Annotated in this window: 89 protein-coding genes, 1 tRNA gene and 2 pseudogenes; 50 read left to right on the top strand and 42 right to left on the bottom strand. The window is 72.3% G+C overall.

Going from position 1 to position 97,030, the window contains the following annotated elements; all coding sequences use genetic code 11:
• The 5 genes and pseudogenes from MKK64_RS28500 to MKK64_RS26040 all read right to left on the bottom strand — a co-directional run.
• Window positions 1-165: pseudogene (locus MKK64_RS28500) on the bottom strand (DUF6894 family protein); the annotation flags it as partial.
• A 227-nt stretch (window positions 166-392) separates the two neighbouring features.
• The gene (locus MKK64_RS26055) at window positions 393-824 is read right to left on the bottom strand and encodes a hypothetical protein (protein WP_243938528.1); all 432 of its coding nucleotides are present in this window, start codon (window positions 822-824) and stop codon (window positions 393-395) included.
• Between the two features lie 287 nt (window positions 825-1,111).
• Window positions 1,112-1,336, bottom strand: coding sequence for a hypothetical protein (locus MKK64_RS26050; protein WP_243938526.1), 225 nt, complete (start codon window positions 1,334-1,336; stop codon window positions 1,112-1,114).
• Between the two features lie 223 nt (window positions 1,337-1,559).
• Window positions 1,560-2,030: a DUF3597 domain-containing protein gene (locus tag MKK64_RS26045; protein WP_243938524.1), complete on the bottom strand. Its 471-nt coding sequence runs from the start codon at window positions 2,028-2,030 to the stop codon at window positions 1,560-1,562.
• A 678-nt stretch (window positions 2,031-2,708) separates the two neighbouring features.
• Window positions 2,709-2,966, bottom strand: coding sequence for a multiprotein-bridging factor 1 family protein (locus MKK64_RS26040; RefSeq protein ID WP_243938535.1), 258 nt, complete (start codon window positions 2,964-2,966; stop codon window positions 2,709-2,711).
• Window positions 2,967-3,186: 220 nt separating this feature from the next.
• Between MKK64_RS26040 and MKK64_RS26035 the strand changes: the two genes are divergently transcribed.
• Both MKK64_RS26035 and MKK64_RS26030 read left to right on the top strand, forming a co-directional pair.
• On the top strand, window positions 3,187-3,465 hold the full coding sequence (locus tag MKK64_RS26035) for a hypothetical protein (protein WP_409568012.1): 279 nt from the start codon (window positions 3,187-3,189) through the stop codon (window positions 3,463-3,465).
• Entirely contained in the window at window positions 3,462-4,544 is a 1,083-nt protein-coding gene (locus MKK64_RS26030) for a tyrosine-type recombinase/integrase (RefSeq protein WP_243938523.1), read from the top strand. Before MKK64_RS26035 ends, MKK64_RS26030 begins: the two co-directional genes overlap by 4 nt.
• A gap of 23 nt (window positions 4,545-4,567) precedes the next feature.
• On the opposite strand, the gene MKK64_RS26025 is transcribed toward MKK64_RS26030, so the two are convergent.
• The 3 genes from MKK64_RS26025 to rocF form a co-directional block, all read right to left on the bottom strand.
• Window positions 4,568-4,641: transfer RNA gene (locus MKK64_RS26025), tRNA-Cys, on the bottom strand.
• Between the two features lie 187 nt (window positions 4,642-4,828).
• Window positions 4,829-5,713 (bottom strand): urease accessory protein UreD, encoded by an 885-nt coding sequence (locus tag MKK64_RS26020; protein WP_243938521.1) that lies wholly within the window; start codon window positions 5,711-5,713, stop codon window positions 4,829-4,831.
• A complete protein-coding gene (rocF, locus tag MKK64_RS26015) occupies window positions 5,710-6,657 on the bottom strand; it encodes an arginase (RefSeq protein ID WP_243938519.1) in 948 nt (315 codons plus the stop codon). Before rocF ends, MKK64_RS26020 begins: the two co-directional genes overlap by 4 nt.
• Window positions 6,658-6,916: 259 nt before the next feature.
• Here rocF and MKK64_RS26010 point away from each other — a divergent pair, with 259 nt between their 5' ends.
• Window positions 6,917-7,267: a DUF2171 domain-containing protein gene (locus MKK64_RS26010; protein ID WP_147843660.1), complete on the top strand. Its 351-nt coding sequence runs from the start codon at window positions 6,917-6,919 to the stop codon at window positions 7,265-7,267.
• Between the two features lie 8 nt (window positions 7,268-7,275).
• On the opposite strand, the gene MKK64_RS26005 is transcribed toward MKK64_RS26010, so the two are convergent.
• From MKK64_RS26005 to MKK64_RS25995, 3 genes are all read right to left on the bottom strand, one after another.
• Window positions 7,276-8,100, bottom strand: a complete 825-nt coding sequence (locus tag MKK64_RS26005; RefSeq protein WP_405042981.1) for an SGNH/GDSL hydrolase family protein — start codon at window positions 8,098-8,100, stop codon at window positions 7,276-7,278.
• A 175-nt stretch (window positions 8,101-8,275) separates the two neighbouring features.
• On the bottom strand, window positions 8,276-8,731 hold the full coding sequence (locus MKK64_RS26000) for an anaerobic typically selenocysteine-containing protein (protein ID WP_147729670.1): 456 nt from the start codon (window positions 8,729-8,731) through the stop codon (window positions 8,276-8,278).
• Window positions 8,732-8,873: 142 nt separating this feature from the next.
• Window positions 8,874-10,325: a PLP-dependent aminotransferase family protein gene (locus tag MKK64_RS25995; RefSeq protein ID WP_243938517.1), complete on the bottom strand. Its 1,452-nt coding sequence runs from the start codon at window positions 10,323-10,325 to the stop codon at window positions 8,874-8,876.
• A 367-nt stretch (window positions 10,326-10,692) separates the two neighbouring features.
• On the opposite strand from MKK64_RS25995, the gene MKK64_RS25990 reads away from it, so the two are divergent.
• The 8 genes from MKK64_RS25990 (at window position 10,693) to MKK64_RS25955 (ending at window position 17,742) form a co-directional block, all read left to right on the top strand.
• The gene (locus tag MKK64_RS25990; RefSeq protein ID WP_147729031.1) at window positions 10,693-11,175 is read left to right on the top strand and encodes an MSMEG_0572/Sll0783 family nitrogen starvation response protein; all 483 of its coding nucleotides are present in this window, start codon (window positions 10,693-10,695) and stop codon (window positions 11,173-11,175) included.
• Window positions 11,176-11,217: 42 nt separating this feature from the next.
• The gene (locus MKK64_RS25985; protein WP_243938515.1) at window positions 11,218-12,324 is read left to right on the top strand and encodes a Nit6803 family nitrilase; all 1,107 of its coding nucleotides are present in this window, start codon (window positions 11,218-11,220) and stop codon (window positions 12,322-12,324) included.
• Complete coding sequence (locus tag MKK64_RS25980) at window positions 12,209-13,363, top strand: MSMEG_0568 family radical SAM protein (protein WP_243938531.1); 1,155 nt, start codon at window positions 12,209-12,211, stop codon at window positions 13,361-13,363. The genes MKK64_RS25985 and MKK64_RS25980 overlap by 116 nt, the downstream gene beginning before the upstream one ends.
• 1 nt (window position 13,364) lies before the next feature.
• Window positions 13,365-13,922, top strand: coding sequence for an MSMEG_0567/Sll0786 family nitrogen starvation N-acetyltransferase (locus MKK64_RS25975; RefSeq protein WP_243938513.1), 558 nt, complete (start codon window positions 13,365-13,367; stop codon window positions 13,920-13,922).
• Window positions 13,919-14,917, top strand: a complete 999-nt coding sequence (locus tag MKK64_RS25970) for a sll0787 family AIR synthase-like protein (protein WP_243938511.1) — start codon at window positions 13,919-13,921, stop codon at window positions 14,915-14,917. Before MKK64_RS25975 ends, MKK64_RS25970 begins: the two co-directional genes overlap by 4 nt.
• Window positions 14,918-14,921: 4 nt before the next feature.
• Entirely contained in the window at window positions 14,922-16,100 is a 1,179-nt protein-coding gene (locus MKK64_RS25965) for an MSMEG_0565 family glycosyltransferase (protein WP_243938509.1), read from the top strand.
• Entirely contained in the window at window positions 16,093-16,371 is a 279-nt protein-coding gene (locus MKK64_RS25960; protein WP_147729117.1) for an MSMEG_0570 family nitrogen starvation response protein, read from the top strand. The genes MKK64_RS25965 and MKK64_RS25960 overlap by 8 nt, the downstream gene beginning before the upstream one ends.
• A 72-nt stretch (window positions 16,372-16,443) precedes the next feature.
• The gene (locus MKK64_RS25955) at window positions 16,444-17,742 is read left to right on the top strand and encodes an MSMEG_0569 family flavin-dependent oxidoreductase (protein ID WP_243938507.1); all 1,299 of its coding nucleotides are present in this window, start codon (window positions 16,444-16,446) and stop codon (window positions 17,740-17,742) included.
• A 21-nt stretch (window positions 17,743-17,763) separates the two neighbouring features.
• On the opposite strand, the gene MKK64_RS25950 is transcribed toward MKK64_RS25955, so the two are convergent.
• Window positions 17,764-19,653 (bottom strand): SelB C-terminal domain-containing protein, encoded by a 1,890-nt coding sequence (locus tag MKK64_RS25950; protein ID WP_243938506.1) that lies wholly within the window; start codon window positions 19,651-19,653, stop codon window positions 17,764-17,766.
• Between the two features lie 424 nt (window positions 19,654-20,077).
• Between MKK64_RS25950 and MKK64_RS25945 the strand changes: the two genes are divergently transcribed.
• From MKK64_RS25945 to MKK64_RS25925, 5 genes are all read left to right on the top strand, one after another.
• Window positions 20,078-21,637, top strand: a complete 1,560-nt coding sequence (locus MKK64_RS25945) for a CYTH and CHAD domain-containing protein (protein ID WP_147859828.1) — start codon at window positions 20,078-20,080, stop codon at window positions 21,635-21,637.
• A 54-nt stretch (window positions 21,638-21,691) separates the two neighbouring features.
• Window positions 21,692-22,834, top strand: a complete 1,143-nt coding sequence (locus MKK64_RS25940) for a carboxylate-amine ligase (RefSeq protein ID WP_243938504.1) — start codon at window positions 21,692-21,694, stop codon at window positions 22,832-22,834.
• A gap of 217 nt (window positions 22,835-23,051) precedes the next feature.
• Window positions 23,052-23,513 (top strand): tellurite resistance TerB family protein, encoded by a 462-nt coding sequence (locus tag MKK64_RS25935; RefSeq protein WP_147859830.1) that lies wholly within the window; start codon window positions 23,052-23,054, stop codon window positions 23,511-23,513.
• A gap of 138 nt (window positions 23,514-23,651) precedes the next feature.
• Window positions 23,652-24,911: a Zn-dependent hydrolase gene (locus MKK64_RS25930; RefSeq protein WP_243938502.1), complete on the top strand. Its 1,260-nt coding sequence runs from the start codon at window positions 23,652-23,654 to the stop codon at window positions 24,909-24,911.
• A 3-nt stretch (window positions 24,912-24,914) separates the two neighbouring features.
• On the top strand, window positions 24,915-26,225 hold the full coding sequence (locus MKK64_RS25925; protein ID WP_243938500.1) for an allantoate amidohydrolase: 1,311 nt from the start codon (window positions 24,915-24,917) through the stop codon (window positions 26,223-26,225).
• On the opposite strand, the gene MKK64_RS25920 is transcribed toward MKK64_RS25925, so the two are convergent.
• The 4 genes and pseudogenes from MKK64_RS25920 to puuE all read right to left on the bottom strand — a co-directional run.
• Window positions 26,153-27,355: a DUF1501 domain-containing protein gene (locus MKK64_RS25920; protein WP_147843549.1), complete on the bottom strand. Its 1,203-nt coding sequence runs from the start codon at window positions 27,353-27,355 to the stop codon at window positions 26,153-26,155. The two genes, MKK64_RS25925 and MKK64_RS25920, sit on opposite strands and share 73 nt — an antisense overlap.
• Before the next feature lie 9 nt (window positions 27,356-27,364).
• Window positions 27,365-28,882, bottom strand: coding sequence for a DUF1800 domain-containing protein (locus tag MKK64_RS25915; protein ID WP_243938498.1), 1,518 nt, complete (start codon window positions 28,880-28,882; stop codon window positions 27,365-27,367).
• A gap of 70 nt (window positions 28,883-28,952) precedes the next feature.
• Complete coding sequence (gene hutH / locus MKK64_RS25910) at window positions 28,953-30,587, bottom strand: histidine ammonia-lyase (protein WP_243938496.1); 1,635 nt, start codon at window positions 30,585-30,587, stop codon at window positions 28,953-28,955.
• Between the two features lie 56 nt (window positions 30,588-30,643).
• Window positions 30,644-31,549 (bottom strand): annotated as a pseudogene (gene puuE, locus MKK64_RS25905) (allantoinase PuuE); the annotation flags it as partial.
• 197 nt (window positions 31,550-31,746) lie between these two features.
• On the opposite strand from puuE, the gene MKK64_RS25900 reads away from it, so the two are divergent.
• From MKK64_RS25900 to MKK64_RS25860, 9 genes are all read left to right on the top strand, one after another.
• The gene (locus MKK64_RS25900) at window positions 31,747-32,217 is read left to right on the top strand and encodes an ureidoglycolate lyase (protein WP_147729046.1); all 471 of its coding nucleotides are present in this window, start codon (window positions 31,747-31,749) and stop codon (window positions 32,215-32,217) included.
• Window positions 32,218-32,387: 170 nt separating this feature from the next.
• The gene (locus tag MKK64_RS25895; protein WP_147729047.1) at window positions 32,388-32,585 is read left to right on the top strand and encodes a DUF4089 domain-containing protein; all 198 of its coding nucleotides are present in this window, start codon (window positions 32,388-32,390) and stop codon (window positions 32,583-32,585) included.
• Window positions 32,586-32,589: 4 nt separating this feature from the next.
• On the top strand, window positions 32,590-33,999 hold the full coding sequence (locus tag MKK64_RS25890) for an AtzE family amidohydrolase (RefSeq protein WP_243938494.1): 1,410 nt from the start codon (window positions 32,590-32,592) through the stop codon (window positions 33,997-33,999).
• Window positions 33,999-34,379 carry an oxalurate catabolism protein HpxZ gene (hpxZ, locus tag MKK64_RS25885; protein ID WP_243938492.1) on the top strand — a complete coding sequence of 127 codons (381 nt, stop codon included), beginning with the start codon at window positions 33,999-34,001 and terminating at the stop codon, window positions 34,377-34,379. The genes MKK64_RS25890 and hpxZ overlap by 1 nt, the downstream gene beginning before the upstream one ends.
• Window positions 34,380-34,522: 143 nt before the next feature.
• A complete protein-coding gene (locus tag MKK64_RS25880; protein ID WP_147842972.1) occupies window positions 34,523-36,154 on the top strand; it encodes an ABC transporter substrate-binding protein in 1,632 nt (543 codons plus the stop codon).
• Between the two features lie 81 nt (window positions 36,155-36,235).
• Window positions 36,236-37,189: an ABC transporter permease gene (locus MKK64_RS25875; RefSeq protein WP_147727495.1), complete on the top strand. Its 954-nt coding sequence runs from the start codon at window positions 36,236-36,238 to the stop codon at window positions 37,187-37,189.
• Between the two features lie 21 nt (window positions 37,190-37,210).
• On the top strand, window positions 37,211-38,140 hold the full coding sequence (locus MKK64_RS25870; protein WP_147727494.1) for an ABC transporter permease: 930 nt from the start codon (window positions 37,211-37,213) through the stop codon (window positions 38,138-38,140).
• Between the two features lie 115 nt (window positions 38,141-38,255).
• Window positions 38,256-39,326: an ABC transporter ATP-binding protein gene (locus tag MKK64_RS25865; protein ID WP_147727493.1), complete on the top strand. Its 1,071-nt coding sequence runs from the start codon at window positions 38,256-38,258 to the stop codon at window positions 39,324-39,326.
• 20 nt (window positions 39,327-39,346) lie between these two features.
• On the top strand, window positions 39,347-40,363 hold the full coding sequence (locus MKK64_RS25860) for an ABC transporter ATP-binding protein (RefSeq protein WP_243938530.1): 1,017 nt from the start codon (window positions 39,347-39,349) through the stop codon (window positions 40,361-40,363).
• Between the two features lie 25 nt (window positions 40,364-40,388).
• Here MKK64_RS25860 and MKK64_RS25855 read toward each other — a convergent pair whose 3' ends face one another.
• From MKK64_RS25855 to MKK64_RS25845, 3 genes are all read right to left on the bottom strand, one after another.
• Window positions 40,389-40,841 carry a BrnA antitoxin family protein gene (locus MKK64_RS25855; RefSeq protein WP_147842971.1) on the bottom strand — a complete coding sequence of 151 codons (453 nt, stop codon included), beginning with the start codon at window positions 40,839-40,841 and terminating at the stop codon, window positions 40,389-40,391.
• Entirely contained in the window at window positions 40,783-41,103 is a 321-nt protein-coding gene (locus MKK64_RS25850; protein ID WP_243938490.1) for a BrnT family toxin, read from the bottom strand. The genes MKK64_RS25855 and MKK64_RS25850 overlap by 59 nt, the downstream gene beginning before the upstream one ends.
• Before the next feature lie 145 nt (window positions 41,104-41,248).
• Window positions 41,249-42,715, bottom strand: a complete 1,467-nt coding sequence (locus MKK64_RS25845; RefSeq protein WP_243938488.1) for a PLP-dependent aminotransferase family protein — start codon at window positions 42,713-42,715, stop codon at window positions 41,249-41,251.
• Between the two features lie 159 nt (window positions 42,716-42,874).
• On the opposite strand from MKK64_RS25845, the gene MKK64_RS25840 reads away from it, so the two are divergent.
• Together MKK64_RS25840 and MKK64_RS25835 are read left to right on the top strand one after the other, a co-directional pair.
• Window positions 42,875-43,531, top strand: coding sequence for an FMN-binding negative transcriptional regulator (locus tag MKK64_RS25840; RefSeq protein WP_147842391.1), 657 nt, complete (start codon window positions 42,875-42,877; stop codon window positions 43,529-43,531).
• A complete protein-coding gene (locus MKK64_RS25835; RefSeq protein WP_147727597.1) occupies window positions 43,528-44,238 on the top strand; it encodes a GNAT family N-acetyltransferase in 711 nt (236 codons plus the stop codon). The genes MKK64_RS25840 and MKK64_RS25835 overlap by 4 nt, the downstream gene beginning before the upstream one ends.
• Window positions 44,239-44,245: 7 nt before the next feature.
• Here MKK64_RS25835 and MKK64_RS25830 read toward each other — a convergent pair whose 3' ends face one another.
• From MKK64_RS25830 to MKK64_RS25805, 6 genes are all read right to left on the bottom strand, one after another.
• Window positions 44,246-44,887: a phosphoribosylanthranilate isomerase gene (locus MKK64_RS25830; protein ID WP_243938486.1), complete on the bottom strand. Its 642-nt coding sequence runs from the start codon at window positions 44,885-44,887 to the stop codon at window positions 44,246-44,248.
• 23 nt (window positions 44,888-44,910) lie between these two features.
• Entirely contained in the window at window positions 44,911-45,267 is a 357-nt protein-coding gene (locus MKK64_RS25825) for a lipopolysaccharide assembly LapA domain-containing protein (protein WP_243938484.1), read from the bottom strand.
• Window positions 45,268-45,370: 103 nt separating this feature from the next.
• Window positions 45,371-45,682, bottom strand: a complete 312-nt coding sequence (gene ihfB / locus MKK64_RS25820) for an integration host factor subunit beta (protein WP_147727600.1) — start codon at window positions 45,680-45,682, stop codon at window positions 45,371-45,373.
• Window positions 45,683-45,735: 53 nt separating this feature from the next.
• The gene (sppA, locus tag MKK64_RS25815) at window positions 45,736-46,719 is read right to left on the bottom strand and encodes a signal peptide peptidase SppA (RefSeq protein WP_243938425.1); all 984 of its coding nucleotides are present in this window, start codon (window positions 46,717-46,719) and stop codon (window positions 45,736-45,738) included.
• Between the two features lie 398 nt (window positions 46,720-47,117).
• Window positions 47,118-48,842 (bottom strand): 30S ribosomal protein S1, encoded by a 1,725-nt coding sequence (rpsA, locus tag MKK64_RS25810; protein ID WP_243938481.1) that lies wholly within the window; start codon window positions 48,840-48,842, stop codon window positions 47,118-47,120.
• A gap of 340 nt (window positions 48,843-49,182) precedes the next feature.
• Window positions 49,183-49,890 carry a DUF1013 domain-containing protein gene (locus MKK64_RS25805; protein WP_147727603.1) on the bottom strand — a complete coding sequence of 236 codons (708 nt, stop codon included), beginning with the start codon at window positions 49,888-49,890 and terminating at the stop codon, window positions 49,183-49,185.
• Between the two features lie 374 nt (window positions 49,891-50,264).
• Between MKK64_RS25805 and MKK64_RS25800 the strand changes: the two genes are divergently transcribed.
• Together MKK64_RS25800 and MKK64_RS25795 are read left to right on the top strand one after the other, a co-directional pair.
• Window positions 50,265-51,467 carry a PepSY-associated TM helix domain-containing protein gene (locus MKK64_RS25800; protein WP_243938427.1) on the top strand — a complete coding sequence of 401 codons (1,203 nt, stop codon included), beginning with the start codon at window positions 50,265-50,267 and terminating at the stop codon, window positions 51,465-51,467.
• A 94-nt stretch (window positions 51,468-51,561) separates the two neighbouring features.
• Complete coding sequence (locus tag MKK64_RS25795) at window positions 51,562-52,380, top strand: DUF502 domain-containing protein (RefSeq protein WP_243938479.1); 819 nt, start codon at window positions 51,562-51,564, stop codon at window positions 52,378-52,380.
• Between the two features lies 1 nt (window position 52,381).
• On the opposite strand, the gene MKK64_RS25790 is transcribed toward MKK64_RS25795, so the two are convergent.
• Window positions 52,382-52,660: a hypothetical protein gene (locus MKK64_RS25790; RefSeq protein ID WP_243938477.1), complete on the bottom strand. Its 279-nt coding sequence runs from the start codon at window positions 52,658-52,660 to the stop codon at window positions 52,382-52,384.
• Window positions 52,661-52,937: 277 nt separating this feature from the next.
• Here MKK64_RS25790 and MKK64_RS25785 point away from each other — a divergent pair, with 277 nt between their 5' ends.
• Entirely contained in the window at window positions 52,938-53,912 is a 975-nt protein-coding gene (locus tag MKK64_RS25785; RefSeq protein ID WP_243938475.1) for a quinone oxidoreductase family protein, read from the top strand.
• A gap of 64 nt (window positions 53,913-53,976) precedes the next feature.
• Window positions 53,977-54,606, top strand: a complete 630-nt coding sequence (locus MKK64_RS25780) for a nicotinamidase (RefSeq protein WP_147728589.1) — start codon at window positions 53,977-53,979, stop codon at window positions 54,604-54,606.
• 46 nt (window positions 54,607-54,652) lie between these two features.
• Here MKK64_RS25780 and hspQ read toward each other — a convergent pair whose 3' ends face one another.
• The gene (hspQ, locus tag MKK64_RS25775) at window positions 54,653-55,006 is read right to left on the bottom strand and encodes a heat shock protein HspQ (protein ID WP_147728590.1); all 354 of its coding nucleotides are present in this window, start codon (window positions 55,004-55,006) and stop codon (window positions 54,653-54,655) included.
• Window positions 55,007-55,139: 133 nt separating this feature from the next.
• The gene (locus MKK64_RS25770) at window positions 55,140-55,856 is read right to left on the bottom strand and encodes a DJ-1/PfpI family protein (RefSeq protein ID WP_243938474.1); all 717 of its coding nucleotides are present in this window, start codon (window positions 55,854-55,856) and stop codon (window positions 55,140-55,142) included.
• 54 nt (window positions 55,857-55,910) lie between these two features.
• Between MKK64_RS25770 and MKK64_RS25765 the strand changes: the two genes are divergently transcribed.
• Window positions 55,911-56,930, top strand: a complete 1,020-nt coding sequence (locus MKK64_RS25765; protein ID WP_243938437.1) for a GlxA family transcriptional regulator — start codon at window positions 55,911-55,913, stop codon at window positions 56,928-56,930.
• A gap of 111 nt (window positions 56,931-57,041) precedes the next feature.
• Here MKK64_RS25765 and MKK64_RS25760 read toward each other — a convergent pair whose 3' ends face one another.
• Window positions 57,042-58,094, bottom strand: a complete 1,053-nt coding sequence (locus MKK64_RS25760; RefSeq protein WP_243938472.1) for an HpcH/HpaI aldolase/citrate lyase family protein — start codon at window positions 58,092-58,094, stop codon at window positions 57,042-57,044.
• Window positions 58,095-58,320: 226 nt separating this feature from the next.
• On the opposite strand from MKK64_RS25760, the gene MKK64_RS25755 reads away from it, so the two are divergent.
• Entirely contained in the window at window positions 58,321-59,625 is a 1,305-nt protein-coding gene (locus MKK64_RS25755) for a patatin-like phospholipase family protein (protein ID WP_243938470.1), read from the top strand.
• Between the two features lie 7 nt (window positions 59,626-59,632).
• Here the strand turns inward: MKK64_RS25755 and mfd are convergent, their stop codons facing one another.
• From mfd to recG, 3 genes are all read right to left on the bottom strand, one after another.
• Window positions 59,633-63,262: a transcription-repair coupling factor gene (gene mfd, locus MKK64_RS25750; protein ID WP_243938468.1), complete on the bottom strand. Its 3,630-nt coding sequence runs from the start codon at window positions 63,260-63,262 to the stop codon at window positions 59,633-59,635.
• Between the two features lie 408 nt (window positions 63,263-63,670).
• Window positions 63,671-64,888 carry a UbiH/UbiF family hydroxylase gene (locus MKK64_RS25745; protein ID WP_243938467.1) on the bottom strand — a complete coding sequence of 406 codons (1,218 nt, stop codon included), beginning with the start codon at window positions 64,886-64,888 and terminating at the stop codon, window positions 63,671-63,673.
• 186 nt (window positions 64,889-65,074) lie between these two features.
• The gene (gene recG, locus MKK64_RS25740) at window positions 65,075-67,231 is read right to left on the bottom strand and encodes an ATP-dependent DNA helicase RecG (RefSeq protein WP_243938465.1); all 2,157 of its coding nucleotides are present in this window, start codon (window positions 67,229-67,231) and stop codon (window positions 65,075-65,077) included.
• Window positions 67,232-67,462: 231 nt separating this feature from the next.
• Between recG and MKK64_RS25735 the strand changes: the two genes are divergently transcribed.
• On the top strand, window positions 67,463-67,813 hold the full coding sequence (locus MKK64_RS25735; RefSeq protein WP_147729744.1) for a 4-fold beta flower protein: 351 nt from the start codon (window positions 67,463-67,465) through the stop codon (window positions 67,811-67,813).
• 60 nt (window positions 67,814-67,873) lie between these two features.
• Window positions 67,874-68,170, top strand: a complete 297-nt coding sequence (locus tag MKK64_RS25730; protein WP_243938463.1) for a succinate dehydrogenase assembly factor 2 — start codon at window positions 67,874-67,876, stop codon at window positions 68,168-68,170.
• A 27-nt stretch (window positions 68,171-68,197) separates the two neighbouring features.
• On the opposite strand, the gene MKK64_RS25725 is transcribed toward MKK64_RS25730, so the two are convergent.
• Entirely contained in the window at window positions 68,198-68,542 is a 345-nt protein-coding gene (locus tag MKK64_RS25725; protein ID WP_147729746.1) for a hypothetical protein, read from the bottom strand.
• Window positions 68,543-68,859: 317 nt separating this feature from the next.
• Entirely contained in the window at window positions 68,860-70,230 is a 1,371-nt protein-coding gene (locus MKK64_RS25720) for an AMP-binding protein (protein ID WP_243938461.1), read from the bottom strand.
• Between the two features lie 284 nt (window positions 70,231-70,514).
• On the opposite strand from MKK64_RS25720, the gene MKK64_RS25715 reads away from it, so the two are divergent.
• Window positions 70,515-71,282, top strand: a complete 768-nt coding sequence (locus MKK64_RS25715; protein ID WP_147860186.1) for an invasion associated locus B family protein — start codon at window positions 70,515-70,517, stop codon at window positions 71,280-71,282.
• A 164-nt stretch (window positions 71,283-71,446) separates the two neighbouring features.
• Here the strand turns inward: MKK64_RS25715 and MKK64_RS25710 are convergent, their stop codons facing one another.
• The 4 genes from MKK64_RS25710 to pabB all read right to left on the bottom strand — a co-directional run bounded on the left by MKK64_RS25710 (window position 71,447) and on the right by pabB (window position 74,909).
• A complete protein-coding gene (locus tag MKK64_RS25710; protein ID WP_147860185.1) occupies window positions 71,447-71,899 on the bottom strand; it encodes a DoxX family protein in 453 nt (150 codons plus the stop codon).
• Complete coding sequence (locus MKK64_RS25705) at window positions 71,896-72,747, bottom strand: aminotransferase class IV (RefSeq protein ID WP_243938459.1); 852 nt, start codon at window positions 72,745-72,747, stop codon at window positions 71,896-71,898. Before MKK64_RS25705 ends, MKK64_RS25710 begins: the two co-directional genes overlap by 4 nt.
• Window positions 72,734-73,354, bottom strand: coding sequence for an anthranilate synthase component II (locus MKK64_RS25700; RefSeq protein WP_243938457.1), 621 nt, complete (start codon window positions 73,352-73,354; stop codon window positions 72,734-72,736). Before MKK64_RS25700 ends, MKK64_RS25705 begins: the two co-directional genes overlap by 14 nt.
• A 145-nt stretch (window positions 73,355-73,499) precedes the next feature.
• The gene (gene pabB / locus MKK64_RS25695; RefSeq protein WP_243938455.1) at window positions 73,500-74,909 is read right to left on the bottom strand and encodes an aminodeoxychorismate synthase component I; all 1,410 of its coding nucleotides are present in this window, start codon (window positions 74,907-74,909) and stop codon (window positions 73,500-73,502) included.
• 301 nt (window positions 74,910-75,210) lie between these two features.
• Here pabB and rimO point away from each other — a divergent pair, with 301 nt between their 5' ends.
• On the top strand, window positions 75,211-76,566 hold the full coding sequence (gene rimO, locus MKK64_RS25690) for a 30S ribosomal protein S12 methylthiotransferase RimO (protein WP_243938454.1): 1,356 nt from the start codon (window positions 75,211-75,213) through the stop codon (window positions 76,564-76,566).
• A gap of 121 nt (window positions 76,567-76,687) precedes the next feature.
• Here the strand turns inward: rimO and mazG are convergent, their stop codons facing one another.
• Window positions 76,688-77,512, bottom strand: coding sequence for a nucleoside triphosphate pyrophosphohydrolase (gene mazG, locus MKK64_RS25685; RefSeq protein ID WP_243938452.1), 825 nt, complete (start codon window positions 77,510-77,512; stop codon window positions 76,688-76,690).
• Between the two features lie 803 nt (window positions 77,513-78,315).
• On the opposite strand from mazG, the gene MKK64_RS25680 reads away from it, so the two are divergent.
• Window positions 78,316-79,455 carry a replication protein RepA gene (locus MKK64_RS25680; protein WP_243938450.1) on the top strand — a complete coding sequence of 380 codons (1,140 nt, stop codon included), beginning with the start codon at window positions 78,316-78,318 and terminating at the stop codon, window positions 79,453-79,455.
• A gap of 161 nt (window positions 79,456-79,616) precedes the next feature.
• Window positions 79,617-80,135: a winged helix-turn-helix domain-containing protein gene (locus MKK64_RS25675; RefSeq protein WP_243938448.1), complete on the top strand. Its 519-nt coding sequence runs from the start codon at window positions 79,617-79,619 to the stop codon at window positions 80,133-80,135.
• Window positions 80,136-80,157: 22 nt separating this feature from the next.
• On the opposite strand, the gene MKK64_RS25670 is transcribed toward MKK64_RS25675, so the two are convergent.
• Window positions 80,158-80,319: a hypothetical protein gene (locus tag MKK64_RS25670; protein WP_187274950.1), complete on the bottom strand. Its 162-nt coding sequence runs from the start codon at window positions 80,317-80,319 to the stop codon at window positions 80,158-80,160.
• Window positions 80,320-80,659: 340 nt separating this feature from the next.
• On the opposite strand from MKK64_RS25670, the gene MKK64_RS25665 reads away from it, so the two are divergent.
• Both MKK64_RS25665 and MKK64_RS25660 read left to right on the top strand, forming a co-directional pair.
• Window positions 80,660-81,856: an alpha/beta hydrolase gene (locus tag MKK64_RS25665; RefSeq protein ID WP_243938446.1), complete on the top strand. Its 1,197-nt coding sequence runs from the start codon at window positions 80,660-80,662 to the stop codon at window positions 81,854-81,856.
• 257 nt (window positions 81,857-82,113) lie between these two features.
• Window positions 82,114-84,357: a TonB-dependent siderophore receptor gene (locus MKK64_RS25660; RefSeq protein WP_243938444.1), complete on the top strand. Its 2,244-nt coding sequence runs from the start codon at window positions 82,114-82,116 to the stop codon at window positions 84,355-84,357.
• 54 nt (window positions 84,358-84,411) lie between these two features.
• On the opposite strand, the gene MKK64_RS25655 is transcribed toward MKK64_RS25660, so the two are convergent.
• Together MKK64_RS25655 and MKK64_RS25650 are read right to left on the bottom strand one after the other, a co-directional pair.
• A complete protein-coding gene (locus MKK64_RS25655) occupies window positions 84,412-86,058 on the bottom strand; it encodes an acyl-CoA synthetase (RefSeq protein WP_243938442.1) in 1,647 nt (548 codons plus the stop codon).
• A gap of 75 nt (window positions 86,059-86,133) precedes the next feature.
• Window positions 86,134-86,730, bottom strand: a complete 597-nt coding sequence (locus MKK64_RS25650; protein WP_243938440.1) for a PAS domain-containing protein — start codon at window positions 86,728-86,730, stop codon at window positions 86,134-86,136.
• Window positions 86,731-87,215: 485 nt separating this feature from the next.
• Here MKK64_RS25650 and MKK64_RS25645 point away from each other — a divergent pair, with 485 nt between their 5' ends.
• From MKK64_RS25645 to MKK64_RS25605, 9 genes are all read left to right on the top strand, one after another.
• On the top strand, window positions 87,216-87,923 hold the full coding sequence (locus tag MKK64_RS25645; RefSeq protein ID WP_243938438.1) for a ParA family protein: 708 nt from the start codon (window positions 87,216-87,218) through the stop codon (window positions 87,921-87,923).
• Window positions 87,907-88,224: a ribbon-helix-helix domain-containing protein gene (locus MKK64_RS25640; RefSeq protein ID WP_147727996.1), complete on the top strand. Its 318-nt coding sequence runs from the start codon at window positions 87,907-87,909 to the stop codon at window positions 88,222-88,224. Before MKK64_RS25645 ends, MKK64_RS25640 begins: the two co-directional genes overlap by 17 nt.
• A gap of 325 nt (window positions 88,225-88,549) precedes the next feature.
• Entirely contained in the window at window positions 88,550-89,794 is a 1,245-nt protein-coding gene (locus MKK64_RS25635) for a septal ring lytic transglycosylase RlpA family protein (protein WP_243938436.1), read from the top strand.
• 312 nt (window positions 89,795-90,106) lie between these two features.
• A complete protein-coding gene (locus MKK64_RS25630; RefSeq protein ID WP_147843862.1) occupies window positions 90,107-91,327 on the top strand; it encodes a D-alanyl-D-alanine carboxypeptidase family protein in 1,221 nt (406 codons plus the stop codon).
• A gap of 47 nt (window positions 91,328-91,374) precedes the next feature.
• The gene (gene tmk / locus MKK64_RS25625; protein ID WP_243938434.1) at window positions 91,375-92,091 is read left to right on the top strand and encodes a dTMP kinase; all 717 of its coding nucleotides are present in this window, start codon (window positions 91,375-91,377) and stop codon (window positions 92,089-92,091) included.
• Window positions 92,081-93,142, top strand: coding sequence for a DNA polymerase III subunit delta' (locus MKK64_RS25620; RefSeq protein ID WP_243938432.1), 1,062 nt, complete (start codon window positions 92,081-92,083; stop codon window positions 93,140-93,142). Before tmk ends, MKK64_RS25620 begins: the two co-directional genes overlap by 11 nt.
• A gap of 103 nt (window positions 93,143-93,245) precedes the next feature.
• The gene (metG, locus tag MKK64_RS25615) at window positions 93,246-94,817 is read left to right on the top strand and encodes a methionine--tRNA ligase (protein ID WP_243945888.1); all 1,572 of its coding nucleotides are present in this window, start codon (window positions 93,246-93,248) and stop codon (window positions 94,815-94,817) included.
• A 49-nt stretch (window positions 94,818-94,866) separates the two neighbouring features.
• Window positions 94,867-95,664, top strand: a complete 798-nt coding sequence (locus MKK64_RS25610; RefSeq protein WP_147729586.1) for a TatD family hydrolase — start codon at window positions 94,867-94,869, stop codon at window positions 95,662-95,664.
• 43 nt (window positions 95,665-95,707) lie between these two features.
• A complete protein-coding gene (locus MKK64_RS25605; protein ID WP_147729585.1) occupies window positions 95,708-96,538 on the top strand; it encodes an MBL fold metallo-hydrolase in 831 nt (276 codons plus the stop codon).
• Window positions 96,539-97,030: the final 492 nt, after the last annotated feature.

The raw sequence follows: 97,030 nt of genomic DNA, 5'->3' as shown, positions 1-97,030 counted from the left end.
GCTCCTCTCGTTACGAACGAGGACGGTGTAGAACTGCGTGTCGCCATCCTTTGGCAATTGGTCTCTAGCGATCGCCGGAAGCGCATGCATCGCCTCTAAACGAATGTCGTCAGGTCCTTCACACTCGTGGCCGACCGCATCACGGTGCATTTTGCCGTCGTAGAAGTCGAAGAAATACGAGCCATTGGCAGCTTGTCCCTAGACATCGCGCCTAGGAAAACCGTGACCAGCGAAACAGGTTCGTTTCGTCGGCTGCGGGAGCTTCCTGCTGTCCACGAGGGCGAGGAACGCGCCCGGATCGAGGCCGACGTATCGAGCCGCCGCAGTGAGATCGAGGCCCCGCGGCGGGTAGGCGTAGGGGTCGATGATGTCTGGCACCTGCCTGGCTCCCGTCATGGCGGATAGGCTCCTCGAAACAGGTCTCCCATCGCCCGGCGCCGGAACAGCGTTCGCCAGCGCCGTCGCTGATGCTCAGGCCGGTCGTGGTTCACGTGGCACCGCTGGCAGAACGCGGACAGGTTCGCATCCACGTTGTTGGCGGTGTCGTGGTCCCGATGGGCCGTCGCAAGCACGACGCGTGTCGTGCGCAGGCGGCCTGTCAGATCGTCCAACGTCGGCAGCCCAGCGAGGCTTTTGCCCCTGCCGTCACGCCAGGCGCCGATCTCAGCATCCCACCACCGGCCGTCGCCAAGATGGTAGACCATGCGCCCGTGCGGGCGTCCGCAGCCTTCGCAGGCACCGCCGGCACGCCGGAACCGGATCTCGGCCGACAGTTCGCGCCAGTCGATCGGGTAGAAATAGCGGTGCTCGGGACGGATCGGCATTCCGCGATCCTTGGGGAGGGTCAGGCATTGGGGAGAACATAGAGCCAATGCCCGACGCTTCGCCGTGTCAGGGCTGCCACAGGTCGGGGGCAACGACGTAGCGAACGCCGCTACCTGCCAGACCAAAAATGCAAAGCTGGGGGGTTGTTCGTCGCAGTGCAGCAGCCTAGTTTTGCACTGCGGGACGGCGACAGCGTCGCGGCCCCGCAGTCCTTCTTGGACGTTTCCTCCCAAGACTTCGGGCCGCTCCTTCGGGAGTGGCCTTTTTTCGTTGAGTAGCAGCGCTCCTATCCGCGCCTAGCCAGAGGACGTCGTTGACCACTGAATGCGATTGCATCCCGCTCCGTTCGCAACGTTGTCACCTCAGCCTGCAGAACCTCGATGCGGGCGTGCATCTCGCCGGCATCGATGGCGGTCTCGATTAGGAGTTCCTGCGCCTCGGCGAGGGCTGCACGCAATTCAGCGTTCACGGATGCGAGCGCTAGGAGCAGAGCCGTCGTCTCGTCGCTCATCCTTCGGCAACTTGTTCGGCACATGCTGAGCTACGCTGCATACGCGGCCAGCTGATCGCCCCCGATCCGCTGCGGCGGCCCTGCTTTCCCACCCCACGGCAGGGCCGCCTCCCACAGTCCTGTCAATCCGCCTACAGCGTACCCTCCGGTTCCGATGCAGGGTCGACCTCGCGCGTAACCTACATCGGACCTGATTGCGAAAAGCTAGGCCGAAACGCGGCGATCAGGCGTGCTGGAAGTCGGTCGGCACCTTGCCGCCGTTCTCCGCCAACTTCTGGACGACCTGCTTGTGCAGCCAGACGTTCATCGTGGCCGAGTCTTCCTTGTCGCCGGTGTAGTGCAGCTCATCTGCGAGCTGCTTGCGAGCGGTGAGGCTGCTGTCGAGGTCGAGCAGCTTCATCAAGTCCACGATCGACTGCTTGTAGTTGAGGTTCTCGCCCTTTTTGGCCGCCATGTCGCTCAGCACCTGGCCGACATCGACGTTCGCCGGCGTGGTGCCGGACGAACCCGTGGCGACTGGTGAGGGTGCACCAGCCATCGAAGGGGCTGAAGCGCCGCTGGTTGAGGAGCCGGCGCCAGTTGATCCCGTCGAAGCTGCGGATACGTTGGGCGTCTCAGAGGCGTGAGGTGCTGCAGCCTGCGCACTCGCGCTGCCACCAAAGATCTTCGACATGATCGAACCGAAAATGCTCATTCCATCCTCCATCGCGTGAACCCAAGGTGGGATCAAAGCGCTCGGTAACGGCGAGGTGATCGGCAGCGTTCCGATCGATCTTCAGGGCGTATCAGTGCTAACGAAGCGCGATGGGACCCATCCCCGCTGACAGGGGCCGGTGTATTCCCGGCTTACCGGGAGAACGGCGGTGGTACGGCAGCCAAGCAGATCAGAGCCGTAGACAATGCCGGACCATCCTCCGAGACGTTCGCAAACTAGGACGGGCTCAGCCTCGCGAAGGTGGTCGATCTCCTTAAAGGGCTCGTTTTCACCGGGCCCATTTCGGACAGAGATAGTTCCATTAGCCTGATCGGTCAGACCCGCTACGTGCCCTTGCGTTGGACAAGCGTCCTTGCCGATCTCTCCTGGGATGACGATCGGAACGGCAAGTGGTGCCTCCTCGGCCCGCGCAAAGCCTGGAAGGGCCAGGGCAGCGAGGAGAAGCAGCGCGCGCATGAGATGAGCCTTAAAGCAGGCCATAAGCCGGCGCTGGCGCTTCCTGTTCCACACTGCGCCGACTCTCACACGACGACCCGGCACGAAGCATCACAGGCACCGCATAGGGAACTAGCCCACACCAGCCTGTCGTCGTGTGTCCTCTATGTCGGGTAGCCTGTCGGCGTACCGAGCGATCGACGCCACAACCAACACATTACCCTACCCGCCATTGAACTGGGTATCAGCATCTGTTCCGATCAGCCGAACGCCCAGACCGTTTCCCTCTGTGAGGTCGGTGGTCACACCAGCCTTTCTCAGAGCACGCTCTATCGCATCAAGCGTGGCGTGATGAGGATCGCGGGCGCCGCGCTCAAAATCTACAAGGGTACGCAGGCCAATCCGCGCAGCAGTAGCTAGCTGTTCCCGGCTCCAATCGAGCAAGGCTCGCGCCGCGCGACATTGCGCTGGAGTAATCATAGACGTGAATAGGTCGCACTTTTCGTGCGCAGCAAAGTTGACATTTTTTGAGCGACACCACACTATCAATGTGCATTTAGCCACTTCCGTGCACACGCGCAACGTCGATCATCACGGCTATCCGTTTACGAGTTCACCTACGGATCGAAGCTGCCGGACTCAGGATCCACGTAAGTGCCGTCCTGCACCGCTTTGGTCACATCATATAGAGGCTAAGGAAGTGCCTAAGGCGCTGCAGCTACCTCGATTGCCTGAGAACGGATACCAGCCGGCCTTCGCGCCGCGCGGCTTGTCCCGCATGGAGTCCGCGCGCCATGTCGGCGTTTCGCCGAGCCTCTTCGATGAGATGGTGCGAGACGGTCGGATGCCGCAGCCGAAGCAGATCAACGCCCGTGTGCTCTGGGATCGGGTGAAGCTTGAGGTTTTCTTCGAGGCGCTTCCCGAGCGACAGAGCGCTAACGCCGAGGCGGATGGCGATACCTTTGCGGATTGGCAATGAGCCGGATCCAACTGCCCTACATCGATCACTTCAAGGACCGTCACGGCACGGTGCGGTACTACTTCCGACGCCCCGGCGGAAAGCGGTCCCCACTGCCTGGTCCGCCGGGCTCGGAAGCCTTCATGGAGGCCTATCGTATCGCCGAGGCCGACAAAGCTCTTCCGGCCGCACGCAAGGAGCGAGGCGAGCCGGGGACCTTCGACCGGCTGCTCGCCAGCTACTTCGAGAGCGTCGATTTCCAGGCGCTCAAGGCCCCGACGAAGCGGGCCTATCGTTTGGCGATGGAGCGCTTGATCCGCCTGGAGACCCTGGGACATCGCAGAGTCACGGATCTCCGCCGGGAACACGTGAAGCGGATCACCGCCAAGCGCGTCGACCGCCCTTCGGCCGCGAACGACGCGCTGAAGAAGCTCCGTATCCTGATCAAGTTCGCGATCGACCTGGGCTGGCGCCGCGACGACCCGACCTTGCACATCAAGAAGCTGAAGGAGGGTGAGCACCATACCTGGACGGATGAAGAGATCGCCGGCTTCGAGGCGCGGTGGCCGCTCGGATCCCAGCAGCGGACAGCCTTTGCGCTCCTGCTCTACACCGGCCAGCGGGTGTCGGACGTCGCCCGGATGTCGTGGCGCGACGTGAACGCGGCCGGACAGGAAATCTCGGTCACCCAGGAGAAGACCGGGACCAAGCTCTGGCTCACCCTTCACACCGACCTGCTGGTCGCGCTGTCGCACTGGCCGATCGCCCACCTCGCGATCCTGACGACCGCCTACGACAAACCGTTCACAGCCAAGGGGCTCGGCAACAAGATGGCCGACGCAATCGCCGCGGCCGGCCTTCCAGACGTCTGCGTCACCCACGGCCTCCGGAAGGCTGCAGCTCGTCGGCTTGCTGAAGCGGGTTGTACGGCCCATGAGATCGCCTCGGTGACGGGTCACCGGTCCCTGGCGGAGGTTGAGCGGTACACGAAACAGGCGAACCAACGCCGACTTTCGCAGGCCGCAAACACGAAGCTCAGCGCACGTGCGGTTCCAACCCGCATCGAAAGGGTTGGAAAATCAGACGAAATTTCTAAATGAAATCAATGCCCAGCGGCATGTAGTGGAGGCCTCGCCCGGAATCGAACCGGGGTGCAAGGATTTGCAGTCCTCTGCGTAACCACTCCGCCACGAGGCCTCGTCGCTCCGGCGCGGCCGTCGAAACGGGGCGCCCGCAAGATCCCGTGCCGGGCGGCCGGCGCGGGGTGAGGGGTCTCTAGCAGACGAGGCGGGCGCTGAGCAACGGGCGCGAGGCCGTATCTCCGCAGGATCGTCGGGCATTCGCGCTTTCGGAGGACCGCCGGCCGTCGAAAGCCGCCGAGCCCTCAGGCCTGCCACACCCGCGGGAGCGCCACGCCGCGGTAGCGGACGAGCAGGCGGGCGGCGACGGCGCGCAGCGGCCCGAGATCGGTGGCGAGGAGGCGGATCGCGAGGTGGCCGTTCCAGGCGCTCGCGCCGGCCTCGACCCCCGAGCCGGCGTTCGCGCCGCATTCCGCCAGCAGGCCCCGGGCCTCGTCCAGGCGCGCCTCCGCCCCGGGGGAGAGGTCGAGCACCGTCGCGCAGGCCCTGGCGCCGCCGCCGATCGCGGGCCGCGCGAGGCGGGCGGCGATCGGCCCGTCGAGGCGCAGGCTGTCGGCGTAGACGAGGCGGCCGCCCCGCCGGATGCGCCAGACGTCCTCGAACAGCCCCGCCTCCACCCGCTCGCCGCGGGCGGCCCGGCCGAAGGCCACGGCCTCGAACACCAAGAGCCCGGCATCGGGGGCGAGATCGGCCTCGAAGCGCCGCCGCAGGCGGGCGCGGTCGAACACGATCGTCTCCTGCGGCAGCCAGGCCAGCCGGGCCCCCGGGCCGAGGGCGACGCGGTTCGCGATTTGGCTCACCGGCCCGTCCGAGCGGTAGATCTTCTCCGCCGCGGTCGTGGTGAGGACGAGGCCGGCCCCGGCCTCAAGCGCGAGCGAGACCGCGAAGTTGTCGCCGCAGGCGATCCCGCCGGCGGTGTTGACCAGGATCGCCTCCGCGGCGCCCCCATGCGCGCGCGGGAAGCGCAGGCGCGAGGGGCCGGATTCGGCGAGGTCCGCGATCCGCGTCGCCGTGCCGGCGCCGTCGGCGGCGACGCGCAGCATCACCCGGCCGACCGAGCGCTGGCGCGCCGGCGCGGTCTCGGGCGAGACGGCGTCGGTCCGGTCCGAAACGGCGAGCCGGTCGCTCATCCGCGCGTCGCGGGCGCAGGCACGGCGGCGATCGGCGGGGTCGGGCGGTCGAGGATGCGGCGGCCGAACAGGCTCGCGACCAGCTCCACCAGCACGCGGGCGCTGCGGCCGCGCTCGTCCAGGAACGGGTTGAGCTCGACCACGTCGAGCGAGCCGACGAGGCCGGAATCGTGCAGCATCTCCATGATCAGGTGCGCCTCGCGGAACGTGGCCCCGCCGGGCACCGTGGTGCCGACGGCCGGCGCGAGGCCGGGATCGAGGAAGTCGATGTCGAAGCTGACATGGAGGTGGCCCGAGGCCTCGGCGACCCGCTCCAGGCTGCGCCGGAGCGGCGCCACGACGCCGAACTCGTCGATGTGGCGCATGTCGGTGACCTCGACGTTGCGCGCGGCCACGAGGGCCCGCTCGCCGGCATCGATCGAGCGCAGGCCGAACAGGTGGACGCGGGTCGGGTCGAGGGCCCGGCGGTCGGGGTCGGCGAACAGGTCGGACAGGCCCGGCTCGCCGCAGAGCGCCGCCAGCGGCATGCCGTGCAGGTTCCCCGAAGGCGAGGTCTCCGGGGTGTTGAAGTCGGCATGCGCGTCGAGCCAGAGCACGAAGAGCGGCCGGCCGGTCCGCGCGCAGTGGCGCATCGCCCCCTCGACGGTCCCGAGCGACAGGCTGTGATCCCCGCCGACGACCACGGGCAGGTCGCCCGCGTCGAGGGCGGCCTCGACCTGGCGGGCGAGCACCCGGGTCCAGGCCGCGACCGCGGGCCTGCCGACCGCGTCGGCCGGCCCGTCGGGCACCGCATCGCCATGGTCGGCCACCGCGTGGCCGAGGTCGCGCAGGGTGCGGATGAGGCCCGCGGTGCGCAGGGCGGCCGGGCCCATCACGGAGCCGGGCTCGCTGGTGCCGACCTCCGTCGGCGCGCCGAGGATCGCGATACGTTCCGGGCCGTCCATCCCCACCTCGTCCGTACGGAACCGTGCCGGTTCCTGCGCCGTGCGGCGTGACACGCTTGCGCGACGAGCCCGTGTCGGGGCCGCCGCCTCGGGCCTCGGCCGGGAACGACCGGCGATACGAAGGGCCGCCATGCGAAGGCTCACGCCGCGATAGGGCATGCGCAAGCCGCGGGCCAGCGGCCGGCCCGGCGCGGGAAACGGGCGGGGCCCCGGGCGGTTGGGAGGGACGCCGGCCGCGGCGCAGCGAGGGAGATCGCCCATGCCGAACCGTTTGCAGACCGTCGGGTGCCGCGCTTTCGCCTCCGCCGCGGCGATCCTGCTCGCGCCCGCGGCCGTGGCGCAGACCACGCCGGCGGCGGGCGCCGCCCGCATCGCCGAGCACATGGAGGTGGTCGGCGCCGACGGGGCGCATGTCGGCACCGTCGACAAGGTCGAGAACGGCACCATCGTCCTGGCCGAGACCGACCGGGATGCCGGCGGACGCCATCACGCCGTGCCGATCGCGTGGATCGGCACGGTGGACGGCAAGGTGCTGCTGACGAAGCCGGCGGCCGAGGCGAAGGCGCAGTGGGATCGGGCGGACAAGCCGACGGACGGGCCGAAACGCTGAGCCGGGCGCTACTCGGCGACCGCCTCGGTGACCTGGACGCGGCCGGCATCCTCGATGATCGCGGCGGCGGCGGCCTTGGCGAGCATGGCGTAGCCGCGGTCGGCCATGTGCAGGCCGTCGGCGGAGAAGAGCTGGCTGTGGGTCAGCTTGCCGTCGCGGATCCAGCCGCGCATCAGGTCGGCGCGGCGGATCACCGGCACGTCGAGCGCGTCGCCGATCTCGCGCACCGCGTCGCGGAAGCGGTCGGAGCCGGGGGTGGCGTCGAGCTTCGGGCACCATTGCGGCTCCATCAGCACGACGTCGATGCCGGCCTCCTGCATCCGGCGCACGGCGCTGACCGTCGCCTCGCGGAAATGCTCGATGGTGACGCCGCGCAGCGGGTCGTTGCTGCCGGTCTGCCAGATCACGAGCTGCGGCTCGGCGGCGATCACGTCCCGCTCGAGCCGGCGCAGCATGTCGTCGACGTGCTCGCCGCCGATGCCGCGGTTCAGCACCGTGATGCTCGCGGCGACGCTCGGCAGGGCGGCGCGGAGATCCGCCTGCAGGCGGGCGGGATAGGCGTTGGCCGGCGTGCTGGCGCCGATGCCCTCGGTCGAGGACGAGCCGAAGGCGACGATGCGCAGCGGTGCGCCGATGGCGATCTGCCGGGCGACGTGCGGCAGGTCGATCTCGGCGACCGCATCGCCGAGGCCGAAATCGAACGGGGCCGGGAGGAGGTCGGCGTAGGCGAGCACCGCGCTCGGCAGGACGAACAACCCGGTGAGCAGGGCGACGCCGCGAATCAGTCCCCGCAGGGGTTTCGTGACGCGGCGGGCGGACGCGGTGTTCGGCACGGGCACCATCGGAGCGTTCGGGCTTGCGGGATCCGAATACGATCCTACGGGGCTGACCGAAAGGTCCCGTCTGCAACACCTGTTGAATTCCGATTGAATTCGTAACGCAAAATTAAGGCTGAATTCCGGTGATACCTGTTCGGACGCCCGCGCCGCGGCTCGTCGGCTTCGCCGATCAGTTCGCCGGCGGCGTGAGCACGAGCTTGCCCACGAACGGTGCGTTCTTGTTGGCCGTGCTGGTGCAGGCGAAGTCGTGGTCGCCGGCCTCGAGCGTCCGCACGCGCAGGGTGCCCTGGCCGTCCCGCTTGATCAGGTAGCCCTTCTCGCTCGCCACGTGGACGAGGTCGCCGTCGGCATGGAGCACGTGGCCGTTCTCGAACAGCCCCGCCGCGGTGATCGTCACCGGCGTGTCGGCGTGGCTGACCACGTGCAGCGCGACGTCGGTGTTGGCGGGCAGGCGCAGCTCCGCCGGCGCGCAGACCGGCTTGCCGCCCTCGGCGGTGATCGTCAGCTCGACCGGCGGCATCACGGCGCTCGACGGCGCGGGCAGGGGCTTGCCCTGGGCATGGCCCGCGGCGGTCCCGAGGACGAGGAGGGCGGCCGCGGCGAGGTCGCGTCGAAGATGCTGCATGAAAGTCCGTCCGGAGAAGCGTGAGCGAAGGGCATCGCGCGGGGTCGCGCGGCCTCGGGATAGGAGCGGAATGGCAGCAGGCGCCGGCGAGTTCCGGCACGCGACGCCGCACCGGCGGCTCGCGACGGGGTCGGGCAGGCGCTCAGATATAGGCGGAGGCGAGCGTCGGCGCGCGCCCGAGCGCGTGAGCCAGCACCTCGAGCGCCTGGGCGACCTCGGCGCGGGCGCCGACGCCCCCGAGGCAGATCCGCACCGCCTCGGGGGCGGGGCCCGCGGCGCAGAAGGCGTCGCTCGCGACGACGCCGAGCCCGGCGGCGCGGCCCTGGCTGGCGAAGGCCGAGCGGGTCCAGCCCTCGGGCAGCCGCATCCAGAGATGGAAGCCGTTCGGATCAGAGCGGACCAGCTCCCCCGGCAGCAGGCGGGCGGCGATGGCCTGGCGCGCCTGCGACTCGGTGCGGACGAAGCCGAGCACCGCCTCGCCGGTGCCGTCGAGGATCCAGCGCGTGGCGAGCGCCGTGGTGAGCGGCGAGGCCATCACGGTCGCCGCGCGCAGGGTCGAGGCCAGCGGCAGCGTCGCGCGGGCGCTCGGCGCGACGCAGTAGGCGAGGCGCAGCCCGGCCCCGAGGCACTTGGCGAGGCCGGCGACGTAGTAGGTGATCTCGGGGGCCAGCTGCTGGAAGCTCGGGGGCGGGTCCGGGCAGACGAAGCCGTAGGCGTCGTCCTCGACGATCGCCACGTCGTAGCGGCGCGCCACCGCGAGGATCGCCTCGCGCCGGCCCCGGCCGATCGTCTGGGTGGTCGGGTTCTGCAGCGTCGGGTTGAGGTAGAGCGCCTTGGGCGCGAGCCGGGTGCAGGCGGCCGCGAAGGCGTCGGGCTCCAGCCCGTCCGCGTCCGTCGGCAGGCCGACGAGCCGCAGGCCGCGATGGGCCGCGAGCGAGCGGATGCCGGCATAGGTCAGCGCCTCGGTGCAGAGCACGTCGCCGGCCTGCGCCACCGAGCCGAGGATCGCGTCGAGGGCGCTGTGCGCGCCGGGGCAGAGCAGGAGCCGGTCGTGGCCGGCGACGACCCCGCGCCGCGCGAGCCAGAGCCCGCCGGCCTCCTTGTCGGCGTCGGTGCCGCCGAAGCCCTGGTAGCGCAGGAGGTTGGGCAGGTCGTCGGCGATCGCCGCGACGCCGGCCCGCATCCGCGCCTGCAGCCGCGGGTCGTCGGGCTCGGGCGGCAGGTTCATCGAGAAGTCGACCGCGCCGCGGCGGCGCGGCAGGGCCGGGCGGGGCGCCTGGAGGCTGCGCGCCGGATCGCACACGAAGGTGCCCTGGCCGACCCGCGACTCGACGAGGCCGCGGCCTTGCGCCTCCACGTAGCCGCGGGCCACCGTGGTGAAGTTCAGGGCGAGGCGGGCCGCGAGCACCCGCTGCGGCGGCAGGCGCTCGGCGACCGCGAGCTTTCCCGTGCGGACGTCCTCGGCGATCGCCTCGACGATAGCGAGGTAGTGCGGCTTGCCGAAGCGCCGCAGGTCGGGGCACCAGCCGTATTCCGGGCGCGATCCCGGAGCGGGCGCCCCGGAGACGCGTGATTTCGGCGTCGCGCGGCTCATGTTCGCCTCCCGACCGGTCAGGATGCAGTCAATCGTCGATTGATCGGGAGCAATCGGCGTGCCGCACGCCCGAGCGCTGCGAACCGCGCGAGCGATACGGTCAATCCGGTCAAGTACTCGCCAGAGAATTCACAATAATTGCGCCCATTTTATCGGCAGATGCCGCGTCGTTCGGCGCCGTTTCCAAACAGACGTCGATCGCGCCGCATCGACCATTGACCGCATGATTGACCGCATCCCGCACCGGGCGCCGAAACGGCACGTCGTCGGCGTCCCGCTGGCACGGGGATTGCCACCCTCGATTGAACCTGCGGCCGGGATCATTCGATCCGCCGCAGGTCGCGATGCACAAGAGGGAGTGCGGCCGATGCCTGCCGTCAGCACCGACAAGCACAAGAAGGGCGATTACTTCGTCGATTACGAGGAGAAGGTCTTCGAGGACGTGAAGGCCGAGCCGGGGCAGAAGGCCCTGGTGACCTTCCACACCGTCGCGTTCGAGGGCTCGATCGGCTTCGTGAACCTGCTCCAGGCCACGCGCCTCCAGCGCAAGGGCTTCGACACCTCGGTGCTGCTCTACGGCCCCGGCGTGACGCTGGGCATCCAGCGCGGCTTCCCGACGCTCGGCGACGAGGCGTTCCCGGGCCACCTCAACATGAACAACCAGATCGCGAAGTTCATCGCCGAGGGCGGCAAGGTCTATGCCTGCCGCTTCGCGCTCCAGGCGCTCTACGGCCACGGCGAGCCCTCGCTGATCGAGGGCATCCGCCCGATCGCGCCGACCGACGTCCTCGACATCGTGCTGCTGCACAAGCGCGACAACGCCGTGATCATCGACACCTGGACCGTCTGAGCGGCCGGCCGCCGGCACCCATCACGAGCGAGGAGGCGGACAATGGCGGAGCCGCGCATCGTCCGGGCCGCCGCGGTCCAGATCGCGCCGGACCTGGACCGGCCCGAGAACACCCTGGAGCGCGTGCTGAACGCGGTCGCGGACGCGGCGGGGAAGGGGGCGCGCTTCGTCGTCTTCCCCGAGACCTTCGTGCCGTACTACCCGTACTTCTCCTTCGTCAGCCCGCCGGCGATGCAGGGGGCGGAGCACCTGCGGCTCTACGCGCACGCGGTCGTGGTGCCCGGCCCCGTCACCGAGGCGGTCTCGGCCGCCGCCCGCCGCCACGGCATGGTGATCGTGCTCGGCGTCAACGAGCGCGACCACGGCACGCTCTACAACGCGCAGTTGATCTTCGACGCCGACGGCAGCCTGGCGCTCAAGCGCCGCAAGATCACGCCGACCTACCACGAGCGCATGATCTGGGGGCAGGGCGACGGGGCGGGTCTCGCCGTGGTCGACACCGCCGTCGGCCGCGTCGGCGCGCTCGCCTGCTGGGAGCACTACAACCCGCTCGCCCGCTACTGCCTGATGGCCCAGCACGAGGAGATCCACGCGGCCCAGTTCCCGGGCTCGCTGGTCGGCCAGGTCTTCGCCGACCAGATGGAGGTGACCATCCGCCACCACGCGCTCGAAGCCGCCTGCTTCGTGGTCAACGCCACCGGATGGCTCTCCGAGGACCAGATCGCCAAGGCCTGCCCGGAGGAGGGCTTGCGGGGCGCGATGCGCGGCGGCTGCTTCACGGCGATCGTCTCGCCGGAAGGGCGGCTGCTCGCCGAGCCCCTGCGCGCGGGCGAGGGGCTCGTGATCGCCGACATGGACCTCGCGCTCGTGACCAAGCGCAAGCGGATGATGGACTCGGTCGGCCATTACGCCCGGCCCGAGCTGCTCAGCCTCAACCACGACGCGCGCCCGGCGCTTCCCGTGACGACGACGCCTCCCGCGACGAACCGCCTTCCCGCGACGACCCGGAGTTCAGACCATGGACAGCCCGCTCCTGACCGGTTCGACCGCCCCGTCGCCGGCCTCCCCGGCTCCGGGCCCGGCGGCGCCCGGCCTTCCGACCGAGCGGCTGATCAACGCGCTGCAATCCTACGGAGTCCGGCTGGCTGACAGCCGCCCCGGCGTCCAGAGCCGGCGCGGCGGGGCCGGCCCCTCCGACCACAAGGCGATGACGATCTCGGGCCGCACGGTGATGGTGCCGGTCCACACCGCCACCGCCTTCGAATCGCCCTTCCTCGTGCAGCGCCCGGGGCCGGACGGGTTCAGCCTGATCGAGCACGACGGCGCGGTGGTCGGGCGGGTGACCTTCCCGGACAAGCCGCGCTTCTACGCGCTCCAGACCTTCGACGGGGTGCCGTATTCCAAGATCGCGGTGCTGCACGGGCGCGACGTCCTCGCGACCACCGTGCTGCAGACCTGCATCCGCTACCAGAGCCGCACGAGGACCTGCCAGTTCTGCGCGATCGGCCAGTCGCTGGCGGCCGGCCGCACGGTCGCGCACAAGAGCCCGCAGCAGCTCGCCGAGGTGGCCCGCGCCGCGGTGCTGCTCGACGGCGTCAAGCACATGGTGATGACCACCGGCACGCCGAACGCCACCGACCGCGGCGCCGCGGTCCTGTGCGAGAGCGCCTTCGCGGTGAAGGCCGCGGTGGACCTGCCGATCCAGGCGCAGTGCGAGCCGCCCGACGACGACCGCTGGTTCTCCCGCATGCGGGCCTCGGGCATCGACGCGCTGGGCATGCACCTCGAGGCGGTGACGCCGGAGGTCCGCAGCCGGATCATGCCCGGCAAGGCGAGCGTCCCGCTGGAGCGCTATCTCGAGGCCTTCGCGGCCGCGGTGCCGGTGTTCGGGCGGGGCCAGGTCTCGACCTACATCCTCGCGGGCCTCGGCGACGCGCCCGAGGCGATCCTCGGGATGGCCGAGCGGCTCGTGGCGCTGGGGGTCTACCCGTTCGTGGTGCCGTTCGTGCCGATCTCGGGCACGCCGCTGGAAAGCCACCCGGCCCCGTCCCCCGACTTCATGCACGCGATCCTGAAGCCGCTGGCCGGGATGCTGGCGCGGGCCGACCTCCGCTCGGCCGACATCAAGGCCGGCTGCGGCCGCTGCGGCGCCTGCTCGGCGCTCTCCGCCTACGAGCGGAGGCCTTGAGATGTTCGAGCCGGTCGCCCCGTATCGCGCGAGCCTGTTCCGGGTGAAGTTCGCCACCGCCCCCTGGGAGCGGCGCGCCTGCGCGCGCCTGCGCCGCGCGGTGTTCTGCGCCGAGCAGGGCCTCTTCGCGGGGAGCGACGCGGATGCGCTCGACGCGCATGCGATCCCGATCTGCGCCCTGTCGACGCTCGGCGGCGACCCGGACGCGGTCGTCGGCACCGTCCGCATCCATGCGGCGCCGGAGACGCCCGGCGAGTGGTGGGGCTCGCGGCTCGCCGTCGAGCGCGGGCATCGCCGGGTCGGGGCGCTCGGCGCCGGGCTGATCCGGGTCGCGGTGTCCTCGGCCCATGCGCGCGGCTGCATGCGCTTCCTCGCCCACGTCCAGGCCGGCAACGCCGCCCTGTTCGCCGGCCTGCACTGGGACGACCTCGGCGCGGTCGACCTGCACGGCCGGCCGCACCGGCTGATGCGGGCCGACCTCGCCCACTACCCGCCGATGCACGATCCCGAGCACGGGCTCGTCACCCTGCCGCGCGGCCGGCCGGCGACGGCCGCGTGACGGCGCCCCCCAGCCTCGACGCCATCGCCCGCGCCGTCCGCGAAAGCCGCGGGCTGGCGCACAAGCGCGACATCGACGCGGTCGTCGGGAGGCTCGGGATCGGCCGGCTCGGCGCGCGCGGCCTCGCGGTCCCGGCCGGGGACGACTGCGCCGCGATCCCCGACGGCGACGGGCACCTCCTGCTGGCGATCGAGGGCTTCCTCGACGGATTCGTCGCCGCCGACCCGTACTTCGCCGGATTCTGCGGCGTGATGGTCAACGTCAGCGACATCGCGGCGATGGGCGGGACGCCGGTCGCGGTGGTCGACGCCCTGTGGAGCCGCGACCAGGACCACGCCGACCCGGTGCTCGCGGGCCTGCGGGCCGGCGCCGAGGCCTACGGCGTGCCGGTGGTCGGCGGCCACACCAACACCCGCAACGGCGCCGAGCACCTCGCGGTGGCGATCCTCGGCCGGGCCGGCCGGCGCCTGCTCACCAGCTTCGACGCCGCCCCGGGGGACGTGCTGATCGCCGGCATCGACCTGCGCGGGCGCTTCCGCGAGCCCCATCCGTACTGGGACGCCGCGACCGGCGCGCCGCCGGAGCGCCTGCGCGGCGACGTCGCGATCCTGGCGGGGCTCGCGGCCGACGGCCTGGCGCGGGCCGCCAAGGACATCAGCATGGCCGGGCTCGTCGGCACCGCGCTGATGCTGATGGAATGCTCCGGCGTCGGCGGCCGGATCGACCTCGACCGGCTCCCGATCCCCGACGGCGTCGCGCTGGAGCGCTGGCTCACCGCCTTTCCGAGCTTCGGCTACCTCGTCGCGGCCGCCCCCGCCGAGGCGCCCGCGGTCGTCGGGCGCTTCACCGAACGCGGGATCGCGGCCGCCGCGATCGGCAGCCTCGACGCGAGCCGGGTCGCGCGGGTGGCGCGCGGGACGGAGGAGGCGGTGGTGTGGGATTTCGGCAGCTCGCCGCTGATCGGCTGCGGCGCGACCCGCGGCGAGGGAGCGTGAACCCATGCCGCGGCAGCTGCGCATCGCGATCCTGACGCATTCGACCAACCCGCGCGGCGGCGTGGTGCATGCCCTGGCGCTGGCGGAAGCGCTGTGCGGGCTCGGGCACGAGGCCAGCGTGCACGCCCCCGACCCCACCGGCGGCGGCTTCTTCCGCCCCGCGCGCTGCCCCACCGTCTCGGTCGCGGCCAAGCCCGCGGCCGGGACGACGGTCGAGCTCGTCCGGGCGCGGATCGCCGACTACCTCCGCCATTTCGCGACGCCGGCGGCCTGCGACTTCGACCTGTTCCACGCCCATTGCGGCATCGGCGGCAACGCGCTCGCGACCCTGGCCCGCCGCCGCCTGATCCCGGGCTTCGTCCGCACCGTCCACCACGTCGACGCGTTCAGCGATCCGCAGCTCGCGCAGTGGCAGGACCGGGCGATCCTGGACGCGCAGGCGCTGCTCTGCGTCAGCGCCGGCTGGAAGGGCGTGCTCGCGAGCGATTACGGGGCCGAGGCGACGATCGTCGGCAACGGGATCGACACCGACGCCTACGCACCCGAGCCGGCCGACGACGACGCGGCGGTCGCGGCGCGCTTCGGCCTCGGGACCGGTCCGGTGCTGCTCGCCGTCGGCGGCTTCGAGGCGCGCAAGAACACGCTGGGCATCGTCGCGGCGTTCGCCGCGTTCCGGGCCTCGCACCCGGAGGCGCAGCTCGTGGTGGCGGGCGGCGCCTCGCTCCTCGACCACGCGGATTACCGGGCCCGCTGCCGGGACGCGCTGGCGCGGGCGGGTCTCGCCGTCGGGCCCGGGCAGGCGGTGGTCGAGACCGGGCCGGTGGCGCAGGCCGTCATGCCGGCCCTCTACCGCCGCGCCGACGCCCTGGTGTTCCCGTCGCTGAGCGAGGGGTTCGGCCTCTGCGTGCTCGAGGCGATGGCGAGCGGCACCCCGGCGATCGTCTCCGACTGCGCGCCGTTCACCGAGTATCTCGGGCCCCGCGACGCCCTGTTCGTCGATCCCGACGACGCCGCCTCGATCGCCCGCGCGATGAAGGCCGCCCTCGACCCGGAGGTCCGGGCGCGCCTGATCCCGGCCGGGCTCGCGATCGCCAAGACCCATCCCTGGCGGCTCTGCGCCGAGCGGCACCTGCCGGCCTACGCCGCCTGCGCGCGCCGGCGCTTGGAGACGTCCCATGCCTGAGATGCGCTTCCACATCCGCTGGCCCGACGGCGCCCGCGAGGCCTGCTACTCGCCCTCCCTGGTGATCAAGGACCACCTCGCGGTCGGCCAGGACTATCCGCTGGCTGAGTTCGTCGCGCTGAGCCGCACCGCGCTCGGGATCGCGAGCGAACGGGTGCGCGAGCGCTACGGCTTCCCCTGCGGCCGGGCGCTCGCGCAGCTCGCCCGGATCGAGGAGGGCGCGCGCCGGCAGGCGCCGGGCACCGTCCACGTCGAGGCCTTCGAGGAATGACCGTTCGCGAGGGATGACCGTTCGCTCCGCCCGCACGCGGGCGGGCCTTCGCCAGAGACCAGGAGACGCGCCATGAGCCGCCAGCCCGAGCCGGACACCCATTCGCCCGCGCACTGGCCCGTGATCGTCGTCGGCGGCGGCCAGGCCGGGCTCGCGATGAGCCGGCAGCTCGCCAACCGCGACATCCGCCACGTGGTCTTCGAGAAGAACCGCATCGCGCACACTTGGCGGACCCAGCGCTGGGACAGCTTCTGCCTCGTCACCCCGAACTGGCAGTGCCGGTTGCCGGACTTCCCCTACGACGGGCCGCCCCATGACGGCCGGGACCCGCACGGCTTCATGCGGCGGGAGGAAATCGTCGGCTACATCGAGGCCTATGCCCGCCACATCGCGGCGCCCCTGCGCGAGGGCGTCGGCGTCGCGGCGATCCGCCCGCGGCCCGAGGGGGGATTCGCCGTCGCCACGGGGGAGGGGGTCCACACCGCCGACGCGGTGGTGCTGGCGATCAGCGGCTACCACCTGCCGGCGATCCCGGCGATGGCCGCGGGCCTGCCGGCGGAGGTGCGGCAGGTCCACTCCTCGGCCTACCGCAACCCGGCGCAGATGCCGGACGGGGCGGTGCTCGTCGTCGGCTCCGGCCAGTCCGGCTGCCAGATCGCGGAGGACCTGCACCTGGCCGGCCGGACGGTGCATCTCGTCACCGGTTCGGCGCCGCGCTGCCCGCGGGTCTACCGCGGGCGCGACGCCGTCGACTGGCTCGCCGAGATGGGCCAGTACGACCTCACGGTCGAGAAGCATCCGCTGAAGGACGAGGTCCGGCGCAAGGCCAACCACTACCTCACCGGCCGCGACGGCGGGCGCGACATCGACCTGCGCCGCTTCGCCCTGGAAGGCATGCGCCTGCACGGGCGGCTGACGGGCATCGACGGCCCCCGCCTCGCCTTCGCCGACGATCTTGCGAAGAACCTCGACGGGGCGGACGCGGTCCATGTCGGCATCCAGGCCGCCATCGACCGGCACATCGCGGCAGCCGGCATCGCGGCCCCGGAGGAGGCGCACTACGCCCCCGTCTGGCAGCCCGGCCCGTTCGAGCCCGTGCTCGACCTCGCGACGGCCGGAATCCGCAGCGTGATCTGGGCGACGGGGTTCCGTGCCGATTTCGGCTTCGTCGAGGCCGACATCCTCGACGGCCGCGGCCTGCCGGTGCACCGCCGCGGCGTCACCGCCCAGGACGGGCTCTACGTCGTCGGCATGCCCTGGCTCTGGACCTGGGGCTCGGGGCGCTTCTCCGGCATCGCGCAGGACACCGCCTACCTCGCCGACGCGATCGCCGGAGCCGCCGCCGCGCAGCCGCTTCCGATCGCCAGCTGAGACGGCGGCCTCCGCGAAGGCCTACCCGACGATCACCCGCCGGTCGCCGGCCCGGCGGGTGAAGCCGGTGGCGTCGAGGTGCTCGAGCAGCGGGATCGAGAATTTTCGCGAGATGCCCAAGGCCGCCCCCGCCTCGCGGGCGAGGAAGCCGGATTCGGGCTGGGTCGCCCCGGGGAAGGCGGTGCGGAGCTTGGCCCGGGCCTCCTCCACCGCCGCCTTGTGGAACAGCACGGCGCGGCGCTGCACCCGGTCGACGGCGCGGATCACCGTGCCGGCGCCGACGAGGTAGGTCAGCGCCTCGCGGCGGCGCACGTCGCGCCCGATCGCCTCCGCCTCGTCGGGCGGGTTGAGCCCGGCCTGGCGGAACACGGCTTCCAGGCGCCGGGCGACCTCGCTCTCGTTGCGGGCCGGGTTGAACGCCGCGCGGCGGAAGAGGGCGCCGCCTTGCGCGACGTCGCCGGTGGCGACGAGGTCGCGCAGGGCCGCGGCGGCGACCGGCTCGGCGAGGCCGAGCGCCTTGACGATGCGCTCGGCCGGCAGCCCGTGCTCCATCGGCTGGTCGCGATGGTGGCCGGCGAGCACCGCCAGGATCGCGTCGCGAAGGCTCGCGAAGGCCGGGCCGCCGAGGATGCGCTCGCCGACCTCGCGGGCGCCGAGCGCCGGCAGCAGCGCCCGCACCCGGTCCGGCGCCGTGCCGCTGACGCGGGCGAGGTCGCGCAGGCCGGCGCCGGCCGCGCCGGCCTGCGCGAGGCGGATCGCCAGCGCCTCGGCCGGCCCGCCGCCGGCGAGCCCGGCGAGGTCGGCGAGCACGCGCGGGTCGTGACGCTTGCGGCGGCGGCTGTCGGGATCTAGCACCCGGCCGCCGGCCACCGTGATCGCCGGCGAGTCGCGGCGCAGGATGAACGGCTCGCGCGCCGGCACGGTGACCGCCGCGTCGAGATGGAGCTGCGCCGGCGCCGTCGCGCCGGGCTCCAGCGCGTCGCGATCGAGGAGGCGCAGGCGGGCCGCGACCTCGCTGGTGCCGAACAGCAGGCGCAGGGCCGTGCCGCCGGGGAGCGGATCGCCGCCCGGGCTCGCGGTGAGCGACACGTCGAGCCAGCGCGACGGCACCAGGAGGTCCGGCTGCGCGAGCGCCTGCCCCCGGCTCAGGTCGGACAGGCCGACGCCGCGCAGGGCCACCGCCGTCCGGCGGCCGGGCTCGGCCGTCGCGACGGCGCGGCCGTGGATCTGCAGCCCGCGCACCGTCGCCGTCGGCCCGCCCGGCACGATCGCGACCGCGTCGCCGACGGAAAGGCGCCCGCGCCGGAGCGTGCCGGTGACCACCGTGCCGAAGCCGGCCCGCGAGAACACCCGGTCGACCGGCAGGTAGGGGAAGCCGTCGTCGGCCCGCGGCGGGCTCGCGTCGAGGAGGGCCGCCAGCGCCTCGGACAGGGCGGGAAGGCCGGCGCCGGTCAGCGTCGAGGTCGCGACGACGGCAGGCGCCTCGAGGCCCGCCCGCGCGGCCACCGCCGCGACCTCGGCCGCCCGCTCGGCGAGGGCGTCGGGCGCGACGAGGTCGGATTTCGTGAGCGCGACGACGCCGCGGCGGACGCCGATCAGCCGGGCGATCTCCAGGTGCTCGATCGTCTGGGGCTTGATGCCCTCGTTGGCGTCGACCGCCAGCAGCACCGCCCCCATGCCGGTGGCGCCCGAGATCATCGCGCGGACGAAGCGCTCGTGGCCGGGCAGGTCGACGAGGTCGATCTCCCCGTCGCGTCCCTCGGGCGCGAGGAGGGCGAAGCCCGGCACGATCGAGACGCCGCGGGCCTTCTCTTCCTTCAGCCGGTCGGTCTCGATGCCGGTGAGCGCCCGCACCAGCGCGGTCTTGCCGTGATCGACATGTCCGATCACGCCGACGAGGAGTGTCTTCATCGCTTATCGTCACCGTCCCGACCGGGCGTGCCTCCGAACCGTCGCCGCCGCGCGCCCGCCCCGGATGGCGGTCGTTCGGGGGCATGGCCGGGAGACGCACCGAACACGCGCACCGTTCCCGTGAACGAGGACGACGCGCAGCCCAATCCGCGACGCGACCGCCGGCTCGGCATCGAGCCGAGGCCCCGCCCGGATGCGGCGGGACCCGCGAGACGGTCGGGTCGATTGTGCACAACACGCTCTTGCGCCAAGCTTTTGCACGAAGCGTCGGTCGCGCAAAGGGCAAACTTTGCGGATGCGGCCGAGGGCGCCACCGCCGCCCTGCGCGTGCTACACGGCAGGCGATCCGGACGGATCGGAGGTGGCTCCGATGCGTTCTCGCGGTGACAGGGGCTGCGGCCCGGAACGGACGGACGAACGCTTCATGGACACGCCGCGGGAGATCGAGCTGAAGCTGGAATGCACGGGCCCAGACCTCGCCGCACTCGGTGCCCATCCGCTGCTGCAGGGGCAGGCCGACGGGGCCGCATCCGAGCCGAAGCTCCTCGCGGCGACCTATTTCGACACCGCCGACGGCGCGCTCCGCGAGGCCGACCTGACCTTGCGGGTGCGCCGGACGGGCGAGGCCTTCGTGCAGACCGTCAAGGCGGGCTCCGGCGCGGCCGGGCTGTTCGACCGGGCGGAATGGGAGAGCCCGGTCGCCGGCGAGGCGCCGGAGCCGGCGGCCTTCGCCGACACGCCGGTGGCCGATCTCCTCGCGAAGGCCGAGGCGCCGGACCTGGCGGCCCAGTTCCGCACCGTGGTGATGCGCTCGGTCCGGCCCGTGACCTACGGCGCCTCGCGGATCGCGGCGACCCTCGACGAGGGCCGGGTCGAGACCGACCGGGGCGATGCCCCGCTGTGCGAGCTCGAGCTGGAGCTCGAATCCGGCGATCCGGCCGACCTGTTCGCGCTGGCCCAGGCGCTCGCCGAGACGGTGCCGCTGCGGATCGGCGTGCTGTCGAAGAGCGCCCGCGGGTTCGCGCTGCGCGACGGCAAGGCCGCGCGGCCGAGCAAGTCCGACATGGCGCCGTTGCCGAAGGACGCGACCGGCGGCGAGGCCTTCCGCCACATCGCGCTCGGGTGCCTGCGGCACCTGCGCCTCAACGAGGACGTCTGGGGCCACGCCCGCGACCCGGAGGCGCTGCACCAGATGCGGGTGGCGCTGCGGCGGCTGCGCACCGCGCTGTGGCTGTTCAGGCCGATGCTGGCGGGCGACGCCCGGGCGGCCACGCTCGGCGACGAGATCAAGCGCGTCACCGAGCCGTTCGGCCGGGCGCGCAACCTCGACGTCTTCCTCGAGACCACCCTGCCCGACGAGATCGCCCGGCGCCCGGACGAGCCGGGGCTCGCCGGCCTGCGCGAGCGCCTGGAGACCGAGCGCGACCGGGCGCACGACGCCGTCGGCGCGATCCTGACCTCGCCCGAATGGCGCAGCCTGCTCCTCGACCTCCTGGCCTGGATCGAGGCCGGCCCGTGGCGGGAGGGCGTGGGCAAGCTCCGCGACGCGCCCGCACGCGACCTCGCCACGGAGGTGCTGGAGCGCCTGCGCCGGCGGATCGCCAAGCGCGGCCGCCACATCGAGCGGCTCGATCCCGAGGCGCGTCATCGCGTCCGCATCGCCGGCAAGAAGCTGCGCTACGGCGCCGAGTTCTTCGCCGGCCTCTATGGCGGCCGGAAGGCGCGGCGGCGCCACAAGGCGTTCGCCGCCGCCCTCTCCGACCTGCAGGACCACCTCGGCGGCCTCAACGACCTCGCCACCGCGCATGCGGTGATGGCCGGACTCGCCGATGCGTCCGGGCCCGCCTCGGACGCGCTCGACGGCCAGGCGCTGTTCGCGGCGGGCCTCGCCACCGCCGATTCGGAGGCGCAGGCGGACGAGCTGCTCGCGGGCGCGGCCGAGGCCCACGGCACGCTGGCCGACCTCAAGCCGTTCTGGCGCTGAACCGGGCGCCCGTCGGCGCGTAGACCCCTCGCGGACGGCGCGGGGGGAGGCGGCATGGCTCACGTCTACAGGTTCGGCATGGAGGAGGAGTTCTTCCTCGCCGACGCCGAGACCCGCAACACCCCCCGCAAGACGTCTCGCGGCCGGGTGAGGGCCTTCCATGCCGCCGTCCAGGCGCGGATGGAATCGGCCGAGCGGGAGATGCTGGAGAGCCAAGTCGAGACCTGCACCCCGCCCTCCGACAGCATCGCGGAGACGCGCGCGCGCCTGATCGCGATGCGGGCCGACCTCGCGACGATCGGGCGGGAGCACGGGTTGCGCGTCTTCGCCGCCGGCACCCACCCGGCCGCGACGTGGCGGCGCCAATCGACGACGCCGGCCGAGCGCTACCGCGGGATCATCGACGACCTGCAGATCGTCGGGCGGCGCTCGGTGGTCTGCGGGCTCCACGTCCACGTCGAGGTGCCGCGTCCCGACGCGCGCCTCGACCTGCAGAACCGGCTGATGCCGTTCCTGCCGATCCTGCTCGCGCTCTCGGTCTCCTCGCCGTTCTGGGAGGGGCAGCGGACCGGGCTCGCCGGCTACCGGCTCAGGGCCTATGCCGAGCTGCCGCGCACCGGCCTGCCGGAGCTGTTCGCGGACGCCGCCGACTACGACCGCTACGTCCGGGTGATGACCGCCTCGGGCGCGATCGCGGATGCGAGCTTCCTGTGGTGGCACCTGCGCGCGTCGGTGAAGTACCCGACGCTGGAACTGCGCATCGCCGACAGCTGCTCCGAGGTCGAGGACGGGCTCTGCATCGCCGCCCTGTTCCGCTGCCTCGTGCGCCTGCTCGACCGCGATCCCAGCGTGAATGCCGGCCTCACCGGGGCGGCGCGCGGCTTCGCGATGGAGAACCTGTGGCGGGCCGAGCGCGACGGGGTGCGGGCCGAGCTGATCGACGCCACGCGGGAGCGGGCGGTGCCGATGGCCGAGATCGTCGAGGGGCTGCTCGCGCGCCTCGCGGAGGATGCCGACGCCCTCGATTGTCGGGCCGCCTGCGAGCGCGCCCGCACCATCGTCCGGCACGGCACGGGGGCCGACCGGCAGCTCGCCGCGTACGCGGCGGCGCGCGCGGCCGGATCGTCGGACCGCGCGAGCCTCGGAGCGGTGGTCGACGCCCTGGCCGACGAGACCGCGTCGCCGAAGCCCCGATGAGGCCGGACCATGCGGGCCGGGCGCGCCCGTTGGGGGTAGGCACGCCCGGCCCGACGGTCGGCCGGCATCCGGACCGAGAGGCCGGACGACGGGCCATCATCGCGCCCGCGTATTTCCCAACCATGTCCGTTCGCCGCGGGGGCATCGGCGCAACACGGACCGCCCGGGTTCTGTTATCTCCCCCGACGCATCGGCGCCCCTCAACGACCCGGTTCCCATGAGCATCCTGAAAGACATCTTCGGCCGCCTGACCCAGGCGGTGACCGCCTATGCCGGCGACAAGGCGCTGATGCTGGCGGCGGTCTCGGCCGCCGCCAACGTCATCGTCGCCGACGGGGAGGTGGCCGGCACCGAGTTCGAGACGGCGCTGGCCGGCCTCAGGGCCAACCCGATCCTCGAGAAGGGCTACGACACCCTGATGCTGGAGGCCGAGCTCTACGACGGGATCGCCCGCGCCCGGACGCGGGCGGGCCGGGCCGAGAACCTGCGCCACGCCGCCGCGCTCGCCGACCGGCCGCAGGCGCAGCGCGAAAACGTCTTCCTGATCGCGGCCGACGTCGCCGACCAGGACGGGATCAGCGGCATCGAGGCGGTGGCGCTGGCCGAGATCGCCGCCGCGCTCGGCGTCGACGGGAACGCGCTGCTCGGCGCCTCGCCGGTGCGCCGCCCGGCGCCGTGAGCCGCGCCTGCGGGGCCTGACGCGCCTGCGGGGGGCTGGGCGGGCCTGCGGAACCTGGCCGGGCACGATCCTTGCCGGCCGCCGGGCCGTCACGTCGGCATCGTGACACGAGACACACACGCCACGACGGAGGCCAGGATGGCCGGCACGGCAAAGACCCACAACCTGCGCATCGACGGCTCGCGCCTGTGGGAGACGATCCAGGAGACGGCGCGGTTCGGTGCGACGCCGGCCGGCGGCCTGAACCGCCTCACCCTGTCGCCCGAGGACGGCGCGGTCCGCGACTGGTTCCGGGACGCCTGCACGGCGGCGGGGCTCGATGTGCGGGTCGACGCCCTCGGCACCCAGTACGCCCTGCGGCCCGGGCGCGACGCGGCGCGCCCGCCGGTGGCCTTCGGCTCGCATCTCGACACCCAGCCGACCGGCGGCAAGTTCGACGGCATCCTCGGGGTGCTGGCCGGGCTGGAGGCGATGCGCGCCCTGAACGACGCCGGCATCGAGACCGAGGCGCCGCTTCTGCTGGTCAACTGGACCAACGAGGAGGGCTCGCGCTTCGCCCCCGCGATGATGGCGTCGGCGGCTTACGCCGGCGATTTCACCACCGACGAGATCCTGGAGAAGACCGACGCGGCCGGCATCAGCGTCGGCGCGGCGCTCGACGCGATCGGCTACCGCGGGACCGACACCGTGGGCGACCGGAAGATCGGCGCCTTCGTCGAGCTGCACATCGAGCAGGGCCCGATCCTGGAAGCCGAGGGCCGGACCATCGGCGTGGTCGAGGGCGGGCAGGGCATCGCCTGGTTCGACGGCACGATCACCGGCTTCGAGGCGCATGCCGGCACCACGCCGATGCCGCGCCGCCGCGATGCGCTGCTTGGGCTCGCGGAGGTCGCGCTCGCGGTCGAGCGGATCGCGCTGGCGCACGCGCCCACCGCCGTCGCCACCATCGGCGAGGCCGTGATCGGCGCGCCCTCCCGCAACGTGGTGCCGGGGCTGGTGCGCTTCACCCTCGACGTGCGCGACCCGAAGCCGGAGGTCCTCGACGCGATCGAGGCGGAGCTGCGCGCGAGCCTTCCCGCGATCGCGGACCGGCGCAAGCTCGCCATCGACCTCGCGCGGATCTGGCGCAAGGAGCCGGTGCCGTTCGACGCGGGCGTGATCGCGGCGGTCGATGCCGCCGCCGAGGGGCTTGGCCTGAGCCGCCGCCGCATGGTCTCGGGCGCCGGGCACGACGCCTGCAACCTCGCGGCCCGCGTCCCGACCGCGATGATCTTCGTGCCGTGCAAGGACGGCGTCAGCCACAACGAGTCGGAATCGGCGACCCCGTCCGACTGCGCCGCCGGCGCCGACGTGCTGCTGCAGACGGTGCTGACGCTCGCCAACGCGCCGAAGGCCTGATCCGTGGACGCCTTCGCCCCCCGCATCCAGCAGCGGCTCGACGCGCTGGCCCAGATCAGCGCCGAGCCCGGCGCGATCACCCGCCTCTACCTCACCCCCGAGCAGGCGTGGGCCGAGGCCCTGGTCGCCGGCTGGATGGGCGAGGCCGGGTTGCAGGTGCGCCGCGACGCCGTCGGCAACCTGATCGGCCGCGTCGAGGGCCGCGAGCCCGGCGGGCCGGCCCTGGTGATCGGCTCGCACCTCGACACCGTGCGCAACGCCGGCCGCTACGACGGGCCGCTCGGCGTCGTCGCCGCCATCAGCTGCGTCGAGGCCGTGCTGCGCGAAGGACCGCCGCCGGTCGCGATCGAGGTGGTGGGCTTCGCCGACGAGGAGGGCGTGCGCTTCGCCGCGACGCTGACCGGCAGCCGGGCGTTCGCCGGCCATCTCGACCCGGCGGCGCTGCGCACCCTCGATGCCGCCGGCACGACGCTGGCCGCCGCGATGCGCGAATACGGCCTCGACCCGAAGGCCGTCCCGACCGCCGCCCGCACGCCGGATCAGATCCTCGGCTACGTCGAGCTCCACATCGAGCAGGGGCCGATGCTGGAGCGCGAGGGCCTGCCGGTCGGCCTCGTCACCGCGATCAGCGGGGCGAGCCGCCTGGAGATCACGCTGTCGGGGGAGGCGGGGCACGCCGGCACCGTCGCGATGACCGAGCGCCGCGACGCGCTCGCGGGCGCCGCCGAATGCATCCTGGCGATCGAGGCGCGCTGCCGCGGCGAGGAGCACCTCGTCGGCACGGTCGGGCGCATCCAGGCGCTGCCGGGGGCGGTCAACACCATCCCGGGCCAGGCCAAGTTCAGCCTGGACCTGCGGGCGCCCGACGACGCGCAACGGCACGCCGCGCTCGCCGACATCGACCTCGCCTGCAAGCGCATCGCGCTCCGGCGCCGGCTCGGCTTCGGCATCGCCCTCCTGCACGAGGCGGAAGCCGTCCCCTGCGACCCCGGGATGACGGCCCTGGTCGAGGCGGCGATCGTCGCCGAGGGCCATCCCGTCCTGGCGCTGCCGAGCGGGGCCGGCCACGACGGCATGGCGGTGGCGGCGATCGCGCCGATCGCCATGGTGTTCGTGCGCTGCCGCGGCGGCATCAGCCACAACCCGGCCGAGTTCGCCAGCCTGCCCGACATCGAGGCCGGGACCCGGGTGCTGCTCGGGACGGTGCGCGGGTTCCTCGCGTCACGGGAGCGGTCGGCCGATCAGACCAGCCCGAGGTCGGCCGGCGCCGCATCCGCGAAGACCCGCCGGAGGCTCGCCGGATCGAGCCCGTAGAGGCGTCGCAGCAGCCCGGCGAGCAGGCTGCGGTAGTCGGTGAGCACGGGATGGTCGCGGTTCTGGAACAGGTGCGCCTCGTCGGCCCGCACCTGCGGCCCGGCGATGCGGCCGCCGCGCACGGCACCGCCCAGCACCCAGTAGACGCTGCCGTGCCCGTGATCGGTGCCGCGGTTGCCGTTCTCGCGGAAGGTGCGGCCGAACTCGGAGAGCACGACCACCACCGTGTCGTTCCAGGCGGGGCCGACCTCCTCGACGAAGCCGGCCAGCCCGCGGCCGAGCTCGCCGATCCGGTCGGCGAGGTAGCCGGTGGCGGCGCCCTGGTTCACGTGCGTGTCCCAGCCGCCGACGTCGACGAAGCCGAGGTTGAACGACTCGCGCATCAGCCGGCCGATGCGCCGGGCCGAGCGCGCGAAGCCCTTCGGCGAGACGGCGCCGCGGTCGGCCTCGGCCTGATGCTCCGAGACCGACTGGTAGACCGCGTCGCGCACGCGGAACCCCTCGGCCACCGAAGCGGCCAGCGGGGTGTCGCGGTACATCGCCGTGATCAGCCCAGCCTGGCGCGCGTCGATCCCGGGCTTGGCGACCTCGTTGATCGCGATGTTGGGCACCGTCTCGGTGCCGCGGAAGATCAGCGGGATCTGCTCGGTGAAGGCGATCGGGCGCGTCCGCGTCAGCTCCGCGGCGAGCCGGGCCATGAAGCCCGAATTGTAGTCGCGGGAGGCGCCGACCGTCTGCCCGAGCTCGATCGTGTCCTGGGTCTCGAAATGGCTGCGCGTGAGGTCGTCGGTGCCGGCGAACGGCACGAAGGCGGCCTGCCCCCGGGCGTAGAGCGGCAGGATCGTGTCGCGCAAGCTCGGGTGGAGGCTCCAGTCGGCGTCGAGCGCCAGCGCCGCCGCCGGGTCGGCCGCATCCGGCCGGGCGACCGCGAGGGTCGGCCGGGCGCGGTAGTAGAAGTCGCTGCCCGTCGGGATCACGACGTTGGCCGCGTCGTAGGCGCCGCGCAGGAACACCACGAGCAGGCGCGCATCCGCCTTCGGCGCGGCCCAGACCCGGCCGGCGACGGTGGACAGGCCGAGCGCGAGGGAGGCTCGGATCAGCGCGCGGCGGTGCGGGTCGCGCGGGTCCATGGGCGGCCTTCAGCGCATGAATTCGGGGGCGGACAGGAACAGGGTGTTCCAGTCCTGCGGGGAGACGGCGCGGGCCAGGGCGTCCCGGGTCGGGGCGCTCAGGGTCGCCGAGAGCGTCGAGAAGTAGAGCCCGTTCTGCAGCAGCGGGAAGGCCGGCTCGTCGGCCATGTCGGGGGCGGGCTTGAACAGGCCGGCGGAGCCCGACCCGATCTGCCGGGCGATCTCGAAGCGCGTCGTCATCTGTCCGGGCCCGTTCCAGGCGGCGGCGCCGAGCGGGTAGCCGTCCGGCGTCGAGCGGTTGAACAGGCCCTCGCCGAGGCGGTTGAGCCAGCCCTGGATCGGCGCGGCGTTGCGGATCGTCCGCCCGTCGTAGGCGAGGCGCACGGCCGAGAGCACGTAGCGGGCCGGGTCCTTGAACCCGCCCCCGAGGGAGGCCGCGAAGTCGGGCGCGTGGAACAGCGCGTCGAGCACGGCCGCGACGTCGCCGTCGCTCCGGGTGAAGACCTGCGCCAGCCGCGCCACCAGGGCGTCCGAGGGCGGGGCGCCCAGGAAATAGCGCGCGAGCGCGGCCGACACGGTTCGCGCGGTGGCGGGCTCGCGGGCGATCAGGTCGAGCGCCTCGACGATCTCGGGCCAGCCGCGGCCGCGGATCGCGTGGCCGAGGAAGACCTTGTCGCCGTAATCGTGGCGGTTCGGGTTGAATTCGAACAGGCCGGCGCGGACGAGGTCGGCCTGGCGCTCCGGCTTCAGCTTCGGGTCCTCGGGGCGGGCGTCGATGCCGACGCCGGTGAGGATGCGGGCCAGCGCCTCGACGTCGCCCTGCGTGTAGCCGGAGCCGACCCCAAGGGTGTGCAGCTCCATCAGCTCGCGGGCGTAGTTCTCGTTGAGGTGGCCGGCGGCGTTGTCGGCATTGTCGAGATAGCGCAGCATCGCCGGGTGCCGCAGCGTCGCCTCCAGCAGGTCGCGGAAGCGGCCGAGCGCGTGCGGGCGGATCGCCGCGTCGACGTAGTCGCCGACCATCGCGCGCAGGTTCGCCTTGCCCTGGTGGACGTTGAAGCGGTTGAGCCAGAACCAGGTCAGCCGCTCGCGCACCTGGTTTGGGCTGTCGAGCGCCCGCAGGAGCGTCGCCGCGGCGGCGTCCCGGGCGGCGGCCGAGAGCGCCCCCTGGTAGGCCTGCTGCGCGGCCTTCTTCGCATCCGGGTCGGGCTCGGCGCTGGCCGCCCGCGCCTGCGCGTCGAGGGCTGAGATCCGCTCGAGCAGCGTGCCCTTCGGCGTCAGCGCGTCGACCTGCGCCTGGGCGGCCTCCGGCAGGGCTGGGCCTGCCGGCGGATGGAGCTGCTCCCGGAGCCAGCGCTCGCGGCCCTTGGCGCGGAGCTCCGCGTGGCTGGCCGGCGAGACGCCCCAGGTCACGGCGTCGAGGAAGGCGGCGTCGGCCTCGGGCGTGGTCGCGGCCCGGGCCGCGGCGCCCGCGAAGGCGAGGCCCGTCGCGAGCGTCAGGCAGGACAAGCGGAGCGCGGGCCGCATCATCGGATCCCCCCTCGTGCCCGCACGATCCAGCCACCGGATTGTGGCGCCGGTGCGGTAAGGGGCGCCGCGCCTATTCCAGCGGGCCGATCGCGGCCTCCACCGCCGCGACCACCGCCCCCGAGCGCACCAGCGCGAGCGCGGCCTCCATCTCGGCCTGGTACCAGCGGTCGCCCGACAGCGCCGGGGCGATGACCTTGCGCACCGCGTCGAGGGCGGCCTGCGTGCCGGAGCCGAGGGGATGGTCCCGGGCCACGTCGGCGACCAGCGAGAGCGCCTGGCACGCCATCAGGATCTCGCCGGCGACGATGGTCTCGACGTTGGCGACGACGGTGCGGGCCTTGCGCGCGCACCAGGTCGAGTTCGAGACGTGGTCCTCGGCGTTCGACTTGCCGGGGATCGAGTCGACCGAGCCGGGCATCGACAGGGTCCGGTTCTCCATCACCAGGGCCGACATCGTGCACTGCACGGTGGCGAAGCCGGTGTTGAGGCCCTTCTTGCCGGCGAGCAGGTTGCGCGGCAGGCCGTAGCTCATGGTCGGGTCGATGAGGCGCGCGAGCCGCCGCTCCGAGATCGAGCCGAGGTCGGTGGCGGTGATGGCGAGCAGGTCCATCGCCTGCGCGACGTAGGCGCCGTGGAAGTGCCCGGCCGAGATGCAGGTGTAGTGGTCGGCCCCGTCGGCGAAGATCAGCGGGTTGTCGGTGGCCGCGTTGATCTCGGTGCCCATGATGCCGTCGACGTAGGCCAGCGCCTCGCGCACCGGCCCGTGCACCTGCGGCGCGCAGCGCAGCGAGTACACGTCCTGCACCCGCGGCGGCGGGGCCTGGCCGGGGGCGCGGGCCTCGTCGGGGAACACCGTGACGCGGGCGCCCTCCGTGCAGCGCTCGGAATCGCCGATCATCCGCAGGACGTTGCGGGCCGAGGCCGCTTGGCCCTTGTGCGGGCGGGCGGCGTGGACGCGGGGATCGAAGGCGGCCTTCTCCGCACGCAGGGCCTCGAGCGTCAGGGCGAGGGCGATCTCGGCGGCCTTGAGGACCCGCTTCATGTCCTCCTGCGCCAGCACGCCGACGGCGAGCGACACGGTGGAGCCGTTGATCAGCGCCGAGGCGTCCTTGGCCTCCAGCGGAAACGCCTCGGGCAGGCCCGCCGCCTTCAGCGCCGCGCGGGCCGGCAGGCGGCGTCCCTCGTAGAACGCCTCGGCCTCCTCGAACCCGCAGATCGCGCCGGCCAGGTGCGCCAGCGGCGCGAGGTCGCCCGACGCCCCGACCGAGCCCTTCGACGGGATCACCGGCACGATCCCGGCGTTCAGGCAGGCGAGCAGGCGGTCGACGACCGCGACGCGCGGCCCGGAGAAGTTCGACGCGAAGGCGTTGGCGCGCAGCAGCATGGTGGCGCGCACCGCCTCCGCGTCGAACGGCTCGCCCATCCCGGTGGCGTGGGCGTAGACGGTCAGCCGCTGGTAGGCCTGCATCTCGTCCATGCGCACGCGCTGGTCCTTGAACAGGCCGACGCCGGTGTTGAACGAGTACATCAGCGGCGCGTCGTCGGTCATGAAATGCGCGTCGATGTAGTCCCGCGCGCCGACGAGGCTCCTGCGCGCGCCCTCGTCGAGCACCGCCTCGGCGCGGAGGCCCGCCGCGTCCGGCCGGGCGACGGCGAGCACGTCCGCGGCGGTGAGGGTGCGGCCGTCGATGGTGGTCGTCGTCATGGGCTGTCTCTCGAAAGGGGCTTTCCCGGAGCGGAGCACGAATCAGGCCGTCACGGCGCCGGGTGGCGGGCGATCCAGTGCCGGGCGATGTCGACGCGGCGGGCGAGCCAGACCCGGTCGTGCGCGGCGACGTGGTCGAGGAAGCGGGCCAGCGCCGCCATCCGTCCCGGGCGGCCGACGAGGCGGCAATGCAGGCCGACCGACATCATCTTGGGCGCCGTCGCGCCCTCGGCGTAGAGCACGTCGAAGCTGTCGCGCAGGTAGGCGAAGAACTGGTCGCCGGAATTGAAGCCCTGGGGGCTCGCGAAGCGCATGTCGTTGGCGTCGAGGGTGTAGGGCACCACGAGGCCGGTGCGCCCCGCGCCCGTCAGCCAGTAGGGCAGGTCGTCGGCGTAGGAATCCGACAGGTAGGTGAAGCCGCGCTCCAGGCCGAGCTCCAGCGTGTGGATCGAGGAGCGGCCGGTGTACCAGCCCTCGGGCGCCGAGCCCGTCACCGCCGCATGGATGCGGATCGCCTCGTCCATCGCGGCGGCCTCCTCCGCCCGGGAGGCGTCGCGCATGTCGATCCACTTGAGGCCGTGGCTGGCGATCTCCCACGCGGCCTCGCGCATCGCCGCGACGGCCTCCGGGTTGCGCATCAGCGCGTGCGCCACGCCGAACACGGTGACGGGAATCCCGCGGGCGGTGAACAGCCGCCACAGCCGCCAGAACCCGGCGCGCGCGCCGTACTCGTAGAGCGATTCCATGTTCATGTGGCGCTGCCCCGGCCAGGGCTGCGCGCCGACGATCTCGGACAGGAACGCCTCGGACGCGGGGTCGCCGTGCAGGATGCAGTTCTCGGCGCCCTCCTCGTAGTTCAGCACGATCTGCACCGCGATGCGGGCGCCGTCCGGCCAGTCGGCGGCCGGCGGGTTGCGGCCGTAGCCGACGAGGTCGCGGGGATAGGGGCGGGGATCGGTCAACGGGTCTGCTCGGGCGGTCTGAAGGCTCGGGGACGCAACGACGCAGCCGCCTCCGCCGTCAACCCCGCCGCGGCCCTCGGCCCCGCAAACCCGCCCTCGGCCATACGCAAGCCGGCCCGAATCCCGCTTGACCGCCGAGGCGAGCCGCGGAAGCTCGGCCCCGTGCCGCGAAGCCGGGCACGAAGCCAGGACGGACGATGCGCACGATCCCGATCGAACCGATGGACGAGGTTGCCTTGCGGCCCTTCGCCGACCTGCTCGCCGCGCCCGCGGCGGGGCCGCGGCAGGACCATGCGAGCCCGATCGAGAACCGGCGCGCGGGCGTCTCCGCCAACCTCGCCCTGATCCGCAGCGAGCCGTTCGCCGGCCTGATGCCGCTGACCCGCCTGGAGCGGCATCCGCATTCAAGCCAGGCCTTCCTGCCGCTCGCGGTGGATTCCTACCTCGTCGTGGTGGCGCCCGACCGCGACGGGCGGCCCGACGAGGCCGCGATCCGCGCCTTCCGGGTGCCGGGGCAGGCCGGCATCAACTACCGCGCCGGCGCCTGGCACGCGCACCTGATGACGGTCTCGGCGCCCGGCACCTTCGCGATGCTCGTGCACGAGGACGGCACGCCGGAGGATTGCGTCTTCGCCGCGATCGCGCCGGTGACGCTCGGCGCCGGTTGACCGGCCCTGCGTCCACGATGGGCGTGGCAGCCGCCGATTGCCTATCTCGCAGGCAGACGCGATTGACCGGATTATGCCTATTCGACGAGCAATTCAGGCGTCCGGCCCAGCGGGGCGGCTTGGCGCGGCCCTTGCCCGCTCGAGGTCCGATCGTTCGATGAGGATGCCCGATGACGACCCGCGATGCACCGCCGCCGGATCTCGACGCCTTCGCCGCCGCCGCGGCCCCGCTGCTCGGGCTGCGCCTCGATCCCGCCTGGGTCGCGCCGGTGATCGCCAACCTCCGGGTCCTGGCCGCCGCGGCGGACCTCGTCGGCGGCTTCCCGCTGCCCGACGAGGCCGAGGCGGCCCCGGTCTTCGAGGCCTGAGGCGATGGTGGAGCAGAGCACCGACTGGAGCCGCGCCGACGCCGCTTCGATCGCCGCCGGCGTCGCGGAGGGGCGCGTCCGGGCCCGCAGCGTGATCGAGGCGACGCTGGCGCGGATCGGCCGGGTCGACCCGGCGGTCAACGCCTTCACCGACGTGACGGCCGCGCGCGCCCTGGCCGCCGCCGACGCCGTGGATGCGCGGCGGGCCGCCGGCGCGGCGTCGGGGCCGCTCGCCGGCGTGCCCTTCGCGGTGAAGAACCTGATCGACTGCGCCGGCCTGCCGACGCGGGCGGGATCGACGATCAACCGCGAGCGGGCGCCGGCCGCGCGCGACGGCGCCCTGGTGCGCCGGCTGGAGGCGGCCGGCGCGGTCCTCGTCGGCGCGCTCAACATGGGCGAGTACGCCTACGACTTCACCGGCGAGAACGTGCACGACGGCGACAGCCGCAACCCGCACGGGGCCGGCCACATGACCGGCGGCTCGTCGGGCGGCTCGGGCGCGGCGATCGCCGCCGGCCTGGTGCCGCTGACGCTCGGCTCCGACACCAACGGCTCGATCCGGGTGCCCTCGGCCTTCTGCGGCTGCTTCGGGCTCAAGCCCACCTACGGCCGCCTGACCCGGGCCGGCAGCTTCCCCTTCGTGAACAGCCTCGACCATCTCGGGCCGATGGCGCGCAGCGTGACCGACCTGGCCCTCGCCTACGACGCGATGCAGGGTCCCGACCCGGACGACGCTGCGGCGACCGCGCGGGCCGCGGAGCCCGTCCTGCCGGGGCTGGATTCCGGCCTCGGCGACCTCCGCATCGCCGTGGCCGGCGGCTACTTCGCCCGCGGCGGCGACCCGGAGGCGTTCGCCGCGGTCCAGGTGGCGGCGCGGGCGCTCGCCGCGACGCGGGTCGTCGAGATCCCGGAAGCCGCCCGCGCCCGGGCGGCGGCCTACCTGATCACCGCGGCCGAGGGCGCCGCGCTCCACCTCGACCGTCTCCGGACCCGGCCGGAGGACTTCGATCCGGCGGTGCGCGACCGCCTCATCGCCGGCGCGATGCTGCCGGCGCCCTTCGTCGAGCGGGCGCAGCGCTTCCGGCGCTGGTACCGCGGCGCGGTGGCCGACCTGTTCGCGGACGTCGACGTGATCCTGGCGCCGTCCACCCCCTGCCGGGCACCGCCGCGCGGCCAGACGCACTTCACCCTCGACGGCGTCTCCCTGCCGGTGCGGGCCAATATCGGCGTGTTCACCCAGCCGATCTCGTTCATCGGCCTTCCGGTGGCGGCGGTGCCGGTCTGGCTCGACGGCGGGCTGCCCCTCGGCGTGCAGGTCATCGCCGCGCCCTGGCGCGAGGACGTGGCGCTGCGCGTGGCGCGGGTGCTGGAACGGCTCGGCATCGTCCGCGCCCCGATCGCGGAGCTGACGTGATGGTGGTCGACGATTTCGCGGTGAAGGCCGAGGTCGAGGCGGCGTTCCGCGCCTACGAGACCGCGCTGACGGAGAACGACGTGCCGGTGCTCGAGGCCTTGTTCCGCGACGATCCCCGCACCATCCGCTACGGCGGGGGCGAGAACCTCTACGGCATGGACGCGATCCGCGCCTTCCGCCGGGCGCGCTCGCCCGTCGGCCTGGAGCGGACCCTGTCCGAGACGGTGATCACCACCTACGGGCGGGATTTCGCCACCGCGATGACCCTGTTCTTCCGCGAGAGCGCGCCGAGTCGGATCGGGCGCCAGAGCCAGACCTGGGTGCGGTTTCCCGAAGGCTGGCGGGTGGTCGCCGCGCATGTGAGCCTGATCGACGGGTAGGCCCCCCGCCGATCCGCGCCTCCGGTGCGATTGAATAAAGAATGACACCCCAGCGCCGGTCTGGCCGCGCGCTTGCATGGAGCCGGGCGTCCTCTCGGGCGCCCCGTCGCGGGGGCCCGCCTCACGGAGCAGACCCGCCCGACATGCCGTTTCGCTCGATGAAGACCTTCACCGCCCGTGCGGCGTTCGCCGGCGCCCTCGCGCTGTCGGCCCAGGCGCCCTCCGCCGCGATGGCGCAGGGCACGCTCCGGATCGGCATGACCGCCTCCGACATCCCGCTGACCACCGGCCAGGCCGACAACGGCGGCGAGGGCATGCGCTTCATGGGCTACACGGTCTACGACGGACTCATCAACTGGGACCTGTCCTCGGCGACCAAGCCCTCCGACCTCGTGCCGGGGCTGGCCGAGAGCTGGGCGGTGGACGCCGCCGACAAGACCAAGTGGACGTTCAAGCTGCGCCCCGGCGTGACGTTCCACGACGGTTCCGACTTCACCGCCGACGCCGTGGTGTGGAACCTCGACAAGCTGCTGAAGAACGACAGCCCGCAATACGATCCGCGCCAGTCGGCTCAAGGCCGCACCCGCATCCCGGCGGTGGCGAGCTATCGCGTGGTCGATCCGCTGACCGTGGAGATCGTCACCAAGGCGCCGGACGCGACGCTGCCCTACCAGATCGCCTGGGTGATGATGTCCTCGCCCGCCCAGTGGGAGAAGCTCGGGCGGAGCTGGGACGCCTTCGCCAAGACCCCGTCCGGCACCGGCCCGTGGAAGCTGACCCTGTTCGCGCCGCGCGAGCGCGCCGAGATGGTCCCCTTCAAGGCGTACTGGGACAAGGCCCGCGTGCCCAAGCTCGACAAGCTCGTGCTGGTGCCGCTGCCCGAGGCCAACGCCCGCGTCGCGGCGCTCCGCTCCGGCCAGGTCGACTGGATCGAGGCGCCCGCGCCCGACGCCGTCGCCTCGCTGAAGGGCGCCGGCTTCACCATCGTCACCAACACCTATCCCCACAACTGGACCTGGCACCTGTCGCGGGTCGAGGGCTCGCCCTGGAACGACGTGCGCGTGCGCAAGGCCGCCAACCTCGCCATCGACCGCGAAGGCCTGAAGGAGCTGCTCGGCGGCCTTGCGGTGCCGGCCACCGGCTTCTTCCCGCCCGGCCACCAGTGGTTCGGCCACCCGACCTTCAAGGTGACCTACGATCCGGCCGCGGCCAAGAAGCTGCTCGCGGAAGCCGGCTACGGGCCGAACAAGCCCCTGAAGACCAAGATCGCGATCTCGGCCTCCGGCTCCGGCCAGATGCAGCCGCTGCCGATGAACGAGTTCGTGCAGCAGAACCTCGCCGAGGTCGGCATCCAGGTCGACTACGAGGTGGTCGAGTGGAACACGCTGATCAACATCTGGCGCGCCGGCGCCAAGGCCGACATCTCGCGCGGCGTGACGGGCATCAACTACTCGTACTTCATCCAGGACCCGTTCACCGGCTTCATCCGGCATCTCCAGAGCAACTTCGCGCCGCCGAACGGCACCAACTGGGGCTACTATTCCGACCCGGCGATGGACAAGCTGTTCGACCAGGTCCGCAACACCTTCGACAAGGCCGAGCAGACGGCGGTGCTGGAGAAGGTCCATGAGAAGTTCGTCGACGACGCGCTGTTCATCATGATCACGCACGACGTGAACCCGCGGGCGATGAGCCCGAAGGTGAAGGGCTTCGTCCAGGCGCAGAACTGGTTCCAGGACTTCTCGAACATCACCATCGCGACCGCGGGGCGCTGACGCGATCCCTCCCCCCGTCGCGGGGGAGGGGCCGGCCCACGCTCGCCCCCCCGGTCATCGGAACAAGGACACCCGGATCCGATGCTGCTCTACATCCTCAAGCGCCTCGTCGCCGTGACGCCCGTGGCGTTCGGGGTCAGCCTGGTCTGCTTCCTGCTGGTCCACCTCGCGCCGGGCGATCCCCTCAGCGCGATTCTGCCGGCGGACGCGACGCAGGCGACCATCGACGAGATGCGCGCCGCCTACGGCTTCGACAAGCCGCTGCCGGTGCAGTACGCGATCTGGCTCTGGCACGTGCTGCACGGCGACCTCGGCGTCTCGATCGCCACCGGCCGGCCGGTGCTCGGCGAGGTCTCGCGCGCGGTGGTCAACAGCCTGATCCTCGCCTCGGTCGCGACGCTGATCGGCTTCACCTTCGGCACCCTGTTCGGGTTCGTCGCCGGCTATCACCGCAACTCGATCCTCGACCGGGTCGCCTCCGCGATCTCGGTCTTCGGCGTCTCGGTGCCGCATTACTGGCTCGGCATGGTGATGGTGATCGTGTTCTCGGCCAACCTCGGCTGGCTGCCGCCGACCGGCGCCGGGCCCGACGGCTCCGGCAACTGGCGGCCCGATCTCGAGCACCTGCGCTTCATCATCCTGCCCGCCGTCACGATGTCGGTGATCCCGATGGGCATCATCGCCCGCACCGTGCGGGCGCTGGTGGCCGACATCCTCGCCCAGGACTTCGTCGAGGCCTTGCGCGCCAAGGGCCTCGACGAGGTCGGCGTGTTCAAGCACGTGGTCCGCAACGCCGCGCCGACGGCGCTCGCGATCATGGGCCTGCAGCTCGGCTACCTGCTCGGCGGCTCGATCCTGATCGAGACGGTGTTCGCCTGGCCCGGCACCGGCTTCCTCCTGAACGCCGCGATCTTCCAGCGCGACCTGCCCCTGCTCCAGGGCTCGATCCTGGTGCTGGCGATGTTCTTCGTCGCCCTCAACCTCCTCGTGGACGTGATGCAGACCGCACTCGATCCGCGCATCGAGCGGGCCTGAGCCCGAGGAAAGCATGACGTCATGACCGCACCCGTCACCGCCGCCACCATGGCCCTCGACGGCGGCATCGCCCCCGCGGCGTCCGAGGTCGAGCCCGACGCCTTCGTCGCCTCCCGCGGCTACTGGGGCCATGTCGGCCATCGCCTCGTGCGCGACCCCGTGGCGATCGCCGCCGGATTGGTGATCCTCGCCATCGTCGTCGTCGCGATCCTGTCGCCGTGGATCACGCCGATGGACCCGTATCGCGGCTCGATGCTGCGCCGCCTGAAGCCGGTCGGCGACGCAACCTACTGGCTCGGCTCGGACGAGCTCGGCCGCGACATGCTGAGCCGCCTGATGGTCGGCGCGCGGCTGTCGCTGTTCATGGGCGTGACGCCGGTGCTGATCGCCTTCGTGATCGGGTCGTCGATCGGCATCGTCGCCGGCTACGTCGGCGGCTGGACCAACACGATCCTGATGCGCACCATCGACGTGTTCTTCGCCTTCCCCTCGGTGCTGCTCGCCATCGCGCTCTCGGGCGCGCTCGGCGCCGGCATCTTCAACGCCATCGTCTCGCTCACCTGCGTGTTCGTGCCCCAGATCGCGCGGATCTCCGAGAGCGTCACCACCGGCATCCGGGCGCGCGACTACATCGACGCGGCGAGGCTGTCGGGCGCCTCGGCGCTGACGATCATGCGGGTGCAGGTGCTGGGCAACGTGGTCGGGCCGATCTTCGTCTATTCCACCGGCCTGATCTCGGTCTCGATGATCCTGGCCTCGGGCCTGTCCTTCCTCGGCCTCGGCGTGCGCCCGCCGGAGCCCGAATGGGGCCTGATGCTCAACACGCTGCGCACCGCGATCTACGTCAACCCGACGGTGGCGGCGCTGCCGGGGCTGGCGATCTTCATCGTCTCGATCTCGTTCAACCTGTTCTCGGACGGCCTGCGCAGCGCCATGGAGATCCGCCAGTGATCCCCACGGCTCGGCACCGCCCCCCTCTCATCCGCCCGACGTCGGCGAGCGCGCCCGCGCGTCGCCGCCCACGGGGCGGATCGCCGTCGCGGCATCAGCGCCCAGGGCAACACTCATGAGCGTCATCGTCCAGCCCGCCGACCTCGCGACCGCTTCGCTACGCGACCGCGGCGGCCCGGCCCAGCCGCTCCTGTCGGTCTCCGGCCTCGTCAAGCACTTCCCGGTGCGCAAGGGCGTCGGCGGCAAGAAGTCGGTCGTGCGCGCCGTCGACGGCGTCGACTTCTCGGCGCTCAAGGGCGAGACCCTCGGAATCGTCGGCGAATCCGGCTGCGGCAAGTCGACGACGGCCAAGCTCCTGATGGGCCTGATCGAGCGCGACCAGGGCGAGATGCTGTTCGACGGCGAGGCGGTGGGCAGCCGCGCGATGCCGTGGCGGACCTATCGCCGCCAGGTGCAGATGGTGTTCCAGGACAGCTACGCCTCGCTCAACCCGCGGATGACGGTGGAGGCCTCGATCGCCTTCGGGCCGACGGTCAACGGGGTCGGCAGCCGCGAGGCGATCGAGCGTGCCCGCGGATTGCTGGCCCGCGTCGGCCTGGAGCCGAAGCGCTTCGCCGGCCGCTACCCGCACGAGCTGTCCGGCGGCCAGCGCCAGCGGGTCAACATCGCCCGCGCCCTCGCGCTGGAGCCGCGGCTGATCCTCCTCGACGAGGCGGTCTCGGCCCTCGACAAGTCGGTGGAGGCGCAGGTGCTCAACCTGCTCCTCGACCTCAAGGCGGAGTTCGGGCTGACCTACCTGTTCATCAGCCACGACCTCAACGTGGTGCGCTTCATCTGCGACCGGGTGATGGTGATGTATCTCGGCCGCGTCGCCGAGCTCGGCCCCTCGGACACGGTGCTGGCCGAGCCCGCCCACCCCTACACCCAGGCGCTGCTCGCCTCGATGCCGTCGCTCGATCCCGACAACCGCACCGAGGCCGCCCTGCTCACCGGCGATCCGCCGAACCCGATCGACCCGCCGGACGGCTGCCGCTTCCATCCGCGCTGCCGGCTCGCCGAGCCGGTCTGCTCCGGCGTGACGCCGCCGCTCGCCCCGATCGCGCCGCTGCATCAGGCCGCCTGCCTCGCGCGCCAGCCGGGCTCGGGCCATTCCCTTGCTCCCGCTGCCGAGCAGGTGGCGGCATGAGCGCGAAGTTGAGCGCGGACATGAACGCGTCGGCCCCCGCGGTCGAGCTCACCGACCTCAAGGTTGGCTTCGGCAAGGTCGAGGTGGTCGACGGGGTCGACCTGCGGCTCGAGCGCGGCCAGGCCATGGCGCTGATCGGCGAGTCGGGCTCGGGCAAGAGCGTGACGCTGCGCGCGATCCTGCGCCTCTTCCCGGAAGGGCGCAGCCGCACGCGGGGCGGGATCTCGGTGGCGGGCCGCGACGTGCTCGCGCTGTCGAAGCGCGAGCTGGCGGATTTCCGCGGGCACGTCGCCTCGATGATCTTCCAGGAGCCGCTGCTCGCCTTCGACCCGGTCTACACCGTCGGCCGCCAGATCACGGAAGCGATCCGCCGCCACGAAAAGATCGATGCGGCGGGAGCCCGGCAGCGGGCGCTCGCGCTGTTCGAGCGCGTCCGCATCCCGAGCCCGGAGCGGCGCCTCGACGCCTACCCGCACGAGATGTCCGGCGGGATGCGCCAGCGCGCGATGATCGCGCTGGCGCTCGCCTGCCGGCCGCAGGTGCTGCTTGCCGACGAGCCGACCACGGCGCTCGACGCCACGGTGCAGATTCAGATCCTGCTGCTGCTGCGCGAGCTGCAGCGCGATCTCGGCCTGTCGATCATCCTGGTGACGCACGACCTCGGCGCCGCCGTCGAGGTCGCCGACCGGATCTCGGTGATGTATGCCGGCCGCATCGTCGAGACCGGCACCGCGCACCAGGTCGTGCTCGATCCGCACCACCCCTACACGATCGGCCTGCTGCGCAGCCGCGCGGAGGGGGCGCTGGCCAAAGGCGCGCGGCTCCAGACGATCCCGGGGAGCCCGCCGGACCTCGCCAACCGCCCGGCCGGATGCCCGTTCGCCCCGCGCTGCTTCCTCGCGATCGACAAGTGCCGCGAGACGCCGCCCTCGCTCAGCGTCGGCGACGGGCACCTCGCCGCCTGCTGGCGCACGGAGGAGGCGTCGGCCGCCTACCGCGCCGGGCCGCAGCCGGTGCGGGCCGAGGCGGCGGCCTGAGGGGAAACGCGGACGATCGGCCCGATCAGGCCTTCTTCCGGCCGGAGGGACCAGACTCGGCGTCCTGCGAAGGCGGAAACGGCTGACCGGCTGCGACGGCGACCCCTCGGTCCGATCCCGTCCGCCGAGAAATACCCGCCTCACGCGCCGTATCGGCTTCCGCATGCGGACCTGCGCCTGGATCATCCACGATGCGGGCCAGCACGTCATGCATGCGGGTCTGCCAACCGGGACCGGTCGCTTTGTAGGCATCGAGCACACGGCGATCGATCCGAAGCGTGAGTTGCACCTTGGGCGACGCGGCCCGCGGGCGTCCGCCGCGGTTTCTCGGAAGCGCGGCGTAGATATCCGGAGGCAGCTCGCGAGCCGGTCTCAACGCGGCGAGTTCCACGTCCGTCAGGTCGGGGTTGTCGGAGACCTCATCCCAATCCGCCTGGGAAAATGCCGGCGCGTCTGTCTTGCGATCCGAGACGATCATGGACGGCCCTTTCCTTCGGATTGGCGTAGCGCAAACTCACCAGGGCGATGGCTTCCGCCCCCAATGGCGAGACGATCACGACGACGACCAACCGGTCCCGCCATCGACCGATGATCTTGTAGCGGATGCGGCCGGTGCGGCTCGGCTGCGCGGGCAGGTAGACAGCATCCTCGCCATCGAAAGCGGTCTCGAACTCGGCGAAGTCGAGCCCATGCTTGAGGAGGTTCGCCTGCCGCTTCGCCTCGTCCCAGACCGCCGTCACGGGTTTATGTAACTCCGAAAACCATGAGGGACAATCCGGTCGGCTCGTTGGTGCCGCATCGGTCGGTTGTCGAACCCTCTAAAGCCGGATTCGGGATGCTAGCACAGGCGCGCGGTGCGGATGGCAAGGCGCGGGCCACGTCGCCTCATCCCCCGCCGGCGGCCCACAGGGTCGTCGCCAGGCGCGTCACCGCCGGCGCGATGGCGCGCTCGGGCACGGCGGCGTAGCCGAGCAGCAGGCCCGGCTCGGCCGTCATCGGGTCGGCATGGTAGGCCGAGAGCGCCACGGCCGCGATGCCGGCCTGCGCCAGGGCGGCGACGGCCGCGGCGTCGCCGAGCCGGGGCGGCCAGTCCGGACCGGGGCGGGCGACGAGGTGCATCCCGCCCTCCAGCGGCGCGACCGCGAGCAGGCCCGCGGCCCGGTCGCGGGCGGCGTCGAGCAGGGCGGCCTGCCGCCCGGCATGGAGCTTCCGCGTCCGGCGCAGGTGGCGTCCGAGATGGCCCTCGTCGATGAAGCGGGCGAGCGCGCCCTGGCCGAGGCCGGAGGGCGCCGGCCCGGTCTCCGCGAGCGCCCGCTGGACCGGGCCGGCGAGCCCCTGCGGCAGCACGAGGTAGCTCAGCTGCAGCGCCGGCAGCAGCACCTTGGAGAAGCTGCCGGCGTAGATCACCCGTCCGGTCCGGTCGAGCGCCCGCAGCGGCGGCAGCGGCCGGCCGGCATAGCGGTACGTGCCGCCGTAATCGTCCTCGACGATCCAGGCGCTTGTGGCCTCGGCCCAAGCGAGCAGCGCCAGCCGGTTCTCGAGGCTCATGGCGTGGCCCAGCGGATAGTGATGCGCCGGGGTCACCACGGCGAGGCGCGCGCCCATGGCGGCGCCGGCCCGGTCGATCGCGAGGCCGCCCGGCCCGACCGGGACGGGGGCGGGGCGCAGGCCGGCCTCCGCCAGCGCCGACGCGATGCCGGGAAACCCCGGATCCTCGACCAGAGCCGTCTCGCCCGGATCGAGCAGCAGCTGGGCGAGCAGCCGCAGGCTCTGGCGGATGCCCGCCGTCACGATCACCTCGTCGGCCGTGCAGGCGACGCCGCGGGTGGCGGCGAGGTAGGCCGCGGTGGCGGCGCGCAGGCGCGGGTCGCCGAGGGGATGGGGCGGCGGGGCGCCGTCGCGCCACTCGGTCTGGAGCAGGCGCCCGAAGGTCGCGAACGGGAAGGCGTCGGCGGCCGGCCGCCCGAGGGCGAAGGCATCCGGCGCGACCGGCGCGGAGAACCACGCCCGCGCCGACGACGCCATCAGGGCCGTCCCGCGCCGCGACAGCACGGGCGGTGCCGGGAAGGACCCGGCGGCCTCGGGCGGGCTCGCGACGGCGAGGGTGTCGTCGGGGAGGATGGCGGCCACGCGGGTGCCGGAGCCCCCGCGGGCCGTCAGGTAGCCTTCGGCGACCAGCTGCTCCAGCGCGGCCAGCACGGTGCCGCGGGCGCATCCGAGATCCTCGGCCAGCGCCCGCGAGCCGGGGAGGCGGGCGCCGCGGGCGATCCGGCGTTCCAGGATCGCCCGGCGAAGCGCGTCGCCGATGCGCGCCTGCAGCGGCAGCGCCCCGCCGGGCGCGAGATCGAGCACGAGGGGGAGGGCGCTCGCGTCCCCGGGAGGGCTCGCCCCCGCCGTTTCCCTCTCCGGGTCCTTGCGCACGAAGTGGTCCAGTCGCTTGCGTGAAACCGGATCTTTTGCCTGGACCGGAGATCGGTCAAGCACGGGCCTCCACCGGTCCGGAGCGCCGCGATGTACCAGCCACCGCATTTCCGAGAGGACGACCTCGGGGCGCAGCATGCCCTGATCCGCGCCCATCCCCTCGGGCTCCTGGTCACCGCCGGTCCGGGGGGCCTGATGGCGAACCCGATCCCGTTCCTGATCGACGGCGCGGCGTCCGAACGGGGGACGCTGCGCGCGCACCTGGCGCGGGCCAACCCGCAATGGCGCGAGCTGGCGCAGGTCGCGGAATGCCTCGTGGTGTTCCAGGGTCCCCAGGGCTACGTCACCCCGTCCTGGTACGCGACCAAGCGCGAGACCGGGAAGGTGGTGCCGACCTGGAACTACGCCACCGTCCACGCCTGGGGTCGGCCGCTTGTGGTCGACGACCCCGACTGGCTCCGCCGCCAGATCGCCGAACTCACCGACCAGCGCGAGGCGTCGCGGCCCGAGCCCTGGTCGGTGGACGACGCGCCCAGACCCTTCACCGACGCGCAGGTGAAGGGCATCGTCGGGATCGAGATCCCGGTCGCGCGCATCGCCGGCAAGTGGAAGCTCAGCCAGAACCGGCCGGAGGCCGACCGCGCCGGCGTGGTCGCGGGTTTTCGCGCGGCGGGCGGCCGGGAGGATATGGCGGCGGACATGTCAGCACACATGGCCGACCTGGTGCAGGAACGGAGCGGACGATGAGCGCGCGCGAGAACAGCTTCGGCCAGCCGATCGGGCCGGCCCTGCCCGACTGGCGCCCGCGCCCGCTGCCGCCGCGGGAGGCGATGCAGGGACGCACCTGCCGGGTCGAGCCGCTCGATGCGGAGCGCCATGGCGCCGACCTGTTCTCGGCCTTCTCCGCGGCGCCGGACCGGCGGGGCTGGACCTATCTCGGCAACACCCTGCCGGAGACGGAGGGGGCCTACCGGGCCGAGCTGGCGGCGATGGCGGCCGGCGCCGACCCGCTGTTCCACGCGGTCGTCGATGCCGGCACCGGCCGGGCGGTCGGGATCGCGTCGTACCTGCGCATCGATCCGGCCAACGGCGTCATCGAGGTCGGGCACCTGCACTTCTCGGCCCTGCTGGCGCGGCGGCCCGCCGCGACCGAGGCCATGGCCCTGATGATGGCCCGCGCCTTCGACGAGCTCGGATACCGCCGCTACGAGTGGAAGTGCGACGCCCTCAACGCGCCCTCGCGCGCGGCGGCCCTGCGCTACGGCTTCACCTTCGAGGGCGTCTTCCGCAACGCCGTCGTGGTGAAGGGCCGCTCGCGCGACACCGCCTGGTTCTCGGTCACCGACGCCGAGTGGCCCCGGGTGAGGGCGGCGTTCGGGGCCTGGCTCGCCCCCGACAACTTTTTCGAAGACGGGCGGCAGCGGCGATCCCTCGCTGATCTGCGAGCGGGCTGATCCCGGCTCAGCCCCCCGCGCGGGCCGCCCTGACGAAGGCGGCGATGCGGTCGGGATCCTTCACGCCCGGGCCCGCCTCGACGCCCGAGGAGACGTCGACCGCGGTGGCGCCGGTGCGGGCGAGCGCCGCGGCGACGCTGACCGCGTCGAGGCCGCCCGACAGCATCCAGCCGGCGGGAAGGTCCGCCCCGGCGAGCAGATCCCAATCGAAGGCGCGGCCGTTGCCGCCGGGCAGCGCGGCTCCGGGCGGCGGCTTGGCGTCGAGGAGCAGGCGGTCGGCGACGGCGTAGGCCGCGATCCGATCGAGGTCGACGCGGGTCGCGACGCCGATGGCCTTCATCACCGGGCGGCCGGCGAGGCGGCGGATTTCGCCGACGCGCCCCGGGGTCTCGGAGCCGTGCAGCTGGATCAGGTCGGGATCGATCGCCTCCATCGCGGCGGCGAGCGCGGCATCGTCCGGATCGACCAGCAGCACGACGCGCTCGGCCCTGCCGCGGGCCTGCTCGGACAGGGCGCGGGCCGTGTCGAGGCCGACATGGCGCGGGCTCTTTTCGAACCGCACGAGGCCGATCCAGTCGGCCCCGGATTCCAGCGCGGCGGCCAGCGTCTCGGGCGTGCTCAGGCCGCAGATCTTGACGCGAATCGACATGGCCCGGGAACCGGAATCGCGCGTCAGCGCGGGGCCGGCAGCGCGGTCCGCCCCGGCAGCGTCAGGCCGGTGCCGGGCTCCGGCGGGGCGTAGGCCTTCAGCCGCTCGGTCTCGCCTTCGAGTCGGCGGATCTCGCGGCCGCGGTGGCGGACCTGGCGGCGCGCCTTGCCCTGCCCGAGCCAGGCGAAGATGCCGCCGACGACGATGCCGAGCGCCACGGCGCCGAACAGGATCGCGTAAAGGGGCAGCGTCACGCTGAACACCGGATCGGGCGAGAACGGATCGAGCGAGACGCGGACGGGATCGCGGTTGGCGACCGCGAGCAGGATCACCAGGACCGCGATGGGCAGCAGCACCAGACTCTTGAGGAAGCGGACCATCGATCTCTCCGAACCGTTCTTAACCGTGCTGCGGATGGCCCGAGGGGCCATCCGCGATCCGCCGCACCGGCGGCGACGCGGCCGCCCGGCATCCCGCGGCGCCCTACTCGGCCGCGGACTGGCTCTCGCCGATCCCGGCCGCGTTGAGGCGCAGGCGCATCTCCTTGCCGGTCTTGAACACGGGGATGGCCTTTTCCGACACGGCAACGGCCGCACCCGTGCGCGGGTTGCGCCCGCGGCGCGCATCCCGGCGCTTCACCGAGAACGCGCCGAAGCCGCGCAGCTCGACCCGGTCGCCCCGTGCCAGCGCGTCGGCGATCGTGTCGAGGATCGCGTTGACCAGCGTCTCGACGTCCCGCTGGTAGAGGTGCGGGTTCTGCTCGGCGATCTTGAGGACGAGCTCCGACTTGATCATGGCGTCTGGTCTTCTCGAAGTTCCGGGGCGCGAATCCTGATGGATCGCACCGATCAGGGCGCGGCGGACGGGCTCGGGCGCCACAGCACGAGCATGCCGCCCCGGGTGACGGCCCCCGCCTCGGCCCCGGCCTCGGCCAACCGGGCGGACAGGCCGTCGAGCCCGAGGAGGTCGGCACCGAGGCCGAGCGCCGAGAACAGGCCGAAGCCCTGGCCGGAAGCCGGCTTCCAGTCGGTCACCGGCAGGTTCTTGGGCACCTTGCGCGCGCTCTCGAGCCAGGCGATCGCCTGCCGCTCGCTGCCGAGCTCGTCCACGAGCTTCAGCGGCACGCTCTGGCGGCCGCTGAACACCCGGCCGTCGGAGACCGTGGCGACCTGGGCGCCGTCCATCCCGCGCCGCTCGGCCACGAGGTTCTTGAACCAGGCGTAGGTGTCGCCGACCACCGCCGCGAGGGCGGCGCGCGCCTCCGGCGAGGTCGGGGTGAAGCCCGACGGCTCGGCCTTGAGCGGCGAGGACTTCACCGATTCGACCTTCACGCCGACCTTGTCGAGCAGCCCCGACACGTCCGGATACTGGAACAGCACGCCGATCGAGCCAACGAGCGAGGTCTCGCGCGCGACGATGTGGTCGGCGGCGATCGCGGTGATGTAGGCGCCCGAGGCCGCGGTGCCGTCGACGAAGGCGACGATCGGCTTCTTCTCGGCCAGCGCCCGCAGGTTGCGGAACAGCTCCTCGGAGCCGGTGGTGGTGCCGCCGGGCGAGTTGATCGAGACCACCACGCCCTCGACGGCGGCGGATTCGCCGACCCGCTTCATCAGCTTGGCGGTGGCCTCGCTGCCGGAGATGAAGCCCGAGATCGAGATGCGGGCGATCTGCGGCTTCACCGCACCGAACAGCCCGTCCTCCGTTCCGGCGCGGACCCGCAGGCCGACCGCGCCGACGGCGACGACGAGGCCGCCGATGCCGACGACGCGCCACAGGGACAGCTTGCGGCGCAGCCGCCGCCGGTCGATCAGGAGTTCGGCGTCGGCTGCCATGCGATGGTCTGCTCCCTCACGGTCCCGGCCGCGCGGGCCGGCCGGTTCTCAGCCCACCCGCAGACCGATGCCCGGGGCAGGGCGCACGAGGCTCACGTGCCGCGACGCGGTCCGCACCTTAGGCAGCGGTACAGACCAAGTCCTTGGCAGGCTTGAGCTCGTGGGCGCCGGGCGGTTGCCCGCGAGCGGTGTTCTAGCCCTGCCGGACACGGACCGGCAAGGGGCGCAGGGGGCCAAAACCGCATCGCCTTGCGGTTGCGCCGCGCCTGTCATGGGCCGCCGGATCGTCTTGCCCCGCCAAACGAAAGGCCCGCGCCGGACGGGTGTCCGGCGCGGGCCTTCGATCGACCGGGACCTGACGGCCGCCCGGATGGACCGGGCGGCCGGCATGGACCGGACTACTTCTCCTCGACGTCGTCGCTGGTGCGGGCCTTCTTGAAGGCTGCACCGAGGATGTCGCCGAGCGAGGCACCCGAATCGGCGGAGCCGAACTGGGCCATCGCCTCCTTCTCCTCGGCGACTTCCAGCGCCTTGATCGACAGCTGGACGCGGCGCGCCTTGCGGTCGAACTGGATGACGCGGGCGTCGAACTTCTCGCCGGCGGCGAAGCGCTCGGGGCGCTGGTCGCCGCGGTCGCGGGCGAGCTCGGCGCGGCGGATGAAGGTCGACATGTCGGTGTCGACGATCTTCACCTCGATGCCCGAATCCTTCACCTCGACGACCTCGCAGGTGACGATCTGGCCCTTCTTGACGTCGCCGGCCTCCGCGAAGGGGTCGCCGCCGATCTGCTTGATGCCGAGCGAGATGCGCTCCTTCTCGACGTCGACGTCGAGAACCTGCGCCTTGACCATGTCGCCCTTCTTGAACTCCTCGATCACCTGCTCGCCGGGACGGTTCCAGTCGAGGTCCGACAGGTGGACCATGCCGTCGACGTCGCCTTCGAGGCCGATGAACAGGCCGAACTCGGTCTTGTTCTTGACCTCGCCCTCGACCTCGGAGCCGACGGGATGCTTCTCGTTGAAGGCCTCCCACGGGTTCTGCAGGGTCTGCTTGAGGCCGAGCGAGATGCGGCGCTTGACCGGATCGACCTCGAGGATCTGCACTTCCACTTCCTGCGAGGTGGAGACGATCTTGCCGGGATGGACGTTCTTCTTGGTCCAGCTCATCTCGGAGACGTGGATCAGGCCCTCGATCCCCGGCTCGAGCTCCACGAAGGCGCCGTAGTCGGTGATGTTGGTGACGCGGCCCTTGAGCTTGGCGTCGACCGGATAGCGCTGGGCGATGCCCTCCCACGGATCGGCGAGCAGCTGCTTGATGCCGAGCGAGATGCGGTGGGTCTCGTGGTTGATCTTGATGATCTTGACCTTGACCGTCTGGCCGATGGTCACGACCTCGGACGGATGGTTCACGCGGCGCCACGCCATGTCGGTGACGTGGAGCAGGCCGTCGATGCCGCCCAGATCCACGAACGCACCGTACTCGGTGATGTTCTTGACGACGCCGTCGATGACCTGCCCCTCCTCGAGGTTGGCCACCAGCTCGGAGCGCTGCTCGGCGCGGCTCTCCTCGAGGACGGTGCGGCGCGAGACGACGATGTTGCCGCGGCGGCGATCCATCTTGAGGATCTGGAACGGCTGCGGGGTGCCGAGCAGCGGGGTCACGTCGCGCACCGGGCGGATGTCGACCTGGGAGCGCGGCAGGAACGCCACGGCGCCGTCGAGGTCGACGGTGTAGCCGCCCTTGACCTGGTTGAAGATCGTGCCGGAGACGCGCTCGTTGGCCTCGAAGGCCTTCTCGAGCTTGACCCACGACTCCTCGCGGCGCGCCTTGTCGCGCGAGATGACGGCCTCGCCGAGCGCGTTCTCGATGCGGTCGACGTAGACCTCGACCTCGTCGCCGACGGCGAGGTCGCCCTCGCGGCCGGGGCCGTTGAATTCCTTGAGGGCGACGCGACCCTCGGTCTTGGCGCCGATGTCGATGACCGCGACGTCCTTCTCGATCGCGACGACGCGACCCTTGACGACGGAGCCTTCGGTGATCTCGTGTTGGAGGAACGATTCCTCGAGCAGCGCCGCGAAGTCGTCGCGGTAGGCGTCGCGCTGCAGAGCGGTACCAGCAGTCATTCTGTCTCCTGAACGGGCATCCCTCAAGGGATGCCCTCACGTCGGCGGCTCGTGTTGCGAACGCCCCCGTTGCCGCTGCCGCTCCGGATGGGGGAGCGACCGATCCGAAAATGGGATCGGCTTGCCGACGCGTTCGTACGGTGTCCGAGGGCGGTCGTCCCGGGGCGGCGCGGCGCAACACGAGAACACGCGCGTGCGGTCGGCCCGGAAGGACGCCGGCTCTCTACAGCAACGGGCCCTGAAGTTCAACAGAAACGGATGTCGGCACGAAAATGGGCCCGCTTCCTTCGAAGCAGGCCCACGCCTTCGGTCCGGAGACTTGAGCCCCCCCGGGTACGATCTAGTCTTCGTCGTCGTCCGCCGGGCGGACGCCCTTGAGCTTGGCGAAGACCGAATCGGCGTTGATCCGCTCCTCGCGGCCGCCGTGGCGGTGCTCGTCGGCCTCGGGCGCCTCGTCGCGGGTGGAGACCTCGGTCGGCAGGAGCGAGGCTCCCGAATCGGCGGCGAGCGCGGCCGGCCGGTCCTTGGCGGCGCGCTGGACCTCGAAGTCGAGGTCGATCTGGGTGCACAGGCCGAGCGTCACCGGGTCCATCGGCTGCAGCGAGCCGGAATTCCAGTGCGAGCGCTCGCGGATCTGCTGGATCGTCGACTTGGTGGTGCCCACGAGCCGGATCACCTGCGCGTCCTTCAGCTCGGGGTGGTTGCGCAGCAGCCAGAGGATCGCGTTCGGGCGGTCCTGGCGGCGCGACAGCGGGGTGTAGCGCGGCCCCTTGGTGGTGCGCTTGACCTCGGGCAGCTTCACCTTCGAGACCGCGACCTTGAGCTTGTAGGCCGGCGACTTCTGCGCCTTCTCGATCTCGTCGCGGGTGAGCTGGCCCGCGGTGATCGGATCGAAGCCCTTGATCCCGGCGGCGACCTCGCCGTCGGCGATGCCCTTCACCTCCAGCGGGTGCAGCTTGCAGAAATCGGCGATCTGCTCGAAGGCGAGCGAGGTGTTCTCGACCAGCCAGACGGCGGTCGCCTTGGGCATCAGCGGACCCTGGGTCATGTTTCGCACGGGCTCCAAAACCGACGCGTGGACGGACGGGGCCGGGCATCGGTCCGCAGGCTCCGGACCGCTCGATCCGAAAGTCCCGTCTCACGCATTCAAAAGGGGAATGACCTTGTATACGCGGGGCCGCCGGAGGGCGCAATCGACTCGACGGCCTGCGACCGGGCGATCGTCGGGCGGCGCCGGGTCGAAGAACCGGCCCCGGCCCTCCGGTCCGTCCGTGTCGGGCGAAGGGTTTCAGGGCGTTCGACCGTGGCCGGGCAAGCAACGCGAGGGGACACTACCCTGAATTGTAGTAATTCGGCGTCGAGAATTTCGGGGTTCCGCCGGAAGACTTGACTTCGCGTCGTTCTCATGACGTACCGCCCGCGATGCCCGTCCCCCTCCGCACCGTCCTGTTCCGCCTGCACTGGGCGCTCGGCCTCACCGCCGGTCTCGTCCTCGCCGTGGTCGGCGTCACCGGCGCGATGATGAGCTACGAGGAGGCCATCGTCGATCTCGCCAATGCCGACCGTGCGCGGATCGCGGTCCTGGACCGGCCGCATCTCGGCCCGGAGGCGCTGGTCGCGCGACTCGGCGCGCAGCGCCCGGGCCTCAGGGTGAGCACGCTGACGATCGCCGGCGACCCGGCGATCGTCCCCCGCGTGCGCTTCGCCGACGACACGTCCGGCGCGCGGCCGCCCTCGGTCTACCTCGATCCCTACGACGGCACGCTGCGCGGCGAGATCCGCGGCGAGGCGACCTTCGCGACGATCCGCGGCCTGCACCGGTGGCTGCTCCTGCCCGGGGAGGGCAGGGGCTGGGGTCGGACGATCACCGGGGCGGCGGCGGTGGCGCTGCTCGCGTTCCTCGCCACCGGCCTGTACCTGCGCTGGCCCAAGGTCCACGCCTGGCGGATCTGGCTGAGGCCGAGTCTGCGCCGGCCGGGGCGCCCGCGCTACTGGTCGCTCCACGCCGTCGCCGGCACCTGGCTGCTGCCGGTCTACGCCGTGATCGCGCTGACGGGGCTGTGGTGGTCCTACGAGCCGTACAGGTCGGCCGCGACCCGGCTCCTCACGGGCAAGGCGCCCGAGGCGCGCGCGGACCGCGCGGCCGGGCGCAAGGCGGGAGAGAGGCAAGGCGAGGCGAGCCCGGTCGGGAGCACCGAGAACCCGCTCGCCCTGGACAGGGCCTGGGCCGCGTTCCGGGCGGAGGAGGGCGCGTCGGCGGCGCTCGCGACCGTGACGCTGCCGGGGCGCGACGCGACGCGGATCCGCATCCGCTGGATCGCCGCGGCGTCCGACGCCCCGAAGGCGCGCAACGAATCGACCTTCGACGCCGCGACCGGCGCCCGCCTCTCGCGCGTGCGCTTCTCCGACGAGGCGCTCGGCCGGCAGATCGCCGAGTCCATGCTCGAGGTCCATCGCGGGCGCTTCTTCGGTGGGGTCTTCGCCCTGGTCTTCTGCCTCGCCGCGCTCATGATGCCGCTGCTCGCGATCACCGGCCTCGTGCTCTACGTCCTGCGCCGGCGTGCCGGGGCCGCGCGACGGTCGGCGCCGCGCGGCCCCGGTCTCGTCGCCGAACCGCGGCCTTGAGACGGGCCGGCGGAGGGAGTAGGTCTGAGGGCACCGGAGCCGTGCCCGGCATCATGCCTTCGCGACCTTGCCTTCGGGGGCTGCCCTGGTTTCCGTGAGACCGCCGACCACGCTGCCGCCGTTCGAGCCGGACCCCGCGGGCCCCCGCCCCCGCGTGAGCGCGCGCGGACGGCTGCGGACGTACTTCCTCACCGGCATCATCGTCGCGGGGCCGCTGGCGATCACCGCCTACATCACGTGGTGGATCATCACGCTGATCGACGGGTTCGTGAAGCCGCTGGTGCCGGCGAGCTACCTGCCGGACCATTACCTGCCGTTCTCGATCCCGGGGCTGGGCATGCTCATCGCCTTCGTGGCGGTGACCCTGCTCGGCTTCCTCACGGCGAACCTCGTCGGGCGCAGCGTGATCGAGTTCGGCGAGGTGCTGCTGGCGCGCACGCCCGTGATCTCGGGGCTCTACAAGGGCCTGCGGCAGATCTTCGAGACGCTGTTCTCCGCCAACGGAACCTCCTTCCGCACGGTCGGCCTCGTCGAGTTCCCGGTGAAGGGAACCTGGTCGGTGGTGTTCCTGTCGGCGCCGGCCGCGCCCGACGTCCAGGCGGCGCTTCCCGGCGGCAAGGGAGAAGCAGGGGAGGACGGCCGCAACGACTATGTCGGCGTGTTCCTGCCCTGCGCGCCGAACCCGACCACGGGGTTCTTCTTCTACCTGCCGCGCACCGACATCATCGAGGTCGGGATGAGCGTGGACGATGCGGCCAAGCTGGTGATGTCGGCCGGCGTCATCCAGCCGGACGATCCGCAGGCCCGGCTTCAGGCCATGGCCGCGACCCTGCGGACGGCGCAGGGGCTCGCGCCCGAGACGTCGCGGGAGACGCCGCCGGCAGGCGCCGCCCCGCGTCGCGAAACGGTCTGACTCAGGAGGCGCTGGCGGTGACGACGGTCTTCGGCGTCGCCGCGAGGCGGTTGCCGCTCATCCAGCCGGTCGAGGTCTCGGCGGCCAGCAGGAGCGCCAGGGCGAAGCAGAGGCCGTTGGCAGCGATCCAGAGGGGCCGCGCGGCCCGGCGAACCGCGATACCCACGTCGGAAGCCTGCTCGGAGGCGGCGTCGGAGATCGGCAGCAGCCAGGGCTCGTGAGCGAGGGACTGCCATCCCTCGGAAGACCCCGGCAGGCGTTGGAACGGTCCGGTCAGCATCGCTGTCCTCCATCTTTCCCGTGACGGCCTGAACGAATCAGCCTTTCATTCAGGTTCAGTTAAGATTGAAACATGGCCACTGCAAGGCATGCTCGGCAACGTGGGCCTCTCAACCGCGTCCGGGCCGATCGTGTTCCCTCCCCGGATCGATGATTTGCTCGCGGCGCCGGGATGCGCGCCCCGCTCTGTATCGCCCGCCCCGATCGAAGCCATTGCGCCGGGCGCCCCGTCCCTTATCTCGCCGGGCACGATCTCACGCGAGGAAGAGGCGACGACGATGCCGAAGGCGATACGCGTTCAGGATTACGGCGGCCCCGAGGTGATGGCCTACGAGGACGTGCCGACGCCGCAGCCCGGCCCCGGCCAGATCCGCATCCGCGCCGGCGCGATCGGCGTCAACTTCATCGACATCTACTTCCGCTCCGGCGCCTACAAGGCGGCACAGCTGCCGTTCACCCCGGGCAAGGAGGTCGCCGGGACCGTGACGGCGGTCGGCGAGGGCGTGACCGGGTTCTCGGTCGGCGACCGGGTCGCCACCGGATCGGGGGAGGGCACCTACGCCGAGGAGCCGCTGATCGCGGCCTCGGCCGCCGTGCACGTGCCGGACGGGATCGACGATTCGACCGCCGCCGGCATGATGCTGAAGGGGCTCACCGCCGAGTACCTGCTGCACCGGACCTATGCGGTGAAGCCGGGCGACACGATCCTGTGGCACGCGGCCGCCGGCGGCGTCGGCCTGATCGCCTGCCAATGGGCCAAGCACCTCGGCGCCACCGTCATCGGCACCGCCGGCTCGGCCGACAAGGCGGAGCTCGCCCGCGCCCACGGCTGCGACCACGTCATCCTCTACCGCGAAGAGGACGTGGCGGCCCGCGTCCGCGAGATCACCGACGGCAAGGGCGTCCCGGTGGTCTACGACGGCGTCGGCCAGGACACGCTGATGGGTTCGCTCGATTCGCTGGCCCCGCTCGGCCTGCTCGCGAGCTTCGGCTCCGCCTCCGGCCCGATCAAGGCGCTCGACCTCGGCCTGCTCGCCGCCAAGGGCTCGCTCTACGTGACGCGCCCGACCCTGTTCACCTACGCGAGCCGCCCGGAGATCCTGGCCGAGATGGCGAAGAACCTGTTCTCGGTGGTGCAGAGCGGGGCGGTCAGGATCCCGGTCAACCGGACCTACAAGCTGTCGGAGGCCCAGCAGGTCCACCGCGACCTCGCCGGCCGCGAGACCACCGGCTCGACGGTGATGGTCCCGTGATCCCGGGATCGCCGGGTCGGAGGATCCCGGGCGGACGCCGTTCCGCCGAAGCCGGGGGCTGCCCGTGACGGTCGGCGCGGCCGAGGCCCTGCTCGTCGTCGACGTGCAGCACGACTTCCTGCCCGGCGGCGCGCTCGCAGTGCCCGACGGCGACGCCGTCGTCGCGCCGATCCGGGCGCTGGCCGCGCGGTTCCGGACCCTGGTGCTGACGCAGGACTGGCACCCGGCCGGGCACGTCTCGTTCGCGAGCGCGCATCCGGGCCGGGCGCCGTTCGAGACGGTGCGGCTGGCCTACGGCGAGCAGGTGCTGTGGCCTGACCACTGCGTGCAGGGCAGCGCCGGGGCGGCGCTCGCCCCCGGCCTCGACCTGCCCGGCGCCGCCCTCGTCCTGCGGAAGGGCCTGAGCCCCGGAGTCGACAGCTACTCGGCCTTCGTCGAGGCCGACGGGACGCCGACGGGGCTCGCCGGCTACCTGCGCGAGCGCGGCGTCCGGCGCGTGGTCCTGTGCGGGCTCGCCACCGATTACTGCGTCGCCTGGAGCGCCCTCGATGCGCGCGCGGCAGGCTTCGAGGCCGCCGTCGTCGCGGACGCGACACGGGCGATCGACCAGGGCGGATCGCTCGCCGCCGCCTGGGCACGGATGGAAGCCGCCGGAATCGGCAGGGCGACGAGCGCCGACGTCACGGGATCGTAGGCCCCGAAGGCGCTCGGAGCCTCGGACGGCGCGCGTCCCGAAACGGTCAGTTCGCGGTGCGGTCGCGCATGCGGTAGGTGCCGCCGGGGTCGCGCTCGAACATCTCCGGGATGCCGGCGTGGCGCAGGCTCTCGCCCGAGGTGTCGGGCACCAGGTTCTGCTCGGACACGTAGGCGACGTACTCGGTCTCGGCGTTCTCGGCGAGCAGGTGGTAGAACGGCTGGTCCTTGCGCGGACGCGCCTCCTCGGGGATCGCCAGCCACCAATCCTCGGTGTTGTCGAACACCGGGTCGACATCGAACACGATGCCGCGGAACGGGTAGATCCGGTGGCGCACCACCGCGCCGATCCCGAACTTGGCGATGCGCAGTCTCGATTCGGTCGGTCGCGGGTCGGTCATGGCCTGATCCATCATGACGGATCAGATAGGCGCGGATGGCGGGCTTGTCACCGGGTTCCGGGGGCGGTGCATCGGAACCGACCCGCGTCGCGGGTCGCCCGCGCCCGTGCGGCCGGCGTGATCGAGGCGAGCCTCACCCGCCGGCGGGGAGGGCGATCCCGAGCTCGGCGGCGATCCTGCGTGCGGTCGCCTCCCGCCGCGCGGTGATCTCGGCGACGCCGGTGCGCGCCCGCTCGAGGATCGCGGCCGGGGCGGTCCGCGGCGTGCCGCTGTCGAAGGGCGGCTCGGGGGCGTATTCCATGCCGAGCTGGATCGCCTGGGCGACCTCCGGGCCGCGCAGCTCGGCCGCAAGCTGCAGCGCGCCGTCGATGCCCGCGGTGACGCCGGCCGCGAACACCCACGACCCGTCGACCACGACGCGCCGGTCGACGGGCTGCGCGCCGAAATACGGCAGCAGCGCGAAGGCGCTCCAATGCGTCGTCGCCCGGCGCCCCCTCAGCAGCCCGGCACCGCCGAGGAGCAGGGCGCCGGTGCAGACCGAGAAGACGTGCCCGGCTCCCCCCGCCTGCCGCCGGATCCAGCCGAGCACGGCCTCGTCCCGCATCAGCGCCTCCTGGCCGAAGCCGCCGGGCACGTGCAGCACGTCGAGCTGCGGCGCATCGGCCAAGGCCGCGTCGGGGGTGAGCCGCAGGCCGCGGACGTCGCGCACGCTCTCGGGGGTCGGGGCGTAGATCCGGTAGGTCGCGTTCGGGATGCGGGACAGCACCTCGAACGGGCCGGTGAGGTCGATCTGGTCCAGCCCCTCGAACAGGAGCGAGCCGATCTGCAGGTGGGTCTCGGGGGGGATCATCGCGGGGTCTCCGTGGTGGACAGGGACACCCTAAAGCCTCAAGATCTGGCCGGGATGCCAGACGACCCTCGTTTCCAGCCAGATGCCGCTCGAACCCATACCGTTCGAACCCATGCCGGATCGCCCCGCATCGTCGAGGTGCTGGCCTTTCCGTCCGTGCAACTGCTCGACGTGGCCGGTCCGCTGCAGGTCTTCGCGACGGCCAACGAGCAGGCACGGGGCTCGCGGCCCTACGCGCCGCGTGTGGTCGGCTGGGGCGACGGCGCGCTGACCTCGTCCGCGGGCCTGCGGCTGGCGGTCGACCCCCTGCCCGACCGCGACGCCCCGCTCGACACGCTGATCGTCGCCGGCGGCCCCGGCGTCGTCGCGGCCTCGGCCGACGCGGACCTCGTCGACTGGATGCGGGCGCGGGCGGCGCGGGCGCGGCGGGTCGCCTCGGTCTGCACCGGCGCCTTCCTGCTCGGGGCGGCAGGGCTCCTCGACGGGCGCCGGGCGGCCACCCACTGGGCCCATTGCGAGCGGCTCGCCGAACTCTATCCGCTGGCGCGCGTCGAGCCGGACCCGATCTTCGTGCAGGACGGCCCGGTCTGGTCCTCGGCGGGGATCACCGCCGGCATCGACCTGGCGCTGGCGCTGGTGGAACAGGATCTCGGCCGTGCGCTGGCGCTCGGCGTCGCCCGCCATCTCGTGATGTTCCTCAAGCGCCCCGGCGGGCAGGCGCAGTTCAGCGCGGCGCTCGCGCTCCAGGCCGGCGACGACCGGTTCGACGCCCTCCATGCCTGGATCCGGGAGAACCTGGCCGGCGACCTCTCGCTTCCGGCGCTGGCGGCGGTGGCGGGCATGAGCGAGCGCAGCCTCGGCCGGCACTACCGCGCGGCGACCGGGCTGACGCCGGCCAAGGGGGTGGAGCGCCTGCGGGTGGAGGCGGCGCAACGGGCGCTGTCCGAGACCAGGCGCCCGGTGAAGCGCATCGCGCAGGCCTGCGGCTTCGGCTCGGAGGAAACCATGCGCCGCAGCTTCCTGCGGCTCGTCGCTGCGCTGCCGCAGGATTACCGAAGCCGGTTCGGGCCGTGACGGCTCATGCCGGACCTCATGGGCGAGAACCCGTGAGGTCCGGCGGAGAGCCGCCGCCCCGCGGTCGCGGGGGCCAAGCCTCGATGCGTCGGGCTCATCGAGGTCTGGTCATCAGCCGAGCTTGTACACCGCGGCCAGCTCCGGGTCCTTGGCCGCCACGAGCTTGGCCAGGTCGACGATGACCTTGGCCTGCTTCCAGGTGGCGTCATCCTGCATCTTGCCGTCGAGCATCACCGCGCCGGTGCCGTCGGGCATCGCCGCGACGATGCGGGCGGCGAAGGCCACCTCGTCCGGATCGGGGGCGAAGACGCGCTTGGCGATGGCGACCTGGTTCGGATGCAGCGTCCAGGCGCCGGCGCAGCCCATGAGGAAGGCGTTGCGGAACTGGACCTCGCAGGCCGGGCCGTCGGAGAAGTCGCCGAACGGGCCGTAGAAGGCCTTGATGCCGTTGGCCATGCAGGCGTCGACCATCTTCGCGATGGTGTAGTGCCAGAGGTCCTGCTGGGCGGAGGCGCGGGCGACGCCCTCGCCGGCCGGGTCGGCGATCACGCGGTATTCCGGGTGGCCGCCGCCGACGCGGGTGGTCTTCATGCCGCGGGACGCCGCCAGGTCGGCGGGGCCGAGGCTCATGCCGTGCATGCGGGGCGACGCGCAGGCGATGGCGTCGACGTTGGCGACGCCTTCGGCCGTCTCCAGGATCGCGTGGATCAGGATCGGCTTCGTCACGCCGTGGCGCGCCTCGAGCTGGGCGAGCAGCTGGTCGACGTAGTGGATGTCCCACGGGCCCTCGACCTTGGGAATCATCACTACGTCGAGCTTCGAGCCGACGGCGGCCACGAGCTCGAACAGGTCGTCGAGAAACCACGGCGAGTTCAGCGCATTGATGCGGCTCCACAGGCCGGTGCCGGTCGCCGAGAAGTCGGTCGCCTGCGCCATCTGGACGAAGCCCTTCCGGGCCGCCTCCTTCTGGTCCATCGGCACCGCGTCCTCGAGGTTGCCGAGCACGACGTCGACGGTCGGCGCGAGCTCCGGCACGCGGGCGCGGACCTTGTCGTTGTGGGGCGGCACGAAGTGGATCATCCGCTCCAGCCGCACCGGCAGCTCGCGGAAGGGCTCGGGCGCGCCGGCGGCGAGCGGCTGGAAGAAGCGGCGCGGCAGTTTCATGGAAGAACCTCGTTGCAGGTCGGCTTGCCGAGTCGGCGTGACGGACCGGTTCGTCCGGTTAGTGCAAGCACAGGCCCGGCGTAAAGCGATCCGCGTGGCAAGCGTCATGGTGCGCTGCCGCACGAATGGCGCGGCCGGCTCGGTGGTCGTGCCCGGTTGCGGGAACACGGCGGACGGCGCAGCGTTTTCGAACCGAGGCGGGTCAATCGGTATCGGGAAACGGGCTATGCCCTCTTCGAAGACGCGTCAGCTCGCGCTTTGCGCGACGATCCTTGCACTTGGAATCGGTGCGCCTGACCTTTCCCGTGCCGGATCGGATACTGCCAAACGCACCGAGCGCACGGCGTTCACCGCCGGCGAGATCGCGACGGCGCGTCCTGCCGCCCTAAAGGGCGCGATCCGCATCGCCGGCGACGACGGGCAGGCCTTCCAGGCGCTGATCGACGGGGCGTCCGCGGCGGCCGACCCCTGGCTCGTGCTGTCCGGCGGCGGCGAGAACGGCGCCTTCGCCGCGGGCCTCCTCTCCGGCTGGAGCGCGAGCGGGCGCCGCCCGGCCTTCGGCGTGATCACCGGCGTCTCGACGGGCGCCCTGATCGCCCCCTTCGCCTTCATCGGTGCCGCCGGCGATGCCGCCCTGCGCGAGGCCTACACCACGGTCTCGGCGGCGGACGTGTTCGAGTTCGGCGGCTCCGCCGAGGCCCTGACCGACACCTGGCCGCTCAAGCGCCGGATCGAGAAGGCGGTGACGCCGCGCCTGCTCAAGGCGATCGCCGCCGAGCACGCCAAGGGCCGGCGCCTGCTGGTCGCCACCACCGAGCTCGACACCGAGCGCCCTGTGCTGTGGGACATGGGCGCGATCGCGACGATCGGCGACGACAAGGCGCTGAACCTGTTCCGGTCGATCGTGCTGGCCTCGTCCGCCGTGCCGGGCGTGTTCCCGCCCGTCTCGATCGACTCGACGACCGTCGACGGCAAGACGAACCAGGGCAAGACGATCCAGGAGATGCACGTCGACGGCGGCACCACGGCGCCGTTCTTCCTCGCGCCGAAGCCGGCGCTGATCGCGGCGCAGACGGGTGCCGGCGGGGTCAGGATCCCGGCCCGGACGGTCTACCTCGTCGTCAACAACAAGCTCGCGCCGTACTTCCAGATGGCGACGCACACGACCCTCTCGGTGCTCGGCCGGGCGATGTCGTCGGCGATCAAGGCGCAGACGCGCGACGCCCTGGCGCTCGCCGACGCCTTCGCCCGCCGCGAATCCATCGACCTGAAGGTCGCCGAGATCGACGACCGCTTCACCGACACCTCGCCGGCCCCGTTCGACCAGCGCTACATGAAGGCGCTGTTCGCCCACGCGGAGAAGCTCGGCCAGGAGGGCACGGCCTTCGGCGGACCGGAGGCGCTGGCCGAGGGCTCGTCGAACCTGCCGACCGGCTCGCTCGGCGCGCTGCATCCGAAGGCCCCGCAGCCGGCGACGCCGCGCCTGGACGCATCGCGACCGGACGCATCGCAGGCCCTGGCGACGCGCTGAGCGGCGCTTACGCCGCCTTCTTCTTCCCCCCGCGCTCGGCGATCCCTGCCAGCGCCCGCACCACCTGCGTCGCGGTCTTGAGCCGGGCCGGGATCGAGTCGAGCTCGCGGATGAAGACCACGCTCATGTCGGGCCGGACCTTCGCGAACGAGGCCTGCTCGGCGACGTAGGCGACCAGCCCCTGCGGGTTCGCGAACGACTTGTCGCGAAAGTGGACCACGACGCCCTTCGGCCCGGCCTCGACCTTGGCGATGTTGGCGGCCAGGCACAGGATCTTGATCGTCACGATCTTGAGCAGCTGCTCCACCTCCGGCGGCAGCGGCCCGAAGCGGTCGATCAGCTCGGCGCCGAACGCCTCCATCTCGGCGTCGTTCTCCAGGGTCGAGAGCCGGCGGTAGAGGGCGAGCCGCACGCCGAGATCCTCGACATAGGTCTCGGGGATGGTGACCGGGGCGCCGAGCGCGATGGTCGGCGACCACGCCTCCTCCACCGGCTCCTCGTAGCCGGCCTTGAGCGCGGTGACCGCGTCCTCCAGCATCTGCTGGTAGAGCTCGTAGCCGACCTCCTTGATGTGGCCGGACTGCGCGTCGCCGAGCAGGTTGCCGGCGCCGCGGATGTCGAGGTCGTGGGAGGCCAGCTGGAAGCCGGCGCCGAGCGTGTCGAGCGTCTGCAGCACGGTGAGGCGCTGCTCGGCCTGGGCGCTCAGGGTGCGGTTGGCCGGCGTCGTGAACAGGGCGTAGGCGCGGGCCTTGGAGCGGCCGACGCGGCCGCGGAGCTGGTAGAGCTGGGCCAGGCCGAACATGTCGGCCCGGTGGACGATCAGCGTGTTGGCGGTGGGGATGTCGAGACCGGATTCGACGATCGTGGTCGAGAGCAGCACGTCGTACTTGCCCTCGTAGAACGCGGTCATCACGTCCTCGAGCTGGCCCGCCGCCATCTGCCCGTGGGCGACCGCCACCGTGGTCTCGGGCATCTCGGTGTCGAGGAAGCGCTTCACCTCGGCCAGATCCTCGATCCGCGGCACCACGTAGAACGACTGGCCGCCGCGGTAGCGCTCGCGCAGCAGCGCCTCGCGGATGGTCAGCGGATCGAACGGCGTCACGAAGGTGCGCACCGCCAGGCGGTCCACCGGGGGGGTCGCGATGATCGAGAGGTCGCGTACGCCCGTCATCGCCAGCTGCAGCGTCCGCGGGATCGGGGTGGCCGAGAGCGTCAGCACGTGCACGTCGGCCTGCAGCGCCTTCAGGCGCTCCTTGTGGCTGACGCCGAAATGCTGCTCCTCGTCGACGATGATCAGGCCGAGGTCCTTGAAGGCGATGGTCTTGGCCAGCACCGCATGGGTGCCGACCACGATGTCGACGGTGCCGTCGGCGAGCCCGGCGCGGGTCTGCTTCATCTCGGCCGCGCCGACGAAGCGCGACAGCTGCGCCACCTGGATCGGCAGGCCCTTGAAGCGCTCGGCGAAGGTGCGGAAGTGCTGGCGCGCGAGCAGGGTGGTCGGCACCACCACCGCAACCTGCCGCCCGGAGATCGCGGCGGCGAAGGCGGCGCGGAGCGCCACCTCGGTCTTGCCGAAGCCGACGTCGCCGCAGACGAGCCGGTCCATCGGGCGGCCCTCGTTGAGGTCCGAGAGCACCGCCTCGATCGCGTTGGCTTGGTCCTCGGTCTCCTCGAAGGCGAAGCGGGCGGCGAACTCGCCGTAGAGGCCCTCGGGCGGCACCAGCCGCGGCGCCTGCCGCACGAAGCGCTGGGCGGCGACCTTGATGAGCTCGCCGGCCATCTCGAGGATGCGCTTCTTCATCCGCGCCTTGCGGGCCTGCCAGCCGGCGCCGCCGAGGCGGTCCAGCGCCACCTCGGAATCCTCGGAGCCGTAGCGGGTCAGGAGCTCGATGTTCTCCACCGGCAGCAGCAGCAGGCCGGTGGCGTATTGCAGCTCCAGGCAATCGTGCGGGGCGCCGGCCGCCGTCACCGTCTTCAGGCCGACGAACCGGCCGATGCCGTGGTCGGCGTGCACGACGAGGTCGCCGGGCTGAAGCGCCTGCACCTCCAGGATGACGTCCTGCGGGCGCTTGGACTTCCGCTTCTGGCGCACCAGCCGGTCGCCGAGGATGTCGCCTTCCGAGATCACGGCGAGCTGGCCGGCGGTGAAGCCCGATTCGAGGCCCCAGACCGCGACGGCGACGTCGGTGCCGCGCTTCAGCGCGTAGACGTCCGACAGGCGCGAGATCGCCATCGGCTTCCTGAGGCCGTGGTCGGCGAGCACGCCGCAGAGCCGGTCGCGCGAGCCTTCGGACCAGGATCCGAGGATCACGTGATGACCGGATCCCTGCAGATCCTTCACGTGCGCCACCGCCGCGTCGAAGACGCTCGTCCCCTCGCTCGCGCGCTCGGCGGCGAAGGTGCGGCCGGGCTCGGCGCCGCAATCGATGGCCGGGCCGCCGGCTCCGCCCTCGGGCACCGCGAACGGGGTCAGCCGGGCGACGGAGCAGGCCGCGATCCGGTCGCGCAGCTCGTTCTGGGTCAGGTAGAGGGCGCGCGGCGGCAGCGGCTTGTAGGGCGCGACGCCCGATTGCGGGGTCTTGCGCGCGCCTTCGCGAGCCTGGAAGTAGTCCTGGATCAGGGCCAGCCGCTCGGCGGCCGCATCCTCGATCTGCGGCTCGAACACCATCGGCACCCCGGCGACGTAGTCGAACAGGGTGTCGAGGGATTCGTAGAACAGCGGCATCCAGTGCTCGAGGCCGGCATAGCGCCGGCCCTCGCTCACGGTCTCGTAGAGGCGGTCGTCGCGGGTCGCGGCCCCGAAATTGGCGACGTAGCCCTGGCGGAAGCGCCGGATGGTCTCGGTGGTGAGCTGGACCTCGCTCATCGGCACGAGATCGAGGGAGCGGAGCTGGCCGACGGTGCGCTGCGTCTCCGGATCGAAGGCGCGGATCGATTCCAGCGTGTCGCCGAAGAAGTCGAGGCGGATCGGGTTCGGGAGCCCCGGCGGCGACAGGTCGAGGATGCCGCCGCGCACGGCGTACTCGCCGGTGTCGCGCACCGTCCCGGTGCGCAGGAAGCCGTTGGCCTCGACCCAGGCCACGACCTTGTCCATCGAGACGACGTTGCCGATCGCGACGGAGAAGGTCTCGACGGCGATGCGCTTCATCGGCGGAACGCGCTGGATCAGGGCGTTGACCGTGGTGCAGACGATGCGGGGCGCGGCCTCCGAGGAACGCGTGCGCGTCAGCCGCGAGAACGCGGTCATGCGCTGCGCCGCCGTGGCGCCGTTGGGCGAGACCCGGTCGTAGGGCTGGCAATCCCAGGCCGGCACGCTCATCGCCTCGATCTCGGGCGCGACGAACTTCAGGGCGTTGACGAAGGCCGCCGAGCGCCCGGAATCGCGGGCGACGTGGACCAGCACCGCCGGCCCCTCGAAGCCGGCGCTCAGGGCGCGCGCGAGGTCGGCCACCACCAGGGCGTCGAACCCGTCCGGGACGCCGGCCAGCGTCGGGCTCTCGCCGCGCGCGAATGCGTCGCGGATCCGCGCCAGCGGCCCGGACTTGGGAAGCGCGAAGCGCGCCGTCTGAACCTTCGGCGCGGGGACCGGGGGCGCGGGCGTCTTGGATGCGGACGTCTTGGATGCGGGCTTGGCCATCGGGTGTCTGTTCGTCGTCGAATCGGGCGGGCAGGCGATGCCCGGGGGCGGGACGTGGAGCCCACGAAACGGGATGTATAGACCGGAAGGCAGGGTGTCAGGAGGCGGCGATCCGACGATGCGGCGCTCCGACCTGGGCCGCCATGGTCCGACCGGACGAATGCATGGGATGAGCTTTTCGAGGCAACCTACTCGAAATCAGCGATTTTCGATCGTTTTTTCCCGAGGCGGACCCGTCGGCTCTTGCGCCGACAGGGCCAGCACGGAGCGGCTCGGGTCGGTGCCCCGCATGCCGGTGTCGCAGGGGCGGATCGCAGGAGGGACGCGCACCCGATTTTCGCGCCGAAACGCTTGATGCCCAACGCGAGCCGATAGGGACAACCCACACGTAAAAAAGAGTTTTTCCGTTCAGCGCGCGGCCCGCATCTGCTCGGGTGCGCCGAGCCGCGGCAGGACGCCCTCGCGCATCACGGCGCGGCGCAAGGGCCCGATCGCGCTCATCGCCAGCAGGCCGAAGCCGCGCAGCGCGTCGACGGGCACGAGGTCGGCGAGCAGGCTCCGGTTGAGCGTGTCGACCGCCGTGGATCGCAGCGCCGCGTCGAGCCGGCGGGCGCGGGCGAAGCCGGACAACGCCGCGCGGGAGCCCGGATCGCGGCGCTCGCGGGTGGCACCGAGCACCGCGTCCCGAAGGGCGGCGGCATCCCGCAATCCGAGGTTCAGGCCTTGCGCGCCGATCGGCGGGAAGACGTGGGCGGCCTCGCCGATCAGGGCGAGGCGGTGGGCGGTCGGGGTCGCCACGGAGAGGCCGCGCATCGGCACCAGGCCGCGGGGGCCGTCGATCCGCATCGTCCCGAGCATGCCCTGCGCCTGGCGCGTGACCGCCTCGGCCAGCGCCGCGTCGTCGAGCGCGGCGAGCCGGCGCGCGACGCCCTCGGCCGCGACCCAGACCAGGCTCGAGCGGTTCCCCGGCAGCGGCACCAGGGTGAAGGGGCCTCCGCGGGTGTGGAACTCGGTCGAGACGTCGCCGTGCGGGCGGTCGTGCGCGAGGATCGTGGTGATCGCGGATTGCGGGTAGGACCAGTCCCGCACCCGGATGCCGCTCGCGCTCCGCAACGGCGACCGCCCCCCGTCCGCGGCGACGACGAGCTGTGCCGAGACGCGCCCCCCATCGACGAGCCGAACCTCGGAAACCTCTTCGCCAGGAACGGCTTCCGCGGCATCGCTCTCGAACAGCGTGAGGTTCTCGGTGGCGCGTGCCTGCCGGCGCAGGGACTCGACCAGGAGCCGGCTCTCGACGTTCCAGCCGAACGCTTCCAGCCCGATCTCGCCGGCCTGGAAGCGCGCGGGCGGGGGGCGGAACAGGCTGCCGGTGTCGTCGATGATCTGCAGCGTCGCCAGCGGGCCGGCCTGCGGGGCGATGCCGCCCCAGGCCTTCAGCGCCGCGAGGAAGCGCACGGACCCGTCGAGCAGGGCGACGGTGCGCCCGTCGGCCACGGGTGCATGGCGTCCGACCAGGGCCGTGGGCACGCCGTCGCGGGCGAGCGCCAGGGCGGCGGCGAGGCCCGCGGCGCCGGCGCCGACCACCGCGACGGCAAACGTCCTGTCCTGTCGGGGCGGCTGGGGCACGGGCGGAGAATCCTTGGTACGACCCAAACGGATCTAGGGCGATCGCGCGCGCCTGTCGCCCATGCTGCGGCAACCCGCGCCGGCGAGAGCGTGGTCCGTGATCCGTCAATCACGGACACGGCTCGCTCTCGTCTCCAGGGCGCATCGTCGTCACGCCAGCGGGAATCCACCTCGCTCGACGATGCTCTAGCCGGCCCCGAGCAGCCGGATCGCGGCGTCGCGCTCGAACAGGTAGAGCAGCACCCGCAGCGCCTGGCCCCGCTCGGTCCGCAGGGTCGGATCGCGCTCGACGATCAGCCGTGCGTCGTCGCGGGCGACCTCCAGCAGGGCGCCGTCGCTCTCCAGTCGGGCGAGCCGGAAGGCCGCGAGGCCGGATTGGCGGGTGCCGAGCACCTCGCCCTCGCCGCGCAGCCGCAGATCGGCCTCGGCGATGCGAAACCCGTCCTCGCTCTCGCGCATCATCTCGAGGCGGGCCTTCGACACCTGGCCGAGCGGCCCGCGATAGAGCAGCAGGCAGGACGAGGCCTTCGCGCCGCGCCCGACCCGGCCGCGCAGCTGGTGGAGCTGGGCCAGCCCGAAGCGCTCGGCATGCTCGATCACCATGATCGTCGCCTCCGGCACGTCGACCCCGACCTCGACCACGGTGGTCGAGACCAGGACCCGGGTCTCGCCCGCAGCGAAGCGAGCCATCGCCGCATCCTTGTCGGCGCCGGGCATCTTGCCGTGGATCAGCCCGACCTCGGCCCCGAAATGCTGCTTCAGGTCCTCGAAGCGCTCCTCCGCCGCGGCGAGGTCGACGAACTCCGATTCGGCCACCAGCGGGCAGATCCAGTAGACGCGCTCGCCGCCCTGGAGCGCGCGGTGGAGGCCGGCCACGACCTCGTCGATGCGCTCGGTCGGGATGGTGATCGTCCGGATCGGCTGCCGTCCGGCCGGCTTCTCGTCGAGGACCGAGACGTCCATGTCGCCGAAGCAGGTCAGCGCCAGCGTCCGCGGGATCGGGGTCGCGGTCATGACGAGAATGTCGACCGCCGCGCCCTTGGCGCCGAGCGCGAGGCGCTGGTGGACGCCGAACCGGTGCTGCTCGTCGACCACCGCCAGCCCGAGATCGGCGAACACCACGCTGTCCTGGAACAGGGCGTGGGTGCCGACCAGGATGTCGATCTCGCCGGCGGCGAGGTCGGCCAGCGTCGCCCGGCGCTCGGCGGCGCGGTCCCGGCCGGTCATCAGGCGCAGGCGCAGGGCGCCGGCCAGCGGCTTCAGGCGCTCGAAGTGCTGGCGTGCCAGGATCTCGGTCGGGGCCATCAGCGCCGCCTGCCGGCCGGCCTCGCAGGCCGAGGCCATGGCGAGGAGCGCCACGGCGGTCTTGCCCGACCCGACATCGCCCTGGAGCAGGCGCAGCATCCGCTTGTCGGAGGCCAGATCGCCGCGAATCTCGGCGACGGCGCGCGCCTGCGCGCCGGTCAGCGCGAAGGGCAGCCCCGCCTCGATCCGGGCGGAGAGGCGGCCGTCGCCGGCGTTGACCCGTCCGGGCTTGCGGCGGCTGCGCGCCCGCATCAGCGCCAAAGCCAGTTGCGAGGCCAGAAGCTCGTCGTAGGCCAGCCGTTTTCGCGACGGCGTCGCGGGCGGCGGGACCGCGACGCCGTTGGGGCCCAGCGTCGAGGGCTTGGGCGCCTCCTCGGGCCGGTGCTCGGCGCGCAGCGCGTCGGCGAAGGGCGGCAGCCGGTTCTGCCGCAGCCAGGCCGGGTCCTGCCACTCCGGCAGCACCGGCAGCCGCTCCAGGGCGGCCACCGCCAGCTTGCCGATCGCCCGCGAGGTCAGGCCTTCCGTGGCGCCGTAGACCGGCTCGACGGAGGGCAGGGCGGCCAGGCCTTCCGCGTCGACGATGCGGGAGGGATGCACCATCTGGCGGCTGCCGTCCCAGAGGTCGATGCGGCCGGTGACGTAGCGGTGGCTGCCCAGCGGCAGCATCTTCTCGACCCGCGCCGCCGGCATCCCGAAGAACACCAGGGTGATGTCGCCGGTCTCGTCCTCGACCAGCACCCGGTGCGGGCGCCTGCCCGGCCCGGTCCCGGCCGGCCGGTGATGCGAGACGGTGACGCCGACGGTGACCGGCTCGCCCACAGGGGCCTCGCCGACCGAGCCGACGAGCTTCTGCGCGATGCCGCCCTGCGGCAGGTGGAACAGCAGGTCGACGATGCGGGCCGGCCGCTCGGGCGTGCCGAGCAGCCGCTCGATCATGGGCGCCATCTTCGCGCCGACGCCCGGCAGCCCGCGCGCGGGCGCGAACAGCGGATCGAGGATGCTGGGGCGCAGGAGCGCAGGGGCCGTCTCGTCGCGCATCGCCAATCCGCTCGTTCGGCCCATCCTGCCCGGCGGGCCCTAATAGCCCGTGCATCCCGCCCCGTCGCGCGCGGCCGCTCGACGCTGGCGCGCCGCGTCGCCCTCCCGTGATCGGCGGATCGGAGGATCCTGTGCCCGGCGCCCGGATGCGGCCGGCTGGCAGGTCGGCCGCGATGGCTTAGATACGGACGGTGGCGGCGCTCGGCGCGGCCGGCGGCGGGAGCCAAGGCGATGATCGAGTTTTTCGACCGGGAGGGACGTCCATCCGCCTTCTGCGACGACGGCCGGGCGGTCTACCACTGGGATGGGCGGCCCGCGGCGATCATCGACGACGACAAGGTCTTCGCCTATTCGGGCCGCTTCGTCGGCTGGTTCTCCGACGGATGGATCAGCGACGCGCGCGGGAACCGGCTGCTGTTCGAGTTCGATGCGGTCGGCGGCCCGGCCAAGCCGGACCGCGGCACCCGGGTCGCCAAGGGCCAGCGCGGGCACAAGCCGCCGGTCGGCCCGCGCGATCCCGTCCCGGCCCCGCCCGGGCCGTCCGCGGCGTGGTCCGAGACCGCCTTCGCGGGCCTGGTCTGAGCCTTTCGTCCCGTGATCCTCGGATCACGGTTTGTCTCCAGCGATCCGAAGGCCCTCACGATGTCCGGCACCACCCGCACCAGCGCGGATCTCGATCCCCGCCGCCGCCGCACGCTGTTCCGCGCCTGGCACCGGGGCATCCGCGAGATGGACCTGATCATGGGGCGCTTCGCCGACGCCGAGATCGGCAGCATGAGCGATGCGGATCTCGACCTGTTCGAGGGCCTGATCGAGGTGCCGGACCGCGACCTGTTCCGCTGGCTCGTCGGGGAGGAACAGGTGCCGGCAAACTACGACACGGCGCTGTTCCGCCGTCTCAAGGCGTTCCACAAGCACGACGCGCCGATCCATTCGTAGCGGATCGGCACCCGGGCCGGGCGATGCCTAGAGGTCGGGTTCGTTGACGACGTAGGGGCCGATGCGGCTCATCAGGTCGATCGGCGCGCCCGCGCGGCGCCCCTTCGCGCCGTCGATCACCAGGACCGGGATGCCCTGGTCGCGGACCTGCGCACGAAGCCGGGCTGCGAGGCGGGCATAGCTCGAATCGCGGCGCGACGAGGTCTGGAGCAGGATGGCGGCAGGCCGGGCGATCACCGCCAGCACGTCCGCCGCCGCCTCGAGGGAGACGGTGACGCTGGCATAGCCGAGCTCGGCCAATTCTCCGGCCAGGGAGTGATCGATGGCACGGACACCATCGTCGACGACGAGCACTTGTTGCAGCGCACCCATAAGATCGAGAGCTACCCCATCGCAGGCCACTTGGGAAGAGAGCTGAGCTTTAAACCCTCCGCCAACGGTTTGGTTCGCCGGCGCCCTTTGCAGATGCGAAAATAAACCCTTTCGATGAGCGTCCGATGAACCGCGCGGCCGGCGCCATCGATCGTACCGGGCACAGGCGCGGGCACGGGCGGCCAAGGCCCTGGCGACGCTGAGCTTTCGGAACGGTTTCGTTTCACGGGCGAGGATGCGCGGTCGAGGGATGCGCCGGGCGGGCACGCGGCACCGCCGCGCCGGATGGTGCGGCGCGGGGCGGCCCGAGCGGCCGCTCAGGCCTCGGTCACGGCGATCCCGGTTCCGGCAAAGCGATCGACGCGGAAGCGCGAGGCGCGAAACTCATCGGCTTCGGACGCGCCGGCCTCGCCGCGTTGCACCAGGGCCGTCGCGCAGGCCTGGCCGCGGAAGGCGAGGCGGCCGTCGGGCTCGCGGCGCAGGTCGAACAGGGCGGGGGGCAGGGCGGGGGGCAGGGAAGGGGGCAGGGCGCGGTGGCCGGGCTCGGTGAGCGCCCCGGCGAGGCCCGGCCCCTTGCGCCTGACCGAGAGGATCGCATCCTCGTCGAAGGCCAGCACATCGAGCACCGGCCGTGCCGGGTCCGGTCCGGGCGGAGGCACGGGCCCGGGCGCACGGCGTGCGAGGACGACCGAGCGCAGCGTCGTCGCGGGCAGGGCGTCGAGCGCACCCTCCAGGAAGGCCGGGGCGACGAGATGGGTCGGGCGCGGATGCGCCAGGCTCTCGATCAGCGCGCCTCCGTCGAAGACCGGCATCGTCTCGAGGTCGGCGCCGACGGCGAGCGCCGCGCCGAGGCCGGTGACGATCCCGCGCAGATCCGAGGGCGGCAGCAGGGTGAGGATGCGGTCGCCGGGCTCGATCCGGGCCGAGACCAGGTGCGCGGCGACCGCCGCGAGCAGGGCGTCGCCCGTCCGGTGGACCGGCCGCGCCGGATCGCCCGCCACGAAGCTGACGAGGCCGCCGCCGGTCTCGGGCAACGCAACGGCGCCCCCGGCCCGGTCGAGGGCGAGCGCGTCGAGGTTGATCACGCCGTCGGGCACGGCCGGGCCGAAGGCGGCGAGATAGCGCAGGCCGAAATAGCCGGCCGCGATCCGGCACATCGCCTCCGCCGGGCGGCCGGCCCCGACATGGGTCTGGGTCAGCACCGCGGAGAGGCCGGCCGCCTGGATGCCGGCCGCCGCCTGCGCCTCGGTCCAGGACGCGGGCAGCGGGCAGGGGACGTGCCCCGCCGCCTCGACGGCGAGGTGGGCGACCAATCCCTCGGTGCTTCCGGGAAACCACAGGCCGATCCGGCTTGCCGGCGGCAGCCGCCACGTCCGCAGGGCCCGGCCGAGCCGCCCGACGATCTCGGCCGCCGTCCCGTAGGTCCAGGTCATCGGCGGCCTTTCGCTCCAGCCGCGCTTGGGCGCGGCGTCGGAGAAGGCGAGGCGGGCGGGGTCGAGGCGGGCGGTTCCGGCGAGCAGCGCGCACAGCCCCACCCGCGGAAGGACGACCTCGGCGGCGGCCGGCGACCGCACCGGCTCGCGGGCCGCCGTCCGGGGCAGGGGGCGTCGATCGGCGGCCGGTCCCCATCCTGCGGTCGACGGCTCGATGGAGGGCTGCGCCGCGCTCACGGGGTTCTCGAACTCCATCCGAAGGGCGTCGCCCGACATCCCGCACGGGGACGACTGGTCATCGATGCGGGTTTAGGGTTAACCCCCGCCTAAGGCCGACCCGCGGATGTCCCGCATGCGCGGGGCCGGGTGTCGCGGTGGGTGTCATGCCTTCGCCGCATTCGGCGGGGAATGCAGGCCGCCCGATCGCCCGGGACCAGCGCGGCGCCCTGTCGGACCGGCCGCCCGCGTCCCGCACCGCATCACGTTTTCCCGTCACGACGACGTCCTCTTCATCGACGAACTTCAAAGGGTCTGAGCCGATGTCCTTCGCCAAAAGCCCGGCGCTCCTGATGCGCGCCGCCGCGTTCCTTGCGCTCGCCGGCCTTGCCGGACCCGCCCTCGCCCAGCCGAAGAAGGCGACGCCGGCCCCCGCGGCCCCGGCGCCGGCGGCCCCCGCCCCGGCCCAGAGCACGCCGGCGGCCAACACCGCGGCGCAGACCGGCCCGCAGACCGTGACCGTGAAGTCCGAGCCGAGCCAGGCCGACTGGACCAAGGTCTGCGGCAAGGACGGCGGGTCGGGCACCGACATCTGCTACACCACCCGCGACTTCGTCTCCGACCAGGGCCAGCCGGTCCTCGCGGTCGCCGTGTACGAGATGAAGAACCCGGCCACGAAGCAGGAGGTGCGCGTGGTGCGCTACCTGCTGCCGCTCGGCCTGCTGCTGCAGCCCGGCATCCGCTTCACCGTCGACGGCCAGCAGGGCACCGCCGGCAAGTTCGCGGTCTGCTTCCCCAACGGCTGCTTCGCCGAGGCCGGCGGCGTCGATGCCGGCGTCGTCGCCGCGATGAAGAAGGGCACCACGCTCAACGTCTCGGTGCAGAACCAGACCCAGCGCGAGGTGACCTTCGCCGTGCCGCTCGCCGGCTTCGGCAAGGCCTTCGACGGCCCGGCCATGGACCCGAAGGTGCTCGAGGAGCAGCAGAAGAAGCTCCAGGCCGAGCTCGAGAAGCGCAGCGAGGACATGCGCAAGAAGCTGGAGCAGCCGGGCGCGGCCGGCGCCGGCGCCGCGGCGGCCCCCAAGCCCTGATTCGCGACCGCCGATCCCGCCGTCGGGATCGGCCCCTGCAAATTGACTTTTGCAAGAAGCCCGGCGCCCCGAAGCGCCGGGCTTTTCCGCTTCGGGGTGCCGGCATGATGCGATCGGCACAAGATCCCATGATCACGGGATCGCAGCATGACCGGATCACGGGATCATCGCCCCGGGGCGCGCCGGCCCGCTGCCCGCGACGCCGCGCGGCGGAACGGCCAGTCGATCGCGCCACCGGCAAACAATCCGGCCCAGATCAGCACCGGTTGGAAGGCCAGCCGGGGGCCGTGGTACCACCAGGAATCCGGCAGCGGCGGCACCACGATCCCCTCGACCGCCTGCTTGATGTTGGCCGGCCAGACGCAGAGCGCGTAGAGCGCGAGCCCGATCCCGGCCGCCCGGCGCAGGGCCGGGCGCGTCAGCGCCAGCGCGCCCGCGACCTCGCAGAGCCCCGTGCCGAGGATCACGAGGCGCGGCTCCGGCACCCAGGCCGGCATGATCGGCATCAAGGTGTCGGGCGCGGCGAGGTGCACCGCGCCGACGAGGCCGTAGAGGCCGACCAGCCCGCGCCGCAGCCAGATCCGCCCGGGCGTCTCCGTCGATCGCCCGCCCGTCATGCGACGACGCTGGCGGGAACGCCGCATTCCGCTGCGACGCGGTCGCGCAGGGCCGCGATCAGCCGCATCAGCACCGGGTGGTCGGTCGCGTAGGCGGTGTCACCGATCGCCGCGACCGGTGCGACGAGCCGCAGCGAATTGGTGACGAGCACCGCGTCGGCGCGGCGCAGCTCGGCCCTCGTCGCGGACCGTTCCTCGCAGGCGAGCCCGCAGGCGGGCGCGAGCTCGGCGATCACGACGGCGCGCACGATGCCGGCCAGCACCCCGTCGCCGAGCGGCGGCGTGACCAGGCGGTCGCCGAACAGCGCGAAGACGTTGCCGGTGCCGGCGCAGGCGAGGTGCCGCCGGGTGTTGCAGAACAGGGCCTCGTCGAAGCCGGCCGCCCGCGCATCCCGCGCCGCGAGGATCGCGTCGCCGTAGCCAAGGGTCTTGAGCCGCGCCAGCGGCGAGGTCTCGTTCCGGGCGATGGCGGTGGGCCACAGCCGCAGGGGCGCGAACGCGATCCGGCGGTCGCTGACGGCCGCGGTCGCAAACAGCGTCGGGCGCGGATCGGGCGGCGGGGCGAGGCCGCGCGGGCCGATGCCGCGGGTGACGGTGGTGCGGATCGCCAGGCGATCGCCCGTGGCGGCGAGCGCATGCATCGCCGTGCGGGCGGCATCGGCGGGCACGGAGAAGCCCAGCGCTTCGGCCGAGGCGACGAGGCGGGCGACGTGCGCGTCCGCGAAGGCGACCCGGCCGGCCAGCGCCAGGGCCGTGTCGAAGACGCCGTCGGCCAGGGTCAGGCCGCGATCGGTCAGGTCGAAGGGCAGGGTGGTGCCGTCGATCAGGCGGCCGTCATGCCACAGCATCGCCGCCCTCCCCGGATGCGGGCCGCTCCCGCCAATCGCGGGCCAGGCCGAGGAAGTTCGAGAAGATCGCGTGGCCGTTCTCGGTGAGCACCGATTCCGGGTGGAACTGGATGCCGTAGGTCGGATGGCGGCAATGCGACAGCGCCATCACCTCGCCCTCGGCCGAGCGCGCGTCGACAGTGAGGTGGGCCGCCATCGCCGGCTGCGGCGCCACCACGAGGGAGTGGTAGCGCCCGACCTGCATCGCCGGCGGCAGCCCGGCAAACAGCCGCTCCCCGCCATGCGCCACCGGCGTCGCCTGCCCGTGCAGGGGCTTCCGCGCCCGCTCGACGGTGCCGCCGAAGGCCGCGCCGATCGCCTGGTGCCCGAGGCAGACCCCGAGGATCGGCATCCGACCCGAGAGCTCGCGGATCGCCGGCAGCGAGATCCCGGCCTCGGCCGGCGTGCACGGCCCCGGCGAGATCACCAGGGCGTCGGGGGCGAGCGCGCGGATGCCGGCCACGTCGAGGGCGTCGTTGCGCACCACGCGCACCGTCTCGCCCAGCTCCTCGAAGTAGCGGACGACGTTGAAGACGAACGAGTCGTAGTTGTCGACGACGAGGATCATGGGGTTTCCCGGTGGCCCCCGGCCGTCGCCGGCCGCAGGCATCGGCCGCGCCGCCGGCGACGCGCGGTCGCGCGCGCCGACCTCCGCTCGGATCTCCCCGTGCGGCCCCCGGTCGTCGCGCCGGCCCGGGCTCGCGCAGGCGCGCTCATGTTTCGAACGCCTCTGCCTCGAACGCCTGGAACACGCGGGCGGCCTTGGTCAGGGTCTCGTCGTACTCGGCCGCCGGCTCGGAGAGCAGGGTGACGCCGCCGCCGGCCTGGAGCACCGCGGTCGTCGCGTCCATGAACACGGTGCGGATCGCGATCGCGGTGTCGAGCGACCCGTCGAACCCGATCCGGCCGATGGCCCCGCAATAGAGCTCGCGCGCGTCGCCCTCGATCTCGGTGATGATGTCCATGGCCCTGAGCTTCGGCGCGCCGGTGATCGAGCCGCCGGGAAAGGTCCTCTCCAGCAGGTCGAAGCCGTCGAGACCGTCCCGCAACGTGCCCGTGACGACCGAGACGAGATGGTGGATGCCGGCATAGGATTCCAGCCCGCACAGCACCGGCACCTGCACGCTGCCCGGCGCGCAGACCCGGGACAGGTCGTTGCGCAGCAGGTCGACGATCATGGTGTTCTCGGCGCGCTCCTTCGGGTCCGCGAGCAGCCGCGCGGCGCGGGCCGCGTCTTCGACCGGGTCGGGGCTGCGCGCGAGCGTGCCCTTGATCGGCCGAGTCTCGACCTGGCCGCCCTCGAGCTTCAGGAAGCGCTCGGGCGAGCTCGACGCGACGGTCAGCCCGTCGAACTCGAGATAGGCGCCGAAGGTCGCCGGGTTGGTCTCGCGCAAGCGGCGGTAGAACGCGAACCGGTCGAAGCCCGCGGGCAGGGCGGCGGTGAAGCGCTGGGCGATGTTGGCCTGGTAGATGTCGCCGGCCCGGATGTAGTCCCGCACCCGGTCGACCGCCGCCTCGTAGCGGGCGCGCGTGAAGTTCGAGTGCCAGGTCGGCGGGGCAGCGCGCGGGGGCAGGGCGGCCGGTTCCGGCGTCGCCCCGCTCAGGCGATCGGCGAAGGCGGCGAGCCGCGCCTGCGCGCGGGCCTCGCGCCGCGACGGTTCGGTCTCCGGGAAGCCGGTGGCGGCGAGGCGGCAGGTGCCGGCGCCGTGGTCGATGGTGAGCGCGACGTCGTGGAGGTCGAAGGCGGCGTCGTCCGTCAGCCCGGCCCGGCGCGCGGGCGGGACCACCCGCTCCAGCGCCTGCCCGAGATCGTAGGCGCAGTAGCCGATCGCGCCGCCGGAGAACGCGGCCCCCTCCTCCGGGCCGAGCCGGTAGGGCGCGAGGCAGGCGCGGAGCGCCGCCATCGGCCCGCCGGGGACGGGCCGCCCGTCCAGCGTGGCGCGGCCGTCGCGAAACCGGAAGCGGGCGAAGGGGTCGGCCGCCAGGATCGAGACCCGGCCGAGGGTGTCGTGCCGCATTGCGCTGTCGAGGAAGGCGAGGCCGGGCCAGCGGCGCAGCCGCATCGCCGCCGCGACGGGGTCGACGAACGGGATCTCCCGGGTCCAGATCTGTTGCGCCGCCATGTCCTGCGCTGTCGCGTCCGGTTCGAGGGCGACGGGTGCCGGCCCGTCGGTGGGTCCGAAGGACTCGCACAGGCGGTAGCCCCTGGGAAGCCGCAGCCGATGCCGCAGGGTTTTGCGACCGATGCGCCCGACGCAATCCCACTCGGCGCTCGGCCGCGCGCCGGCGGGGCTCGCGCGGGCGCCGCGATCCCGCTATAGCGATGCCCCATCACGAAAATTCGGGCCCGAAGATCGGGATGTCCCCCATCCTCGGATTCTCGAGGCGTCCGACCTGGCGGCGTCCACGCCGCACGAAGGCAGCATGACCGCATCCGCTCTTCCGTCCGATCCGACGCCCGCAAGGGTCTCGGCCGCACCCAAGATCTCGTTCGTCTCGCTCGGCTGCCCGAAGGCGCTGGTCGATTCCGAGCGGATCCTCACGCATCTGCGGGCGGAGGGCTACGAGCTCGCCCGGCGCCACGACGGGGCGGACGTAGTCATCGTCAACACCTGCGGCTTCCTCGATTCGGCCAAGGCCGAATCGCTCTCGGCGATCGGCGAGGCGATGGCGGAGAACGGCCGGGTCATCGTCACCGGCTGCATGGGCGCCCAGCCCGACGAGATCCGCGACAAGTACCCGAACCTCCTGGCCGTCACCGGCCCGCAGGCCTACGAATCGGTGGTGGCCGCCGTCCACGAGGCGGTGCCGCCGGCCCACGACCCGTTCCTCGACCTGGTGCCGCCGCAGGGCGTCAAGCTGACCCCGCGGCACTACGCCTACCTGAAGATCTCGGAGGGCTGCAACAACCGCTGCACCTTCTGCATCATCCCGTCGCTGCGCGGCGACCTCGTCAGCCGCCCCGCCGGCGACGTGCTGCGCGAGGCGGAGAAGCTGGTCAAGGCCGGCGTGAAGGAGCTGCTCGTCGTCTCGCAGGACACCAGCGCCTACGGCGTCGACCTGCGCTACGCCGAAAGCCCGTGGCGCGACCGCGCGGTGCGGGCGAAGTTCTACGATCTCGCCAAGGAACTCGGCGAGCTCGGTGCCTGGGTCCGGCTGCACTACGTCTACCCCTACCCGCACGTCGACGAGGTGATCCCCCTGATGGCGGAGGGGAAGATCCTTCCCTACCTCGACATGCCGCTCCAGCACGCCTCGCCGACCGTGCTCAAGCGCATGCGCCGCCCGGGCAACCAGGAGCGCCAGCTCGAGCGCATCCGGCGCTGGCGCGAGACCTGCCCGGACCTCGCCATCCGCTCGACCTTCATCGTCGGCTTCCCCGGCGAGACCGAGGCCGAGTTCTCGGAGCTGCTCGACTGGATCGGGCAAGCCAAGCTCGAGCGCGTCGGCTGCTTCACCTACGAGCCGGTGACGGGCGCGCTCGCCAATTCCGTCGGCGCGGCGGTGCCGCCGGAACTGCAGGCCGAGCGCAAGCGCCGCTTCATGGAAGCGCAGCAGCAGGTCTCGCTGCGCCTGCAGAAGGCGCGCATCGGCAAGCGCCTGCCCGTGATCGTCGACACGGTGGGGGCCGACGGCATCAAGGGCCGCTCGAAATACGACGCGCCCGAGATCGACGGCACCGTCCACGTCGCCAGCCGCCGGCCGGTGCGCCAGGGCGACATCGTCACCGTGAGGATCGAGGCGGCCGACGCCTACGACCTGCGCGGCAGCGTGGTCTGAGAGCGGGTTTCGAAAGGGATCATCCCTTTCGTGGGTCCAGGGCGAAGCCCTGGTGCCTATTCGTCGGGCTCCGCCCGACACCCACCAAAGGGATGATCCCTTTGGAATCTCAAATCCGCGATCAGGCCTCGCGCTCGGTTCGCTTGACCGCGGCCCAGGCCGCCTCCATCGCGGCGAGGTCGGCATCCGACAGCGTCCCGCCCGCGGCCTCGAGCCGGGCGGCCATCGCGGTGAAGCGGCGCACGAACTTGTCGTTGCCGGCCCTGAGCGCCGCCTCCGGGTCGATCCCGGCGTGCCGGGCGAGGTTGGCCACCGAGAACAGCAGGTCGCCGATCTCCTCGGCCACGGCCTGCCCGTCGTCGCCGGCGAGCGCCTCGGCGACCTCGTCGGCCTCCTCGCGGACCTTGGCGACCACGTCCGCCGCATCCGCCCAATCGAAGCCGTAGCCGGCCGCCCGCCGCGAGATCTTCTCGGCCCGGGTCAGGGCCGGAAGCGTCCGGGCGACGCCGTCGAGCGGTCCCGCCGGGGCGCGGGACGGCTTGGCGGCGCGCTCGGCGGCCTTGATCGCCTGCCACTGCGCCTCGACCGCGCGCGCGTCGCGGCGCGGGCTGCCGGCCGGGAGCAGGGTCCCGTCGGGCTCGAACACGTGCGGGTGCCGCCGCACCAGCTTCGCCACGATCGTGCGCGCGACGTCGTCGAGATCGAAGGCGCCGGCCTCCTCGGCCATCCGGGCGTGGAACACCACCTGCAGCAGCAGGTCGCCGAGCTCCTCGCGCAGGTCGCCGAGATCGCCGCGCGCGATCGCGTCGACGACCTCGTAGGCCTCCTCGAGGGCGTAGGGCGCGATGCTCGCCGAAGTCTGGGCGACGTCCCAGGCGCATCCGCGGTTCGGATCGCGCAGCGCGGCCATCACCCGCCTCAAGGCATCGAGCGGCGCTTCGGCCATGCGTCACGGCTCCTCACGGGGTCGGCCTGCCCGACGCCCACCGGCCGCAGGGGTAGACCGGCACGGCCGCGAAATCACCTGCGCGAGCCTCGCGGCGCACGCCGCCGCTCCCGGTCCGGCTCCGCGCTTCCGGCGCGCCTTTGGGGACAAAAGCGGCATATTCCCTATGTTCCAAGTGGACATTCTGAGGGTTTCGGGGTGTTCGCCAAAGCGAACGACACCGCAGGAGGCCTAGGAAATCTATCAGAAAGGATTCTCAGAGAGTCTGTTCTGAAGGTTATATGGGGCGCCGAAAACCCTATCCTCGACAATGGCTTGGTGGGGGTTCTCGCATCCGACTCTGCGTGGGTCCGCATCCGACTCTGCGTGGGATCGCATCGAAGTCTGCGTGGGATTCCCGGGAGGCCGCATCGGAGTCTGCGTGGATCCGCATGCGATTCGGCGTGATTTCACGCCAAGGGCGGTGGGGAATGGGGACAAGTCGGCGGCCCCTGCGCGTATCGAACTCTGCGTGGCCGGCCGGCGGTCGCGACCCCGCATCGAACTCTGCGCGGCGCGCATCGACCCACCCCCACGCATCGGACGCCGCCCGCGAACCCCTGGGGGACGCCGCCCGCGAAACCTTGGGGGGAGGGGAAGCGTGGATAGCCGGGATAACCCGCCCGCCCCCGGGGACTCCGGGCCGGCAAATCGTGTCATGACCATCGTGCCCCGGCCCAATGCGGCCGCGGGATCGGGCGCTTGCAGGTGCGGCCCGGGCAGGGATGGTCCGCGCAGCGCGGTCGCGGAGTTTCGGAACGGGCATGGGGATCGAGGACAGACTGGCCGGCATTCGCGACGCCGACCTCCGCGCGGAGGTCGAGGCGGCGCGTGGCGGCTTCCTGTTCGCCCAGATCGTCGAGCACATCCTGCACCGGCAGCAGGTCCGCGACGCGGAGGCCTCGGCCAAGGGCGCGGTCGCCGGCCGGCGGGCCGGGATGGGGCGGGACCAGCGCCGGCGCGACGCCGTGCGCGAGGTGATCGAGAACCAGCCGACCGTGCCGGAGAACCTCCAGCACATCCATTCGGTGCTCGCGCTCTGCGGCCTGCCCTACCGCGATCCCGGGCCGGTGCGGGAATTCTCGCGCGATTACGGCCGCAACTCGCTGAACCTCGTCGCCGGCCGGCTGAAGAGCCCGATCACCGGCGAGATGGAGCCGCAGGGCCTGCCCTACGGCCCGAAGGCGCGGCTCGTGCTGCTCCACCTCTGCACCGAGGCCGTGCGCCAGCGCAGCCCGACCATCGCGGTCGCCGATTCCCTCTCCGGCTTCATGCGCGAGATGGGTTTTGCCGTCACCGGCGGCGAGCGCGGCACGATCCGGCAGTTCAAGGAACAGCTCAACCGCCTCGCCGCCTGCTCGATGCAGATCGGCCTGTGGGACGGGCACGACCAGGCCAGCACCCTCAACGTGCCGCCGTTCCGCAGCCTCGACCTGTGGCGGCCCACGGCCCGGGACGGGGCCAAGGATGGGATGAGGGAGGGGGCGAGGGAGGGGGAGGGCGCGGCCTGGTCCCGCACCGTGCAGTTCCACCAGGATTTCTACGACAACCTGATCCGGCACGCCCTGCCCGTCGACATCCGGGCGGCGCGGGCCTTCTCGGGCTCGGCGCGCAAGCTCGACCTGCTGTTCTGGGTCGGCTACCGCCTGCGCGCCCTGCAGCGGCCCCTGAGGCTCACCTGGACCAACCTGCACGGCCAGTTCGGCGCCGAGAACGCCTGCATCCGCAGCTTCCGGCAGGCGTTCAAGACCGACATCGCCCACCTGTGCGAGGTCTTCCCGAAGCTGCCGATCGCGCTGGACGACGGCGGCATGACCTTGCAGCCGGCCGATCCCGGCATGCTCCTCGTCCCGCCGCGCAAGGGAATACGGAAGGCGTCGGCAGGGAAGGACGCGGCAGCCTGAGGGAACTGGCATCGCCTGACTGATCTATTCCCTTAGTACGCGTCCAGGGAACGTTACCTCCATTCCCTCAGCGGAGCAAAATTCCGAGGCAAAACAATCTTCCGTTTAAGCGCGATTCCTGATATTCCCTACCTGAGAATCAGGGAAGATGCGGGCCCATCATGGGATTGTCGGAAGCGGGAATCGAGGCGCGGCTCGCGAGCCTGCGGCGCCAGCGCGACGCCCTCGAGCGCGAGATCGCCGATCACGTCCTCTACCTCGAGCTCGGCCGTCGCCTGCGCGGGGGCGAGCCATCTCGGGCGATCGAGGCGCCCGAGGATCACGTCCCGCCGGAGCCCGCCGCACCGCGCGCCACCGGCGCCGCCCTCCGGGCCGAGCCTCCCGCTCCCGAGCCATCGCCGGAGCGGGTGCCCGTCGCGTTCGAGGTCGATCCCGTCGGCGCGCGCCGCTACGGCCGCGCCCTGGTCGAGGCCGCCTGCGGCATCCTCGTGCGCGCCAGCCGGCCGATGCATGCGGGCGAGATCCTGGAGGCGCTCGTCGCGGAAGGGTTCGCCGTCCCCGGCCAGGATCCGGTCGCGGCGCTGAACACGCGGCTGTGGAAGCGCGCGGGCCCGCACGGGCCGCTGCGGCGGCTCGGCGACGCGGTCTACGCGCCGGCGCTCGATCTGGATCGGGGCTGAGGCGGATCCGGCGGAAGGGCGCCTAGTCGCGGCGGTCGTTGCCGGCGGTCACGCGCTGCGCCCGCGCGCTGCGGAGATCCCGGCCGACCTCCAGCACGAACATCCGCAGCGAGATGCCGCTGAACAGCACGATGGCGCAGACCAGCACGGCGGAGACGAGGGTCTTGGCGGTCGAGACGTCCACGGCGAAAGGTCCTGAAGCGGGTGCGGTTGCGATGCCCCTGAATCTGGGCCTCGTGCCCGGCGGGCACCACCGGGCCGCACGCGGTGGCAGTCATGTGCCCGGCTCGGGTCTCGTGCGTCTCCGCACGCGAATGCTGCATCGAACGCATGATCGATGGAGAAACCGTGAAGAATTTCTTCGGTTCGCCGATCCGTCCGACCCGACAGCGCCCAAACCGGGCTTCCGCGGTGCGGGTTTCGCGGCCGCTCCGGGCCGGATGCGGCCGCGGACGGCTGGCCCATCGCCGCAAATCCCGCGATAAGCCGCCCGGCGGAGGGCAGGGCCTCGGCGGGAGGACGGCATGATCGCCAGGCGGGGCTTTTCGGGGCGCGGCGTGCGCAAGCGGCTCGGCGCGGGTCTCGTCGCCGTGGGGCTCGCCGTCGCCGGGGTGCAGCCCGGGCCGTCCGCCGCCGCGGACGCCCGCGCCCAAGGCCCCCTGACGGTGGCGAGCTACTTCTACATCGGCGGCCGCTACGAGCGCGTCGCCGACAAGACCGTGATGGTCGGCCAGATGTTCGTGCAGTCGCGGCGGCCGGCCACCGTCACGCAGCCCTGGCCGGTGGTGATGGTCCACGGCATCTCGCAGACCGGGGTCAACTTCCTCGGGACGCCGGACGGCCGGCCCGGCTGGGCCCAGCGCTTCGTCGAGAAGGGGTTCGCGGTCTACATCGTCGACCAGGTCGGCCGCGGCCGGTCCGGCACCAACCCGGAAGTCTACGGGCCCTACGCCCGGTTCTCGACCCGCGCCCTGGAGGAGACCTACACCGCCCAGGAGCTCTACGACCTGTTCCCGCAGGCCAAGCTCCACACCCAGTGGCCGGGCGGCCCCGGCGTGCAGGGGAACGCCGCCTTCGACCAGTTCTTCGCCAGCCAGGTGCCCTACCTCGCCGGCGCGCAGCAGACCGAGGAGCTGGTCGACCCGGCGCTGATCGCGCTGCTGGACAAGATCGGGCCGGCGGTGCTGGTCACCCACGGGCAGGCCGGGCTGTTCGGCTGGGCGGTCTCGGATGCGCGGCCCGACCTCGTGAAGGCCCACGTCGCGATCGAGCCGAACGGGCCGCCCTTCTTCGACGTGCGCCTGCGCGGCGGCAAGGACTTCTACGAGAAGGCGGGCGACGGGCGCGCCCGCGCCTACGGCATCACCCGCGTGCCGCTGACCTTCGACCCGCCGGTGACGTCGCCCGAGGATCTCGTGGTGATGCAGGCCAAGGCCCCGGCGGCCGAGGGGCGGATCCGCTGCTGGCTCCAGGGCGAGCCGGTGCGCCGGCTCCCGAACCTCGCCCGCGTGCCGGCGGTGATCGTGACCGCCGAAGCCTCGTTCCGCACCCCGGTCGACGACTGCACCACCGCCTTCCTCGCCCAGGCCGGTGCCAGGCCCGACAGCCTCAAGCTCGTCGACCAGGGCCTGCGCGGCAACGGCCACATGATGATGCTGGAAAAGAACAGCGACCAGGTCGCCGACGCGGTGATCGGCTGGATCGCCGCGCGCCCGCGCTGAGGCCGCCCGGGCAGAGAAGAGCAGGGCAGGGCACGCGGAGCGCCGTGGCCGGGATGGCGGTATCAACCGTGGCTTGCAGGCCACAGGGCGGGCGCATCCGTCCGCCGAGGCCTTGTGCGCGATCCGGCCCGGCCGTAACGAAGACCCCGAAAAGCTAGTAATAACATCAGTTTAGCATCATTCCAAACAACGTCGCGAAGCCGTTTTCGCAGCGATCGTCCCCTGCTGTCCGCATCCTGGCAAGGCCCTTCAGTCCCATGCGTCGTCCCGCCCCCCGCCCCACCCCGAACCCGCGTCGCCTCGTGCTGGCCGGCGCCTCGCTGATCGCGCTGGCGCCGTTCGTCCTGCCCTCGTCCGCGCAGGAGGCGACCGCGCCGCGCCGCGGCGTCGGCGAGCCCTCGGCGCAGGGCAGCGTGCGCCTGGAGGAACTGACCGTCGAGTCGCGCGACGGCACGGCGGCGCGCGTCGTGGTCCCGCGCGAGGATCCGCGCGGGCCGATCGACGGCTACGTCGCCAAGCGCACGCTGACCTCGACCAAGACCGACACGCCGCTGATCGAGACGCCGCAATCGGTCAGCGTGATCGGCCGGCAGCAGCTCGACGCGATCAAGCCCCAGCAGATCGGCGAGATCATCAATTATTCGGCCGGCGTGTTCGGCAACGCCTTCGGCCCGGATTCGCGGGTCGACTTCTTCCAGATCCGCGGCTTCACCGCGAGCGACACCGGCCTGTACCGGGACGGGCTGCAGCTGTTCAACTACGGCTTCGCCTCCTACAAGGTCGATCCGTTCGGGGTCGAGCGCGTCGACGTGCTGCGCGGCCCCGCCGCCGTGCTGTTCGGCCAGGGCGGCCCCGGCGGCCTGATCAACATCATCAGCAAGAAGCCCCCGCTCGAGCCGTTGAACTACGTCGAGGTCGGCGGCGGCTCGTTCGGCCAGAAGTACCTCGCCTTCGATTTCGGCGGCCCGGCCGACACCGAGGGCCACTGGTTCTACCGCTTGACCGGCATCGGCCGGCAGGGCGGCACGCAGGTCGACGGCCTCGACGAGAACCGCGGCTACATCGCGCCGAGCTTCACCTACAAGCCGGACGGCGCCACCACGCTCACCGTGCTGACGAGCCTGCAATACGACGACACCGGCCGCATCAACGCCTTCCTGCCCTACCAGGGCACGGCGCGCCCGGACGTGTTCGGCGCGCGCATCCCGCGCAGCTACAACGTCCAGGACAAGGACAACAACGTCTATCGCCGGACGCAGTACAGCCTCGGCTACGAGTTCGAGCACGTCTTCGACGACACGTGGACGTTCCGGCAGAACCTGCGCTATGCGTACAGCGAGTCCTACGACAACTCGTTCAGCATCAACGGCTACGCCGACCCGCTGCAGACGCAGCTGGCGCGCTACCGCTTCCGCGCCACCTCGCGGATCGGCGCGTTCAACGTCGACAACAACGCGGTCGCCCGGTTCGACGACGGCTTGTTCCGGCACACCTTCCTGGTCGGGCTCGACTACAAGAACGTGCAGCTGAACGACAACCAGGCGACGGGCGGCTTCGTCGGCCCGGCGGTCGCGAACTTCAACCTGCTGGCGCCGAACTACGGCTCGCCGACCGTGGCGGCGGCGCCCTACCTGGTCAACTACGACGTCTTCCAGCAGGTCGGTCTCTACGCGCAGGACCAGATCAAGCTCACGCCCGAGCTGACCCTGGTGCTTTCCGGCCGCGGCGACTTCACCTCGAACGAGGTCAACAACCTGCTGGCCAGCACCGTCACGCGCCAGACCGCCAACGCCGGCACCCAGCGCTACGGCCTGATCTACAACTTCGATTTCGGCCTGGCGCCCTACGTCTCCTACGCGAGCTTCTTCAACCCGCAGATCGGGACGAACTTCTTCAGCCAGCCGTTCAAGCCGACCACCGGCGACCAGTACGAGGTCGGCGTGAAGTACCAGCCGCCGGGCTACGACGCCTTCCTGACGCTGGCCGCCTTCGATCTGACCCTGGCCAACTCGCTGACGATCGACCCGAGCAACAACCTCAACCAGCTCCAGCTCGGCGAGACGCGCTCGCGCGGCTTCGAGGCGCAGTTCGTGGCCAACCTCACCCGCGACCTCAACGTCACGGCCTCGTTCACGACCTTCAACATCGAGGTCACCCGCGGCGACGTCGGGGTGATCGGCCGGGCGCCGACCGCGACCCCGGAGACGCTGGCCACCGTGTTCGCCGACTACACGATCCCGGGGGGCGAGTGGCGCGGCTTCGGCTTCGGCGGCGGCGCGCGCTACGTCGGGCGCTCGTTCGCGGACACCGCCAACACCCTGACGGTGCCCGAGCGGGTGCTGTTCGACGCGGTGGTGCACTACACCCGCGACAACTGGCGCTTCGCGGTGAACGCTCAGAACATCGCCGACAAGCGCTACGTCTCGGCCTGCCAGTCGACGGCGGCCTGCTTCTACGGCGAGGCCCGTCGCATCACCGCGAGCCTGAGCTACAAGTGGTGAGCCTCCCGCGGGCGGCGCGCGCCACCCGCGTCGCCTGCCATGATCCTCGGCTCCCTACGATTCTTGCCCCGGCTCCTGCCGTGCCCGCTCGCGCAGCAGGTACTTCTGCACCTTGCCGGTGGAGGTCTTGGGCAGCTCCCCGAACACGATGGTCCGGGGCATCTTGTAGGCGGCCAGCCGCCCGCGGCACCACCGGATGAGGTCGTCGGCGCTGGCCGCGGCGCCGTCCCTGAGCTCGACGAAGGCGCACGGCGTCTCGCCCCACTTGTCGTCGGGCTTGGCGACGACCGCGGCGGCGGCGACCGCCGGGTGCTTGAACAGCGCGTCCTCGACCTCGATCGAGGAGATGTTCTCGCCGCCCGAGATGATGATGTCCTTCGAGCGGTCCTTGAGCTGCACGTAGCCGTCGGGGTGCTTCACGCCGAGGTCGCCGGTGTGGAACCAGCCGCCCCGGAACGCCGCCTCGGTGGAGGCCGGGTTCTTGAGGTAGCCGCGCATCACCACGTTGCCGCGCATCATCACCTCGCCCATCGTCCGGCCGTCCGCCGGTACCGATTCCAGGGTCTCGGGGTCGCGCACGTCGAGGCCCTCGAGCACGGGATAGCGCACGCCCTGGCGGGCCTTCCTGGCGGCCTGCGCGTCGGCCGGGAGGTCGTCCCACTCGGCATGCCACGCGTTGACGACGGCCGGGCCGTAGCTCTCGGTCAGCCCGTAGAGGTGGGTGACGGCGAAGCCCGCCTCGCGCATGCCCGCCAGCACCGCCTCCGGCGGCGGCGCGGCGGCGGTGAAGAACGCGACCCGGTGGGGCAGGGGGCGGCGCTCGGCGTCGGAGGCGTTGATCAGCAGCTGCATCACGATCGGCGCCCCGCACAGGTGGGTGACGCCGTGCTCGGCCATCAGCGCGTACATCGCCTCGGCCCGGACCTGGCGCAGGCAGACATGGGTGCCGGCCACGATCGACAGCGTCCACGGGAAGCACCAGCCGTTGCAGTGGAACATCGGCAGCGTCCAGAGATAGACCGGGTGCTGCCCCAGGCTCCCGGTGACGACGTTGCCGAGAGCCAGCAGCGCCGCGCCGCGGTGGTGGTAGACCACGCCCTTCGGGTCGCCGGTGGTGCCGGAGGTGTAGTTCAGGCTGATCGCGTCCCACTCGTCGTCGGGCATCGCCCAGTCGTGCTCGGGATCGCCCTCGGCGAGGAACGCCTCGTAGTCGCGGGTGCCGAGGGCCTCGCCGGCGCCGGCATAGTGCGGATCGTCGTAATCGATCACCAGCAGGCTGCGCCCGGTCTGCGCCAGCGCGTCGCGCGCGACGCGCGAGAACTCCCGGTCGGCGACGAGGACCTTGGCCTCGCCATGATCGAGGCAGAAGGCCAGGGCCGCGGCGTCGAGGCGGGTGTTGAGGGTGTTGAGCACGGCGCCGGCCATCGGCACGCCGTAGTGGCACTCGATCATCGCCGGCGTGTTGGCGAGCAGCACCGCGACGGTGTCGCCCCGGCCGATCCCGTGGGCGGCGAGCGCCGAGGCCAGGCGGCGGCAGCGGGCGTAGAGCTCGGCATAGCTGCGCCGCAGGGGCCCGTGGATCACCGCGACCTGATCGGGAAACACCCGCGCCGCCCGGTCGAGATAGCCCAGCGGCGTCAACGGCTGGTGGTTGGCCGGATTCCGGTCGAGGTCGCGGTCGTAGATCGTGTCGCGGCGCATGGCGGCCTCCCGGCGAGCAAGGCCCGGACAGTACCGCGCACGGCAGCGTGATCCAACGGCCTGCGGCCGACCGGATCAGTGGTGGCGCTCGGCCCGGATCTCGCCGAGGGCGCGCGGATCCTGCAGGAACTTGGCGAGCTCGAAGCCGATCTCGATCATCAGGCCGTCGATCAGCTTGGTCAGGTTCGCCTCCCCGAGGCCGTCGGCGAGGGCGCGGAGCGCGATGGCGTGCTCGGCCATGCGGTTCACGAGGCGCTCCGTCTGGCGCAGGTCCGCCGACCGGTTCTCGGTGAGATCGATCGCGATGCCCCGCCCCTGCGCCGTCCCGTCGACCGCATTGCGCTCGACGCGCCCGCGGATGAGGAGCTTGCGCACGCCCGCCGCCGATTCGACGGTCCGGAACTCGGCCTCGACCGGCCCGCCGATCTCGCCGGCCGCGTGCAGGCAGCTCTCGACCCGGCTGCGGTCCTCGGGATGGGTCCGCTCGAGGAACGTGTCGATCGATACCCCGCCGGCGGCGACCTCGGGATCGAGGCCGAGCAAGCCGGCGAAGTCGCCCGACAGCGTGAGACGCCCCGCCCAGTGATCGTGCACCCAGGCGCCGACGACGCCGGAGGCGTCGAGGACAGCCCGGAGCTCGTCGTTGGAGTGCGGGTTCGGAGCCTGTGCCATGCAACTCCTAAAGGCCGGCGGCAGCAAAAATAAACTTGAGGTACGATCGACGGACGGGATGGCGCCCTCGAAAAGCAATCTAAGGCATCGCTTCCTCTAAGAAAAGTGAGAACCGACAGGGAGCCCTCGAAAACAAACTTGAGGTTGGAAAAACCCTCCGCATCCCGGGTCTCGGGCCGCGTTCCGGAGCCGGCGGATGGCGAGCGGATGCCGGCCGGCCCGAGACGGGGCCCGCCTCCGTTAACGGCCTCTTAACCATAACCGACGCGATATCGGGATCACGGCATCCCTGGGTCACAGGATCCTCGCCTTCGCGCGGAGCTCCCCGATTCTAGGTTGCCCGGAGCGCGTGCGCCGCAACTCCGGCTTTGGCCTGCGAACGGGACGGCGGCATGCCCGCGCCCGGCAGGACGGCGGATCGTGCCGCACCGCGACGCGCATGCGCGCGCTTTTGAGCCAAGGCAGCTTGAACCGAGGACCGGCCGATGAAAGCGATCACCTTCGTCACCCAGAAGGGGGGCAGCGGCAAGAGCACGCTCTGCATCTCGCTCGCGGTCGCCGCACAGGAGGCCGGCCGCTCGGTCTGCATCCTGGAGATGGACCGGCAGGCTACGATCTCCGACTGGCTCGACCACCGCACCGCGGAGGGCCCCGAGGTCGCGCAGATCGATGCGACGCAGATCGACGCCGTGATGACCCAGCTTCGGGACTCGGCCTACGACTACGTCTTCATCGACACGCCCGGCGTCGATTCCACCGGCACCCTCTCGGCGATCCGCGCCGCCGACCTCTGCATCATCCCGTGCCGGCCGACGCCCGCGGACCTGCGCGCGTTCAAGCCGACGCTGGCCGCCGTGTACCGGCTCGAGAAGAAGTTCGCCTTCGTCCTCAACCAGACGCCGCCGCGCTCCTACCGCATCCGCGACGCGGCCGACGGCCTCGCGGTGCTGGGCATCCTGCCCGACGTCAACATCGTGGCGCGCACCGACCACCAGGACGCGATCGGCGTCGGCCAGGGCGTCACCGAGTTCAACCCGAAGGGGCAGGCGGCGGGCGAGGTGCGCCGGCTGTGGTCCTGGATCGAGAAGCGCACGCAGGCGGGCAAGGTCGGATCGGGACAGGCGGTCTCGGGCAAGCCCGTTTCGGGCCAGACCGGATCCGGCAAGGCGGTGAAGCATGTCGAAGCCGCCTAAGCTCAACCTCGCCTCGATCGTCGCGGCCTCGGTGCCGGCCGCGCGCGCCGTGCCGCAGACCGCCGAGATCGTCCAGCTCGACCGCGGTGCGAGCCCGCCGAAGCGCGGGCCCGCCACCCTGAAGGAGCGCGCCCGGCAGATGTCGGTCTATCTCGAGCCGCCGGTCTACGACCAGCTGCGCGACCTCGCCTATGCCGAGCGCACCAAGATGCACGCGATCATGCTGGAAGCCCTCGACCTGCTGTTCAAGCAGCGCGGCGCCCGCTCGATCGAGCAGCTCTCGGAGCCGCTCCAGCGCTGAGGCTCCGCAACCGCACCGGCGAGATCACGGGTACGGGCCTTGCCCCCGCCCGGTCTCGTCGATCCGCGTGCGAGCGGTTTCTGAACGTTCCTGGAACGCCTTGGCGCCGAACGCTCAAGCGATGCGGGAACGCGAAACCCTGTGAATCGCGGCGGTCGGACGGCGCGCGGCGCGTTCCGTTCAGGCTTCCTTTACGGCGTTCGGACAAGTGTCGGCTCGTTCGGTCGCCGCCCCCTTGTACAGGGGGCGAGCCGGACGCCCCGGCGTGACCGCTCCCGTGCGGGCCGGACCTTCGGCACGTGGCGTACAGGCGGATCCGGTGGGCATGGCGCGTTCGACGCTTCTTCGAATCCCGGATTCGCGCCGCGGCCCGCTTCCCTTGCGGCGCCTGCTCGCGGTCTCGGCGATCGCGCTGGCCACCGCCAACTGCAGCACGAACCCGCAGAAGTTCGCCGGCCCCGCCGGTAACGGGCTCGACCCGAAATACGGCGTGAAGACCAGCCCGCGCCTCTACAACGAGGGCGACGTGATCCCGAAGGGCGGCGGACGCCGCTTCTCGGGCAAGCCCTACGTGGTCGCCGGCCGCACCTACGTGCCCAAGGAGGATGCCCGCGGCTACGTCCGCGAGGGCCTGGCCTCGTGGTACGGCGCCGCCTTCCACGGGCGGATGACCGCCAACGGCGAGGTGTTCGACCGCCACTCGATCGCCGCCGCCCACCCGACCCTGCCGCTGCCGAGCTACGTCCGCGTCACCAACACCGCGAACGGCTACTCGATGGTGGTGCGCGTCAACGACCGCGGCCCCTACCATGCCGACCGCGTCATGGACGTCTCGGAGGAGGTCGCCCGGGCGCTCGAGTTCCACAACAAGGGCACCGCGCACGTGCGCGTCGCCTATCTCGGCAAGGCCTCGGTCGCCGGCTCCGACGACCGCAAGCTCCTGGCGACGCTGCGCACCGACGGCGGGCCGGCGGGCGTGCGCGCCCCGGTGATGGTGGCCGATCTCGGGCCCTCGGAGGAGCCGGAGCGGTTCTCGCGCACGACGCCGGCGCCGCTGGCGTTCAAGCCGGCACCGGAGCGCGAGGAGCGCGACGAGGCCCCCGCCCCGCATCCGGTGCGCGCGCCGATCGTGCTGGCGCGGGCGGCGGTGGCCGTGCCGGCCGCCCTGCAGCCGACGGCCGTGCGCGGCCAGGCGTTCCGGCCGGCGCCGGTGCGGGTGGCGGGGCTCAACCCGGCCGCGGAGCGCATGGCGCCGGCCTCCGCGCCGATCGCCCGGCTCGCCGGCAGGGACGCGCCGGTCCGTCTCGCCGCGACTTCGCCCGCGACGCGCACGGCCCAGGCCGTGCCCGCACGGATGCCGGCGGCCCGGCCGGGCTCCGTCCCGCCCGCGATGCCGCCCTCGGCCAAGCTCGCGCTGGCCCGGCTCACGGGCGCCGCGGCCCCGAGCGACAAGAGCTCGGGCGACAAGGGAACGGCCCGCGCAGTCGTGAAGAGCCGCGTCGACCTCGCCGCGAAGCCGCCCGGCAAGCCTGCCGACAAGCGCGGCGCGCGGCTCGCCGGGATCTACTGACGAGCCGGCGCCGTCCCGTCCTGGCGGAGCCCGGTCGTCCGCGAGACGACCGGCGGTCCCGCGGTCGCGGGGAGAGCCGGCGGGCCGGGACGACCCCCTGCGTATCCCTGCGGCCGGGGGATCGTTCAGGTCCCGGCGATCTCGGCCCGAACCAACCTCGGATCGTAGAAGAACCCGCCTCGGCCGGTGCGCGGGCAGGTGCGCTGCGTCATTTCGCATTCGATCCGGCGCGGAAACCGTAATATGGTCACGCTTGTTATCCGAGGCGGGATGTTCGCGAGCGTGGCGGCCCGGCCGCACGGGAGTCTTTTGATGCGCAGGACCTGGGTCTTCCTTCTGGCGGCGGCCTGCGCGCTCGCAACGCCGGCTCGCGCGCAGGTCTTCCAGACCGCGGCGCCGCACGCGATCCTGGTCGACGCCGATTCCGGCTCGGTGCTGTTCGAGAAGGCGGCCGACGAGCCGTTCGCCCCGGCCAGCATGGCCAAGCTGATGACCACCGACATCGTGTTCGACGCCCTCAAATCCGGGCGGCTGACGATGGAGACCGAGTTCACGGTGACCGAGGACGCGTGGCGCCGGGGCGGGGCGGGGGGCGGCGGCTCGTCGATGTTCGCCCAGGTCAACAGCCGCATCAAGATGCAGGACCTGCTGCGCGGGCTCGTGGTCCAGTCGGGCAACGACGCGGCGATCACGATCGCCGAGAACATGGCCGGTTCCGAGGAGGCCTTCGCCGCCATCATGAACCAGCGCGCGAAGGAGATCGGGCTGACGCGCTCGACCTTCCGCAACGCCACCGGCTACTCGGCGCCCGACCAGCGGGTCACCGCGCGCGACATGGCCAGGCTCGCCGCGCACATCATCGACACCTACCCGGACCTGTACAAGATCTTCTCTGAGCGCGAGTTCACCTGGAACAAGATCAAGCAGCAGAACCGCAACCCGCTGCTCGCCCTCGACATCGGCGCCGACGGCCTCAAGACCGGCTACCTCGAGGAATCCGGCTACGCGCTCACCGGCTCGGCGGTGCAGAACGGCCAGCGCCTGATCATGGTGATCTCCGGCCTCAAGACCGCGCGGGACCGTGCGGCCGAGGCGCGCAAGCTGATGGAATGGGGGTTCCGCGCCTTCGAGCCGCGGCAGGTGTTCACCCCCGGCGAGACGGTGGCCGAGGCCTCGGTGTTCGGCGGCGCGTCGGGATCGGTGCCGCTGGTCGCCAAGAAGCCGGTGCGGGTGCTGCTGCCGCGCGGCTCCTCCGATCGCGTGACGGCGCGCGCCGTCTACCAGGGGCCGCTGGTCGCCCCGGTGGAGGAGGGCCGCGAGGTCGGCCGCCTGAAGATCATGCGCGGCGATGCGGTGGCGCTCGACCAGCCGCTCTATGCCGGCGCCTCCGTCGAGGCCGGCACCATCCAGCAGCGCGCGATGGATGCCGCGCTCGAGTTCGGCACCGGCCTCGTCCGCCGCGCCTTCGACAAGGCGGGCAAGGGCGAGAAAGCCGGCGACAAGCCTGGCGAGAAGCCCGCCAACCCGTCGTGAGGACCGAGAGGCGCGGGCCCCATGCTGCCACCACCGCGTCGGCAGCCATGACCGCTTCGACCCCGACCGCTTCGACACCTCGCGGCGTCTTCATCACCTTCGAGGGCGGGGAGGGCGCGGGCAAGTCGACCCAGGTGGCCCGTCTCGCCCGGACGCTCGGCGCGCACCGCACGGTCACGACCACCCGCGAGCCCGGCGGCTCGACCCGCGCCGAGGAGATCCGCACGGCGCTGCTCGCCGGGGTCGCCAAGCCCTACGGGCCCTTCGCCGAGGCGCTGCTGTTCTCGGCCGCGCGCATCGACCACCTCGACCGCCTGATCCGCCCGGCGCTGGCCTCGGGCGAGGTCGTGCTGTGCGACCGCTTCATGGATTCGACCCGCGCCTACCAGGGCGCCGCCGGCGGTCTCGATGCGGAAGCCGTCGCGGCGCTCGAGCGGGTCGTCGTCGGGCCGACGCGGCCCGACCTCACCCTGATCTTCGACCTCGACCCCGAAATCGGCCTGGCCCGTGCGCGGGCGCGGGCGGCCGGGCAGGGGGCACAAGGGGCGCAGGCCGCACCGGACCGCTTCGAAGCCGAGGCGCTGGCCTTCCACGCCCGCCTCCGCGATGCCTTCCGGGCGATCGCGCAGGCCGAGCCGGCGCGCTGCGTCCTCGTCGACGCGGCGCGCGATCCCGATGCCGTCGCGGACGCGGTCCGCGCAGCGGTCGCCGCGCGCCTGCCCGGCCTCCTCGACGACACCGAAGGCCGCACCGATGCCGCCTGATCGCGCCCCCGACGACGTCGAGCCCGGCGACCTTCCCGGCATTGTCCGCCCGCGCGAGACGCTGCGCCTCGTCGGCCATGCCGAGGCGGAAGCGGCCTTCGCCGAGGGCATCGCCTCGGGCCGCCTGCACCATGCCTGGCTGATCGGCGGCCCGGCCGGCATCGGCAAGGCGACCCTGGCCTACCGCGTCGCCCGCCGCCTGCTCGCCGACCCCGACGGGGTCTCGCGCGCGCCCGGCCTCGACATCTCCGCGGGCGATCCCGTGACGGCCAAGATCGCGGCGCTCTCGCACCCGAACCTCGTGGCCCTGCGCCGCCACCGGGTGCCGACCGCGAAGACGCTGCCGACCAAGATCCCGGTCGACGCGGTGCGCAAGGCGCTCGAGCTGTTCGGCTCCACCGCGGGCAATGCCGGCTACCGCATCTGCATCGTCGACAGCGCCGAGGACCTGAACGCCAACGGCGCCAACGCGCTGCTGAAGATGCTGGAGGAGCCCCCGCCCCGCGCGCTGTTCCTCATCGTCAGCCATGCGCCGGGCCGGCTCCTGCCGACGATCCGCTCGCGCTGCCGCGCCCTCGCGCTCCGGCCCCTGGACGCGGGCGCCGTGGCGGCGGTGGTATCCGGCTTCCCGCCGCCGTTCCCGGCGCCCTGCGCCGAGGCGCTCGCCCGGGCCGCCGACCTGTCCGAGGGCTCGGTGGCGCGCGCCGTCGCGATGCTCGATCCGGCGATGCAGGGGCTGGTCGCCGAGATGGAGACCCTGCTGTCGCGCGCCGACCATCCCGATTGGGGCCGCGTCCTCAAGCTCGCCGACAAGCTCGCCGGGCGCGAGGCCGAGCCCCTGTTCGCGGCCGGCCTGGAGACCGTCGAGCGCTTCGTCTCGGCCGAGCTCCACCGCCGGCGGGCGGAGCCGCCGGCGCGCCTTGCGGCCCTGGTCGAGGTGTGTGAGAAGTTCGGCCGTACGGCGCGCGAGGCCGCGACCTACAATCTCGATCGCCGGCCCGTGGTCCTGTCGCTGTTCGCGGACCTCGCGGGCGCCGTGCGGACCGGCTAGAGCATCGTCCCGAACGGTGCCGGTTCGGCGCCGGCGAACGCGCACGACGCCGTCGCCGGAACGGCGCCGATCCTGCAGAGCCGCGTATCCGGGAATGTCCGACGTGACCGCCAAGACGAACAGCACCAAGACCTTCAGCATCACCACGGCGATCTCGTACCCCAACGGCGCGCCGCATATCGGCCACGCCTACGAGGTGGTCGCCACCGATGCGATCGCGCGCTTCAAGCGCCTCGACGGCTACGAGGTGCTGTTCACCACCGGCACCGACGAGCACGGTCTCAAGATCCAGCAGACGGCGTCGCGCGCCGGCACCACGCCGCGCGCCTTCGTCGACGGCATGGCGGCCCGGTTCCAGGCGGTGGCCGACCGGCTCGACTGCGCCTACGACCGCTTCATCCGCACGACGGAGCCCGCCCACACCGCCGCCGCGCAGGAACTGTGGCGGCGGATGGAGGCCAACGGCGACATCTACCTCGACACCTATGCCGGCTGGTACTCGGTCCGCGACGAGGCCTATTACGGCGAGGACGAGACCCGCCTCCTGGAGGACGGCACCCGCCGCTCGCTCGCCACCGACACGCCCGTCGTGTGGATGGAGGAGGAGAACTTCCTGTTCCGGCTCTCGGCCTACGCCGACCGCCTGCTCGCCCTCTACGACGCGCAACCGGACTTCATCGGCCCCGAATCGCGGAAGAACGAGGTCGCGAGCTTCGTGCGCTCCGGCCTGAAGGACCTGTCCGTCAGCCGCACCACCTTCGACTGGGGCGTGCCGGTGCCCGACCGGCCCGGCCACGTCATGTACGTCTGGGTCGACGCGCTGACGAACTACCTCACCGTCACCGGCTTCCCCGACGAGGCCGACGAACGGCGGAAATTCTGGCCGGCGGACCTGCACGTCATCGGCAAGGACATCGTCCGCTTCCACGCGGTGTACTGGCCGGCCTTCCTGATGTCGGCCGGGCTGCCGCTCCCGAAGCGCGTCTTCGGCCACGGCTTCCTGCTCTCGAAGGGCGAGAAGATGTCGAAGTCGCTCGGCAACGTCCTCGACCCGATCGACCTCGCCGACACCTACGGCGTCGACGCCGTGCGCTACTTCGTGCTGCGCGACGTGCCCTTCGGCGGCGACGGCAGCTACAGCCACGAGGCCATCATCACCCGCATCAACGCGGACCTCGCCAACGACCTCGGCAACCTCGCCCAGCGCTCGCTCTCGATGATCGCCAAGAACGTGTCCGGAGCGGTCCCGGAGCCGGGTGCCTTCACCGAGGCCGACCGGACACTGCTCGCCGCCGCCGACGCCCTGCCGGCGCGGGCGCGGGCTCTGATGGACGACCTCGCGCTCCATTCCATCCTCGCCGAGATCTGGGCGGTGGTGGCCGACGCCAACCGCTACTTCGCGGCCGAAGAGCCGTGGAAGCTGAAGAAGACCGATCCGGAGCGGATGGGCACCGTGCTCTACGTGACCGCGGAGGTTCTGCGCGCGGTCGGCATCCTGGTGCAGCCCTTCGTGCCGCGCTCGGCCGCGAGCCTGCTCGACGTGCTGGCGGTGCCGGCCGACCGGCGCCTCTTCGCCGACGTGGGGGAGGGCGGCCGCCTGACGCCCGGAACGCCGCTGCCGGCGCCGAGCCCGATCTTCCCGCGGTTCGAGAAGCCCGAGGCACCGGCTGCGTGAGCCGGCCGTTCCCGCCACACCGAACCCCTCGCCCAGGCTCCCGGACCGCATGCTCGTCGACAGCCACTGCCATCTCGACTTCCCCGACTTCGCCGCCGACCTCCCGGGCGTGATCGCCCGGGCGAAGGCCGCCGGCGTCGGCCGGATGCTCACGATCGCGACGCGGGTCGCCAAGGCCGACACCTATCGCGCCATCGCGGAGGCGCACCCGGAGGTCTGGTACACGGTCGGCACCCATCCGCACGGCGCGGCCGAGGAGCCGGACGTCGCGCCCGAGACCATCGCGGCGCTGACCGATCACCCGCGCTGCATCGGCATCGGCGAGGCGGGGCTCGACTACCATTACGAGGATGCGGCGCCCGAACCGGTTCAGGAGCGGGTGCTGCGCGCCCACATCGAGGCCGCCCGCGCGACCGGGCTGCCGCTGGTGATCCACGCCCGCGACGCCGACGCCCACATGGAGCGGGTGCTGACCGACGAGATGGGCCGCGGCCGGTTCTCGGCGGTGCTGCACTGCTTCTCGTCGGGCGCGCGGCTGGCCGAGGCCGGCGTCGCGCTCGGCCTCTACGTCTCGTTTTCCGGGATCGTCACCTTCCGCCGCTCGACGGCTCTGCGCGACATCGCCCGGCAGGTGCCGCCCGACCGCATCCTGGTCGAGACCGACGCGCCGTTCCTCGCCCCCGAGCCGCATCGCGGCCGGACCAACGAGCCGGCCTACACCGCCGACACCGCCCGGTCGCTGGCCGGGACCCTCGGCCTCGAAGCGGAGGCCTTCGCCCGCCTCACCACCGCGAACTTCCATCGCCTGTTCGCCAAGGCGGACCTGAAGGCAGGCCCGTCCGCGTGACAACCGGCGCCGTCCTCGGATACCACCCGAGCGGGAGGTCCGGATGGCGACGCTGACTCTGCGCATCCTCGGTTGCGGCTCGTCCGGCGGCGTGCCCCGCGTCGGCTACGGCTGGGGCGCCTGCGACCCGCACGACCCGAAGAACCGACGCCGGCGCTGCTCGATCCTCGTCGAGCGCCGGGAGGGCGAGGCCGGCACGACGCTGCTGATCGACACCTCCCCGGACCTGCGCGAGCAGCTGCTCGATGCGGGGGTGACGCGCCTCGATGCGGTGCTGTTCACCCACGCCCATGCCGACCACACCCACGGCATCGACGACCTGCGCCCCCTGGTGATCCAGATGCGCGCGCGCATTCCGGTCCATGCCGATACGCTCACGAGCGACCTGCTCCGCGCCCGCTTCGGCTACTGCTTCAAGACGCCGCCGGGCAGCGCCTACCCGCCGATCCTCGACCTTCGCGATCTGCCGATCCACGAGATCGTGGCAGTCCGCGGGGAGGGCGGGGCGATCGAGGCGGAGGCGCTGCCGGTCGAGCACGGCAACGAGGCGGCCCTCGGGTTCCGCCTCGGGCCGGCCGCCTACATCCCGGATCTCAGCCTCCTGCCCGAGGCGAGCCGGGCGCGGCTCCACGATCTCGACCTGCTGATCATCGACGCCCTGCGCGAGACCCCGCACCCGACCCATTACTCGGTCTCGGAGGCGCTGGCGTTGATCGCGGACGTGCGCCCGCGTCGCGCGATCCTCACCAATCTCCACACCGACCTCGACCACGCGACGCTGGCGGCCAAGCTGCCGCCCGGCGTGGTGCCGGCCTATGACGGCCTGACCGTCACCCTCGATCTCGATCGGCCCGCGCGGGCGTACGGGGATTGAACCCGATGCCGGGTTGGGCGCGCGCCTGACGGTCGCGCGATCGGCGGCAGATGGCGGAGCTCGGGCGATCGCCCGGCCGGCCGGCCGGCCGGCCGACGGACGTCGATGTCGTGCCGAACGACTCCGCGGTCCAGTTTCGCGAAGACCCCGTGATCGCACCGTCAAAGGGTTCGGCAGGCTTCCCATCCGCGCGGACGGTGGCCCGACGCCTGCCGTCCGAGAGCCGCAGCCACTGACGCGCGAAGAGGACGGGTGGGGATGAGTCGACTTCCCGGAGAGGCCTGCCGTCGTCGTCGGAACCCGGGAGGACCGCGTCACACGCCTGTCGCGGATTTTATGGATTTCTCCGCATTTGGCTGTTGACGGGCTGCTGGGTGGTCCGTATACCCCTGTTCATCGAGACGGGGCGGCGGCGACGCGGTTCTGGACTTGGTCCACCGACATGACGAGCGATGGGGCAGCTGGCGAGAGCCGGGTGGCCTGGTGTTTGTG

This window comes from Methylobacterium sp. E-025, assembly GCF_022829705.1.
In the GTDB taxonomy this organism is placed as follows: domain Bacteria; phylum Pseudomonadota; class Alphaproteobacteria; order Rhizobiales; family Beijerinckiaceae; genus Methylobacterium.
The sequence above is the reverse complement of the archived record's forward strand: the minus strand, read 5'-3'. Positions and strand labels throughout refer to the sequence as shown.

What these genes read in the sequence shown, in the direction of transcription:
- MKK64_RS26055 (WP_243938528.1), bottom strand. Translation starts at nt 824, where the DNA reads ATGCCGATCCGTCCCGAGCACCGCTATTTCTACCCGATCGACTGGCGC.
- MKK64_RS26050 (WP_243938526.1), bottom strand. Translation starts at nt 1,336, where the DNA reads ATGAGCGACGAGACGACGGCTCTGCTCCTAGCGCTCGCATCCGTGAAC.
- MKK64_RS26045 (WP_243938524.1), bottom strand. Translation starts at nt 2,030, where the DNA reads ATGAGCATTTTCGGTTCGATCATGTCGAAGATCTTTGGTGGCAGCGCG.
- MKK64_RS26040 (WP_243938535.1), bottom strand. Translation starts at nt 2,966, where the DNA reads ATGATTACTCCAGCGCAATGTCGCGCGGCGCGAGCCTTGCTCGATTGG.
- MKK64_RS26030 (WP_243938523.1), top strand. Translation starts at nt 3,462, where the DNA reads ATGAGCCGGATCCAACTGCCCTACATCGATCACTTCAAGGACCGTCAC.
- MKK64_RS26020 (WP_243938521.1), bottom strand. Translation starts at nt 5,713, where the DNA reads ATGAGCGACCGGCTCGCCGTTTCGGACCGGACCGACGCCGTCTCGCCC.
- rocF (WP_243938519.1), bottom strand. Translation starts at nt 6,657, where the DNA reads ATGGACGGCCCGGAACGTATCGCGATCCTCGGCGCGCCGACGGAGGTC.
- MKK64_RS26010 (WP_147843660.1), top strand. Translation starts at nt 6,917, where the DNA reads ATGCCGAACCGTTTGCAGACCGTCGGGTGCCGCGCTTTCGCCTCCGCC.
- MKK64_RS26000 (WP_147729670.1), bottom strand. Translation starts at nt 8,731, where the DNA reads ATGCAGCATCTTCGACGCGACCTCGCCGCGGCCGCCCTCCTCGTCCTC.
- MKK64_RS25995 (WP_243938517.1), bottom strand. Translation starts at nt 10,325, where the DNA reads ATGAGCCGCGCGACGCCGAAATCACGCGTCTCCGGGGCGCCCGCTCCG.
- MKK64_RS25990 (WP_147729031.1), top strand. Translation starts at nt 10,693, where the DNA reads ATGCCTGCCGTCAGCACCGACAAGCACAAGAAGGGCGATTACTTCGTC.
- MKK64_RS25985 (WP_243938515.1), top strand. Translation starts at nt 11,218, where the DNA reads ATGGCGGAGCCGCGCATCGTCCGGGCCGCCGCGGTCCAGATCGCGCCG.
- MKK64_RS25975 (WP_243938513.1), top strand. Translation starts at nt 13,365, where the DNA reads ATGTTCGAGCCGGTCGCCCCGTATCGCGCGAGCCTGTTCCGGGTGAAG.
- MKK64_RS25965 (WP_243938509.1), top strand. Translation starts at nt 14,922, where the DNA reads ATGCCGCGGCAGCTGCGCATCGCGATCCTGACGCATTCGACCAACCCG.
- MKK64_RS25960 (WP_147729117.1), top strand. Translation starts at nt 16,093, where the DNA reads ATGCCTGAGATGCGCTTCCACATCCGCTGGCCCGACGGCGCCCGCGAG.
- MKK64_RS25955 (WP_243938507.1), top strand. Translation starts at nt 16,444, where the DNA reads ATGAGCCGCCAGCCCGAGCCGGACACCCATTCGCCCGCGCACTGGCCC.
- MKK64_RS25950 (WP_243938506.1), bottom strand. Translation starts at nt 19,653, where the DNA reads ATGAAGACACTCCTCGTCGGCGTGATCGGACATGTCGATCACGGCAAG.
- MKK64_RS25945 (WP_147859828.1), top strand. Translation starts at nt 20,078, where the DNA reads ATGGACACGCCGCGGGAGATCGAGCTGAAGCTGGAATGCACGGGCCCA.
- MKK64_RS25940 (WP_243938504.1), top strand. Translation starts at nt 21,692, where the DNA reads ATGGCTCACGTCTACAGGTTCGGCATGGAGGAGGAGTTCTTCCTCGCC.
- MKK64_RS25935 (WP_147859830.1), top strand. Translation starts at nt 23,052, where the DNA reads ATGAGCATCCTGAAAGACATCTTCGGCCGCCTGACCCAGGCGGTGACC.
- MKK64_RS25930 (WP_243938502.1), top strand. Translation starts at nt 23,652, where the DNA reads ATGGCCGGCACGGCAAAGACCCACAACCTGCGCATCGACGGCTCGCGC.
- MKK64_RS25920 (WP_147843549.1), bottom strand. Translation starts at nt 27,355, where the DNA reads ATGGACCCGCGCGACCCGCACCGCCGCGCGCTGATCCGAGCCTCCCTC.
- MKK64_RS25915 (WP_243938498.1), bottom strand. Translation starts at nt 28,882, where the DNA reads ATGATGCGGCCCGCGCTCCGCTTGTCCTGCCTGACGCTCGCGACGGGC.
- hutH (WP_243938496.1), bottom strand. Translation starts at nt 30,587, where the DNA reads ATGACGACGACCACCATCGACGGCCGCACCCTCACCGCCGCGGACGTG.
- MKK64_RS25900 (WP_147729046.1), top strand. Translation starts at nt 31,747, where the DNA reads ATGCGCACGATCCCGATCGAACCGATGGACGAGGTTGCCTTGCGGCCC.
- MKK64_RS25895 (WP_147729047.1), top strand. Translation starts at nt 32,388, where the DNA reads ATGACGACCCGCGATGCACCGCCGCCGGATCTCGACGCCTTCGCCGCC.
- MKK64_RS25890 (WP_243938494.1), top strand. Translation starts at nt 32,590, where the DNA reads ATGGTGGAGCAGAGCACCGACTGGAGCCGCGCCGACGCCGCTTCGATC.
- hpxZ (WP_243938492.1), top strand. Translation starts at nt 33,999, where the DNA reads ATGGTGGTCGACGATTTCGCGGTGAAGGCCGAGGTCGAGGCGGCGTTC.
- MKK64_RS25880 (WP_147842972.1), top strand. Translation starts at nt 34,523, where the DNA reads ATGCCGTTTCGCTCGATGAAGACCTTCACCGCCCGTGCGGCGTTCGCC.
- MKK64_RS25875 (WP_147727495.1), top strand. Translation starts at nt 36,236, where the DNA reads ATGCTGCTCTACATCCTCAAGCGCCTCGTCGCCGTGACGCCCGTGGCG.
- MKK64_RS25870 (WP_147727494.1), top strand. Translation starts at nt 37,211, where the DNA reads ATGACCGCACCCGTCACCGCCGCCACCATGGCCCTCGACGGCGGCATC.
- MKK64_RS25865 (WP_147727493.1), top strand. Translation starts at nt 38,256, where the DNA reads ATGAGCGTCATCGTCCAGCCCGCCGACCTCGCGACCGCTTCGCTACGC.
- MKK64_RS25860 (WP_243938530.1), top strand. Translation starts at nt 39,347, where the DNA reads ATGAACGCGTCGGCCCCCGCGGTCGAGCTCACCGACCTCAAGGTTGGC.
- MKK64_RS25855 (WP_147842971.1), bottom strand. Translation starts at nt 40,841, where the DNA reads ATGATCGTCTCGGATCGCAAGACAGACGCGCCGGCATTTTCCCAGGCG.
- MKK64_RS25840 (WP_147842391.1), top strand. Translation starts at nt 42,875, where the DNA reads ATGTACCAGCCACCGCATTTCCGAGAGGACGACCTCGGGGCGCAGCAT.
- MKK64_RS25835 (WP_147727597.1), top strand. Translation starts at nt 43,528, where the DNA reads ATGAGCGCGCGCGAGAACAGCTTCGGCCAGCCGATCGGGCCGGCCCTG.
- MKK64_RS25830 (WP_243938486.1), bottom strand. Translation starts at nt 44,887, where the DNA reads ATGTCGATTCGCGTCAAGATCTGCGGCCTGAGCACGCCCGAGACGCTG.
- MKK64_RS25825 (WP_243938484.1), bottom strand. Translation starts at nt 45,267, where the DNA reads ATGGTCCGCTTCCTCAAGAGTCTGGTGCTGCTGCCCATCGCGGTCCTG.
- ihfB (WP_147727600.1), bottom strand. Translation starts at nt 45,682, where the DNA reads ATGATCAAGTCGGAGCTCGTCCTCAAGATCGCCGAGCAGAACCCGCAC.
- sppA (WP_243938425.1), bottom strand. Translation starts at nt 46,719, where the DNA reads ATGGCAGCCGACGCCGAACTCCTGATCGACCGGCGGCGGCTGCGCCGC.
- rpsA (WP_243938481.1), bottom strand. Translation starts at nt 48,842, where the DNA reads ATGACTGCTGGTACCGCTCTGCAGCGCGACGCCTACCGCGACGACTTC.
- MKK64_RS25805 (WP_147727603.1), bottom strand. Translation starts at nt 49,890, where the DNA reads ATGACCCAGGGTCCGCTGATGCCCAAGGCGACCGCCGTCTGGCTGGTC.
- MKK64_RS25800 (WP_243938427.1), top strand. Translation starts at nt 50,265, where the DNA reads ATGCCCGTCCCCCTCCGCACCGTCCTGTTCCGCCTGCACTGGGCGCTC.
- MKK64_RS25790 (WP_243938477.1), bottom strand. Translation starts at nt 52,660, where the DNA reads ATGCTGACCGGACCGTTCCAACGCCTGCCGGGGTCTTCCGAGGGATGG.
- MKK64_RS25785 (WP_243938475.1), top strand. Translation starts at nt 52,938, where the DNA reads ATGCCGAAGGCGATACGCGTTCAGGATTACGGCGGCCCCGAGGTGATG.
- hspQ (WP_147728590.1), bottom strand. Translation starts at nt 55,006, where the DNA reads ATGACCGACCCGCGACCGACCGAATCGAGACTGCGCATCGCCAAGTTC.
- MKK64_RS25770 (WP_243938474.1), bottom strand. Translation starts at nt 55,856, where the DNA reads ATGATCCCCCCCGAGACCCACCTGCAGATCGGCTCGCTCCTGTTCGAG.
- MKK64_RS25765 (WP_243938437.1), top strand. Translation starts at nt 55,911, where the DNA reads ATGCCAGACGACCCTCGTTTCCAGCCAGATGCCGCTCGAACCCATACC.
- MKK64_RS25760 (WP_243938472.1), bottom strand. Translation starts at nt 58,094, where the DNA reads ATGAAACTGCCGCGCCGCTTCTTCCAGCCGCTCGCCGCCGGCGCGCCC.
- MKK64_RS25755 (WP_243938470.1), top strand. Translation starts at nt 58,321, where the DNA reads ATGCCCTCTTCGAAGACGCGTCAGCTCGCGCTTTGCGCGACGATCCTT.
- mfd (WP_243938468.1), bottom strand. Translation starts at nt 63,262, where the DNA reads ATGGCCAAGCCCGCATCCAAGACGTCCGCATCCAAGACGCCCGCGCCC.
- recG (WP_243938465.1), bottom strand. Translation starts at nt 67,231, where the DNA reads ATGCGCGACGAGACGGCCCCTGCGCTCCTGCGCCCCAGCATCCTCGAT.
- MKK64_RS25735 (WP_147729744.1), top strand. Translation starts at nt 67,463, where the DNA reads ATGATCGAGTTTTTCGACCGGGAGGGACGTCCATCCGCCTTCTGCGAC.
- MKK64_RS25730 (WP_243938463.1), top strand. Translation starts at nt 67,874, where the DNA reads ATGTCCGGCACCACCCGCACCAGCGCGGATCTCGATCCCCGCCGCCGC.
- MKK64_RS25725 (WP_147729746.1), bottom strand. Translation starts at nt 68,542, where the DNA reads ATGGGTGCGCTGCAACAAGTGCTCGTCGTCGACGATGGTGTCCGTGCC.
- MKK64_RS25720 (WP_243938461.1), bottom strand. Translation starts at nt 70,230, where the DNA reads ATGGAGTTCGAGAACCCCGTGAGCGCGGCGCAGCCCTCCATCGAGCCG.
- MKK64_RS25715 (WP_147860186.1), top strand. Translation starts at nt 70,515, where the DNA reads ATGTCCTTCGCCAAAAGCCCGGCGCTCCTGATGCGCGCCGCCGCGTTC.
- MKK64_RS25710 (WP_147860185.1), bottom strand. Translation starts at nt 71,899, where the DNA reads ATGACGGGCGGGCGATCGACGGAGACGCCCGGGCGGATCTGGCTGCGG.
- MKK64_RS25705 (WP_243938459.1), bottom strand. Translation starts at nt 72,747, where the DNA reads ATGCTGTGGCATGACGGCCGCCTGATCGACGGCACCACCCTGCCCTTC.
- MKK64_RS25700 (WP_243938457.1), bottom strand. Translation starts at nt 73,354, where the DNA reads ATGATCCTCGTCGTCGACAACTACGACTCGTTCGTCTTCAACGTCGTC.
- pabB (WP_243938455.1), bottom strand. Translation starts at nt 74,909, where the DNA reads ATGGCGGCGCAACAGATCTGGACCCGGGAGATCCCGTTCGTCGACCCC.
- rimO (WP_243938454.1), top strand. Translation starts at nt 75,211, where the DNA reads ATGACCGCATCCGCTCTTCCGTCCGATCCGACGCCCGCAAGGGTCTCG.
- mazG (WP_243938452.1), bottom strand. Translation starts at nt 77,512, where the DNA reads ATGGCCGAAGCGCCGCTCGATGCCTTGAGGCGGGTGATGGCCGCGCTG.
- MKK64_RS25680 (WP_243938450.1), top strand. Translation starts at nt 78,316, where the DNA reads ATGGGGATCGAGGACAGACTGGCCGGCATTCGCGACGCCGACCTCCGC.
- MKK64_RS25675 (WP_243938448.1), top strand. Translation starts at nt 79,617, where the DNA reads ATGGGATTGTCGGAAGCGGGAATCGAGGCGCGGCTCGCGAGCCTGCGG.
- MKK64_RS25665 (WP_243938446.1), top strand. Translation starts at nt 80,660, where the DNA reads ATGATCGCCAGGCGGGGCTTTTCGGGGCGCGGCGTGCGCAAGCGGCTC.
- MKK64_RS25660 (WP_243938444.1), top strand. Translation starts at nt 82,114, where the DNA reads ATGCGTCGTCCCGCCCCCCGCCCCACCCCGAACCCGCGTCGCCTCGTG.
- MKK64_RS25655 (WP_243938442.1), bottom strand. Translation starts at nt 86,058, where the DNA reads ATGCGCCGCGACACGATCTACGACCGCGACCTCGACCGGAATCCGGCC.
- MKK64_RS25650 (WP_243938440.1), bottom strand. Translation starts at nt 86,730, where the DNA reads ATGGCACAGGCTCCGAACCCGCACTCCAACGACGAGCTCCGGGCTGTC.
- MKK64_RS25645 (WP_243938438.1), top strand. Translation starts at nt 87,216, where the DNA reads ATGAAAGCGATCACCTTCGTCACCCAGAAGGGGGGCAGCGGCAAGAGC.
- MKK64_RS25640 (WP_147727996.1), top strand. Translation starts at nt 87,907, where the DNA reads ATGTCGAAGCCGCCTAAGCTCAACCTCGCCTCGATCGTCGCGGCCTCG.
- MKK64_RS25635 (WP_243938436.1), top strand. Translation starts at nt 88,550, where the DNA reads ATGGCGCGTTCGACGCTTCTTCGAATCCCGGATTCGCGCCGCGGCCCG.
- MKK64_RS25630 (WP_147843862.1), top strand. Translation starts at nt 90,107, where the DNA reads ATGCGCAGGACCTGGGTCTTCCTTCTGGCGGCGGCCTGCGCGCTCGCA.
- tmk (WP_243938434.1), top strand. Translation starts at nt 91,375, where the DNA reads ATGACCGCTTCGACCCCGACCGCTTCGACACCTCGCGGCGTCTTCATC.
- MKK64_RS25620 (WP_243938432.1), top strand. Translation starts at nt 92,081, where the DNA reads ATGCCGCCTGATCGCGCCCCCGACGACGTCGAGCCCGGCGACCTTCCC.
- MKK64_RS25610 (WP_147729586.1), top strand. Translation starts at nt 94,867, where the DNA reads ATGCTCGTCGACAGCCACTGCCATCTCGACTTCCCCGACTTCGCCGCC.
- MKK64_RS25605 (WP_147729585.1), top strand. Translation starts at nt 95,708, where the DNA reads ATGGCGACGCTGACTCTGCGCATCCTCGGTTGCGGCTCGTCCGGCGGC.